At 67.1% G+C, this 113831-nt stretch carries 92 protein-coding genes and 1 riboswitch (1 of these 93 running past the window's edge); of the genes, 45 read left to right on the top strand and 47 right to left on the bottom strand.

Annotated elements, in window-relative coordinates:
• From AC1Q6P_RS17055 to AC1Q6P_RS17035, 5 genes are all read left to right on the top strand, one after another.
• On the top strand, positions 1-648 hold the 3' end of the coding sequence (locus AC1Q6P_RS17055; RefSeq protein ID WP_492664068.1) for a prolyl oligopeptidase family serine peptidase. The gene continues 1515 nt to the left of window position 1, outside the view; only the last 648 of its 2163 coding nucleotides appear in the window; its start codon lies off the left edge, out of view; it ends in the stop codon at positions 646-648.
• Positions 649-696: 48 nt separating this feature from the next.
• The gene (locus AC1Q6P_RS17050; protein ID WP_102768612.1) at positions 697-2088 is read left to right on the top strand and encodes a M16 family metallopeptidase; all 1392 of its coding nucleotides are present in this window, start codon (positions 697-699) and stop codon (positions 2086-2088) included.
• 26 nt (positions 2089-2114) lie between these two features.
• Positions 2115-3536 (top strand): M16 family metallopeptidase, encoded by a 1422-nt coding sequence (locus AC1Q6P_RS17045; RefSeq protein WP_492664067.1) that lies wholly within the window; start codon positions 2115-2117, stop codon positions 3534-3536.
• Positions 3537-3760: 224 nt separating this feature from the next.
• Complete coding sequence (locus tag AC1Q6P_RS17040) at positions 3761-6580, top strand: TonB-dependent receptor plug domain-containing protein (RefSeq protein ID WP_492664066.1); 2820 nt, start codon at positions 3761-3763, stop codon at positions 6578-6580.
• Positions 6580-8724 (top strand): prolyl oligopeptidase family serine peptidase, encoded by a 2145-nt coding sequence (locus AC1Q6P_RS17035; RefSeq protein ID WP_492664065.1) that lies wholly within the window; start codon positions 6580-6582, stop codon positions 8722-8724. The genes AC1Q6P_RS17040 and AC1Q6P_RS17035 overlap by 1 nt, the downstream gene beginning before the upstream one ends.
• A gap of 23 nt (positions 8725-8747) precedes the next feature.
• On the opposite strand, the gene AC1Q6P_RS17030 is transcribed toward AC1Q6P_RS17035, so the two are convergent.
• From AC1Q6P_RS17030 to AC1Q6P_RS17020, 3 genes are all read right to left on the bottom strand, one after another.
• Positions 8748-9527, bottom strand: a complete 780-nt coding sequence (locus tag AC1Q6P_RS17030) for an AraC family transcriptional regulator (RefSeq protein WP_271007925.1) — start codon at positions 9525-9527, stop codon at positions 8748-8750.
• 265 nt (positions 9528-9792) lie between these two features.
• Positions 9793-10332, bottom strand: a complete 540-nt coding sequence (locus tag AC1Q6P_RS17025; protein WP_492664064.1) for a DUF4124 domain-containing protein — start codon at positions 10330-10332, stop codon at positions 9793-9795.
• Positions 10329-10790 (bottom strand): Cd(II)/Pb(II)-responsive transcriptional regulator, encoded by a 462-nt coding sequence (locus tag AC1Q6P_RS17020; protein WP_102768617.1) that lies wholly within the window; start codon positions 10788-10790, stop codon positions 10329-10331. The genes AC1Q6P_RS17025 and AC1Q6P_RS17020 overlap by 4 nt, the downstream gene beginning before the upstream one ends.
• A 284-nt stretch (positions 10791-11074) precedes the next feature.
• On the opposite strand from AC1Q6P_RS17020, the gene AC1Q6P_RS17015 reads away from it, so the two are divergent.
• The 3 genes from AC1Q6P_RS17015 to AC1Q6P_RS17005 all read left to right on the top strand — a co-directional run bounded on the left by AC1Q6P_RS17015 (position 11075) and on the right by AC1Q6P_RS17005 (position 14340).
• Positions 11075-12610, top strand: a complete 1536-nt coding sequence (locus AC1Q6P_RS17015) for a peptide MFS transporter (RefSeq protein ID WP_223696693.1) — start codon at positions 11075-11077, stop codon at positions 12608-12610.
• Between the two features lie 218 nt (positions 12611-12828).
• Positions 12829-13524, top strand: a complete 696-nt coding sequence (locus tag AC1Q6P_RS17010; RefSeq protein WP_492664063.1) for a helix-turn-helix transcriptional regulator — start codon at positions 12829-12831, stop codon at positions 13522-13524.
• 174 nt (positions 13525-13698) lie between these two features.
• The gene (locus AC1Q6P_RS17005) at positions 13699-14340 is read left to right on the top strand and encodes a Crp/Fnr family transcriptional regulator (RefSeq protein ID WP_171827330.1); all 642 of its coding nucleotides are present in this window, start codon (positions 13699-13701) and stop codon (positions 14338-14340) included.
• Positions 14341-14358: 18 nt separating this feature from the next.
• On the opposite strand, the gene AC1Q6P_RS17000 is transcribed toward AC1Q6P_RS17005, so the two are convergent.
• Positions 14359-15345 (bottom strand): M48 family metallopeptidase, encoded by a 987-nt coding sequence (locus AC1Q6P_RS17000; protein WP_271007922.1) that lies wholly within the window; start codon positions 15343-15345, stop codon positions 14359-14361.
• A gap of 122 nt (positions 15346-15467) precedes the next feature.
• On the opposite strand from AC1Q6P_RS17000, the gene AC1Q6P_RS16995 reads away from it, so the two are divergent.
• Positions 15468-15992: a flavin reductase family protein gene (locus AC1Q6P_RS16995; protein WP_171827301.1), complete on the top strand. Its 525-nt coding sequence runs from the start codon at positions 15468-15470 to the stop codon at positions 15990-15992.
• Here AC1Q6P_RS16995 and AC1Q6P_RS16990 read toward each other — a convergent pair.
• The 4 genes from AC1Q6P_RS16990 to AC1Q6P_RS16975 all read right to left on the bottom strand — a co-directional run bounded on the left by AC1Q6P_RS16990 (position 15971) and on the right by AC1Q6P_RS16975 (position 18555).
• Positions 15971-17452, bottom strand: a complete 1482-nt coding sequence (locus AC1Q6P_RS16990) for an aminotransferase-like domain-containing protein (protein ID WP_492664062.1) — start codon at positions 17450-17452, stop codon at positions 15971-15973. The two genes, AC1Q6P_RS16995 and AC1Q6P_RS16990, sit on opposite strands and share 22 nt — an antisense overlap.
• 9 nt (positions 17453-17461) lie before the next feature.
• Positions 17462-18061 carry a LysE family translocator gene (locus AC1Q6P_RS16985; protein ID WP_492664061.1) on the bottom strand — a complete coding sequence of 200 codons (600 nt, stop codon included), beginning with the start codon at positions 18059-18061 and terminating at the stop codon, positions 17462-17464.
• A 140-nt stretch (positions 18062-18201) separates the two neighbouring features.
• Entirely contained in the window at positions 18202-18363 is a 162-nt protein-coding gene (locus AC1Q6P_RS16980; RefSeq protein WP_492664060.1) for a hypothetical protein, read from the bottom strand.
• An 18-nt stretch (positions 18364-18381) separates the two neighbouring features.
• Entirely contained in the window at positions 18382-18555 is a 174-nt protein-coding gene (locus AC1Q6P_RS16975; RefSeq protein ID WP_492664059.1) for a hypothetical protein, read from the bottom strand.
• A gap of 134 nt (positions 18556-18689) precedes the next feature.
• Between AC1Q6P_RS16975 and trxC the strand changes: the two genes are divergently transcribed.
• Positions 18690-19112, top strand: coding sequence for a thioredoxin TrxC (gene trxC / locus AC1Q6P_RS16970; protein ID WP_492664058.1), 423 nt, complete (start codon positions 18690-18692; stop codon positions 19110-19112).
• An 18-nt stretch (positions 19113-19130) separates the two neighbouring features.
• Here trxC and AC1Q6P_RS16965 read toward each other — a convergent pair whose 3' ends face one another.
• The 7 genes from AC1Q6P_RS16965 to AC1Q6P_RS16935 all read right to left on the bottom strand — a co-directional run bounded on the left by AC1Q6P_RS16965 (position 19131) and on the right by AC1Q6P_RS16935 (position 24946).
• Positions 19131-20603 carry a hypothetical protein gene (locus tag AC1Q6P_RS16965; RefSeq protein ID WP_492664057.1) on the bottom strand — a complete coding sequence of 491 codons (1473 nt, stop codon included), beginning with the start codon at positions 20601-20603 and terminating at the stop codon, positions 19131-19133.
• A gap of 2 nt (positions 20604-20605) precedes the next feature.
• Positions 20606-21553 (bottom strand): ABC transporter ATP-binding protein, encoded by a 948-nt coding sequence (locus tag AC1Q6P_RS16960; protein ID WP_492664056.1) that lies wholly within the window; start codon positions 21551-21553, stop codon positions 20606-20608.
• Positions 21550-21978, bottom strand: coding sequence for a GntR family transcriptional regulator (locus AC1Q6P_RS16955; protein WP_223696696.1), 429 nt, complete (start codon positions 21976-21978; stop codon positions 21550-21552). The genes AC1Q6P_RS16960 and AC1Q6P_RS16955 overlap by 4 nt, the downstream gene beginning before the upstream one ends.
• A gap of 165 nt (positions 21979-22143) precedes the next feature.
• Entirely contained in the window at positions 22144-22692 is a 549-nt protein-coding gene (locus AC1Q6P_RS16950; RefSeq protein ID WP_492664055.1) for a hypothetical protein, read from the bottom strand.
• Positions 22693-22707: 15 nt separating this feature from the next.
• Positions 22708-23313: an AHH domain-containing protein gene (locus AC1Q6P_RS16945; RefSeq protein WP_165794628.1), complete on the bottom strand. Its 606-nt coding sequence runs from the start codon at positions 23311-23313 to the stop codon at positions 22708-22710.
• A gap of 141 nt (positions 23314-23454) precedes the next feature.
• Positions 23455-23958: a GNAT family N-acetyltransferase gene (locus AC1Q6P_RS16940; RefSeq protein WP_492664054.1), complete on the bottom strand. Its 504-nt coding sequence runs from the start codon at positions 23956-23958 to the stop codon at positions 23455-23457.
• Positions 23959-24127: 169 nt separating this feature from the next.
• Positions 24128-24946, bottom strand: coding sequence for a DUF817 domain-containing protein (locus tag AC1Q6P_RS16935; RefSeq protein WP_492664053.1), 819 nt, complete (start codon positions 24944-24946; stop codon positions 24128-24130).
• Between the two features lie 131 nt (positions 24947-25077).
• Between AC1Q6P_RS16935 and AC1Q6P_RS16930 the strand changes: the two genes are divergently transcribed.
• From AC1Q6P_RS16930 to AC1Q6P_RS16920, 3 genes are all read left to right on the top strand, one after another.
• Positions 25078-27072, top strand: a complete 1995-nt coding sequence (locus AC1Q6P_RS16930; RefSeq protein ID WP_492664052.1) for a peptidase U32 family protein — start codon at positions 25078-25080, stop codon at positions 27070-27072.
• Positions 27073-27152: 80 nt separating this feature from the next.
• Positions 27153-28214: a hypothetical protein gene (locus tag AC1Q6P_RS16925; protein ID WP_492664051.1), complete on the top strand. Its 1062-nt coding sequence runs from the start codon at positions 27153-27155 to the stop codon at positions 28212-28214.
• Between the two features lie 110 nt (positions 28215-28324).
• The gene (locus AC1Q6P_RS16920; protein ID WP_492664050.1) at positions 28325-28756 is read left to right on the top strand and encodes a hypothetical protein; all 432 of its coding nucleotides are present in this window, start codon (positions 28325-28327) and stop codon (positions 28754-28756) included.
• Positions 28757-28798: 42 nt separating this feature from the next.
• Here the strand turns inward: AC1Q6P_RS16920 and AC1Q6P_RS16915 are convergent, their stop codons facing one another.
• The 4 genes from AC1Q6P_RS16915 to AC1Q6P_RS16900 all read right to left on the bottom strand — a co-directional run bounded on the left by AC1Q6P_RS16915 (position 28799) and on the right by AC1Q6P_RS16900 (position 31441).
• Complete coding sequence (locus AC1Q6P_RS16915) at positions 28799-29185, bottom strand: hypothetical protein (protein ID WP_492664049.1); 387 nt, start codon at positions 29183-29185, stop codon at positions 28799-28801.
• A 160-nt stretch (positions 29186-29345) separates the two neighbouring features.
• The gene (locus tag AC1Q6P_RS16910) at positions 29346-30437 is read right to left on the bottom strand and encodes a rhodanese-like domain-containing protein (protein WP_492664048.1); all 1092 of its coding nucleotides are present in this window, start codon (positions 30435-30437) and stop codon (positions 29346-29348) included.
• Between the two features lie 71 nt (positions 30438-30508).
• Entirely contained in the window at positions 30509-30946 is a 438-nt protein-coding gene (locus AC1Q6P_RS16905) for a DUF6691 family protein (protein WP_492664047.1), read from the bottom strand.
• Positions 30947-30982: 36 nt separating this feature from the next.
• Entirely contained in the window at positions 30983-31441 is a 459-nt protein-coding gene (locus AC1Q6P_RS16900; RefSeq protein ID WP_171828970.1) for a YeeE/YedE family protein, read from the bottom strand.
• Positions 31442-31589: 148 nt separating this feature from the next.
• Here AC1Q6P_RS16900 and AC1Q6P_RS16895 point away from each other — a divergent pair, with 148 nt between their 5' ends.
• The gene (locus tag AC1Q6P_RS16895; protein ID WP_492664046.1) at positions 31590-33404 is read left to right on the top strand and encodes a PglL family O-oligosaccharyltransferase; all 1815 of its coding nucleotides are present in this window, start codon (positions 31590-31592) and stop codon (positions 33402-33404) included.
• 104 nt (positions 33405-33508) lie between these two features.
• Here the strand turns inward: AC1Q6P_RS16895 and moaC are convergent, their stop codons facing one another.
• Positions 33509-33988: a cyclic pyranopterin monophosphate synthase MoaC gene (gene moaC / locus AC1Q6P_RS16890; RefSeq protein WP_171828972.1), complete on the bottom strand. Its 480-nt coding sequence runs from the start codon at positions 33986-33988 to the stop codon at positions 33509-33511.
• 169 nt (positions 33989-34157) lie between these two features.
• Between moaC and AC1Q6P_RS16885 the strand changes: the two genes are divergently transcribed.
• Complete coding sequence (locus AC1Q6P_RS16885) at positions 34158-35789, top strand: M48 family metalloprotease (protein WP_492664045.1); 1632 nt, start codon at positions 34158-34160, stop codon at positions 35787-35789.
• Between the two features lie 149 nt (positions 35790-35938).
• Here AC1Q6P_RS16885 and AC1Q6P_RS16880 read toward each other — a convergent pair whose 3' ends face one another.
• Positions 35939-36298, bottom strand: a complete 360-nt coding sequence (locus tag AC1Q6P_RS16880; RefSeq protein WP_102768639.1) for a phage holin family protein — start codon at positions 36296-36298, stop codon at positions 35939-35941.
• 417 nt (positions 36299-36715) lie between these two features.
• Here AC1Q6P_RS16880 and AC1Q6P_RS16875 point away from each other — a divergent pair, with 417 nt between their 5' ends.
• The 6 genes from AC1Q6P_RS16875 to AC1Q6P_RS16850 all read left to right on the top strand — a co-directional run bounded on the left by AC1Q6P_RS16875 (position 36716) and on the right by AC1Q6P_RS16850 (position 43831).
• Positions 36716-37681: a TerC family protein gene (locus AC1Q6P_RS16875; RefSeq protein ID WP_492664044.1), complete on the top strand. Its 966-nt coding sequence runs from the start codon at positions 36716-36718 to the stop codon at positions 37679-37681.
• Between the two features lie 292 nt (positions 37682-37973).
• Positions 37974-38816, top strand: a complete 843-nt coding sequence (locus tag AC1Q6P_RS16870) for an energy transducer TonB (RefSeq protein ID WP_492664043.1) — start codon at positions 37974-37976, stop codon at positions 38814-38816.
• A 203-nt stretch (positions 38817-39019) separates the two neighbouring features.
• Positions 39020-41278 carry a TonB-dependent receptor gene (locus AC1Q6P_RS16865; RefSeq protein ID WP_492664042.1) on the top strand — a complete coding sequence of 753 codons (2259 nt, stop codon included), beginning with the start codon at positions 39020-39022 and terminating at the stop codon, positions 41276-41278.
• 68 nt (positions 41279-41346) lie between these two features.
• Positions 41347-42030, top strand: coding sequence for a Fe2+-dependent dioxygenase (locus AC1Q6P_RS16860; RefSeq protein ID WP_492664041.1), 684 nt, complete (start codon positions 41347-41349; stop codon positions 42028-42030).
• Positions 42027-43190, top strand: coding sequence for an alpha-hydroxy acid oxidase (locus tag AC1Q6P_RS16855; RefSeq protein ID WP_492664040.1), 1164 nt, complete (start codon positions 42027-42029; stop codon positions 43188-43190). Before AC1Q6P_RS16860 ends, AC1Q6P_RS16855 begins: the two co-directional genes overlap by 4 nt.
• Positions 43191-43387: 197 nt before the next feature.
• Positions 43388-43831: an SWIB/MDM2 domain-containing protein gene (locus AC1Q6P_RS16850; protein ID WP_102768645.1), complete on the top strand. Its 444-nt coding sequence runs from the start codon at positions 43388-43390 to the stop codon at positions 43829-43831.
• A 132-nt stretch (positions 43832-43963) separates the two neighbouring features.
• Here AC1Q6P_RS16850 and AC1Q6P_RS16845 read toward each other — a convergent pair whose 3' ends face one another.
• Positions 43964-44368 (bottom strand): response regulator, encoded by a 405-nt coding sequence (locus AC1Q6P_RS16845; RefSeq protein WP_171828979.1) that lies wholly within the window; start codon positions 44366-44368, stop codon positions 43964-43966.
• 309 nt (positions 44369-44677) lie between these two features.
• Between AC1Q6P_RS16845 and AC1Q6P_RS16840 the strand changes: the two genes are divergently transcribed.
• Positions 44678-45478, top strand: coding sequence for an MHFG family PEP-CTERM protein (locus AC1Q6P_RS16840; RefSeq protein WP_492664039.1), 801 nt, complete (start codon positions 44678-44680; stop codon positions 45476-45478).
• 52 nt (positions 45479-45530) lie between these two features.
• On the opposite strand, the gene uvrA is transcribed toward AC1Q6P_RS16840, so the two are convergent.
• Positions 45531-48497 (bottom strand): excinuclease ABC subunit UvrA, encoded by a 2967-nt coding sequence (uvrA, locus tag AC1Q6P_RS16835; protein WP_492664038.1) that lies wholly within the window; start codon positions 48495-48497, stop codon positions 45531-45533.
• A 289-nt stretch (positions 48498-48786) separates the two neighbouring features.
• Between uvrA and AC1Q6P_RS16830 the strand changes: the two genes are divergently transcribed.
• From AC1Q6P_RS16830 to AC1Q6P_RS16820, 3 genes are all read left to right on the top strand, one after another.
• On the top strand, positions 48787-49056 hold the full coding sequence (locus AC1Q6P_RS16830; RefSeq protein ID WP_492664037.1) for a hypothetical protein: 270 nt from the start codon (positions 48787-48789) through the stop codon (positions 49054-49056).
• 212 nt (positions 49057-49268) lie between these two features.
• Positions 49269-50492 (top strand): hypothetical protein, encoded by a 1224-nt coding sequence (locus tag AC1Q6P_RS16825; RefSeq protein WP_133155235.1) that lies wholly within the window; start codon positions 49269-49271, stop codon positions 50490-50492.
• Between the two features lie 62 nt (positions 50493-50554).
• Positions 50555-53617: an ATP-binding protein gene (locus AC1Q6P_RS16820; RefSeq protein WP_492664036.1), complete on the top strand. Its 3063-nt coding sequence runs from the start codon at positions 50555-50557 to the stop codon at positions 53615-53617.
• 36 nt (positions 53618-53653) lie between these two features.
• Here the strand turns inward: AC1Q6P_RS16820 and AC1Q6P_RS16815 are convergent, their stop codons facing one another.
• Positions 53654-54361 (bottom strand): hypothetical protein, encoded by a 708-nt coding sequence (locus AC1Q6P_RS16815; protein ID WP_492664035.1) that lies wholly within the window; start codon positions 54359-54361, stop codon positions 53654-53656.
• Between the two features lie 158 nt (positions 54362-54519).
• The gene (locus AC1Q6P_RS16810; RefSeq protein ID WP_492664034.1) at positions 54520-58113 is read right to left on the bottom strand and encodes a Dyp-type peroxidase; all 3594 of its coding nucleotides are present in this window, start codon (positions 58111-58113) and stop codon (positions 54520-54522) included.
• A 304-nt stretch (positions 58114-58417) separates the two neighbouring features.
• On the opposite strand from AC1Q6P_RS16810, the gene AC1Q6P_RS16805 reads away from it, so the two are divergent.
• Positions 58418-58603: a hypothetical protein gene (locus AC1Q6P_RS16805; protein ID WP_492664033.1), complete on the top strand. Its 186-nt coding sequence runs from the start codon at positions 58418-58420 to the stop codon at positions 58601-58603.
• 2 nt (positions 58604-58605) lie between these two features.
• Here AC1Q6P_RS16805 and AC1Q6P_RS16800 read toward each other — a convergent pair whose 3' ends face one another.
• Positions 58606-59880, bottom strand: a complete 1275-nt coding sequence (locus tag AC1Q6P_RS16800; protein WP_492664032.1) for an MFS transporter — start codon at positions 59878-59880, stop codon at positions 58606-58608.
• Positions 59881-59950: 70 nt separating this feature from the next.
• On the opposite strand from AC1Q6P_RS16800, the gene AC1Q6P_RS16795 reads away from it, so the two are divergent.
• Positions 59951-61978, top strand: coding sequence for a hypothetical protein (locus AC1Q6P_RS16795; protein WP_492664031.1), 2028 nt, complete (start codon positions 59951-59953; stop codon positions 61976-61978).
• Positions 61979-61990: 12 nt separating this feature from the next.
• Here the strand turns inward: AC1Q6P_RS16795 and AC1Q6P_RS16790 are convergent, their stop codons facing one another.
• A complete protein-coding gene (locus tag AC1Q6P_RS16790; RefSeq protein ID WP_492664030.1) occupies positions 61991-62818 on the bottom strand; it encodes a MipA/OmpV family protein in 828 nt (275 codons plus the stop codon).
• A 310-nt stretch (positions 62819-63128) separates the two neighbouring features.
• On the opposite strand from AC1Q6P_RS16790, the gene AC1Q6P_RS16785 reads away from it, so the two are divergent.
• The 4 genes from AC1Q6P_RS16785 to AC1Q6P_RS16770 are packed head-to-tail and all read left to right on the top strand — an operon-like array spanning position 63129 to position 66335.
• Positions 63129-63875 carry a TetR/AcrR family transcriptional regulator gene (locus AC1Q6P_RS16785; RefSeq protein WP_492664029.1) on the top strand — a complete coding sequence of 249 codons (747 nt, stop codon included), beginning with the start codon at positions 63129-63131 and terminating at the stop codon, positions 63873-63875.
• Complete coding sequence (locus AC1Q6P_RS16780; RefSeq protein ID WP_492664028.1) at positions 63872-64309, top strand: hypothetical protein; 438 nt, start codon at positions 63872-63874, stop codon at positions 64307-64309. The genes AC1Q6P_RS16785 and AC1Q6P_RS16780 overlap by 4 nt, the downstream gene beginning before the upstream one ends.
• Positions 64309-65646 (top strand): ABC1 kinase family protein, encoded by a 1338-nt coding sequence (locus tag AC1Q6P_RS16775; RefSeq protein WP_492664027.1) that lies wholly within the window; start codon positions 64309-64311, stop codon positions 65644-65646. The genes AC1Q6P_RS16780 and AC1Q6P_RS16775 overlap by 1 nt, the downstream gene beginning before the upstream one ends.
• The gene (locus tag AC1Q6P_RS16770) at positions 65643-66335 is read left to right on the top strand and encodes a molybdopterin-dependent oxidoreductase (protein WP_492664026.1); all 693 of its coding nucleotides are present in this window, start codon (positions 65643-65645) and stop codon (positions 66333-66335) included. The genes AC1Q6P_RS16775 and AC1Q6P_RS16770 overlap by 4 nt, the downstream gene beginning before the upstream one ends.
• Positions 66336-66419: 84 nt before the next feature.
• Here AC1Q6P_RS16770 and AC1Q6P_RS16765 read toward each other — a convergent pair whose 3' ends face one another.
• The 4 genes from AC1Q6P_RS16765 to AC1Q6P_RS16750 form a co-directional block, all read right to left on the bottom strand.
• Positions 66420-67376 (bottom strand): DUF3667 domain-containing protein, encoded by a 957-nt coding sequence (locus tag AC1Q6P_RS16765; protein WP_492664025.1) that lies wholly within the window; start codon positions 67374-67376, stop codon positions 66420-66422.
• A 7-nt stretch (positions 67377-67383) separates the two neighbouring features.
• On the bottom strand, positions 67384-69090 hold the full coding sequence (locus AC1Q6P_RS16760) for an ABC transporter ATP-binding protein (protein ID WP_492664024.1): 1707 nt from the start codon (positions 69088-69090) through the stop codon (positions 67384-67386).
• 123 nt (positions 69091-69213) lie between these two features.
• Entirely contained in the window at positions 69214-70266 is a 1053-nt protein-coding gene (locus AC1Q6P_RS16755) for an ABC transporter permease (protein ID WP_102768662.1), read from the bottom strand.
• Positions 70267-70274: 8 nt separating this feature from the next.
• Entirely contained in the window at positions 70275-71213 is a 939-nt protein-coding gene (locus tag AC1Q6P_RS16750) for an ABC transporter permease (protein ID WP_102768663.1), read from the bottom strand.
• A 404-nt stretch (positions 71214-71617) separates the two neighbouring features.
• Between AC1Q6P_RS16750 and AC1Q6P_RS16745 the strand changes: the two genes are divergently transcribed.
• The 5 genes from AC1Q6P_RS16745 (at position 71618) to AC1Q6P_RS16725 (ending at position 81240) form a co-directional block, all read left to right on the top strand.
• A complete protein-coding gene (locus AC1Q6P_RS16745) occupies positions 71618-73507 on the top strand; it encodes an ABC transporter substrate-binding protein (protein WP_492664023.1) in 1890 nt (629 codons plus the stop codon).
• A gap of 330 nt (positions 73508-73837) precedes the next feature.
• Complete coding sequence (locus AC1Q6P_RS16740) at positions 73838-75673, top strand: ABC transporter substrate-binding protein (protein WP_492664022.1); 1836 nt, start codon at positions 73838-73840, stop codon at positions 75671-75673.
• A gap of 16 nt (positions 75674-75689) precedes the next feature.
• Positions 75690-77573, top strand: coding sequence for an ABC transporter substrate-binding protein (locus tag AC1Q6P_RS16735; RefSeq protein WP_492703261.1), 1884 nt, complete (start codon positions 75690-75692; stop codon positions 77571-77573).
• A gap of 4 nt (positions 77574-77577) precedes the next feature.
• A complete protein-coding gene (locus tag AC1Q6P_RS16730; RefSeq protein WP_492664020.1) occupies positions 77578-79419 on the top strand; it encodes an ABC transporter substrate-binding protein in 1842 nt (613 codons plus the stop codon).
• Positions 79420-79446: 27 nt separating this feature from the next.
• Entirely contained in the window at positions 79447-81240 is a 1794-nt protein-coding gene (locus tag AC1Q6P_RS16725) for an ABC transporter substrate-binding protein (RefSeq protein WP_492664019.1), read from the top strand.
• A 16-nt stretch (positions 81241-81256) separates the two neighbouring features.
• Here AC1Q6P_RS16725 and AC1Q6P_RS16720 read toward each other — a convergent pair whose 3' ends face one another.
• The 3 genes from AC1Q6P_RS16720 to AC1Q6P_RS16710 form a co-directional block, all read right to left on the bottom strand.
• Entirely contained in the window at positions 81257-82399 is a 1143-nt protein-coding gene (locus tag AC1Q6P_RS16720; RefSeq protein WP_492664018.1) for a hypothetical protein, read from the bottom strand.
• A gap of 143 nt (positions 82400-82542) precedes the next feature.
• Positions 82543-83010 (bottom strand): pilin, encoded by a 468-nt coding sequence (locus AC1Q6P_RS16715; protein ID WP_492664017.1) that lies wholly within the window; start codon positions 83008-83010, stop codon positions 82543-82545.
• 360 nt (positions 83011-83370) lie between these two features.
• On the bottom strand, positions 83371-84147 hold the full coding sequence (locus AC1Q6P_RS16710; RefSeq protein ID WP_492664016.1) for an MBL fold metallo-hydrolase: 777 nt from the start codon (positions 84145-84147) through the stop codon (positions 83371-83373).
• Between the two features lie 297 nt (positions 84148-84444).
• Here AC1Q6P_RS16710 and AC1Q6P_RS16705 point away from each other — a divergent pair, with 297 nt between their 5' ends.
• Positions 84445-88641 carry a DEAD/DEAH box helicase gene (locus AC1Q6P_RS16705; protein WP_492664015.1) on the top strand — a complete coding sequence of 1399 codons (4197 nt, stop codon included), beginning with the start codon at positions 84445-84447 and terminating at the stop codon, positions 88639-88641.
• A 13-nt stretch (positions 88642-88654) separates the two neighbouring features.
• Here AC1Q6P_RS16705 and AC1Q6P_RS16700 read toward each other — a convergent pair whose 3' ends face one another.
• Positions 88655-90655, bottom strand: a complete 2001-nt coding sequence (locus AC1Q6P_RS16700; RefSeq protein ID WP_102768671.1) for a cation:proton antiporter — start codon at positions 90653-90655, stop codon at positions 88655-88657.
• A 69-nt stretch (positions 90656-90724) separates the two neighbouring features.
• On the opposite strand from AC1Q6P_RS16700, the gene AC1Q6P_RS16695 reads away from it, so the two are divergent.
• On the top strand, positions 90725-91483 hold the full coding sequence (locus tag AC1Q6P_RS16695) for a hypothetical protein (protein ID WP_492664014.1): 759 nt from the start codon (positions 90725-90727) through the stop codon (positions 91481-91483).
• Positions 91484-91495: 12 nt separating this feature from the next.
• Here the strand turns inward: AC1Q6P_RS16695 and AC1Q6P_RS16690 are convergent, their stop codons facing one another.
• From AC1Q6P_RS16690 to AC1Q6P_RS16660, 7 genes are all read right to left on the bottom strand, one after another.
• Entirely contained in the window at positions 91496-92425 is a 930-nt protein-coding gene (locus AC1Q6P_RS16690) for a pseudouridine synthase (protein ID WP_492664013.1), read from the bottom strand.
• 12 nt (positions 92426-92437) lie between these two features.
• Positions 92438-93334: a TIGR02285 family protein gene (locus tag AC1Q6P_RS16685; protein ID WP_492664012.1), complete on the bottom strand. Its 897-nt coding sequence runs from the start codon at positions 93332-93334 to the stop codon at positions 92438-92440.
• 56 nt (positions 93335-93390) lie between these two features.
• Complete coding sequence (locus tag AC1Q6P_RS16680) at positions 93391-94692, bottom strand: UDP-N-acetylglucosamine 1-carboxyvinyltransferase (protein ID WP_492664011.1); 1302 nt, start codon at positions 94690-94692, stop codon at positions 93391-93393.
• 76 nt (positions 94693-94768) lie between these two features.
• Positions 94769-95611 (bottom strand): SPFH domain-containing protein, encoded by an 843-nt coding sequence (locus tag AC1Q6P_RS16675; RefSeq protein ID WP_102768676.1) that lies wholly within the window; start codon positions 95609-95611, stop codon positions 94769-94771.
• A 9-nt stretch (positions 95612-95620) separates the two neighbouring features.
• Positions 95621-95812, bottom strand: coding sequence for a hypothetical protein (locus AC1Q6P_RS16670; protein ID WP_102768677.1), 192 nt, complete (start codon positions 95810-95812; stop codon positions 95621-95623).
• Positions 95813-95833: 21 nt separating this feature from the next.
• Entirely contained in the window at positions 95834-96676 is an 843-nt protein-coding gene (gene trhO, locus AC1Q6P_RS16665) for an oxygen-dependent tRNA uridine(34) hydroxylase TrhO (protein ID WP_102768678.1), read from the bottom strand.
• Positions 96677-96688: 12 nt separating this feature from the next.
• On the bottom strand, positions 96689-98767 hold the full coding sequence (locus AC1Q6P_RS16660) for an aminotransferase class V-fold PLP-dependent enzyme (RefSeq protein ID WP_492664010.1): 2079 nt from the start codon (positions 98765-98767) through the stop codon (positions 96689-96691).
• Between the two features lie 319 nt (positions 98768-99086).
• Here AC1Q6P_RS16660 and AC1Q6P_RS16655 point away from each other — a divergent pair, with 319 nt between their 5' ends.
• Complete coding sequence (locus AC1Q6P_RS16655; RefSeq protein WP_492664009.1) at positions 99087-99770, top strand: DUF2087 domain-containing protein; 684 nt, start codon at positions 99087-99089, stop codon at positions 99768-99770.
• On the opposite strand, the gene map is transcribed toward AC1Q6P_RS16655, so the two are convergent.
• Together map and AC1Q6P_RS16645 are read right to left on the bottom strand one after the other, a co-directional pair.
• Positions 99752-100546, bottom strand: a complete 795-nt coding sequence (map, locus tag AC1Q6P_RS16650) for a type I methionyl aminopeptidase (protein ID WP_492664008.1) — start codon at positions 100544-100546, stop codon at positions 99752-99754. The genes AC1Q6P_RS16655 and map overlap by 19 nt on opposite strands.
• Positions 100543-100815 (bottom strand): ParD-like family protein, encoded by a 273-nt coding sequence (locus tag AC1Q6P_RS16645; RefSeq protein ID WP_102768681.1) that lies wholly within the window; start codon positions 100813-100815, stop codon positions 100543-100545. The genes map and AC1Q6P_RS16645 overlap by 4 nt, the downstream gene beginning before the upstream one ends.
• 111 nt (positions 100816-100926) lie before the next feature.
• On the opposite strand from AC1Q6P_RS16645, the gene asd reads away from it, so the two are divergent.
• Complete coding sequence (gene asd, locus AC1Q6P_RS16640; RefSeq protein ID WP_492664007.1) at positions 100927-101793, top strand: archaetidylserine decarboxylase; 867 nt, start codon at positions 100927-100929, stop codon at positions 101791-101793.
• 891 nt (positions 101794-102684) lie between these two features.
• Positions 102685-103920 carry a hypothetical protein gene (locus AC1Q6P_RS16635; RefSeq protein WP_492664006.1) on the top strand — a complete coding sequence of 412 codons (1236 nt, stop codon included), beginning with the start codon at positions 102685-102687 and terminating at the stop codon, positions 103918-103920.
• Here the strand turns inward: AC1Q6P_RS16635 and AC1Q6P_RS16630 are convergent.
• Positions 103901-104872 (bottom strand): LysR family transcriptional regulator, encoded by a 972-nt coding sequence (locus AC1Q6P_RS16630; protein ID WP_492664005.1) that lies wholly within the window; start codon positions 104870-104872, stop codon positions 103901-103903. The two genes, AC1Q6P_RS16635 and AC1Q6P_RS16630, sit on opposite strands and share 20 nt — an antisense overlap.
• Before the next feature lie 115 nt (positions 104873-104987).
• On the opposite strand from AC1Q6P_RS16630, the gene AC1Q6P_RS16625 reads away from it, so the two are divergent.
• Entirely contained in the window at positions 104988-106010 is a 1023-nt protein-coding gene (locus AC1Q6P_RS16625) for an aldo/keto reductase (protein WP_492664004.1), read from the top strand.
• Between the two features lie 23 nt (positions 106011-106033).
• On the opposite strand, the gene AC1Q6P_RS16620 is transcribed toward AC1Q6P_RS16625, so the two are convergent.
• Together AC1Q6P_RS16620 and AC1Q6P_RS16615 are read right to left on the bottom strand one after the other, a co-directional pair.
• The gene (locus AC1Q6P_RS16620) at positions 106034-106561 is read right to left on the bottom strand and encodes a 6,7-dimethyl-8-ribityllumazine synthase (RefSeq protein WP_492664003.1); all 528 of its coding nucleotides are present in this window, start codon (positions 106559-106561) and stop codon (positions 106034-106036) included.
• A gap of 139 nt (positions 106562-106700) precedes the next feature.
• A riboswitch (FMN riboswitch) is annotated at positions 106701-106878 on the bottom strand.
• A 78-nt stretch (positions 106879-106956) separates the two neighbouring features.
• Positions 106957-109224, bottom strand: coding sequence for a putative bifunctional diguanylate cyclase/phosphodiesterase (locus AC1Q6P_RS16615; RefSeq protein ID WP_492664002.1), 2268 nt, complete (start codon positions 109222-109224; stop codon positions 106957-106959).
• A gap of 156 nt (positions 109225-109380) precedes the next feature.
• Between AC1Q6P_RS16615 and AC1Q6P_RS16610 the strand changes: the two genes are divergently transcribed.
• From AC1Q6P_RS16610 to AC1Q6P_RS16600, 3 genes are all read left to right on the top strand, one after another.
• Positions 109381-110691, top strand: coding sequence for a tryptophan--tRNA ligase (locus AC1Q6P_RS16610; protein WP_492664001.1), 1311 nt, complete (start codon positions 109381-109383; stop codon positions 110689-110691).
• A 147-nt stretch (positions 110692-110838) separates the two neighbouring features.
• Positions 110839-112539, top strand: coding sequence for an AMP-binding protein (locus AC1Q6P_RS16605; RefSeq protein ID WP_171829021.1), 1701 nt, complete (start codon positions 110839-110841; stop codon positions 112537-112539).
• 3 nt (positions 112540-112542) lie between these two features.
• Entirely contained in the window at positions 112543-113643 is a 1101-nt protein-coding gene (locus tag AC1Q6P_RS16600; RefSeq protein ID WP_492664000.1) for a patatin-like phospholipase family protein, read from the top strand.
• Positions 113644-113831 lie beyond the last annotated feature (188 nt).

Genomic DNA, 113831 nt, shown 5'->3' with positions numbered 1-113831 from the left:
ATCACCTCGGCGGCCTGGATGAAGATGGGCGGCGTCTACGTGCTGGCCTCCATCCGCGGCGGCGGCGAGTACGGCGCGGCCTGGCATGAAGCCGGCACCAAGCTGAAGAAGCAGAATGTGTTCGACGACTTCATCGCCGCCGGCGAATGGCTGGTGGCGCAGAAGTACACGCAGCCGGCCAAGCTGGCGATCAACGGCGGCTCCAACGGCGGCCTGCTGGTCGGCGCGGTGGTCAACCAGCGGCCCGAGCTGTTCGGCGCGGCCGTTCCGGCGGTCGGCGTGATGGACATGCTGCGCTTCCACAAGTTCACCATCGGCTGGGCCTGGGTGCCGGACTACGGTTCGTCCGAGAACCCCGAGGAGTTCAAGGCCTTGCTGGCCTACTCGCCCCTGCACACGATCAAGTCGGGCGTGAAGTACCCGGCCATCATGGTGACCACCGGCGACCACGACGACCGCGTCGTGCCGGCGCACAGCTTCAAGTACACCGCCGCCCTGCAGGCCGCTGACACCGGCCCGGCGCCCAAGCTGATCCGCATCGAGACGCAGGCCGGCCATGGCGCCGGCAAGCCCACCTCCAAGATCATCGAGGAGCGTGCCGACATGCTGGCCTTCTTCGCCCACACCTTCAACATGCCTCTGCCCTGAGCCTTCAGCGCGGAATCTACCCTAACCCCTGATTTCAACGAGGTGCACATGCGCAAGCATTCCCTGATTGCCCTGTTCGCAGGGCTGGCCCTGTCGTTGGCGGCGCAAGCCGCCGACCGCTGGCAGGTGCCTGTCGCCAGCAAGAAGCTGGCCAATGGCCTGACCGTGCTGGTCTCGCCCGACCACAGCTCCCCCACGGTCGGCGTCAGCGTCGTCTATCACGTCGGCATGCGGCTGGAACCCAAGAACCGCACCGGCTTTGCTCACCTGTTCGAACACCTGATGTTCCAGGGCACACCGAACGCGCCCAAGGGCGTGTTCGACAAGGTGATCACCGGCGGCGGCGGCAACAACAACGGCTCTACCCGCCCCGACTTCACCAACTACATCGAAACCGCCCCGGTCTCGGCCCTGGAATCCATCCTCTGGCTGGAAGCCGACCGCATGAAGACCCTGGACTTCAACCCCGCCACGCTGAAGAACCAGCAGGACGTGGTCAAGGAAGAGATCCGCGTCAATGTGCAGAACCAGCCTTACGGCGGCTTCATGTGGATCGACATCGGCGGCCTGGCCTTCGACAAGTGGGAGAACAACCACGACGGCTACGGCAGCTTCAAGGACCTGGAAAACGCCAGCCTCGACGATGTGCGCGCCTTCCACCGCGATTACTACGGCCCCAACAATGCCGTGCTGTCGATCGCCGGCGACATCACCCCGGCCAAGGCCTTCGCCCTGGCGGAGAAGTATTTCGCCGCCATTCCCAAGCGCCCGACCCCGGCGCCCAGCAATTTCAGCGAAGGCCTGAACACCGCCGAGCGCCGCCTGGTGCAGAGCGACAAGTTGGCCCAGGTGCCGGCGATTGCTGCGGCCTGGAAGATGCCCGAACGCGGTAGCAAGGACCAGCCGGCCATGGCCGTGCTCGGCGAGCTGCTGGCCGGCGGCGATGCCTCGCGCTTCTACCAAAGCCTGGTCAAGGGCCGCGAGCTGGCGCTGAACCTGGAATCGCTGTACGGCCTGACCAGCATCTGGGAGTACGACGGCCCGACCATCTTCACCGTCTTCGCCCTCTACAAGCCCGACAGCAGCGCCGATGCCTTGCTGAGCGCCATGGACGAGGAGATCGCCAAGGTGGTCAAGGACGGCGTCGATGAGGCCACGCTCAAGCGCGTCAAGACCCGTCTGCTGGCCGATTGGTACAACGGCCTGGAAAGCTTCCTGAGCCGCGCCGACACCCTGGCCAAGCTGCAGACCCTGTGGGGCGATGCCCAGGTGGTTAACAAGATCCCCGGCTGGATCGAGGGCGTCAAGTCCGCCGACGTGCAACGCGCGGCCAAGACCTACCTGACCGTGGCCAACCGCTCGGTGATTGACCGCAAGCCGGCCGCCATGCTGGCCGCCCCGGCCGCTGCGGCCGATGCCGCCAGCAGCGCCAAGCCCTGAATGCGAGACCGGAGCCCTTCATCATCATGAAACAACTCAAGCTCACTCCCCTGATGCTCGCCGCCGTGCTGGCTGTCGCGCCCCTGGCTGCCAGCGCCGCCGAAGCCGTCAAGATGCCGGCCGACCTGCCCAAGTACGGCCAGGACAAGCCCATCCCCGTGCCCCACATCAGCAAGAAGACCCTGGCCAACGGCCTGGAGGTCTGGGTGCTGCCGCGCCAGGGCCTGCCCCGCGTGGACTTCGTGCTGGCCCTGCGCGGTGCCGGCTATGGCGCCGACGCTGCCGATGCCCCAGGCCGCGCCAAGCTGCTGGCCGGCCTGCTCAACGAAGGCACGGCCAAGCGCGACTCGCGCGCCATCGCCGAGGCCGCCCAGGGCATGGGCGGCGGTGTCGGTGCCGGCGCCTCGAACGACGGCATCACCCTCAATGCCTATGCGCTGAAATCACACGCCAGCGACATGCTGCGCCTGCTGGCCGAAGTGGCTCGCCAGCCCGCCTTCCCCGAGGGCGAAGTGGCCCTGGCCAAGGCCAATGCCCTGCAAGCCCTGAAAGTGGCGAGCGCCCAGCCCGGCTTCCGCGCAGAGAAGGCGCTGAGCCAGGCCATCTATGGCGAGCACCCCTACGGCCGCAGCCAGGAAACCGCCGAAAGCATCAACGCGGCCACGGCCGAAGCCCTGCGCGCCGAGCATGCGCGACGCTTCCGCCCCGATCGTGCCCTGCTGGTCATCACCGGCCAGATCAGCGCGGCCGAGGCACTGAAGCAGGCCCAAGCGGCCTTTGGTGACTGGCAGGCCCAGGGCCCGGCGCCGGCCGAGATCGCCGCAGCGCCCACCAGCGCCGCGCCGCAACGCCTGCTGCTGGAGCGCCCGGGCAGCGTGCAGAGCACGGTCCGCCTGGGCCGCCCCGGCATCGCCGCCACCAGCGCCGAACAAGTGCCGCTGCGCCTGACCAGCACCATCCTGGGCAGCGGTTTTTCCAGCCGCGTGAACCAGAACCTGCGCGAGGAAAAGGGCTACACCTACGGCGCCAGTGCCGGTGGCCGCTCCTTCCGCGTCGGCGGTGCCATCACCGGCGGTGCCGATGTGCGCAACGAAGTGACCGGCGCTGCGCTGCAGGAGTTCATCAAGGAGTACCGCCGCATCGGCAGCGATCTGGTGCCCGCGGACGAAATGGAAATGAGCAAGCGCTATGTGGCCGGCACCTACCTGCTGACCACCCAGCTGCAGGGCGCGGTGGCCCAGACCCTGGCCAACAACTGGCTGGTCGGTCGCCCGGCCGAGTACCTGGGCGAGTATGTGCCGCTGATCCAGAAGGTCACGGCCGAGCAGGTGCGCGAGATTGGCAAGAAGTACTTCTCGCCCGAAACGCAAAGCCTGATCGTGGTCGGCGACCCAAGCGCAGTGGCCGAACAGCTGAAGGCATTCGGCGAGTTCAAAGTCAGCCGCTGATCACCGCAGCACTGCTTCAGCGCGGGACAGATGGGCAGGGCCGCAAGGCACCTGCCCTTTTTTTCCTTGGCCCGAACTGGACACGGTCGGGCGCATGAATCGGGGCTTGCCCGGCCCAGGCGCTTTGTGCCGATTTCGGTCGGCCCGCTGCCGTTTGCCATCAAGACGAGGGAGGGTGGTTTTTCTATTCTGAGCGGATCCCCAAAAGAACCACGAGGAGACGCATGAACAAGAAATCCTGCCCCCAACTCAAGTCCATCGCCCTGGCCTCGGCCATGGCCTGCTGGGCCTTAAGCCACAGCCCCGCCGCCCATGCCCAAGGCAAGGATGCAGCGGCCGAGCCGCAGACGCTGAATCGCGTGACGGTCACCGGCTCCAACATCAAACGCACCGATCAAGAAAGCTCGCAGCCCCTGCTGGTCTTGCGCAAGGACGAGATCCAGGCCTCGGGCGCGCTGACGGTGGGCGATGTGCTGGCCAATCTAAGCAACAACGACCGCAGCGCCATCAGCGACCTGGGCGGCGCCAATTCCTGGGCCAGCGGGGCCTCGGGCGTGTCGCTGCGCAATCTGGGCACCGGCGGCACCTTGACGCTCTTGAACGGGCGCCGCCTGGCCAGCTACGGCTTTGCCGATGGCTTGCAGCTGAACTTCACCAATATCGACGCCATTCCCGCCAACATCATCGAGCGCGTCGAGGTGCTCAAGGACGGCGCCTCGGCCATCTACGGCTCGGACGCCATCGGCGGCGTCATCAACGTCATCACCGTCAAGGACTTCAGCGGTGTCGGCCTGCAGCTGAGCGCGCAGCGCAACTTGAAGAAGAGCTTTCTGGACGCCGACCAGCAAGCCTCGGTCACCGTGGGCCACGGCAATCTGGCGACGCAGGGCTACAACGCCTACGCGCATTTGGAGGTCTACAAACGCGGCAGCTACAAAGACAGCGCGGTGCGTGATCTTCTGCCCGATTGGTATCTGGAGCAGAACCCCGCGCGTGGCCAGCGTTCGGCCGGCGCCTTCCCCGGCAACTACACCGGCAGCTATCCAGCCGACTACAAAGACCCGGCCCTGGCCGGTACCCGCATCAACACCCCGGCCCCGGGCTGCGCTGCAGCAGACCTGATGGGCGGCGTCTGCCAGTACGACTACTGGAAAGACAGCGACGCCCGCCCGGCCACCCGCCGCGTCACCTTGCTGGCCGGCGCGCGCATGACGATCAACAAGGACCTGAGCGCCTTTGCCGAGTTCCAAGGCGCCGACATTCAGGCCAACTACCACACCAACATTCCGCGCAGCAATCCAGGCAGCGTCAGCACCTGGTACGACAGCATCAAGGGCGAGCTGCAAAGCTTCACCGACCCGCGTCTGCCGGCCGACCATCCGAACAACCCCTACGGCTTCCCCATCGGTTTGAACTACCGCTTTGTGGACCACCCGGACATGTTCAAGAACATCGGCGCCTCGCGCGACTTCCGCCTGTTGGCTGGTGTGGAAGGCTCGGCCTGGGGCTGGGATTTTGATGGCGCGCTGGGCATGATGCAGTCCAAGGCCACCCAGCGTCAGCACCTCTACAAAGACCGCTTCGGCTACGCAGAGGCCATCACCAGCGGCACCTACAAGTTCGGCCAGACCAACCCGCGCGAGCTGCTGGAGAAGATGTTCCCCGAGATGGGCTCTTCGGGCACCTACACCCAGCAGTTCGCCGATGCCAAGGGCTCGCGCGAGATCGGCCGCCTGCCCGGCGGACCCATCATGCTGGCGCTCGGGGCTGAGCTGCGCCATGAGAAATTCGAGCACCGCAGCATGGACAACATCTTGCAGGCACGCATCGTCAGCTTCTCGGGTGTGGACATCTCGGGCAAGCGCAATGTGGGCGCCTTGTTCGGCGAAGTGAACCTGCCCTTCACCAAGCAGATCGAGGCCACGCTGGCCCTGCGCGGCGACAAGGTCTTCAAGGGCTTTGGCGCGGTCACGCCCAAGATGCAGCTGGCCTGGCGGCCGATGCGCGAGCTGATGCTGCGCGGCACCGTCACCCAAGGCTTCCGTGCACCCAGCCTGCCCGAGACCGGCAATGGCGGCGCCTCTTGGTTCAACAACGGCTATCTAGACCCGAAACGCTGCGACACCGCCAAGCAAATGCAGGCGGTGCTCAAGACCGGCAATGCCAGCGACCAGCTCGATGCCACCGAGGCCTACAACTCGGGTTGCTCGGTCAGCTTCCCTTCGGCCATCACGCCCAATGGAAACTTGAAGCCGGAGTCCTCGAACAATGTCTCCTTCGGCATCGTGACCCAACCGACCGACAACATCAGCTTCACGCTGGACTACTACAAGATCCAGCGCAAGGACGAGATCGGCGTGCGCGATGTCAACGAGGTGCTGGCCAATGAAGACGCCAACGCCGGCTTGCTGCCGCGCGACCCGGTCTCGGCGCGTGACAAGGACCTGGCCAAGCGGGTCAAGGAGCTCTCAGGCAAGGACATCGGCTTCGCCGTTGGCTCGGTGCGCTCGCTGGGCCTGCAGTACCAGAACATGAACAAGACCCAAGTCTCGGGCCTGGATCTGGACCTGCGCAGCCGCTGGAAGTTGGGCGCTTGGGGCCAGCTGGATGCGGGCATTGAAGCCAACTACCAGCTCGATGTGCGCTACTGGGACCACAGTGCCCAGGACTACACCGAGAACCGTGTCGGCTACCGCGGCACGCCGCGCCTGCATGCGATCTACAAGATCAACTGGGGCCTGGCCGACTGGAAGCTGGGTGCCCGACTCCACCAGTACTCCGGCACCCGCTTGAGCGCCGCGGACTGGGACACGGACAACAGCATCGAAGGCTGCGCCGAGCGCGATGTGGCCGAGGCCGATTGCCGCATCAAGCCCTGGCTGAGCACCGATCTGTGGCTGCAGTACAGCGGCTTCAAGAACTTCACCCTGTCCGCCAATGTGCTGAACGCTTTGAATCAGAAGCCCTTGGTGGAACTGCGTCCCGGCTCTTCATTGCCGCTGGGCGGCCGGGTCTTGAAGGTCAATCTGGAGGCGCGTTTCTGATGAACGACACCAAACCCGCGCTGCGTGCGCTTGCTGCGGCCTTGCTGCTGCAGCTGTCGGGTCTGTGCTCTGCGCAGGCGAACGGGGAAGACCCCTACCTCTGGCTGGAAGAGGTGCAGGGCGAGCGGGCGCTCAGTTGGGTGCAGGGCCAGAACGAGGCGACTTTGGCGGCGCTGCAGGGCGGCCCGCAAGCCTCGAAGCATTCAGCGCTGAGCCAGAGCCTGGCCGAGGTCTTGGCCTCACCCAAGCGCCTCGCCCATGCGCAGCAGATGGGCGGCTACCTCTACAACTTCTGGCGCGATGCGGCCCACCCTCGCGGCTTGTGGCGGCGCACCACGCTGGCCTCGTATCGCAGCGAGGCGCCGCAGTGGGAAACCGTGCTGGATGTGGACCGTTTGAGCCAGGAGGAGGGTGCGCCCTGGGTCTGGGGAGGGGCCAACTGCCTGCTTCCCCAGACCCAGCGCTGCCTGCTCACCCTGAGCCGGGGCGGTGGCGACGCCCATGTGCTGCGCGAGTTTGACCTCGGCACGCGTCGCTTTGTTGCGCCGGCCTCGGGCGGCTTTGCACTGCCTGAAGCCAAAGGCTCGGCCACCTGGGTGGACCGCAACACCCTCAGTGTCGCCACCGATTTCGGTGCTGGCAGCATGACGGATTCGGGCTACCCGCGCCAGGTCAAGCTCTGGAAGCGGGGCCAGCCCTTGGCGCAGGCCCGACTCTTGTTCGAAGCGGCTCCGCAGGACGTCAGCGTTTGGACCTGGGCCGAGCAAATCGGCCAGGAACGGGTGCATGTGATCGAGCGTCGCACCAGCTTCTTTGCCGGCGAGCAGCATGTCCTGCAAAAAGACGGTCGCCTGCAGGCCTTGAGCAAGCCGGCCGACGCCAGCATGAGCCCTTTTGCCGACCAGTGGCTGATCGAGCTGCGCTCCGATTGGAAGTTAGGTGACAAGATCCATGCCGCCGGCTCCTTGCTGGCGATTGCGCGGGCCGACTGGGCGGCCGGCAAGCGGCAGTTCCACACCTTGTTCAACCCCACGCCGCGCAGCTCGCTGCAAAGCCATGTGGCCACCCGCAGCGCAGTGCTGGGCGTGCGCATGGAGGACGCGCGCCAGCAGCTGGTGCAGTGGCGCTACCAGAAGGGCCAGTGGCAAGAAGCGCTGCTGCCGGCGGGTGATCTGGGCAGCTTGAGTGTCAGCGCCTTGGCCGGCCAGCAGGCGGATCACTACCTGCTGACCCGCAGCGATTTCCTCACCCCGGCCCGGCTGGAGTTGGGCGAAGTGGGGCGCGCCGAGCGCCAGCTCTTGCAGGCCCTGCCCGAGTTCTTTGATGCCAGCACACACGAGGTGCAGCAGTTGCAGGCGCGCTCGAAGGACGGCACCGCCGTGCCCTACTTCATCGTCAAGCCGCGCGGAGACATGCCCATGGACGGCGCGCCCACCCTGCTCTACGGCTACGGCGGCTTCGAGATCTCGATGAAGCCCAGCTACAGCGGCATCCTGGGTCGTGCCTGGTTGTCGCACGGCGGGGTCTATGTGCTGGCCAATCTGCGCGGCGGCGGTGAGTTCGGCCCACGCTGGCATCAGTCGGCCCAGCGCGAACATCGCCAGCGCAGCTTCGATGACTTCATCGCGGTGGCCGAAGACCTGATCCAGCGCGGCATCACCCGCCCGGCGCGCCTGGGCATCATGGGTGGCAGCCTGGGCGGCTTGCTGACCTCGGTGGCCATGGTGCAGCGGCCCGAGCTGTTTGGCGCGGTGGTCAGCCAGGTGCCGCTGACCGATATGCGGCGCTATCACCGCATGCTGGCGGGCGCGTCCTGGATCGAGGAGTACGGCAACCCCGACATCCCCGAGCAATGGGCCACCATCTCGCGCTATTCACCCTATCAGAACGCCAGCGCCGCCAAGCCCTATCCCAAGGTGCTCTACACCAGCTCCACCCTGGACGACCGGGTGCACCCCGGCCATGCCCGCAAGATGGTGGCACGGCTGCAGGAGCTGGGCCAGCCGGTGCTCTACTGGGAGAACCGCGAAGGCGGACATGCGGGCGCATCGACGCCGGCGCAGCAAGCCCAGCTCTGGACTCTCAGCTATGGCTTCTTGCGTGAGCAGCTGATGGGCCCCAAGCCCGGCCCTGCATCACCGTAAAAACAAAGTTAGGGCTTCTGGCATCAGGCAGCGGCACGCCAAGGCGCGCCGCTGGGCTGTTGCCCTTGTTGGAGGCGCCGGTACTGCGAAGGCGTCAGGCTGGTGGTGGCCTTGAATTGGCGGGTGAAGGCGCTTTGGTCGCTGTAGCCGCATTGCATGGCGATGGCCGCCACACTCAGATCGGGCGCTTCGACCAAGAGGCGTCGTGCGGCATCGAGGCGCGCTTGCAGCAGCATCTCGCGCGGGCTGAGGTGAAAGATGCGCTGGAACAGATGCTCCACCCGGTCCAGCGTCAGCCCCGCAGCACGCGCCCAGTCTCCCAGATGCAGGGGCTGGTCGTAATGGCTGCGAATCTGCTGTGCCAGCTCGGCAATCTGGCCATAGACCGGATGGCTCTGGTCGGGCCGCCCCAGATCACGTGAGATGCCCACCACGCCCAGCACCGCGCCGGGTCGCTCGCCACAAGGCTCGTCGCGCAGCGGCAGCTTGTGGGTCAGGCACCAGCCGGCGCCGCCATCGGCATAGAGGTGCAGCTCCAGATGGCGCTGCATGGCCGCGCCGCTGCTGATGACGCTGCGGTCTTGCACCCAGAAGGCCTCGCCCATGGCGCCGGGAAAGATCTCTTTGGAGGTGCGGCCCAGCAAGGCTTGCTTGGAGCGTTGTGCACTGCGCCGCACCAAGGTCTGGTTGACGCGCAGATAGCGGCCATCGCGGTCCTTGACGAAGAACACCACGTCGGGCAGCGGGTCGAACAAGGCTTCGACCAGGCTCAGCTCGCACAGGCGAAGGGCATTGTTTTGCATGGCGACTTCACCATTGAACTCAAGGCATGGCTGACCATCACCAGGGTCAAGAATCGATGAAGCGGGTTCCGTTGCAGAGGCCGGGCCCGATGCAACACCACTTCAAAAGAACCTCAGGAGCCGGCTTCGATCGGCATTGAGACTGAGTATATGTTTAATATATCTATATCAAACTCGGGAAAACCATCGCTCTTGCAGTGGCGCAATACGCTCATTTCGGACGCGGCAGGTCAGGCCCTGCCTTTGACAAGGCGAGGGTGGGGCCTCAAGGACTGGAGCGCCTCGGGGCCGAGGCGCCGGCCATGGGTGGCTCCGGGCGCAGCCCGCCAACCCGCGCCGCAGCCTGATGCATGGCTTCGGCCCGTTGGCGTGCAGCGGCCTCAGCGCCAGGGCGAAACTGATCACTCTGAGCCTGGCGACTGAGTGACCAGTCGGCCGCCGAGTAGCGGGCGCTGCCCTGGCGACACTGGCGGGCGCGGCCGATCTCTTCCTTTAGAAAGCGCTGCTCGGCCGGCCCCAGGCTGCTGGTCGTGGCGCGGGTTTCCATGGCGGCGATCTCGATGTCATCCGGGCAGACATTGCCAACCAGGCGTGGCGCAGCGGTGCCCGATGCCGCCCGCTCGGCCGCCACCACATTGGGCTGCAGCACACGCGGCGACAAGGTGTCGCCCTGGGCCGGGCAGGGGCGGTCGGAGTAGCGGACCTGGCCGTCCTGCAGGCATTTCCAGATCTCGCCCGCCTGGGAAACGCCAGCCAGAACAGCCAGAAACAGGGCCAGGCCGCGCAAGGTCTTCTTCTTCGTCATGGCTTCATCAACGCCTCGTGACAGGCGCAGGCCTCGCCGTGCGCCGCGGCCACCAGCTCCTGCAGCACGCCGCAGGCCTGGCTGCCAGCGGCATGGGGATGCAGATGGTGGCGCCCGTCGCAGCGCGCCTTCAAGGCCACCAACTGCTGCTCCAGCGCCAGCATGGAAGCCAGGCGCGCGCGCACCCTTGCCAGCTGCGCCTCGACCAGGCCGTCGACCTGGGCCAGCTGCTCGGCGTCCTCGGTGTCCAGGCTGGCCAGCAGCTGGGCCACATCGGCCAGGGACATGTCCAGCGCCCGGCAGTGGCGGATGAAGGCCAGGCGCTCCAGATGCGCATGGGCGTAGTCGCGGTAGCCGTTGTCGCTGCGCGCCGGGCCGGGCAGCAGGCCGCTTTTTTCGTAGAAGCGGATGGTTTCGATGTCCACGCCGGTGGCCTTGCTGAGTTCGCCGATGCGCATGAGGTCGCAGGCCCGTGATTCGGGCGGTCTGAGCTGAAAGAGCAAGCATAGCGCTGATTGTCTGGAGCTACTCCAGGCTATGTCCTGCCGCCCCTGCCAAAAGACACCCCCCGGTTCGTTGCCCCCTGGTGGGAACCCGAACAAGCCAGGCAACAGGCCACAGCGACAATAGCGGCCCAAGCCGCCAGGAGAGACCCTCCAGGCGGTTTGCCTTTTGTGGGCCCCTGAGGGACATGGGTCGGCACGAGGCACGTCATCCATCAAGACCAAGAACGGAGAGTCGTTTGAACACCAAAATTCAAACTGCGGGGCCCAACACCATCCTCGGCCACCCCAACAGCCTGTTTGTCCTGTTCTTCACAGAAATGTGGGAACGCTTCTCCTACTACGGCATGCGCGCCCTGCTGGTGCTGTTCCTGGTCTCGGAAGCGTCCAAGGGCGGCTGGGGCTGGAGTCGTGCCGACGCCACCTCGCTGTACGCCTGGTACACCATGCTGGTGTACTTCACCCCCATCCTGGGCGGCTATCTGGCTGACCGTTACCTGGGCACCCGCCGCGCCGTGGTGCTGGGCGGCTTCATCATCGCTGCCGGTCACGTCTCGCTGTTCTTCGAGACCATCCCTTCCTTCTACTTGGGCCTGGGCCTGGTGATTGCGGGCACAGGCCTGTTCAAGCCGAACATCTCGGCCATCGTCGGCCAGCTCTACAACAAGGACAACGAAGGCAGCCGTGACGGTGGCTACACCCTGTTCTATATGGGCGTGAACGCCGGTGCCTTCTTCGGCATCTCGCTGTGCGGCTACATCGGCGAAAAAGTGTCCTGGAACCTGGGCTTCGGTCTGGCCGGCGTGTTCATGATCCTGGGCGCCCTGCAGTTCTATTTCAGCCAGGCCATCTTTGGCGACATCGGCACCGCGCCGAGCAAGGAAAAGACCGCCGCCGCCAAGGCAGCCGATGACACGCCCGCCCATGTGGTGGCCGATCGCCTGAAGGCCATCTTCGTGTTCGCCTTCTTCACCATCTTCTTCTGGTTCGCTTTCGAGCAGGCCGGCGGCTCCATGACCATCTTCGCGGCCGACTACACCGACCGCACCCTGGTCGGCACCAGCGGCCTGGTCTTCAAGGTCATCAACTCGCTGATGACGGTGATCCCGGCGGCCATCCTGACCTGGCTGCTGTTCCAGCTGCACCGTGCCACAGGCAAGAGCCAGTGGCTGGGCAATCTGCTGCTGGTCCTGGCCTTTGCCGTGATCTGGGGCCTGGTGATCTGGATGCTGGGCCGCGAGTTCGCCATGGACCAGAGCGAAGTGCCCGCCACCTGGTTCGGCGTGCTGAACTCCTTCTTCCTGGTGATTCTGGCCCCCGCGTTCTCCAAGATGTGGGAAAAGCACTGGAACCCGAGCGGCCCGGTCAAGTTCGGCGTCGGTCTGGTGCTGCTGGGTCTGGGCTTTGCGGCCCTGGCATTTGGCGCGGCAGGCATCCCCTCGGGCGCCAAGACGGCCCAGGTCAGCATGCTCTTCCTGTGCCTGGCCTATCTGCTGCACACCATGGGTGAGCTGTGCGTGTCGCCGGTGGGCCTGTCCTACATCTCCAAGCTGGCCCCCGCGCGCCTGCTGGGCCTGATGTTCGGCGTCTGGTTCCTGAACTCGGCCATCGCCAACTTCATCGGTGGCAAGACCGGTGCCTACATCGACTACATCTCCTCGACCTACTCGATGTCCACCTTCTTCCTGATCTTCACCGTGATCCCGGCTGCAGCCGGCCTGGTGCTGATGGCGCTGTCGCCCTGGATGAAGAAGAAGATGCACGGCGTGCACTGAGCGCCCCCCTCGACAACCGGGAGGTCCCGGCTCAAGGCCCCGCATTGCGGGGCCTTTTTCTTTGGTTTTTCAAGAACTTGTGACCCCAATGCGTGAATCTTTCACATCGGCACAGATCACCATTCACCCTCCGCAAGTCCGCACTCTGCCTAAGCTGGAAGCCCGGCGTGTGGCGGCCCCTCCGAGCCCTGTGCACGCAGCCAAGCCAGGAGATCGGCATGTGGTCGACAGACTCTTCTTCTTCAGCAGCAGCCATGGCCTCGCTCGCATCCGCGATCACGCCAGGCCGCCACCCCGGTACCGAACGGCGCCAGGCCGAATCGCTGAGCAGCCATTGGCTGAGTTTGGTGCTGGAAGAGCTGGACTATGGCGTGGTGCTGCTCAACGCCTCCGGCCGTGTGCTGCATTGCAACTTGGCCGCGCGCCGCAGCCTCGATGAGGAACACCCGCTGCTGCTCAGCGGCAACCAGCTGCGCTGCCGCGACGCCAAGGACAGCACGCCCTTCAACGACGCCCTGCTGGCGGCGGAAAACGAAGGCCGGCGCTGCCTGCTGCGCCTGGGCGAGGGCGAACTGAGCAGCAATGTGGTGGTGGTGCCGCTGAACCGCAACGTCACGCAGGCCGCCGTGCTGCTGGTGCTGGAGCGGCGCCAGCTCTGCGGCGAGCTGGCCACGCAGTGGTTCGCCCTGCGCTACGGCCTGACGCCCACCGAGACCGAAGTGCTGAAAGCCTTGAGCCAAGGCGCACGCCCCGGCTCGGTGGCCGAGCGCCAGGGTGTGGCCATCTCCACCGTGCGCACCCAGATCCAGAGCATCCGCGCCAAATCGGGCGCCGACAGCATTGGCGAGCTGCTGCGCCAGCTGGCGGTGCTGCCGCCCCTGGTGTCGGCCCTGCGCATGGACAAGATCAATTGAGCGCCGCGCCTTTGCGTTGAGGCGCAACCGCCTGCAAGGCACGATCTACAAAAATCTCAGTGGGGCAAGCCCCTAAAAGGGGCGTCGCTCGAACGCCACTGTTCTGCGCAGTGTCTCTCGTAACATCCGGCCTTGCTGGCGGCCTTGGCGGCCGTCGCCCACGAGCAAGCCCGCATGGACAGCATCGACACGCCCACCCTTGAATCGGTCACCGCCGACCTTCCGCCCAGCCTTCGCCTGCTGGCCGCCCGTGGCATGGCACGCAGCTACCGGCGCGGCACCGTGCTGATCGAGGAAGGCTCACAAGGCGACAGCCTCTACCTCATCCTCAGCGGCAGCCTGCGCGCCTACGGCTGCGATGCGCGCGGCCGCGAGGTCACCTACGGCATCTACGGCCCCGGCGAGTACGTGGGCGAAATGAGTTTGGACGGCGGCCCGCGCTCGGCCAGCGTCATCACCGAGCAGGCCTCGCGCTGCGTGCTGCTGACCCGCGCCAGCCTGCAAGCCCATATCGCCGAGCACCCCGAGTTCGCCTTCGAGCTGCTGACCAAGGTGATCCGGCGCGCCCGCGCCGCCACGCTGTCGACCAAGCAGCTGGCGCTCAACGATGTCTACGGCCGGCTCAAGGCCTTGCTGGAAACCACCACCGCCACCAGCGACGAGATCTTGCTGACCCACCAGGCCATGGCCCAACGCCTGGGCTGCTCGCGCGAGATGGTGTCCAAGCTGGTCAAGGATCTGGAACTGGGCGGTTATCTCGAACGCGTGGCCAACGGCCGCTACCGCCGCCTCAAGGCCCTGCCCGCGCGCTGGTAAGCCGCCGCGGGCGCTGCTTCAAGAAGCCGGTCGCATCTGCAGCGGCGGGGCTACCTCGAAGCGCTGCGTGGGCTTGTCGGCCCGGGCGTACAAGCCCTCGACCTTGGGCAGATTGGCCTGAATGTCACGGATGCGGGTCGGGCCGGCCGGGTGGGTGGACAGCCATTGCGGCGGCGCGCCCTTGGAGACCTTGCCCATCTTTTCCCACAGGCTGATGCCGGCGCTCGGGTCATAGCCAGCGCGCGCGGCCAGCTCCAGGCCGACCAGATCGGCCTCGCTCTCATCCTCGCGGCTGAAGGTCAGGGTCAGCAGCTGGCTGCCCATATTGAGCAAGGTGTCGCCGACATTGCCCAGGCCCAGCAGGCTGGACAGGACATTGGCACCCAGCCGCGTGGCGGCCGTCTTGGCCATGCGCTCGCGCGCATGCTCGCGCAAGGCATGGGCGACCTCGTGGCCCATGATGGCCGCCACCTCGTCGTCCGAGAGTTTGAGCTTTTCCAGGATGCCGTAATAGAAGGCGATCTTGCCGCCCGGCATGCAGAAGGCATTGAGCTGCGGGCTGACGATGGCATTGACCTCCCAGCGCCACTGCTTGGCGCGGGCGTTCCAGGGCTCGGACTGGGGAATGATGCGCTTGGCGATCTCGCGCAGGCGGATCAGCTGCGGATGGTTGTTGGGCAGCAGGGCGCGCTGGTTGGCCGCCTCGCGCATCATCTGCTGGTACTGCTGCGCACCGGCCTGCTCCACCTGCTCGGCCGGCACCAGCTTGGTCAGCTTGCTGGGGCCGCCCACCTCCACGCCTTCACGCGCCCAGGCCGTGCCGCTCAGGGCGGGCGACAGCGCGGCGGCGCCCAGCAGGCCGGTGAACAGACGGCGCGAGCCCTTCTCAGGCCGGCAGCGGCCAGCCGCGCAATCGGGGCAGCGGCCGAAGCCATAGGCCGGCGCGCTGGGCAGATGCGGATCAGCCGCGGGATCAAAAAAACCAGGATCGGTGAGGTGGGACATGGTGCTCAGGACAATGCGGCCAAAGTTGGCAAAAACAAGCAGGGCAGGCGCCATTCTGAGGCCGTCCGGCGACAAATGCCCCCGTGCAAGAAGGCACAAGCAGGGATGGCCGACAATGCCGCATGCCCGCGACCCCCACTTCTCCTTTCGTCGTCCCGCCCGGTCCGGGCTTTGACAGCCAGCAATTTCGCTCCGCCCTGGGCATGTTCGCCACCGGTGTGACCATCGTCACCGCCCGCGCACCCGACGGCAGCCTGGTCGGCCTGACCGCCAACTCCTTCAATTCCGTATCGCTGAGCCCGCCTCTGGTGCTCTGGAGCCTGGCGCAAAAGGCTGGCTCCATGCCGGTGTTCAGCCGCGGCTCGCATTACGCGATCAACATCCTGGCCGCCGACCAGAAAGAGCTGTCGCAGCGCTTCGCCACCCGCGACATCGACCGCTTCGCCGGCGTGGCCTGGCGCGAGGGCGCCGGCGGCGCCCCAGTGCTGGACGGCGTGGCCGCCGTGTTCGAATGCGCCAACCGCAGCCAGTACGAAGAGGGCGACCACGTCATCTTCGTCGGCGAGGTGGAAAGCTGCAGCTGGCGCGAGGGCGCCCAGCCGCTGATCTTCCACGGCGGCCGCTACTACACCGAGCTGCCGCTCTGACGCGGCTGTACTGAGCTGCCCGGCAGGCGCTGCAACAGCGCCGTGCTGTCGGCCACGGCCTGCAAACGCTCCCGCAGATAGTCGGCCAACCGCGGCTGCTGGCTGAACACCACATTGAAGCGCAGATGGCGCGGCGCCTGGCCGGTGCTGGAGAAGGTGGGGCCGCCGACCAGCAGGATCTTGTTGCGGTAGGCGTCCTGCAGCAGCAGGTTCATGTCCACGCCCTCGGGCACCTGGCCCCAAAGGAAGAGGCCGCCCTCGCCGGGGTGGTCCATGGCGATGCCGGCCTCGCCCAGCTGGCGCGCGCTCAGCGTGCGCGCTTGCAGCAGGCGGGCCTGCAAACGCTCCAGATGCTTGCGCAAGCGGCCGGCCAGCAGGATCTCCAGCAGCACCCACTCGTTGAGCGCGGCGCCGGTCAGCACGGCGTAGATTTTCTCGCGCAGCAGGGCTTTCAGCAGGGCCGGGTCGGCCGCCACATAACCGGTTCGCAAAGCGGGGCTCAAGGCCTTGCAGAAGCTCGAGTAGTAGATGACGCCATCCAGGCCCGAGAGGGCCGCCAGGCGGGTGGCATGGCCCGGGTGGAAATGGCCTTGCACATCGTCCTCGGCGATCAAGAGCCCATGCTGGCGCGCGATCACCAGCACCTGGTGCAGATTGGCGGCGCTGCTGCTCCAGCCCGTCGGGTTGTGCAGCACAGTCTGGATGAAGAGCAGGCGCGGCCGGTGCAGGCGGCAGGCCGCCTCCAGCTCGGCCAGGTCCAGCCCATCGGGCCGGCGTGCGATCGGCACCACCCGCAAGCCCTCCTGGCGCAGGCGTTCGAACATCAGGAAGTAGCCCGGGTCTTCGACCAGCACGGTGTCGCCCGGGCGCAAAAAGGCGCGGCAGATCAGGTCGATGGCATGGGTACCACCGTAGGTGGTGAGGACGCGACCGGCATCCACGGCCAAGCCCTGGCCGCGCATCAAAAGGGCGATCTGTTCGCGCAGCTCGGGCAGGCCCTGGGGCGGGCAGCGCGAGGCCAGGCCGGCCGTGCTGCGGGCCAGGGCGCGCTGCACCACGCTGGCCGGCATGGCATCGGCCAGCCAACTCGGCGGCAGGGCGCCGCTGCTGGCCAGCAGCACGCCACTACGCTGGTCATTGGCCTGCTGGGCCAGCCAGACGCCTTCCTGCTCCTCGCCGGCCTCGAGCGCCGCCGCATCGGGCAACAGGGCCGGGCCGCCGCGCGGCTCGCAGACGTAGTAACCGGCCGTGCCGCGCGCATCGATCAGGCCCGAGGCCACCAAGCGGTCGTAGGCCGCGACCACGGTGTTGGGGCTGACGGCCAGCTGAGCCGCCAGCTGGCGGATGGACATCAGGCGCGCACCCGGCGGCAGCTGGCGCGAGGCGATGCGCTCGCGCAGGCGCAGTTCGATCTGGTCACCCAGGGCGATGGGAGAGTTGCGATCGAGCGGGTTCAGCATCGCCCGAGCTTAGCGCAGCAGGCTCAGCGCCAACACAACCAAAGAGCCGGCCATGAGCAGGTTGAAGACGCGGCGCTTGGCCGGGTCTTGCAGCAGCCGCCGGATCGCCAGGCCGAACAAGGCCCACATCGTCGAGCTGGGCAAGCCCACCAGCACACCCACCGCCGCCACCAGGCTGGCCCCGGCCCAAGGCCCCAGGCCGCTGGGCATGAAGACCGTGGCCAGGGTGATGGCCTTGACCCAGCTCTTCGGATTGACCGCCTGGAACAGCGCCGCCTGGGCAAAGCTCAGAGGCCGCGCATCCTGCTGCGCCGTGCCGATGCGCAGGCCGCTGAGCTGCCAGGCGAGGTAGATCAGGTAGAGCGTGCCCAGCACCCGCAGCACCTGGTGCAGCACCGGATAGGCCAGGAACAGGCTGCCCAGGCCCAAGCAGGTCAGCCAGGTCTGCACCCCCACGCCGAGGTTGCTGCCCAGCATCTGCGGCAGCGTGCGGCGGTAGCCGGCATTGGCCGCGGCGGTGGCCAGCATCAGGTTGTTGGGCCCGGGCGTGCTGGACATGAGGAAGCAATAGCTGGCCAGGGGCAGCAGCTCGGTGGGGGACGACAACATGGCGGCGGGGCTGGGGTGGCGGAGATTGGCAGGCAGACTAAGGCCGCCACGCCCCGGGGCCAAGACACAGCGCCCACCCCGCCCGCATGCGCTGTATCACTGCGCCGAGGGGTACAGCCGCCGAATGTGCCGGGCGGCGCTCAGCGCCGTCCCACCACGTCCGGCGCTTCCCCCGGGGCCGCAGCCTGGGCCGCCAGCTGCTGATCCAGCGCATCGATCACCCGCTGGTAGCGACGCGCCGCGCGCCAGTTGGCGGCCAGGACCAGGAGCAACACCAGCAGCGCACCGGCGTGGGTCAGCATGAACACCGTCTCCATGCGCTACGCCTCGTCACGCTCGTAACCCACCATGAAGCGGGCCAGCTCGGCGCCGTGCAGGGCCAGGGCCTGGCGGTAGCACTCGGCCTGCAGCTCGGCGCTTGGGGGGGCGGTGGCCGGAGTGGCGGCGGAAGTGGCGAAGGAGGCTCGGAGGCGTTGTTGTTGCTCTTCATGCAAGGGTCCAGGCTCGGGCGTTGAACACGAGGCGCGCCAGCGCCTTCGATTCGGGCAGTCCCCGGTCGGCAGGATTTCTTACACCGTCTTGTGCGGGGCTTGAAATGAGCCCGCACAGCCTCACGTCCCTGAGCATCATGCTGATCACCTGCCCCCACTGCCTGAGCAAGAACCGCGTGCCCGACGAGCGCGCGGCCCAAGACCCGGTCTGCGGCCGCTGCGGCCAAGCCCTGCTCAGCGGCGAGGTGCTGGCGCTGAGCGAGGCCAATTTCGACCGCGTCGTCGGCGGCAGCGAGCTGCCGGTGCTGGTTGATTTCTGGGCGCCCTGGTGTGGGCCCTGCCGGCAGATGGCGCCGCAGTTCGCCACCGCCGCGCGCCAGCTCAAGGGTCAGGCCCTGTTCGTCAAGGTCAACAGCGATGAGGCACCCCAGCTCTCGCAGCGCTTTGGCATCCGCAGCATCCCCACCCTGATCCAGCTGCAGGGCGGGCAGGAGCTGCAGCGCGTCAGCGGCGCACTCTCGGCCGCGCAGATCCTGGGCTGGATGCAGCAGCGCGGCTGAACGCTATCGCTGGAGCCTTCAGGCCCAGCGGCCCACCGGCATGGCCGGCGCGGCGCCCAGCACCAGGCGCTGCCAGCGGTAGCGCGCCAGAGCCAGCACCAAAAGCAGCACCAGGCCGATCTGACCCAGGATGGGCAGGCCCAGCCATTGCAAGCCTTGCAAAGCCAGCACCATCAGCGCGGTGGCGGCAAACGGCAGCAGGGCGCGGTGGCTGTTCGGCCGAGCCTCACGCGACCAGTCGCGCAAGACCACGGTGCAGCCAAACACCAGGTAGGCCAGGCACAGGTGCACGCCCAGCCAGTTCTGCGTCAGAGGCCCCGGCAGGCTCTGCAGGGCCGTGCACAACAGCAAGGAGATGCCCACACCCCAGAGCAGCTGGCTCAGCAGGCGCCGGGCCAGCATGCGGTTCAGCAGCTGGCCGCGCGGCGCGCCGGGCAGCAGCATCAGCAGCGCCTGCTCGCGCCGGCTGCGGTGCAGATTGGCCGGCACCGTCAACAGCACACCCAGGCACATGCTGGCCATGCCAAATGACAGGCCCAAGGAGCCGCGCTGCGTCAGTTCGCGCCAGAACTCTGGCCGCCCCCAGCCGACGGCCACGAAGACCGCTGCCAGCAGGACCAGCACCACCGAAACGGAGCTGAGCTGGCAGGTCCAGTGCGCCTGGCCCAGGCTGACCAGATCGATGCGCGCCATCACGCTGGCCGGCGTGGGCTGGGCCTGGCGCAGCAGGCGGCGCGTCCACAGCGGCTGCATCCAGCGGAAGAGCTGGCCCATGCGATCCACCGGCACATTGACCGGGGCATGGCTGGCCACACCCATGGACTGCGACTCGAACAAGCGGCGCCAGGTCTGGCGCGCCTGGAACTGGCGCGTATGCCGGCTGCCGCCCGCCTGGATCAGGCCCGCCACGCCCCAGGGCAGGAGCAAGAGCGACAGCGCAGTCATGCTCCAGGGCTGGCTTTGATGCCAGGCCAGCACCGCACTCCAAACAATCAGGACAGGCATGGATATCCCCCACCACGGTATGGAGAACAGAATCAAAGAGAGCCAGAACCAGAGCTGCACCCAGCGCGCCGTCAAGGCCAGCAAAAACAGCGCCAGGGCCACCCCAGGCAGCCAGGCCTGGCCACCAGGAAACTGGCTGGCCAACAGCGCCGCGCACAGCAGCGTGCACAAGCCATAACCCGCCACCGCCACGGTGCGCAGGCGCTGGACATGGCCCGGCACCAGGCGGGCGGCATGCGGGTGGTTTTGCGCCAGCAGGCCGTTGAAGCAGATCAGCCAGGGCACGGCCACCATGCAGGACAGGGTGACGGCGGCCACCCGCCACGCCAGCTCCGGCCGGGCCAGCCAGAAGCCCAGGCCCAGGGCCAGGCCAAAGCCCAGCAGGCTCAAGCCCCAGCCGATGAAAAAGGCCAGCGGTGAGGCATTGCGCTGCATCTGCCACGGCGCCAGCAGCAGCTGACGGTATTGCGACCAGAGCGCGCCCATGATCAGGTCAGCTCCACAAACAGGTCTTCGAGATTGAGGGCCTGCACGCTCAGGCCGGGCCCGTCTTGTGGCGCCTGGCCCGGGGCAAAGCGCAGCAGGCAACGCTCGCGGCCATCGGCCTGGGTCTGGCGGCGCAGCAGCTCGGCACTGCCGCCGGCCAGCGCGGCCTGGATCGCCGTGCTGGAGCCCACCACCAGGCGCACCTCTTCCAGCAAGCTGTCCAGCGGCGCCTGCACCGCGATGCGGCCCTGCTGCAAAAAGGCCAGGTTGAAGGCCACGCGCTCCAGGTCCGACAGGATGTGGGTGGAGAAGACCACGGTCGTGCCGCGGTCCAGCACCTGATCGACCAGCTCGCGCAGGAAGTCGCGCCGGCCCACCGGGTCCAGGCTGGCCACGGGCTCATCCAGCACCAGCAGATCGGGCTCATGGGCGAGGGCGCGGATGATGGACAGGCGCTGCTGCTGGCCACCCGAGAGGCGCGAGATCATCTGCTCGCGCGGAATGTCCCAGCGCGAGAGCAGGCCCTCGACCTTGGTCTCGTTCCAGCGCGGGTAAAAGCTCTTGAAGTAGGCCAGCAGCTGGCGCGCGGTGAAGCCCTCGAACAGATCGCTGTGCTGCGGCACATAGCCGATGCGCGCACGGGCGGCATCATCGAGCTCGGTGGCGGCCTGGCCGAACAGCTGCACCTGGCCGGCCTGGGTTTCGCGCAGGCCCAGCAGCGCCTCCAGCAAGCTGGTCTTGCCGGCGCCGTTGCGGCCCAGCAGGCCCACCACCTGGCCGGGCTGCAGCTGCCAGCTCAGCTGCTGCAACACCACCTTCGAGCCGTAGCTCAGCGAGATGTCACGCACATCGGCCGTCAGGCCGGCGGAGCCATCCAGCGAACCGCTCGCCGCCCAAACAGGCGCCGAGGCCGACGAGGAAGAAGAAGTAGACACAAGAACTGCGCTCATGAGGACGCTCCCTCTTGGAGAAGAATGGTTTCAAACAACTTCAGGGCGGCCGTGGCGGGCAGCTCCAGCTGGCGGGCCTGGGCCGCGGCCTCGCTCAGCACCGGGCGCAAGAGCTCGATGCGCTCGGCTCGCGGCTGCGCCTTTTGGTGTTGGGCCGCCACCCGCATGGCCAGGCCGCGGCGGCGCTCCAGCAAGCCCTCGGCCTCCAGCAGGCTGTAGGCTTTGGACACCGTCATCGGATGCACGGCCAGCTGCGAGGCCACCTCGCGCACCGAGGGCATCTCCTGCCCGGCCACCAGCTGACCGCTGGCCACACAACGGCGCAGCTGCTCGACCATCTGGCGGTAAATGGGCTCGGTCGATCCGGTGTTGATGCGGAAGGCGAACGGGCTGTGGTCGGGATCGTGGGGATCAGGGGGTGACAAGAAACCTCCGGCGTGTCGAAAACACGCCGCAGCAGGCTTCTCTGTCAACGTGTACTAGTATCGTAGTACACCTAGACAAACTTGTGCAAGTGCCATCGATGCGGGCAGCTCGCGAGCCGGGGCGCCGCGCCGGGCCCGCGACGAACCCAGAAGCCCAAGGGAGACTTACAGGGGCCGCGGTGCCCCGCACTCGAGGCCGCTCAGGCCGGCCTCGCGCACCAAGGCCTCCAGCGCCTGCTTGCCGGCCTCGTTGACGTAGATGCGAACCGGCGCGGTCAACGGGTCCTTGAACACCAGGGCGGTGCCAGGCAGGCGGCTCTCGTCGAAGGCCTCAAGCCGGAGGCCGCCATCGTCAAAGCGCTGCGAACGCTGCAGATCGACGCAGTCCAGGCGCTGCGTCACATTGAAGAACCAGCGGGGCTCGCCCTCGCAATCGAGCTCGAGCATCTGCCCGTAGGAGGCCAGAAACGGCCCCAAAGCCTCACGCGCGCGGGCATTGAGCACCAAGGCCCCGGGCACCAGCAGGCCCACATCGGCGCGCGGCTTCTGCTGTTTCTTGCGTGGCTCGACGACATAGCCGACCCGGGGCCGGTCCTGCCAATCCTTGGCTGTGCCGTCGGTGTCGAAGAGCTGTTCTTCGATGTTGTCGTAATCGCGCGAGACCAGCACGGCGAACTCATTCACGGCGGCACAACGCAGTTCCCAAATCGCCATCTCAGCGCCCCCAACTCACCAAGGAAAGACACCGGCCAGCAAATCGGCCTTGATGCCGCGCAGGCGCGACCGGCCGGTCTGGGCCTCGGTCTTGGGCACCAGGCGCAGCCGCGCATACACCGACGCATGATAGAGCGCGGTGTGGATCGGGCCGTGCTGCGGCGCGGCCGGATGGCCGGCCAAGCTCTGGCCCGCGCGACGCGGCAGGAACACGCCGTTGTCGGCATCGTTGATGGCGATGAACCAATCGAACAGCTTTTTGCGCGAGGGCTCGGCCTGCTCATCGCGCAGGGCGACGATGTGGTGGGCGCAGGCCTGCGCCGGCCGCGGGCTGCCGGACTGCGTCACCAGATTGCTCGCCAGGCGGCGGCGGTGGTTGTAGTCGGTGCGCCGCGCATGGGCCAGCAACTGCTGGGCGGAGATGGGCAGCTCGGTGACGCCATTCTGGTAGCGCACCCGCTGCTTGTTCTCCGCCAGCACGATCGCATTGCGAATCTCGTAGCTGTTGGCCTGGCGGTCATTGGCCGCTATCTGATTGATGCGGGTGGTCAGATCCATCATGCCTTCGGCAGGATCGGTGAGCGTCGCCGGTGGCGCCAGCTTGGGGTGGTTCGAAGCCAAGATTGCCTCCTCCATGGCTGCAGGGCAAAGGCCGCAGCCAAGCGCCGCAGCGCCTCCACAAAGAGGCGGGCAAAGTGTGCCATGCAAGCCGGGCGCGGCAGGCCGGTCTAACGCCCGGTTACATCTGCACCGGGCGGAATCTCAAATGGAAAGCGCAACGCCCATGCGGCGCTCGAGATAGTCCACATTCGGACCGTAACTGCGTAGCTTGGCCGCGAGATCCGGCCCCAGCGGTGAGGGCAGAAAACCCCAACGCCCCCAGAAGGCTGCCGAGTTCTGCACCGCGATCAAGCAGGCGCGGTCCAGGCCGCTGGCTTCCAGGCGCTCCAGGAATCGTTGCACCAAGGCTTGCGCCAGGCCGGTGCCGCGCGCCCTGGGGTCGACCGACAGGTCATGCAGATACAGGCAGTCCGGCTGCTCGGGCAGCACGCACTCCAGGGCATCCAGCGGCGGCGGCGATTCGGCCCGCCACGGCAGAGCGAACAGATAGGCCAGCAAGCCTGCGGTCGAGGTGCCTTCCGCCACCCAGCAATGCTCGGGCGCGGCCTGCAGCTTGGCCGCCAGAGAGGCTTCGGACTCGGGCACCAGCTCGGTGAAACAAGCGGCCTGGATGCGCAGCACTTCGTTCAGGTCGGCAGGCTGCATGAGGCGGATCAGATACGGGGATGACGAAGACATCAATCAAGAAAGACAAACAGGCACACATCGATCAGGCCGCGACACGCGGCGCCAGGGCATACCCAAGCCACCGTGCGCCGGCGAAGCCCGCGATTGTCGGCGCTGGCGGCGCGCGGCGGTGGAGCGCCGCCTCCAATCAGTCGGGCACCTGCACCCGCTGACGGATGTGCTTGAGCTGCACCACCAAGGTGAAGCTGATCAAGACCAGCAGGCTCCAGGAGCTCCACTTGCTCATATGCACCCGCGCCCAAGCCCCGAGCTGGTGCGGATAGGACCACAGCCCAAAGAAGGTGCCCAGGTTCTCGGCCAGCCAGATGAAAAACGCCACCAGCACCAGGCCCAGCCACAGCGGCATGCGCAACTCTCGCTCCTGCGGCCGGAACAGGATCTGGCTGCGCGCATACAAACCCATGGCACCGGCGGCCAGGTACCAACGCACATCCACCCAGAAATGCTGGGTGAAGAAGTTCAGGTAAATCGCCAAGGCCATCAAACCCGCGATCCAGTAAGGCGGGTGATGCAGCACCCGCAGCTGCAACAGACGCCAGGCCTGGATGATGTAGCTGCCCACCGCTGCATACATGAAGCCCGCGAACAAGGGCACGCCCAAGAGTTTGGTGTAGGCGAAGTCGGGATACGACCAGGACTTCACCGCCGCCGAGGTCTTGAAGACCTCGAGCGCAAAGCCGAGCACATGGAACAGGCCGATGGCCTTGAGCTCATCGCGTGACTCGCGCCCGCTGATCACCATGCCGGCCTGGATCAGCAAGGCAATCAGCAAGAGCAGGTCATAGCGAGGCAGACCCCACAAGCCCGCGCGCGGGACGCAAAAAACCGCCGCGAAAAACAGGCCAGCAAACAAACAGGCCTGCGCCTCCTTGCTCACAAAGCCCCAGAGCTCCCAGACCCACAGGCGCAGCCGGCCCGAACCAGGGCCGCGCTCGCGCGCGCTCACCTCATCAGGGCACCCAGGCTCGGAGCGGGGCGGGGGGTTCGGGTGCTGGGTCATGAGGCCTTTCTCGTCGCGGCAGCCAGGGTTTGAGCCCGCAGCTTAGCCGCGGCCGACTCTCTAAAATCGCGTCCATCATGCAATGCCACCCACTCGAACTCCTGGCTCCGGCCCGTGATGCCGACATCGGCATCGAAGCGATCAACCATGGCGCCGACGCCGTCTACATCGGCGGCCCCGGCTTCGGCGCGCGCGACAAGGCGCCCAACAGCGTGGCCGACATCGAGCGCCTGTGCACTCACGCCCACCGCTTCGGCGCGCGCATCTTCGTGACCATGAACACCATCTTGCGCGACGACGAGCTGGAGGGCGCGCGCCGCCAGGCCTGGCAGTTGTATGAGGCCGGCGTGGATGCGCTGATCGTGCAAGACATGGGCCTGCTGCAGCTGGACCTGCCGCCGCTGCAGCTGCACGCCAGCACCCAGACCGACATCCGCACGCCCGAGAAGGCGCGCTTTCTGCAAGACGTGGGTTTCTCGCAAATGGTGCTGGCGCGCGAACTGGACCTGGGCCAGATCCGCGCCATCCGCGCCCAGGTTCAAGAGGCCACACTGGAGTTTTTCATCCACGGCGCGCTCTGCGTGGCCTACAGCGGCCAGTGCTTCATCAGCCATGCCCACAGCGGCCGCAGCGCCAACCGCGGCAACTGCTCGCAAGAGTGCCGCCTGCCCTACACCGTGACCGATGCGCAAGGCCGCGTGATCGCGCACGACAAGCATGTGCTCAGCCTCAAGGACAACGACCAGAGCGCCAACTTGGAGCTGCTGGCCGATGCCGGCATCCGCAGCTTCAAGATCGAAGGCCGCTACAAGGACATGGCCACGGTCAAGAACGTCACCGCCCACTACCGCCTGCTGCTAGACGGGCTGATGGAACGCCGCAGCGACTACCGCCGCAGCAGCAGCGGCCGCTGCCGCTTCACCTTCACGCCGCAGCCCGAGCAGGGCTTCAACCGCGGCGGCACCGATTACTTCGTCAACGGCCGCAAGATCGACATCGGCGCCTTCGACAGCCCCAAGCATGCCGGCCTGCCGGTGGGCCATGTGGTGGCCGTGGCCGAGCAGCATTTCGATGTGGACACCGGCGACGCCACCCTTTCGCTCAACAACGGCGACGCCCTCACCTGGTGGGACCGCCAGGGCGAGCTGCAAGGCGTGCCCATCAACACGGTAGAGCCGCTGGGCGGCACCCGCTGGCGCGTGACGCCCAATCTGCACGGCAACCAGGAGGCCCAAAGCGTTGCGGAGCTCAAGGACCTGCGCCGCGACCTGGCCCTGAGCCGCAACCGCGACATGGCCTGGGAGCGCCTGCTCGCCAAACCCTCGGCCGAACGCCGCATCGCCGTGGACCTGAGCCTGGCCCAGACCTGGGTGGACGGCCAGCCCGGCTTCGAGCTCAGCCTCAAGGACGAAGACGGTCACCGCGGCGTGGCCCGCGTCCAGCATGCCCACGAACCCGCGCGCGATGCCAAGCAGGCCGATGCCACGCTCAAGGACCAGCTGAGCAAGCTGGGCACCACCATCTTCGAAGCCCGGCGCGTGCGCCTGGCCTGGCGCGAGAGCACGTGTTTCCTACCCGCCTCCCTGGTCAACCAGCTGCGCCGCGAGGCAGCCAGCGCGCTGGAAGAAGCCCGCGCCCAAGCCTTCGAGCGCCTGCCGCGCGCCACGCCGGTGGAGCCGCCCGTGCCCTACCCCGAGGACACGCTCAGCTACCTGGCCAACGTCTACAACGGCCAGGCCGCCGCCTTCTACGCCAAGCATGGCGTCAAGGTCGTTGGCGCGGCCTACGAGAGCCACGAGGAGCTGGGCGAAGTCAGCCTCATGATCACCAAGCACTGCGTGCGCTGGAGCCTGAGCCTCTGCCCCAAGCAGGCCAAGGGCGTGACCGGCGTGCAAGGCACGGTGCGCGCCGAGCCCCTGGTGCTGCAGCATGGCGACGACCGCCTCACCCTGCGCTTCGACTGCAAGCCCTGCGAGATGCACGTGGTCGGCGCCATGCGCAAGAACGTGCTCAAACAGCTGAAGGCCGAGCCCATGACCTTCTATCGGACGAGGCCGGCGGCGAGGGTGTGAAGAAAGAAGGAAAGAGCGGCGATGGGCAGGTCCCGATGCAGGCATGATCCGCGCCCGAGGCACTCAGCGCTTTCGCACCCATGCTCCAACTTCTGAAATCCCTGATCGGCACCACGAAAGACAAAGCTGCAGTGCGAGCTGTCTCCAATGCGGAGACAGATGCGCAGGCGCCGCCGCCAGCTGTGATCCACGCACCGGGCGCTGAACCTTTCGATCTGTCGGCAGCGCTGATCGATGCTGGCGGGTTCCCGCTCACGGATTGGGACGCGGTGAATCGCTGGATTGCCAACGTGCCCACCGAGGCCGCCAAAGCGCAGGCATGGGCCGCTTGCGAACAGGCCTGGCTGCAGAACCTCTGCCGCGCACTGGGGCCGGCCTACCGCTTGCGCTCACAAGGCTCGGCCCTGCTGATCTCCACCCTGCCCGAGCATGTGGCGGCAGCGACGCTGAGCTTCGTGACCAAGACCGTGCAGCGCATCGTCCATCTGCTGCAGGGGCTGGCTGCAGCGCCAGAGTGGGGCCATGACATCCTGATCGTCTTCGATCATGACGACAGCTATTACCGTTATGTCGCGCACTACTATCCCGAGGCCGGAGAGTTTGCGGCCAGCAGCGGCATGTACATCGACGGAGGCTGCGGCCACTTTGTGACGATAAAATCTGACCTTCGCGCCGTGGAGCCTGTCATCGCGCATGAGCTGACCCATGCCTGCCTGAGCCACTTGCCCATCCCCGCGTGGCTGAACGAAGGCCTGGCCGTCAACACCGAACTGCGGCTTTGCCCTCCGCCCCAAGCCCCGAGCAACCCTTGGGACCTGCATGCCCGCCACCTGAAGTTCTGGGGAGCTGCGGAGATTCAGGAGTTCTGGTCCGGCAAATCCTTCCTCCGGAACGACGAGGGCAACGAGCTGTCCTACGACCTGGCCAAGGTGCTGGTGTCGCAGTTCGCCGCCGATTGGCAAACGTTCCGCCAGTTCGCGCTGGCCGCTGACGTGGCGGATGGTGGCGCGACGGCGGCTCAGCTTCACTTGGGCATCGATCTGGGGGCGGCGGTCTGCGCGATTCTGGAGCGGGAGCCGGATGCATCGTGGTCGCCGAGGCCGAAGGCGTGGGGGGAGGAGCCGGAGCGAGGGGCGTTCTAAGGAATTCGCTTTTGCGCTTGAGACCAAGGCCTTCAGTTTGAAGGTCCTTAAGATCCGAGACCTCACCCTGGCATTTCGACCAGAACCTACAAACAAACCGGAATGCGTGAATGTCAAAAATTCGTTTGTGCTTGTTGCTGCTCTCTATCTGCTTCACTGGTCAGGCGATGGCCACATGCCCTTTGCTCGATGTCGTGAAGTACGAGGGGGAGACCTACCCCCTTGCAAAATATACAAGTCCACCTTGGAATCGCAAGATCGGCGACTGGGTCAGGGCGCTCCCTGGGTGTTCGGCACCAGGCCAGGGCCGTGCCGGCTACCAGATCGAAGGGAATCGAGTTTTTCTCGTGGAGTTCTGGGGTTGTGGCTCCAAACTCAGCGTTGCTGATGCCTACGAAATCCCTGAATCGAAGGTTCTTGCAACCTGGGCTGACGGGAAGATCGATGTCGCACGAGGGCGTTGCCACGGGGGTTGGGATCCCGCAAAAGAGTCCTTTATTGTCAAGGAGGGCGTGCTTGTTGAGTTTGTGAAGCTTCCTTGATCAGCTCAATCATTGAACTCGGCTGCCATGACGATGTTTGAGTCAGAGGAAGAACTCTTGTTGGCACTGGACCCCCACGACGATCTGGTTCGCCAGTGCGTGGCAGGAAATTTGTCGTTCAAGGAGTTCTGCGTGCGATGCAAGGATTTCTACGCTTTCTAAGCACTCGACGGACATGAGTCCGACTTGGAAGAGCGCGCACTCTTTGAGAAGCATGGCCAACGAATTCAGCCGCACGAGTTCATCGCATACCAAATACTCGGTCGCGTATGCAACGACTCCGACGCTGAGCTCGAAATCTACAAACAGGCTGGCCGTTTTGGCTCCCGAGAGGCCGTCGAGATGCTCGCACGAGTCAAGTTTCCAACCAGCGCATAGGCCCAGAGCCAGCCCGTTTTTAGGCTGTGCTTCCGCTTGGCAGGCATTCAATTGATCTCGTCATCAAACCCGGCCCCGCCTGATGTTGGTAGCCACCCGTGGATACAAGCGCCGCGAGGCCCGAAAGGTGAAGAACTTTTCACCTAATGAACTTTGCTGTGCTTTTCCGTCTACAGCATGTGGCAACAGCGCGCACTGATCATCTCCGCTGTCAATCCACCCCACCCTCCACCGGCAGCCGCTCCGCCCGCCAGCGCAGCATCCCCCCGGCCAGATTGGCCACACGCTTGCAGCCCGATTTCTGCAGCAGCACCGTGGCCTGGGCCGAGCGGGTGCCGGAGCGGCAGACGGCGACGACGGGGCGCGTGGGGTCGATTTCGGCGGCCATGCGGGCGCTGAGCTCGGACAGGGGAAGCAGGCGGGCGCCGGGGATGTGGCCCAGGGCGTCGGTGAATTCGGGGGCTTCGCGCACATCGATCAGCTGCAGAGCGCCGCTGCGGGCCTCGGCCAGGCGCTCGGCCAGGCTGGCGGCCTGGATCTCCCAGATGCCGCTGAAACTGAAGGTCAGCGGCGCCCAGCTGCTGTCCTGGCCTTCGGCGCCATGCGCGCCGGGTTGGCCGCAGCGCAAGTTCGCCGGCACGGCGATGTCCATCTGCTTGGGGTGGGGCAGGCCCAGGTGGTTCATGTACCCGGCGAAATCGCCCTCGTTGGCGTCGCCACCCAGGCGCGGGTTGTAGCGCAGCTCTTCGGCCACGCTGGTGACGGTGAGACCGCGGTAGTCATGGCCGGGGTAGAGCAGGCAGGTCTGGGGCAGGCTCAAGATCTGCTCGCGCACCGAGCGGAACAGCTGGCTCGGGCTGCCTTGCTGGAAATCCGTGCGGCCGCAGCCGCGGATCAAAAGGCTGTCGCCGGTGAAGGCCATGCTCAAGTCGTCCAGCACATAGCTCAGGCAACCATTGGTGTGGCCGGGCGTGGCGCGCACTTCCAGGTAGCGGCGGCCAAAGGCAACGCGGTCGCCATGGCGCAGCGGCCGGTCCACCGGGCTGGCGCCGGCATGCTCGGACAGCAGGATCTGGCTGCCGCAGCTCTGCTTCATCAACCAGGCGCCCGTGACATGGTCGGCGTGGACGTGCGTGTCCAGCGTGGCCAGCAGGCGGAGGCCCAGCTCGCGCAGCAGGGCGCTGTCGCGGCGGTGGTGCTCGAACACCGGGTCGATCAAGACCGCCTCGCCGGCCTCGGCATCGCCGAGCAGATAGGTGTAGGTGGAAGAGACGGGGTCAAAAAGTTGACGGAAGACAAGCATGGGAACACCCCCGGGTGTGGGTTGGTGGAAAGCGCGATTCAAGAGAATGCAGCGAGGAATCGGGCGACCGCTCAGGCCGCTCTCGCAAGAAAGCGATCATGAAACCACATGCCGGTAAGCATGGAGGCGACAAAGATCAAGGCGGATTCACTGCCTGAGCCCAACGCCCCCAGGGCCACCAAGGCCGGCCCCGGGCAAAAGCCCGCGATGCCCCAGCCCACGCCGAAGAGTAGGCCGCCCAGCAGCAGCCGGCCATCGATGCGGCCGGGCGGCGGCAGCTCCATGGCTTCGCCCGTCCAGGCGCGCTCGCGCCGGGCCGCGCAGGCAAAAGCGATGAGGCCCACGGCCACCGCCCCGCCCATGACCAGGGCCAGGCTGGGGTCCCAGGCGCCGAAGAGATCGAGAAAGCCTTTGACCTTGGCCGGGTCGCTCATGCCGCCGACGATCAGGCCCAGGCCAAAGAGCAGGCCGCTGGCCAAAGCCAGGAAGTGGCGAATCAATGCAGACATGCGCGTCGCTCCGAGAACAGCCGATCCATCGATAAATCAAGCCAGGCCATGGCGCATCAGCCACACCGTGGCGAAGCCGGCGGCCATGAAGACCAGGACGTTGGCCAGGGAGCGCAGCGAGAGCCGGCTCAGCCCGCAAACCCCATGCCCGCTGGTGCAGCCATTGGCCAGGCGCACGCCCACCCCCACCAGCAGGCCGGCCGCCACCAGGCCCAGCGGGCCCACATCGACCGTCAGGCCCGGCCAAGGCGCGAACACGCGCCAGGCCCAGGGCGCCAACACCAGGCCAGCCAGAAACATCAGCCGCGAGCGCTCCGGCGCGCCGCTGAGGCCCGCCCAGCCGCGCTGCCGCAGCGCCCGCCAGGGGCTGGCGACGATGCCGGCAATGCCGGCGATGCGCCCATTGCCGAGCAGGAACAAGGCCGCGGCCAGGCCGATCAGCAGGCCGCCGATCAGGGCATGGAGCGGGGTGAACTGAGACCAGGCGATCTGCATGAGGGCAAGCAAAGAGTAGCTAGAAACCAAGGCGAGGCGAATTGCGCTCCAGCGGGGGGGCGGGCAGCGCCAGCGTCTTTGGATCTTAGTAGCTCCTTGGGGGCGGCCCGGCTTGCGGCGGCGCGCACTCATGTGATGATTCGGCCCCATGTCGACCGCCTCTGCCCACGCCTCCGCCACCCACGCTGTGCCGAGCACAACGCCCACCGCCTTGATCGGCCCCTACAGCGTGCTGGCCTTGCTGCTGGCCAATGCGCTGCCGCCTCTGCTGGCCTACAGCCTCACGCCCTCGGCCACCTTGTTCAACCAGCTGGCCGCCCTGGGCGGCTGGGGCCTGGTGCTGCTGGCCCTGCGGGCCGAGCTGGGCGCAGGCGCTTTGAGCCGGCAGCAGGGGCCGGCCGTCTGGGCGCTGCTGCTGCTGGTGGCGGCGCCCTGGGTGAGCTGGGCCTGGGCCGGCCTGCCACTCTCGCTGACCCTGGCCAACAGCGGCATGCTGGCCGCGGCGCTGAGCCTGGTCTGGGTGGCGCAAGGCCTGCGAGATGGGCAGCGCGCTGATTGGTTCGAGGCGCTGTGCTGGGGCCTGCTGGCCGCCGGTCTGCTGAGCCTGGGGGTCAGCCTGGTGCAGGTGTTTGCGCCCCAGCTGGCCGATGGCCATGTGATCGCGCGCTCGGGCATCCCCGGCCGCGCGGTGGGCAATATGCGCCAGCCCAACCACCTGGCCAGCCTGCTGATGTGGGCCTGCGTGGCGGCCGTCTATCTGGGCAACCAGGATCGCTTCAGCTTTCTGTTCCGCAACACGGCGGCGCGCCGAGCCGTGCTGCCGGTGCTGCTGTTCGGCTTTGTGTTTGCCGTGGTGCTGTCGGCCTCGCGCACCGGCATGATCGGCGTGCTGATCCTGGCCCTGTGGGGAGCGCTGGACCGCAAGCTCAGCCGCGCCAGCAAGCTCAGCCTGCTGGCCACGCCGCTGATGCTGGGCCTGAGCTGGTGGCTGATGTCGGTCTGGGCCAGCCACGGCGCCCATGCCTTCGGCGCCGAGTCACGGCTGGCAGAGGGCGCGGGCTCGCCCTCGCGCATCGCCATCCTGCTCAATGCCTGGGAGCTGCTCAAGCTCAACCCTCTGACGGGCGTGGGCTGGGGCGAGTTCAACCTGGCCTGGAGCATGAGCGAGTTCCCCAAGCGCCCGGTGGCCTTCTTCGACCACACGCACAACATCGCCATGCAGCTGGCCGTGGACCTGGGCCTGCCGGCGGCAACCCTGATCCTGGGCCTGCTGGGCTGGGCGCTGTGGCGCGCCCTGGCCCTGAGCTGGCAGCGCCTGGGCGCCGAGGGTGTGGCGCGCCGCTGCGCCTTCATGGGCGTGCTGATGATCGGCCTGCACAGCCTGCTCGAGTACCCGCTCTGGTACGCCTACTTCCTGCTGCCCACGGCCTTCATGCTGGGCCTGGCCGTGGGCCGCGATGAGCCAGGGGCGGAGGACCGTGCCGATGCGAGGGACACCGCCCCGCGCCTGCGCGGCGTCGGCCTGATCGGCGCCCTGCTGCTGGCGGGCAGCCTGTTCGCGGTCTGGGACTATCTGCGCGTGGTGGCCATCTATGTGCCGCCGGCCGATGCCAAACCACTGACCCAGCGCATCGAGGACGGCCGCGCTTCGGTTTTCTTCGCCACGCAGGCCGATTACGCCGCCGCCACCAGCGCCCCGCCCAGCGCCGCCGCCCTGGCCGCCGCCAAACAGACAGCGCACAACCTGATCGATGTGCGCCTGATGATGGCCTGGGCCAAGTCCCTGCACGCCGTGGGCGACGAAGAGCGTGCCCGCCATGTGGTGCAGCGCCTGCGCGAGTTCCGCAACAGCGCCGCCGACGACTGGCTGGGCGAATGCGATCAGCCCGGCCTCGACCCGGCTGAAGCGCCCTTCCAGTGCAGCCCTCCGAGCCGCGTCATCGATTGGCGGGAGATGCGCTGAGACGCAGCGTGCCGCGCTGCTTTTTGCGTTCACATGACGGCTGAGCCGCCTGAATCAGTGGCGTGCGTTCAAGGCTTTGATCAAGCTTGGGCCTGGCATCGGGCTCAGGCCGCCACCCAGTCGCCACTCTTGCCGCCCTGCTTCTCCAGCACGCGGATCTGGCCCATGACCATGCCGCGATCGGCGGCCTTGCACATGTCGTAGATGGTGAGCAGGCCGATTTGCACGGCGGTCAGGGCTTCCATCTCCACACCGGTGCGGCCCAGGGTCTCGACCTGAGCGCTGCAATGCACGGCGTTCTCGGCCGCGTCGATCTCGAACTCGACGGCCACGCGGGTCAGGGGCAGGGGGTGGCACAGGGGGATCAGGTCGGCCGTGCGCTTGGCGGCCTGGATGGCGGCGATGCGTGCGATGCCCAGCACGTCGCCTTTCTTGGCGCTGCCGCTGGTGATCAAGGCCAGGGTGGCGGGCTGCATGACGATGCGGCCGCGGGCGCGGGCAATGCGGTGCGTCACATCCTTGGCCGCCACATCCACCATATGGGCCTGGCCTTGGGCGTCGAAATGGGTCAGTGGAGAGTTCATGGCAGGGGCGGTCGCAGTCGAGAAGAAACCAAAAAACAGGGCATGAAGGATGGCCCCAGTGGGCGCAGCTCGCAGCACCGGAAACAATCGGGCAATGCGGGGCATCGATAAAGCGGCATCATAGTGAGCCGCGCGCTGCACGGTGGTGGCCCCGGAGATTGCTGTCCCGATGATGATCCTGAAGAACAAACTGTCGCTTGCTTCCCTGTCTCGCCCGGGCGCTGCCCCGCATTGGCGCCGCAGCCTGCTGGCACTGGCGGCCTGCTGCATGCTGGCCAGCAGCCCGGCCGGCCAGGCCCAAGTGGCGCTGCCGGCGCTGGGCGATTCGGTGTCGCAGGATCTCGATGTGGGGGCGGAGCGCAATCTGGGCGACCAGGTCATGGGCCAGATCCGCCCCGACCCCGATTACCTCGACGACCCGCTGCTGCAGGAGTACTTGCTCGGCATCTGGAACCCGCTGGTGACCACGGCCAAACTGCTGGGCCATATCAGCGACGAGACGGTGGACCGCTTCGCCTGGGAGATCTTTCTGGTGCGCGACCGCTCGGTCAATGCCTTCGCCCTGCCCGGTGGTTTTGTCGGTGTGCACCTGGGTTTGATTGCCATGACCCACTCGCGCGACGAACTGGCCTCGGTGCTGGCGCATGAGCTTTCACATGTGACCCAGCGCCACATCGCCCGCCGCATCGCCGGCGATTCGCGCAACAGCATGCTGGCCATGGCGGCCATGCTGGCCGGCCTGATCGCGGCCTCGCGCAGCGGCAGCATTGACGCGGCCAATGCCGCCATCGTCGGTCCGCAGGCCCTGGCCGCACAGGCCTCGCTCAATTTCTCGCGCGATATGGAGCGCGAGGCCGATCGGGTGGGCTTCAACGTGCTCAGCGAAGCGGGCTTTGCGCCCTCGGGCATGTTCAGCATGTTCGAGAAGATGGAGCAGGCCCACCACCTGATGGATTCGGGCAGCTACCCCTATCTGCGCACCCACCCCTTGACCAGCGAACGCATTGGCGACGCCCGCACCCGCCTGGGCACGGGCGAGTTCCAGCGCCCGATCAACCAGGCCGAGCATGCGCTGATGGCCGCACGCTCACGCGTGCTGATGGACCCGCGCGCCGAGATCTGGACCCAGCTGCAGAACCTCGATGCCGGTGCCCGCGAGCCGCGCGGCCCCACCGTCGGGCGCGGCTTTGAACAGCTGAGCGCACGCTATGCCAGCTGCCTGGCCTCGATCAAGATGCGCGATTTCCCGCGCGCCGCGCGCGCACTCGCCAGCGCCGAACAACAGCTGCAAGAGTTGGGCAACGACCCCAAGGCCGCGCGCCTGCTGCGCTTCCTGCGCGCCGAGCTGGCGCAGGCCCAAGGTCAATCGGCCGATGGCTTCGCCGTGCTGGCCAGCGCCAAGGAGAAAAGCCGGCCGCAGCTGATGGAGCGCTCGCAACTGGCCCTGGTGGACAAGAGCGGGCCGGCCTCGGCCCGCGAGGTGGCCGATGAGCTGCAGACCTGGGTCAGCCTCAACCCCAAGGATGTGCTGGCCTGGACCCAGCTGGGCTTGCTGTGGGAGAAGTTGGCCCAGCCCCTGCGCGCCGTGCGTGCCCAGGGCGAAGCGCGCTATGCCATGGGCGATCTGCGCGGCGCCATCGACCGCATGCGCTCGGGCCTGCGCCAGTCGCGCGAGCGCGATGCCGATCCGGTCGAGGCCTCGGTCATCGATGCGCGCCTGCGCACCATGCTCTACGAGCGCCGCCAGCGCCTGTCGGACATGTACCCGCGCGGCATTCCGCCGGGGGCCGAGCTGCCCTGAGCGCCGAAGAGATTGAGAATTTTTGTAGCGAGCGGCTGTCAGGCTAGGCGGACGGAGCGCAGGAACCGGAACGTACCCTCTGTACGTGAGGATTCCGAGCACCGGACCAACGACGCATGGCAGTCGCGCAGCAAAAAATTCACAAGCTCTCAATCTTGCGGCGGGAAGATGCGCTCCATCAGCACATCCACGCCCATACCGCAAAGGCTGTAGATCAGCGAACCCACCAGGGCGGCGAAAAAGCCATCCACCGCAAAGCCTTCGAGCAGGCGCGCGGCGGCCCAGAACATCAAGGCGTTGATGACGAAGAGGAAAAGGCCCAGGCTGATCACGGTGACCGGCAGGGTCAGCAGCACCAGGATGGGCCGCAAGAGCGTGTTGAACAGGCCCAGCACAAAAGCCGCGATCAAGGCCGAGGTGAAGCTGGTGACGGTGACGCCGGGGTAGAGGTGTGCCACCAGCAGCAAGGCGGCGGCAAGCAAAAGCCAGCGGATCAGGGTTTTGAACATGGTCGAAGGTGGTGGGTGGGCGCGTCGCAGGTGGCCCGCCGCGAGACGGCAGGCTCGGGGCGAGATTAAACCCAATGGCGCGCAGGAATCATGACTTTGTGCACCGGAGAATCCGAGTGATGTGTCAGGTCTTGCCAAACTCGGGCAGAATCGCGGCCATCCGAAAGGGGAGTAGCTACACGGCGCCATGCCGTGGCGACGGTCCGTCAATACGGTGTGTCTTTCAGCGGAAGTTGAAAACACACACCCGGGCCCCGCAGCTGGAAGGTGTGACCGCCCGGGTCCGACAACACCTCCCGTCCCGCAAGACCTTTCGGTGCAACACGCGCTGTTCCTGCCCTGGTTTGACCCTATTCTTGGGTCGGTCTGGAGCGGTATGCGGCTGAGTTCAACACTTCTTGCGGGAGTCTCTTCTTCATGAGCACGATTGCGCCCCTGTGGCTGTGGATCTTTTTCGGCGGGTCCGTCCTGGTCGCCCTTTTCGTCGACTTTGTGGTGCTGCGCAAGCAGGGCGCCCATGAGGTCTCGGTCAAGGAAGCCATCAACTGGTCCCTGGTCTGGGTGGCCTTGAGCATGGCTTTCAACGGCTTGTTCTGGTGGGCCGTCAAGGACACCTCCGGTGATGTCGCGCTGGCCAACACCAAGGCCCTGGAGTTCCTGACCGGTTACCTGATCGAGAAATCACTGGCGGTCGACAACATCTTTGTATTCCTGATGATCTTCACCTACTTCTCGGTGCCGCCGGCTTACCAGAAGCGGGTGCTGATGTACGGCATCATCGGCGCCATCGTGTTGCGCACAGTCATGATTCTGGTCGGTGGCTGGCTGATCGCCGAGTTCCACTGGGTGCTCTATGTCTTCGGTGCCTTCCTGCTGATCACCGGCATCAAGATGTGGTGGGCCGCCGGCCAGGAGCCGGACCTGGAAGCCAACCCCGCCCTCAAGCTGCTGCGTCGCACCATGCCGGTCAGCGCCAACTTTGACGGCGAACGCTTCTTCACCGTGCAGAACGGCAAACGACTGGCCACGCCCCTGCTGCTGGTGATCGCCCTGGTCGGCATGACGGACGTGATCTTTGCGGTGGACTCGATCCCGGCCATCTTCGCCATCACCAGCGACCCCTTCATCGTCCTGACCTCCAACATCTTCGCCATCCTCGGTCTGCGTGCGATGTACTTCCTGCTGGCAGCGATGGCGACCAAGTTCCACCTGCTGAGCTACGGCTTGGCCGTGGTGCTGGCCTTCATCGGCACCAAGATGATGCTGATCGATGTCTACAAAATCCCGGTCTTGGTCTCCCTGGGTGTGGTGGTGGCCATCCTGGCCGTGACCATGGTCTTGAGCCTGCGGACCGCACCGCGGATCGAAACAAAGACCGAGTAAACCCAGAAGCGCCACCGGCGCAAAGGCGCCGCTGCCACGCAGGCGGCGCCTCCCCCCGAAACCCCGGCCGCTGCCCGCGCCCGGGGTTTTTTCATGGCCGAACGCCCGACCCGAGGCGCGTTCGCCCTGGCCACAGCGCGTGCCCATTTCCCAACACTCGCGGGCCGCCGTATGGCTCATAGCCCTCGAATCAAATAAGAATTGTTCTCATTAGTGTTAAGATTCTTGCCAGATCGACGGACACCCCGTCACCAGTTCGCTCTTCACTGTTTTCGTTCAGCCTCACCGCCCCGTGACCTCCGCACTCCTCAGCCCCATCTCCCTCGGCGCCTCCGCGTCGGCCGGTCAGGCCGGCTTTGTGGCGGGCCACAAGGCGGCGGCCTCGGCCATCAGCCCAGCGGCCGAGACTCTGAACGAGAACTCGAGGCGGGCGTTCGCGCCCGGGTCCGTTGGCTTGCCGGTGGACCCGCAAGCCGCGCGCCGCAAGCGCGGCTTTTTGCTGGCGGTGCTGGGCCTGCATGTGCTGGTCGGCGCCGGGCTGATGGTGCGCCGAGCCTTGCCTGTGCAAGAGAAGCCCGCGCCGATCCAGGTCAGCCTGATCACCCCCAAGCCCTCGGCGCCAACGCCGCTGCCGACGCCGCCAGCCCCCCAGCTGCCCAAGCTGGCGCCCATGCCGGCCCCGGTGATCCCGCCGCTGGTGACGCCGCCCATCACCGCCCCGGCCCCCATGGCCGCCCAGGTCATCAGCAGCGAGCCGCCGGCCGCCCGCGCTCCGGCCCAAGCGCCTGCCGCCGCACCCAACCCCGCGCCGGCACAGGCCGTGGTGACACCACCGGCGCCGCCTGCCGTGCACCAGATTCCGCCCAATGCCGTGCGCTATCTGGCCGAACCGCGCCTGAACATGCCGCTGCTATCGCGCCGTGCGGGCGAGCAAGGCATCGTGCACCTGCGCATCCTGGTCGATGCCCAGGGCCGCTTGAAGGAAGCCACGGTCAAGAAGAGTTCCGGCTTCGAGCGACTTGATCGGGCCGCGCTGGAAGACATCCGCAGCGCCCGCTTCTCGCCCTATCTGCTGCAGGGCCAGCCGGTCGAGTGGGAAACCACCGCCCTGCTGTCCTATGAGCTGGAGCGTTAGCCGCCTGCACCTGCCCTGAGCTCCAAGCCGCAGGCTGCGGGCCATGGCTCACCCATCGTTTCCTCATCCTCCAGCCAGCCAGCTCGCAGCCGCGAGCCAGCCCGCCACGCAACACAGATTCGCAGCGCTCCCGAGGCCCACCTGGCCCCGGGTCGGGCTGCGCCATGTTCCACATCCATCCTTAGTTCGTCAGGAGTTCATTCATGTCCCGCACCAAGTCGCGCCCCGCGCACCGTCAAGCCCTGCTGCCCCTGGGCGCCCTGGCCGCCGGCTTCGGCCTGGCCAGCGCCAGCCTGGCCCAGACCCCCGCGCCCGCAGCCGAAGCGGCCAAGACCGAGAACGCCCTGCCCATCGTGCGCACCAAGGCCAGCGCCGAGCCGACCGGCAAGGACGCCTACCAAGCCACTGACAGCCGCATCGGCAAAGGCAAACAGGAGCTGCGTGACATTCCGCAATCCGTCACCGTGGTGACCGAGAAGCTGATGAACGACCGCAATCTGGACAATCTGAAGGACGTGCTGAAGAACACCGCGGGCATCACCTTCATGGCAGCCGAAGGTGGCGAAGAAGACATCAAGCTGCGCGGCTTCTCGCTGCAGGCCAGCGGCGATGTGTTCATCGACGGCATGCGCGATCCGGCGTTCTACGAGCGCGACGTGTTCTTCCAAGACCGCGTGGAGCTGCTGCGCGGCTCGGCTTCGCTCCTGTTCGGCCGTGGTTCCACCGGCGGTGCGGTCAATCAAGTCAGCAAGGAAGCACGCCTGATCGACGCCAACGAAATCAGCGCCAGCATCGGCAGCGACAGCATGGTGCGCACGGTGGGTGATTTCAATGTGCGCCTCGGCGACTCCTCGGCCGCGCGTGTCGGCGTGATGTTCAACGCCGCCGACAACGACGGCGCCGGCGCCAAGATCGACAAGCAAGGCATTGCCGGCAACTACCGCATGGGCATCGGCGAACGCGACGAGTTCTCCTTCAGCGCCTACTACCTGAACAACGAGAACGGCATGAACTACGGCATGCCCTGGATCCGCCCGACGGCCACGTCGCCGACCGCCGACATCACCTTGCTGCCCATCGACCCCAGCAACCACTACGGCATGGCCAGCGACAAGAACAAGGGCAGCGCCGGCTGGGCCGTGCTCAAGCACATCCATCGCTTCGACCAGAACACCGAGCTGGTGACCACCGTGCGCAAGGCCGACTACACCCGCGACCAACGCTCGGGTACGGTGCGCTTTGCTGGCGCCAGCCTGCAACCCGGCGGCAAGGCCGTCACGCTGGAAACCTTTGGCCCCAACACCGTCTTGAGCCGCGGCACTCACCTCAAGACCCAGGACATGCAAACCCTGAGCGTGCAGAGCGATCTGGACAGCAAGTTCAAATGGCTGGGCCTGGAGCACAAGGTGCAAGCAGGTGCCGACGCTTCGGAAGAGAAGAAGCAAGTCTTTGCCGCGCGCAGCGCTGCGCAGGGCGGCGTCAATCTGAGCAAGCCCACCACCACCATCGGCCGCCCCAACGACGGCGCCTGGATCGATGAATCCCAGCGCGTCATGCGCAAGGCCAGCGAGTACACCTCGCGTGCCTACGGTGTGTACGCCCAGGACCTGCTGGCGCTGACCCCGCAATGGAAGCTCCTGGCCGGCCTGCGCTACGACAAGGTGCGTGGCGACTACGACACCTTCGCCATCCCCGGCCAGGCGGCCGGCCCGGAGACGGTGAGCAGCTACCGCATGAACATCAGCCAGTGGAGCAAGCGTGCGGCCGTGCTGTTCCAGCCCACCGAGACCATGTCCTTCCACTTTGGCGGAGCCACCTCCTTCAACACCTCGGGTGACACCTACTCGCTGAGCGCACAGAACGCGAGCATCCCGCCGGAGAAGGCCGTCAACATCGAACTGGGTGCCAAGATCGAAACCAACGACGGCAAGCTCAGCCATCGCTTCGCCCTGTTCCGCAGCACCAAGACCCATGAGCGCAACACCGACCCGCTGACCAATCTGGTCACGCTGTCGGGCAAGCGCCATGCCTCAGGTTTTGAGTACGACGTGATGGGCCGCATCAACAACGATTGGGAGATCTTCGCGTCCTACACCTACATCCCGAACGCCAACATCGACATCGGTGCACCCGGCGCCGAAGGCCAGGGCACCCGTCCTTCGATGACGCCGCGCCACTCGGGCACCGTGTTCACGACCTACAAGATCACGCCTCAGATCCGTGTCGGCGGTGGTGTGACCGCGCGCAGCGGCTACCAGCCCAACCGCAACCCGGGCTTCTATGTGCCGAAGTTCGCCACTTTGGGTCTGCTGGCTGAGTACGAGTTGCTCAAGGACAAACTGACGCTGCGCGCCAACGTCAACAATGTCACCGACAAGCTCTACGCCGAAACGGTTTACACCGGACACTATGTGCCGGGCAAGGGCCGCACGTTTGCCCTGACCGGCAGCTACAAGTTCTGACCCATGGTCAGTGTCTGATCTGACAGGCCCGGGTTCGCTCGGGCCTTTTCTTTTTCACCCCGATCACCATGCTGTTGAAAATCGCCGCGCTCCTCAGCCCTGCTGACTTGAAGCAGGCCCGCGATCTGCTGGACCAGGCCGACTGGCAAGACGGCCGCCTCACCGCCGGCGCGCAGGCCGCACAGGTCAAGAACAACCTGCAGCTGCCGGTCGGCAGCGAATCGGCGCGTACGCTGCAAGCCCTGCTGCTGAAGGCCTTGGAGGGCCACGCGACCTTCTTCTCCGCGGCCCTGCCCAAGCGCCTGCTGCCGCCCATGTTCAACCGCTATGCCGGCGAGGCCAACACCTACGGCAACCACATCGACCAGGCGATCCGCTATGTGCCCGGCACGGGCCAGCGGGTGCGCACCGACATCTCCTGCACGGTGTTCCTCAGCGAACCCGAGGAGTACGAAGGCGGCGAGCTGGTGATTGCCGACACCTACGGCGAACAGCGCGTCAAGCTGGCCGCGGGTGATGCCGTGCTCTACCCCGGCACCAGCGTGCACCGGGTCGAGCCGGTCACGCGCGGCGCCCGCATGGCCAGCTTCTTTTGGATCGAGAGCATGGTGCGCAGCGACGAGCAGCGCCGCCTGCTGTTCGAGATGGACCAGGCCTTGATGCAGCTGCGCGGCGAGCATGGCGATGGTGACGCCGCCGTCCAGCTGACTGGCACGTACCACAACCTCTTGCGCATGTGGGCCGACACATGAGGAGCGACGCCAAGCCGAACCTCTCGCCGCTGCAGGACATCCCGGCCGGCATCGCCAACCTCGCCGATTTCGAAGCCCATGGCCAGGCCGCCGTCGCGCCCGAGCACTGGGCCTATCTGAACGGCGGCGCCGGCGACGAGATCACGCTGCGCGGCAACCGCAGCGCCTGGGACGCCCTCCAGCTGCAGCCGCGCGTGCTGCGCGATCTGGCCGGCGGCCACACGCGCAGCGAGCTGCTGGGCCGCACGCTGGCCCACCCCATCCTGCTGGCCCCCATCGCCTACCAGCGCCTGGCCCATGCCGATGGCGAGCTGGCCAGCGCCTACGCCGCGGCCGCGCAGCAAGCGGGCATGGTGCTGAGCGCCCAGTCCAGCATGCCGATGGAGGCCATCGCCCAAGCCTTTCACGACGAACCGAGCAGCGGCCCGCTGTGGTTCCAGCTCTACTGGCGCGACGACCGCGACTTCATGCTGCAGCTGCTGCGCCGGGTCGAAGCGGCGGGCTTCCAGGCCTTGGTGCTGACCGTCGATGCGCCCGTGCATGGTGCACGCGACCGCGAGCGGCGTGCCGGCTTCGCGCTACCGGCCGACATCCGAGCGGTCAATCTCGGCGGTATCAAGAAGCCCTTGAACCTGCAGCCGGGCCAGAGCGAGCTGTTCGACGGCCTGATGCCACGCGCCGCCACCTGGGCCGAGATCGACTGGCTGCGCGCGCACAGCCATCTGCCCCTGCTGCTCAAGGGTGCCAACCACCCCGAGGATGCACGCGAGGCCGTGGCGCGCGGCGTGGCCGGCCTGATCGTCTCCAACCACGGCGGCCGCACGCTGGACACCTTGCCGCCCACCGCCGCGCTGCTGCCACGCGTGCGTGCGGCCGTTGGCCCTGAGCTGCCGCTGCTGGTCGACGGCGGCATCCGCCGCGGCAGCGATGTGCTGAAAGCACTGGCTCTGGGGGCGGATGCCGTGCTGCTGGGCCGGCCTTACATCCATGCCCTGGCCACCGCGGGCGCGCTCGGCGTGGCCCGCGCGCTGCGTTTGCTGCGCGATGAATTCGAGATCGCGATGGCCTTGTGCGGCTGCAAGACCCTCGATGACATCGGCCCTGCGCAGCTCTGGCGCGCCGAGGCAGACGCCGGGTTTACGCGCAGTGGCGGGCCCTGAATGACGCAAGCCCGCGACACCGAGGGTAAACAAGCGTCTTTTCCGCGTGAGATCAGCACTTCTCCCCCTGGCAAAGCCTTCTCAATGCCATAGGTGCGCAGTACCATCATCCTTGCTCGGTGCTAGAGAGAAATGAAGGCTTATGCGGCCTTCACCCGGACCCGGCACATCAACAACTTTTGATGGAGAGAATTGAAATGGCAACTGCGAAGAAGGCCGCACCCGCAAAGAAGGCGGCTCCGGCAACCAAGGCCGCTCCGGCAAAGAAAGCAGCCGCGGCGCCCGCCGCCAAAAAGGCTGCTGCGCCGGCGAAGAAGGCAGCTCCTGCAAAGAAAGCTGCTCCGGCCAAGAAGGCGCCTGCTGCCAAGAAGGCAGCCGCGCCCGCCAAGAAGCGCACTCCGAATGCAGCCTTCATGAAAGCCCTGACCCCCAGCGCCGCCCTGGCCGCCATCGTCGGCGCAGCTCCGCTGCCGCGCACCGATGTGACCAAGAAGGTCTGGGAATACATCAAGGCCAACAAGCTGCAGGACGAAGTGCAGAAGCGCATCATCGTCGCCGATGCCAAGCTGAAGGAAATCTTCGGCAAGGCCAAGGCCGATATGTTCGAGATGACCAAGCTGATCAACAGCCACCTGAAGTGATGCGCCTGCGGTGGCGGCCGGCTCAAGCGGCCACCACCTCGATGCTGCAGACATGAACAAGCCCGGCATGCCGGGCTTTTTTTCGGCTGGCCGATCGAGGGGGCGCTGGCGTCTGTGCGCCGAACGCTTGCTTCAGCGAGACAGGCGCGCGGCCGTGGCCTGCAAGGCCTCGCTCAGGCGCAGCACATCGATGGGCTTGACCCAGTAATCGCTGAAGCCAGCGGCACGCGCGGCCTCGACCTGGCTGGCATGGTCATCGGCCGACAGGGCCACGCAGGGCAGGGGCGCCAGGCGCTGATCAGCCCGCAAGGCCTCGATCAGGCTCAGGCCGCTCATATCGGGCAGGTTCATGTCGATCAATAGCAGATCGGGCAAGGCCTCGGGCGCACGCTCGGCCAGCAGGGCCAGGGCTTGCTCGCCGTCCTCGGCACAGTGCAGATGCCAACCAGGCAGGCGCCTGAACACCTCTTCCATCAGGACGATGTTGATGCGATCGTCCTCGACGTAAAGCACCTGGAGGCTGGCGGCTGGAGACATGGCAGGAAAGCTGGGAATGCAAGAAACAGCGTTGCGCCACGAACGATAGCAGCGAAACCGGCCCTGACCCGCCAGCGCCCTGCAGCCCGGTGAAAAAACCGGGGCCAGGGCAGCTCAACGTGGAGCGCAGCCCACAAGTGGCATGGATTCGTGAAATCCGCGGCAGCGGCACCCACCAGTCAAGGGGGTTCCCCTCCCGCTCGGGCAACCTAGGGTTACTACACTCTTGACAGTGAATCGCAGTCGCGACCTCCGCGGCATTTTTTCACGCTTGACCCCGGCCCAGCCCCGCTCAACGGACCCTTCTCCATGCCCTTGCTTGCCACGCTCGCTCTTGCTGCATCCGGCGCCACGCTGCCCCACTGCTCGTGGGATCGGCCCGGCGTGAACCCCTTCATGGGTGATGTGGTCGCGGCCGTGGACCGCTACCAGGACATCCCCGCCCCGGTGCGCGCCAAGCTCAAGGCGCGCATGGCCCAGCGCGATTACGACGAGATCGTCAGCATCCAGCGCGACGAAATCAAGGGCAGCAAGGCCATCTACGGCAGCACCATCAGCGAGATGCACTTCGGCGCCAACAACGTCTGCAAGACGGTCAGCCGCGCCAAGTGGACACAGAAGTACGAAGAACGTGGCCTGGTCTATTGCGAAGAGGGCCAGTGCATTCTGGTGCCCACGGTCTGCCGCAATGTCAGCCGCATCCAGCGCATGACACCGCGTGCCTCGGCGCCGGCGGCGGCCACCAATGTCGCCTCGGCCGCGCAGGAGATCGATGACCCGCAAAGCCAGCTGGAGATGGACCCGCCAGCCGCCGGTGCCCTCGGCGGCGGCGCACCGGACAGCGGCCGCAACAGCTTTGCCCAGCTGGCCAGTGGCGCCAACACCGGCTTCGATGGCGGCAGTGGCGCCACGCCCGGTGCCCTGGTGCCCAGCAATCCGCCGACCTTCAGTGGCAACAATCCCGGCCCGTCGGTGGGAGGCTTCAACGTGCCCTCGCTGCCGCCCAGCATCGTGGTGACCACCCCAGCCGTGCCGGAGCCCGAAAGCTGGGCCCTGTTTGCCGGCGGCCTGCTGGCCCTGGCCTTCCTGGCCAAGCGCCGCCCGCGCTGATCCTGGGTTCATCCGTCGGCGCCGCCGTCAGCCGGCAGCGCCAACACCGCGCTCAGGCGCGCTTCTTGGGTAGCAAGGCTTTCAGATAGCGCCCGGTGTGGCTGCCCTCGTGCGCAGCCAGTTCCTCGGGCGTGCCCGCCAGCAGCAGCTGCCCACCGCCGGAGCCGCCCTCGGGGCCCATGTCCACCAGCCAGTCGGCCGTCTTGATGACGTCGAGGTTGTGCTCGATCACGACGATGGTGTTGCCCGCGTCGCGCAGCTGGTGCAGCACCTTGAGCAGCAGCGCAATGTCGGCAAAGTGCAGGCCGGTGGTCGGCTCGTCGAGGATGTAAAGCGTGCGGCCGGTGTCGCGCTTGGACAGCTCCAGCGCCAGCTTGACCCGCTGCGCCTCGCCGCCCGAGAGCGTGGTGGCGCTCTGGCCCAGCTTGACATAGCCCAGGCCGACATCGAGCAGGGTCTGCAGCTTACGCGCCAGGGAGGGCACGGCGCTGAAGAAGGGGTGGGCGTCCTCCACCGTCATGGCCAGCACTTCGGTGATGTTCTTGCCCTTGTAGAGCACATCCAGGGTTTCGCGGTTGTAGCGCTTGCCCTGGCAGGTGTCGCAAGGCACGTAGACGTCCGGCAGGAAGTGCATCTCGACCTTGAGCACGCCGTCGCCCTGGCAGGCCTCGCAGCGGCCGCCGGCCACATTGAAGCTGAAGCGGCCCGGGCCGTAACCGCGTTCCTTGGCGGTGTTCATCTCGGCGAAGAGCTCGCGGATGGGCGTGAACAAGCCGGTGTAGGTGGCCGGGTTGGAGCGCGGCGTGCGGCCGATCGGCGACTGGTCCACATTGATGACCTTGTCGAAGGCGTCGAGGCCCCCGATCTCGTCATGCGGCGCCGGGTCGGCATGGCTTTGGTAGAGCTTCTTGGCCACGGCCGTGTACAGCGTGTCGTTGACCAAGGTGCTCTTGCCAGAGCCGGAGACACCGGTCACGCAGGTCAAGAGGCCCACCGGGATCTCCACCGTCACACCCTTGAGGTTGTTGCCGCGGGCGTTGACGATCTTGAGGCTTTTGTGAACCGCATCGGCCGGCACACGGTGGCGCTCACGCGGCACCTCGATACAGGCGGCGCCTGAGAGATAGCGCCCCGTCAGCGAGGCCGGATCGGCCGCCACCTGGCTGGGCGTGCCCTGGGACATGATGCGGCCGCCATGCACACCGGCGCCGGGGCCCAGGTCCAGCACATAGTCGGCGGCGCGGATGGCGTCTTCGTCGTGCTCGACCACGATCACCGTGTTGCCCAGGTCGCGCAGGCGGCGCAGGGTGGCGATCAGGCGGTCGTTGTCGCGCTGGTGCAGGCCGATGCTGGGCTCGTCCAGCACATACATCACGCCGGTCAGGCCCGAGCCGATCTGGCTGGCCAGGCGGATGCGCTGGGCCTCGCCGCCCGAAAGCGTGTCGGCGCTGCGATCCAGGCTCAGGTAGTTGAGGCCCACATCGTTGAGGAAGCGCAGGCGTGAGCTGATCTCGCGGATCACCTTGTCGCCGATCTCGGCCTTGGCGCCCTTGAGCTTGAGACCTTCGAAGTAGTCCAGGCAGTCGCGCAGGGTGGAGTGCTCCACCTCGTAAATGGGCCGGCCCTTGGCACCGGGCGCAGCGTCATGCGGCTGCAGCACCACATGGCGTGCCTCGCGGCGCAGGCGCGAGCCCTCGCAATGCGGGCAGCATTTGGGCGCCATGTAACGGGCCAGGTCCTCGCGCACCGCGCTGGAATCGGTCTCCTTGAAGCGGCGCTGCAAATTGGGCAGGATGCCTTCAAAGGGATGCGAGCGCTTGACCGAACGCTTCTTGCTGCCACCGGCGGCCGAGGCACTTTCGGCCTGGTAGACAAACTGGATCTCGTCCGTGCCCGAACCATGCAGCAGCACCTGACGCGCCGTCTCGGGCAGTTCCTCGAAGGGCAGGTCGATATCAAACTTGTAGTGCGCCGCCACCGCCTCCAGCATGGAGAAGGTGTAGGCATTACGCCGGTCCCAGCCCTTGACGGCGCCGCTGGCCAGGCTCAGCGTCGGGAAGGCGACCACGCGCTCGGGGTCGAACACCGTCATCTGGCCCAGGCCCTCGCAAGACGGGCAGGCACCCACCGGCGAGTTGAAAGAGAACAGGCGCGGCTCCAGCTCGGGCAGGGAGTAGCTGCAGATTGGGCAGGCGAACTTGCTGGAGAAGATCTGCTCGGCGCCGCTGTCCATGTTCACAACCAGGGCGCGGCCCTCGGCCAGGCGCAGGGCGGCTTCGAAGCTTTCGGCCAGGCGCTGGCGCAGCTGGTCGGCGTTGTCGGCGCGGATCTTGATGCGATCGATCACCACATCGATGTCGTGCTTCTCGGCCTTCTTCAGCGTCGGGAAATCCGGCGCGTCGACCGTCACGCCGTCGACACGGAAGCGGATATAGCCCTGGGCCTGCATGGCCTCGAAGAGGTCGAGGAACTCGCCCTTGCGGTCGCGCACCACCGGTGCCAGCAGCATCAGCTTGCTGTCTTCCGGCATGGCCAGCACCGCGTCCACCATCTGGCCGATGCTTTGCGCTTCCAGCGGCAGGTCATGGTCGGGGCAGAAGGGAGTGCCGGCGCGGGCGTAGAGCAGGCGCAGGTAATCGTGGATCTCGGTCACCGTGCCCACGGTCGAGCGCGGGTTGTGGCTGGTGGCCTTCTGTTCGATGGAAATCGCCGGCGACAGGCCTTCGATGACATCGACATCGGGCTTGTCCATCAGCTGCAGGAACTGCCGGGCATAGGCCGACAGGCTTTCCACATAGCGGCGCTGGCCTTCGGCGTACAGGGTGTCAAAAGCCAGGCTGGACTTGCCCGAGCCGCTCAGGCCGGTGATGACCACCAGCTTGTTGCGCGGCAGGTCGACATCGATGTTCTTGAGGTTGTGGGTGCGGGCGCCGCGCACGCGGATCAGCGGCCCGTCCAGCACGCCACCGACCTCGGCAGCGGGGCGTAAGGTCTCGGCAGGGTCGTGTGCGTGGGTCATGGTGGGCGGCAATCAAATCGCAGTACGGGAAAACCCACCATCATAGGTCGGGCGGCCGCCCAGCGCCCCACCGCGGCCTGGGCGGGCCGTTCCAGGCTGGAAATCGCGCCAGAACGGCAGTTGTTCACGCCTAGGGTTAACCCCTTGTCGGCGCCGGCGGCGATTCAATCGCCTGCCGCCGCAGTTCGTCGCACAGGCATGGCTGCGCGACCTAGGGTTTTCGATACTGAGTCCATCGAAGCAGCACTGGGCCGCTTCGCCAACCGCAAGAAAGAAAGCAGGACTCATCATGAAGACCACCACCCTGATCCGCATCGCCAGCGCCGCCCTGGCCACCAGCCTGATGTTCGCCGCCTCGGCGGCCTCTGCCGCCGACAGCAGCGCCACCAAGACCGAGCTGCCGCGCGTCGTCGTAACCGGTAAGTCCGCCGGCCCCGCCCCGGTTGTGCAGCAGCTGCCGCGCGTCGTAGTCTCGGGCCTGAGCGTCAACACCCAGATGCAGCAGCTGATGCTGGCTGCCGCCAAGAGCGATGCCAAGGCTGCACGTCGCAACGGCTGAGACGGGACCACGTGATGCAGAAGCGATGCCCCGCCAGAGGCAGCTGCCCCACCGACCGCTCTGAACCCTGCCGAGCCGAGCCATAGACGCATGGCCGGTGCTGCCGTCCCCCCTGAATGGACGTAGGCACCCCCGTGTTTCTCTGCCTCGGCTCGGCCATTTTGCGAGCCACATCTCCGACAATGCCGCCAACAATCGTTGGAGGTGCTGGAGTGACGGAAGAATCCCGCAAGCGCAGATCATGGCTTGACGGCTTCATGGCCTATGCCTTGCCCACCGGGCTGGCCGAGGCCCAGGTGCGCCACAACATCGTGGTGCTGGACCAGCTGCTCTACGCCTTGTGGAACCTGGGCGAGAATCTGGTGTTCGCCTGGACCCCGCTGCCGCAGGGCCTGAACCTGCTGGTTGCCCCCCACCCCTTGCTGACCGAGTTCACCCAGGCACCGGGCCTGGCGCCCGAGGAAGTGCGCCGCCGCGCCCAGCTGCTCGATGAGCTGCTGGCCCACCAAAGCCATCTCAGTGCCGATCAGTTCGAGCGCACCGCGGCCGAGCTGGGCCTGCGCCCGCACACCATCCAGCTGCCCTTCGCGCCCGACGCCGGCCTGGGCCTGGACCTGGTGGCCGCCATCATTGCGCGCTACGGCATCCGCCTGGTGGAAGACCGGGCGGTGATCCTGTTCGACGCGGTGGGCTTCTCCCTGCTCAGCCCGCTGCAGCAGGTGGTGCAGCTGAACAGCCTGTCCTGCTCCGTCAATGCCGCTTATGCCAAGCTGCTGGATCGCGAGATCAACATCAATTTCGCCCGCACCACCACCGGCGATGGCTTCTACATCTGGAACCGCATGCGCGGCATCGAGGCCAATGTCGAGCTCTACCAGCTGCTGCAGTTCATCCTGGCCGACAACGCCCTGGCCCGCGAACGCGCCAGCCAGCCCAACTCGGTGCCGCTGCTGCGCGCAGCCTTCCATGTCGGCTCGCACTACGAGTTCTACCAATCCGAGGGCCTGAACCCGACCTCCTTCAGCTATTTGGTCGGCCAGGTCACGATAGAGCTGGCGCGCATGATCGAACGCGCCCTGCCGGGCCAGATCCTGCTGGGCAAGTTCAACACCTTGATGCGCGACGAACACAGCGGTGAGGTGCAGCGCATGGCCAGCATCGATTTTGTCGAGCGCACCCGCCGCCCGCTCAAGGCCTTGAACGGCCTGAGCCTGGCCGGCGCGGAGATCGACGAGATCGCCTGCTACCTGACCGGCCGCCCGAACGGTCAGGGCGAGTTCGGCATCAGCGAGTTCGAGATCCTCGACAAGCACGGCCGCGCCCACCGCGTCTACAACGCCAAGATCAACATCCACCGGCGTGCCGGGGAGCCGATCTACCTGGGTCTGCGTGAAGAAGACCTGCCCGCTTTCCCTGCACCTGTTACGGTTTGTTAACTGCGAACCATCCCCAAGCGGTAGGATGGCCGGACAACGCGAAGTCGCAAAGCGCCCAGGCCATGCCCGACCCTCACGATCGCGCCCCAGTGCCACAAGCCGTCGGGCAGCGACGCCATCTCACCATCCTGTTTTCAGACCTGTCGGAATCCACCCGGCTGTCCGATGCCATGGAGGCGGAGCATTACGCCGCCATGCTGGCCGAGGTGCGCGGCCTCTACCAAAACCTGATCGCCAAGCACGGTGGCACGGTGGTGCGCATTCAAGGTGACGGCGTGCTGGCCATCTTCGGCCACCCGCAAGCCCGCGAGGACGACGGCCGCCGCGCCACCGAGGCGGCGCTGGAGCTGCACCAAGCCGTGCGGCGCATGAAACCACAGACCGCCGCGGCCGCCTGGCCGGCCGGCCAGGGCCTGAGCCTGCACACCGGCATCCATGCCGGCATGGTGCTGATCGAAGAGGGCGACGCCATGCGCGGCCGCTTCGAGCTGCTCGGCAACACACCCAATGTCGCGGCTCGCCTGGCCGCCGAAGCCTGTGCCGACGAGATCCTGGTCAGCGCCGAGACCCTGGGCCCGCTACACCCCTTCTTCCAGACCAGCGAACGCCGGATGGTCCCGCTCAAAGGCCGGCAAACGCCGCTGGCGGTCTACAGCATCCTGGGCCAGGTCAGCATCGGCCGGCGCTTTGAGGCCAGCAAGCGCCGCGGCCTGGCGCCTTTTGTCGGCCGCGCCGCCGAGCTGGCCCTGATGGAGCAGCGCCTCGATCAGGCCTGCGCCGGCCAGCCGCAGTGGCTGAGCCTGCGCGCCAGCGCCGGCGTGGGCAAGACCCGGCTGACCGAAGAGTTCCTGCGCCGCGCCGCCGATCGCGACTGCCGCGTGCTGCGCGGCTATTGCGAAAGCTACCTCAGTGCCGAACCCCTGCAGCCCTATCTGCAGATGCTGCGCACCCTGCAGCGCCAGGGCTCGGCCGAGGCCGATGCAGTGCTGCGCGGCCCGGCCAAGGCGCGCCAGGAGGCCGTGCTGCAGCTGCTGCTGCAACTGGCCGGCCAGGGGCCGCTGCTGCTGCTGATCGACGATCTGCAATGGGCCGATGACGCCAGCCTGGCCTTGCTGCACCGCCTGCGCGCCGAGGCCGAGCGCCGGGCCTTGCCCTTGATGCTGCTGAGCGCCACCCGGCCTGCGGTGGTGACCGAGACCCCGGCCCTGCTGCTGCCCATCCACCACGGCCACGAGGCCGACGAGGCCCTGCACCACCACGAGCTGCTGCCGCTCAGCGAAGAGGAGGCGCGACAGGCCATCGTCCAGCTGCTGCCGGGCACCGATCCCTTCATCAGCGCCGAGGTGCAGCGCCATGCCGGCGGCAACCCGCTGTTCATCGAAGAGCTCTGCCACGCCCTGGCCCACCAGCGCGGCAGTGGTGGGCTGCCTGCCGCCGAGGAGGCGCCGCCCGCCCTGAACCCGGCCAGCGGCGGCCATGCCTGGCTGGCCGCGCTGATCGAGTCGCGGGTGGCGCGCCTGCCGCCTGCCCAGGCCCAGCTGCTGCGCGTGGCCGCGGTGATCGGTGCGGTCATCCCGACCTGGCTGTTCGAGCGCATCAGCGGCTGCTGCGAGAAGGACCCGGTGGTGCTGGAGCTGGCCGAGCTGGACTTCATCTTCCCGGCCGGGCAGCCGGGCCTGCTGCGGTTCAAGCACGGCATCACCCGCGATGTCATCTACGAAAGCACCGGCCTGCACGAACGCCAGGCCCTGCACCGCCACATCACCGCCGAGCTGCGCGCCCAGCTGGCCCTGGGTGGCCAGGAGCCCGCACACGAGCTGCTGGCCTACCACGGCGGCGCCGCCGGTCAATGGCAGGAAGCCGCCCACCATGCCGAGCAGGCCGGTGACCAGGCCCTGGCCAGCTCGGCCCTGGACCGCGCCAAGAAGCAGTACCGCGCGGCCCTGGCCGCCCTCGAGCATCTGCCGCCCAGCGAAGAGGTGCACCGGCGCTGGATCGCCATCGCCCACCGCTTCGGCATGGCCTGCGTGTTCGACGCCTCGCGCGCCGATTTGCGCGTGCTGCAGCATGCCACCGGCCTGGCCGCCCTCAGCGGCGACGCCACGGCCATGGCGCGCGCCCAGTACTGGCTCGGCTATGTGCGCTACGCCCTGGGAGAGGCCCGGGCCGGTCTGCAGCTGTGCCTGCGCAGCCAGGAACAAGCCCTGATCGCCCAGGACCAGACCCTGCTCGCCCAGATGCCCGGCACCCTGGGCCAGATCCGCGCCGCCACCGCCGAGTACACGCCCGCCCTGCAGCTGCTCGACCAGGCCATCGCCCAGCTGCGCCCGCAAGCCGGCGCCTCATCCTCCAGTACACGCCGCCCACCGATTGGCCTGGCGTATTCCCTGGCCTGCCGGGCCTATGTGCTGGGCGACCAAGGCCATTTCGGCGCGGCCGATGCCGCGTTTGAAGAAGCGCTGAGCCTGGTCCAAGGCAGCAACCATGCCGTCGAAGCGTCCATCCAGGGCTGGCGCGCGGCCGTGCTGCTCTGGCAGGGGCGCTGGGCCGAGGCGCAGGTCTGCGCGGCCGAGACCCACCGCGTTGGCGCCCAGGTGCGCAGCCTCTTCACCTTTGCCATGGGCCATGCGGCCGGGGCCTACGGCGCCTGGATGGGCGGCGGCTGCCCGCTGGCGCGCAAGGCCCTGGAAGAAGCCGTGGCCTGGCTGGCCCCGCGCGGCGGTGGCCTGTTCAGCTCACTCAACCACGGCTGGCTGGCCGAAATCCTGGTGCAGCAAGGCGAAGCAGATCGGGCCCGCAAGCACATGGCCCTGGCCCTGAAGCGCGCCCGGCAAAGCGACTGGATCGGTGTGGCCATGGCCTACCGCGCCGCCGCCCGGCTGGCGCAAAGCCAGGGGCAGCCCGAGCGGGTGATGCGTTACCTGGCCGCCGCCCACGCCGTGGCGCAGCGCCGCGGCTCCATGCACGAACGCGCCGTCACCGAACTCTGCGCCGCCGAGCTGGCATTGCAGCGCGGCGAATCAGGGGCCGCCCGCGGCCTGCTCGATGAAGCCGAATCGGCGTTTTTCACCATGGGCATGGATTGGCATTTGGCGAGGGCGCGGGGATTGCGGCAGCAGTTCTGAAATCAGCGCGTTCTGCAGCAAACAAATGGCATCTGATCAAGGGCGACTCTGCAGGCCAATCTTGGCCGCAGCCTGAGTCAGTTCGGCCATACGCCCCTCCTGTGGCCAGCCATGGATGACCTCCACCACCACACCATCGCGCAAGAAGACAAAGACCGGTGTGGCCCAGGTCTCGACAAAGCCAAGATTGGCAACCCGATCCACAAACTCGTAGCGCGCGCCGGGGTGGTCTTGCTGCCAACGTTCCAGCTTTTTCAAATCCAGGCTGTCGTTGGGCAGGGCAAGCCAGGTGATGGCATCCAGCCAACCCTGGGCTTTGGCCAGTGCATAAACCGCCGGCCTCGCCACTTCAGAGTAGCCGCAGTGGGCATCTGTCGTGACGATCAGTTGCGGGCCATGCGTCCTGAACAAGGGCTTCTGACGGGCCACGCCTTCACGATCCACCTGCCACGAAAAAGGCCTGGGCACGGTGGCCGCGCCCAGGCGGACCAAGCGTGTGGGCATGGTGTCTTCGGCTTGGGATTGCGCCCGCAACTTGCTGGACTGGGCCTGGTCCAGATTCCATGACAGCTTGTAGGCCAGGCGCAGGTAGCGATAGAGCCGCGGATCCATGTGTCCACCGGCCTCCAGCTCAGCCACCAGGGCCTCCAGCGCGGCGATGTGCTCTGCCGACGGGTCTTTGAAGATCCGGTTGACGATGGCAAAGAACTGCGTGCGCTTGGCTTCAAGTGACGCCTCCGCCACGGAGGGCGCAGTCGGCGCCGGTTGCTCTGCCTGAGCACAGGCCCCCATGCCTCCCAACAGCAAGGCCGCTAGCCACAGCCTGCGCTTGTCTCGATTCATCATTCAGCGTTGCCTCTCTGTCGCAATGAGCCTGTGGCGCCTTCGAGTGCTTGCAAGGATCAGCCCAACTGCACCGCCAACACCGTCGGCGACGGCGTCGCCCGCAGCACGCCGGCTTCCAGCAGGCCGGCGGCCACACCCAGCATCACGCCCACGGCCATGGCGTAGCCGGGGCAGGCGTGCAGGGGCGCGGGGTCGACGGCGTCATAACGGTCGCCGCCGAACATGATGGTGTGATCGCCCGGGTTCTGGGCGGCGCAGGAGACGATGCCGACGATGATCTTGTCGCCCTCCTGCACCTCGACACCGCGCAGACGGTGCGTCACGCGGGCGCGGCGCCAGACGGCGGCCGGCACCGGCTGGCGCATCATGGTGGCGAGCAGGGTGGGCCGCAGGGTGGCCACGGCGCGCGCGTACACCTGATCGGCGGCCGCGGGCGCGCCGCCCAGCCAGTCCTGCTGCAAGTCCCAGAGCTTTTTGGTAACCACCCAGGCAGCCAGGCTGGAGACCTGGTTGCCATGCACAGTGGGCGGGAAGCCGAGCATGATGCCGGCCAGGGTGCGCGGGACGATGTCGGGATCGAGCTTGGCGGCTTCGCTCAGCGAGTCCTTGATGGCCTGGCTGATGGCCGGCAGGGCGGGGTTGGTCTCCAGCCATTCGCGCACAGCGCGCTGCAGGCCCTGGCCCTTGGCGCTGGCCACCTGCTCGACCACCGGGCCGGGCTGCGGGCCGAAGACATAGCGGGACACGGCGAAGAAGTCGCGCGGGCAGCGCGGCGCACTGTTGGCCGCACCGGGCACATAGCCGGTGCCCAGCATCTGCTGATCGTTGGGCAGGCCGAACCAGAGGGTGCAGAGCTTGTCCAGCACCACTTCGGAGAGCTTCTCGATGTCCAGCAAGGCCTCGCGCAGGCCCAGCTTCTGGTTGCCCTCTTTCAGGGCCGCCAGGTAAGCGCGCGCCACGCGGTAGCTGGCGGCAAAGGCCTCGGGCTCGCTGATGCTCTCAATCGCCGTGTTGATGGCCGGTGCCTGCTCGCGGTGGCCGCTGTCCTCGTCCATGCCGAGGTAGCCCAGGCCGATGGAGCGCTGCATGCGCTCGCCATAGCCGCGCACCGAGTAGCGCTGCTGGCTGTCGCGGAAGACCTCGAGCACGGCCGCGGCCTCGCCGACCAGCACGCCGTAGGCGGTGCGCAGCACGCCACCGGGCTGGGCGCGCACATAGGCCCAGGCGGCGTCGCGGCTGCTGGAATCTTCCAACCATTGCTGCCAGGCGGCGGCGTTGTCCAGGGCCGGCGCACGCTGCGGCGCGGGCGCGGCGGCCGGCAGGGGCTGCTCGACCAGGGCCGGCAGATGGCGCAGGGCGGGCAGGGAGGGCACGAAGAAATAGGCGCCCCATTGCAGCTCGACAAAAGGCTGGTCGCCCAGGTCCAGGTGGACGCTGCGCGGGCCGGCTTCGGTCTGCTCCTCAAAACGGTAGATGCGCGGCTTGCCCTGGGTGGCCACGGCCAGGAAGGGGTCGGACTGCTCGGCCAGGCCGCCGCTGGCATTGCCGCCGGCGATCCAGCGCTGCAGGGTCTCGAACTGCTCGGCCAGATGGGCGTTGTAGGCCATGAAGATCAGGCCGCGGTCCTGGTCCTTCTCATCGTCCTCGCGGGCCGGCTGCGCCAGGCTGCCGGTAGTGGCCGGGCCGTAGGACATGCCCCGGCGCAGCACGCGCGGCACCGCGCCCTCGCGCGGGTTGACGCGGCGGATGTGGGCGTGGAAGGGGCAGGCGCTGCCCGCTGAATCCTGCTGGTAGGTGAAGGCATTGCTGGGGCCGCTGCCGGGCGCGGCCAGCGGCTCGCCATCCAGGCTGCGGCCCATCATCTTGGCCAGCACGCGCTGCGGGTCCAGGCCGTGGATCTGGGCCTGCTCCTGCACGCGGCGCTGCAGGCGGCCGACATGCTGGCGCAGCTTGCGCACGACCAGGAAGCTGCCCAGGTCGAGCAGGGCATCGGCCTTCTCAGGCACGGCATGGCGGTCGCGCGAGGTTGGGAAGCCCAGCACCACCTCGCCGCGCGGCACCGCGTCGGACCAGGGCTTGCCCGGTGCCGTGGGCGGGTTGGCCAGCGGGCCGCCGGCGCGCTGCGGGTCCACCTGGGGTTGGCTGATGCCGTCGATGAAGCCGAAGTTCTCGCGCGTGGCGCCGCTGCTCGGGTCGATATTGCGGCGCATGTCCTGCACGGCCAGCACCTGCAGGCCGCTGTCGCGCTCCAGGCTGGCGATTTCGGCATTCACCGTGGCTGCATTCACACCGGCACCAAAGCGCAGCTGCACCACCAGGTGCACGGCATTGAGGTCCACACGCGCCGCCGGGCTGGCGCGCTCGGCCGCGCCGCGCGGCCAGTTGCGCTCGGGCAGCTTCCAGTAACGCGGGTGGTTGTGGCGCAGATCGCCGAGCACGCCGGCGCGCGCCTCCATGCCTTCCTGGAAAGCCTGAGGGAAGCGCGCCAAGCGCGAGGCCGGCACGCCCAGGGCGCGCAGCCCGGCCAGGCTCAGGGCCACATTGCGGTAGAAACCGCCGGCCGGGGCTTCACCGAGCAGGGTCTGTGCCTCGCTGCTGGGCTTGAACTGCTGGCTGAGCCAGGCCACCGCTTGGCTGCGATTGGCCACGCGCAGCAGCACCAGGGCGCCACCGACCAGATCGGGGTAGGCGCTGAGCATGCCGCCCTGGATGTCGGCATCACGGTAGGCCAGGGCGCGCGGCTTGACCTCGGGCTGGGGCGGCACGGTCTCGAACCAGGCAAGCATCTTGTAATGCGTGGCACGCAGGGCATAGCCGGCGGCCAGCAGAGGGTTGGCCTGCGCCTGCTCGGGCGTGGGCGGCAGCAGGGGGAAGCGCTTGAGGGTGTCCAGACCGCGCAGTTCGAACAGCACATCGCGGGTGGCGCGCAGCAGGCAATAGCCATCCGGCGCGCTGGGCAGGAAATAGCGCTCCAGCGAGTACAGCGCCGCCAGCGCCGGCAGGCCGCGCACCGCCATGTCGAAGGCCGCACGCGGCTCGCTGGGCAGGGGCTTGCTCTCGCCTGGCAGCGGCCGGCGCAGCCGGGTCACGGCCAGATCGCCACCCTCGGGATGCAGGCGGCTTTGGCGCTCCAGCTCGGCCAGGTAGTCGTGGTCGCCGCAGCTGCGGCCCGATTCCAGGTAGAGGAAATCGGCCGAGAACTCGTTGACGCGCACCCACTCGATATAGCGCTCGAACGAAGTCTCGCGCGAGAGGCGGTAGCCCTCGCAGTGGCAGAGCATCAGATCCAGCATGCTGCCCAGGTCATCCCAGATGACGCGCATATACGGCTCCCAGCCGCCGTCGAAACAGACATTGAGCAGGAATTTGTGCGGCGTGCCCTCGGCATCGATGCCCGGGCGCGGCTCGACGATGGCCCAGCGGAAGGAATGGACGATGCGAAAGCGGCTGACCACATCGGTGAACAGCTCGGGCGTCTCGCTCGACTCGCGCGCCGACTGGCGCAAGGCGTTCAGCGTCTTGAGCACGCGGCGCAGGCGCTCAAGGTGGGTGATGGTCTCGAAGGCGTTGACGAAACCGGGCTTGATCGGCGTGAGCAGGCACAGATCGGTGATGCCCTGCAATTGGGTGTCTTGGCGGCTGGCTGGCATATTGGAAAGCTCCCTCGGTGAATATGTCGCGAGGCACAGCGTCCCCGCAGCACACGACGGCGTGATGACAGCCACGGCCGAGGTGCGCCGCCGACCATAGTGGCTGGCCGCCGTTCTGTCCTCGGGATTTCTAGGGATTCGCGGCCGGCTGGGGTGGGTTCAAGCCCGCTTTTCGTCGCCCTGGATGGCGATTCGCGCGCTCCGGCCTGCAGCTCGTCGCCCGAGCCTGGAATGGCCCGGCGAGATTGCCGACACTTCAACCATCGCAACAGAGGAGCCCACCCTCACCAAGGAGATTCGCATCATGGACACCCGCAACACCAGCCTTCTGACCACCTTGTTGACCGCCCTGGGCGCCGTCGCCGCCTCCGCGGTGCTGGCCCTGAGCCAGGCCGAACCGGCCGCGCAGCAAGAGCAAGGTCAGCCGTCGCTGCGTGTCAGCAACAGCGTCGAGCTCAGCCAGAGCCTGCTGCCCGTGACCAAGAGCTGATCTCAGCGAAACAGCTGCGGGTGCTGACGCGCGTACCAGCCCTCGGCCTGCTCATGCGGCAGGTTGAGGAAATCGCGGTAGCCCGGCACCCAGCGATAGGCCAGACCGACCAGGAACAGGCCCAGGCCGAACAGCAGGTAGATCCGGTCCACGCCCAGGCGCAGCAAGCCCAGGCCGGCAAGACCTGGCCCCAGCACCCCAGCGATGTGCATGACCATGAGATTCACCGCCATCAGCCGTGATCGATACGCCTGTGGAATGGCCAACATGCGGTGGGTGTGACCCACCAACTGCACGGTAGCAATGCAGGCCCCAAGCACGGCAAAGCAGAGCACGATCACCAGCCCCTGGTGGCTCACTCCAATGACGGCCATGCACAAGCCCTCGACCAAGATGGCCGTCAGGCTGGCCCTGAAACGACCCATGCGCTCAGCCAGCCAAACCGCCCCACCAAGCGAGCCCAACAACATGCCGGCCGACAGGCCCGCCTCGCAGGCGCCCAGCCAGGCCCCGGACAAGCCCAGGGACTGCACCTTCAAGGGCACCAGCATGCCGATGGCCGGGCCGAAGAACACCATCACCAGAAACGACACCGTGGTCCAGCCGCGCTCCAGCGGCATCTTCCATTTGGCCGCCAGCCCGGCGCGCAGCTCGCGCAGCCAATGGCGGGCGTGCACTTGGGGGCGCAGGGCCGGTGTCTGCACGCGCCAGGCCAGGGCCGCAGCCAGCGCCAGCAGCACGGCGTGCAACCACAGCGCTGCCGGCGTGCCGGCCAGGGCCAGCACCGCGCCACCAAGGGCCGGGCCCAGCAAGCGGCCGATGGCCTGCGCGCTCTTCTGCAGGCCCAGGCCTTCGGTCAGCTGGCTGGGCGGCAGCAGCTCCGCGACGATGCTGAAGGAGGCCGGCATGATGGCCGCCATCGCCACCACCGACAGCAATTCCAGCGCCATGACCCAGTGCAGCCGATAGAACCCGGCTTGGGCCAGAGAGGCGAGCAGCAGGGCTTCGAGCGCCATCAAGGCCAGGCCTGCCGAGATCAGGAGCTTTTTGTCCAGCCGGTCGCCCAGCGGTGACAGCAAAGGCAGGGCCAGGCAAGAGCCCAACGCCAGGCCGCCTGCAAACAGGGCCAGGTGCGCGGCACCGCCCTCATGCGCCACCCACCAGGGTGTGGCCACGCGCCCGACCATCAGCGACAACAACATCAGGGAATCACTGATCAGCAAGAGGCGGAAGGGCCCGCTGAAGGCAGCCAGGCGTCGGGCGGTCGCTTGTAACATCGCGCCAGTTTGACACGCGGGGCCGGCGCGGCCGTGACCCCAAGGCCGCCAACACGGACCACGCCACGCCATGCCCCAACGCCCGATCCCCACGGACTCGAACCGCCGCACTTTCCTCGCCGCCACAGGTGGCATGGCCCTGGTTCTGGCCGCCCTCCTCGCGGGCTGCGGTGGCGGAGGGGGCGGCGGTGACAGCGCGCCTACGCCCGTGCAGCCGGTGCCGCCGGTGGCCGAGGTGCCGCCGCTGAGCAGCCAGTGCCAGAGCAACTCGGTCGCCCGCCTGGCCCAGCCCGCCACGCTGCAAACCGGGCGCAACCAGGAGCTGAGCCTCCTGGCCTGCCCCGGCCACCGCCTGAGCCAGCTGCGCTGGGAGCAAAAGGAAGGCGCGACCCTGGCCACCCTGTCCGCGCGCTCGCAGGCGCTGACGCTCGAGCCCAGCGCTGCCGGCAGCCACCGTTTCGATCTCAGCTACCAGGATGAGCTGGGCCGCAGCCACAGCGCCAGCTTGCCGCTGACCGTGGCGGCCGACGCCAACCCGGCGGCCTTGCGCGCGGTGCTGCGCGGCGAACCCAGCGTCTATGCCGGCGGCAAGTTCTCGATTCGCGCCTGGCTGCCCGGCTTGAGTGACACAGAGCTGGCCACGGCCAGCTGGCGCTGGGAACAGCTGGAAGGGCCGACACTGAACCTCAGCGGCGCCAGCGGCGCGCGCTTGGTGGCCTCGGCGCCAGCCGCCAGCAGCGACACGCTGCTGCGCCTGCGCGCCAGTGCCGATCTCGGCGACGGCCGCAGCGCCAGCGGCGAGTTCAGCCTGCTGGTGCAGGCCCTGCCACCGCTGCCGGCCAACCCCCTGTTCGGCAGCGACGAGACCCCCAGCCGCGTCTACCCCTACAAAGCCAGCAGCCCCCGGGCCGCTGCCTTGAGCGAGTGCATCTACCACCCGGGCCTCAGCTCCAGCAACCCCAACAACCTCTGCACCCTGAGCAAGCTGCCCCTGCTGGGCAGTGCCAGCAGCAACGGCACGCCGACCGTGGACGAGATCATGGACCGCGTGCTGGTCTCCAACGACTGGATGGGTGCCAACTTCGAGCGCTTTCTGCGCGAGCAGGATGTGCACGGCGATTTCCGCCGCATGCTGGCCTCGGTGACGGCCGTGGTGATCGGCGGCCGGGTCCGCCCGGCGTTCTACTGGAGTGCCACCGGCGCCATCTACCTGGACGCCGCCAACCTCTGGCTGACACCCGAGCAGCGCGACACGGTCAGCGAGACACCGGACCCGCGCAGCGACAACGGTGCCTTGCTCAACTACGCCAGCCCCTGGCGTTATGTGAAGGACAACCGCCACGCCATCACCAGCCTGGCCGTGGCCAAGCGCGCCTCACGCAGCCTGGAGGATGTGCAGAACGCGCTCGGCTCCCTGCTGTACCACGAGCTCAGCCATGCCGGCGATTTCCTGCCGCCGCGCGTGCATGCCAGCCTGCTGGGCAGCAGCAGCCGGGTCTACGAAGCCATCCCGGCCCTGACCGCCTCGGAGCAGCTGAATCAGCGCTACCCCTTCTTCTCGCTGGAAATGCGCGGCCTGGCACGCGTGCTGTCCTACGGCGACGCACCCACCGCCACCCAGATCGGCTACCAGCCGCTCGACGTGGTGCGCTTCTTCAGCCAGGACCGGGTCAACGACGACTACAGCTACTCCGTCGCCAGCGGCGCCGCCTTCTCGCGCGAAGACACGGCCATGCTGATCGAAGAGGCGCTGATGCAGCGCCGCCTGGGTGTCTGGCGCGATTACGCCATCACCAACAAGCTCGAGCCCGGCGCCAACAGCGCCGACCTGACCGTCGTCTGGGGCCAGCGGGGCCGCATTGGCGAAGCGGCCATCCGGCCGCGGCTGCAGCTGGTGCTGGCCGAGATCATGCCCTGGCTGCCGGCCGATTTCGCCGATGGCCTGGGCGCACCGCTGGCCCTGCGCACCGGCAGCAGCTGGGGTGCCAACCTCGACCAGGCCGCCCTGCAGGCCGGCAAGATCAAGCCGCTGAGCGCCCAGCAGCGTTACAACGAGCAGGAGCAGACCACACGCGCCCTGCTGCGCGGCCATCGCTGACGCCCCATCTCATCAGAAGGTGTAGCCCAGGCCGACCAGCACGGTCGGTGCGCCTTTGCGCTCGACCAGCGGGCTCTTGGCCGCATCGCCGAGCACGCGGTGGTAGCTGGCATTGGCCATCAGGCTCATGGAATCGCTGAGCTTGTAGCGGGCCGACAGGCCGAGGTCGGCGCCGTAGAGGCCGGCCTTGGGGTGGAACTCCTTGAACGAGGTGGCCGCCGCCTGAGCGGCGCTCACGCCGTAGTAGGACTGCAGATAGCGCTTGTCGGCAAAACCGAGCGACACCTCGGCGCCCAGCTCCAGCGGGCCGCTGGCCAGCAAGGGCAGGCTGCTGCCAATGCTGGCCAGGGTGCCGCCGTGGCCCTTCTTGCCCAGCGCCGTCTTGAGCTCGAAGTTCAAAGGCAGGCCCAGGCCGCTCCAGCTGCCAGCCACGCCCAGCTCGCCACTGGCCTTGATCTTGCCCATGCCGCGCAGGCGGTCACTGCCGCTCTGGCCCAGAAAGCCCTTGACCTTGTGATCCTCACGGCCGGCGTCGACACCCAGGGTCAGCGCAAATTGAAAGTCTGGCTTCTCCACCGCCCAGTAGCGCAGGCCACCGAGGGTGGAGGCTTCGAAGGCGCCCTTGCGATAGCGCAGATCGGGCAGCAGCACGGCATGGCTGCGGCTTTCCTTGGCGCCGACGTACGTGGGGCTGTAGACGGCGCCGATGCCGATCAGGCCATGCAAGCCCTCGCTGGGCGACGACGACTCGGCGGCCTGCGCGCCGAGGCCGGACAAGGCCAGCACGGCGAGGGCCAGCGTGGCCTTGAGGTTGAGATGATGGTTCTTGACTGGGTTCATGGTGGGCGGAAGCTTCGCTCGGGTTGATCGGTGCCGGACCGCTGCCCCATTGGGGCTGGCCGACCGGCAGGGCGCACTGTGCGTACTTGTCGCCGTCACCGCCACCGAACTCGGCGAAGCGCAGGCCCACGCACCGCGACGGCGCAGACCTCGGGCTGAGCAGCCAAATCACCCATGACCACCGGCACAGGTCCGCGTCAGGCATGCCTGGTCGCGGACGCAAGCCCCCGTTCTCAGCCGATTAAAGTTTTGCACTACACAATAAACTCCTGTATCTTCCATCTCAAAAGATAGTCAGTATTTATTAAACATGCGAACCAGCAAAACCCAGCAAGACAAAACCCGGCGCCTGCTGCTGCGCGTGGCCGTGGACCTGATGAGTCGCCAGGGCTTTGATGGCACGACCATGAAAGAGATCGCCCGTGCCGCCGAGCTCGGTGACGCCACCATCTACAAGTACTTCCCCAGCAAAGAAAAGCTGGTGCTGGCGTACTTCGAACAGCAGGCAGGCGACGCGATTGCCCTGATGCAGAAGACCCGGGGACAGCAGGACTTCAGCCTGCAGGAGCGCCTGCAGCTGCTGCTGGACAGCCTGTTGGAGCTGTTGCTGGCCGACCGCGAGTTCGTCGCCATCGCTCACCGCCTGATCCAGGGCGCGCCGCTGTTGCTGCTCAGCCAGGACTTGCCCGGCAAGGCCAAGCTGCGCCAGGCCTTTGTGGAGATGCTGAAGCAGGCGGAGGTCTCCGCTGAGATCGCGCCCTGCGGCTTCAAGAACAGCCTGGCTGGCTTGATGGCCGATGCCGTCTACGGCCTGGTGGCCTACTGGCTGCGCGACGACTCCGAGGAGTTCGGCAACACCCACCAGCTGGTCGACCTGAGCCTGGGCGTGCTGGTCCTGGCTTTGCAAAGCGGCCTGATCAACAAGCTGCTCGATCTGGGCGGCTTTGTGCTGCGCAGCCAGTTGGCCAGGCTGTTGCAACACGGGCCGGGGGGCGGATTGCTGGAACTGCTGGCCCTGACCAAGCGCGGCCTGAGTGCCGGGGTGGCAGCGCGATGAGCGGGCTCAGCAACAGCTGGCTGCTGCTGGGTGGCCTGTTGAGCGCGATCGCCGCAGCTTTGCATGTGCTGATCGTGTTGGGCGGCCCGTCCTGGTATCGCTTTTTCGGCGCCGGCGAAGACCTGGCTCGCATGAGCGCAGCGGGGAGTTGGTGGCCGGCAATCCTGACCTGCGGCATTGCCATGGTGCTGGGTTTGTGGGCGCTCTACGCCCTGGCGGCCAGTGGGCTGCTGGGCCTCCAGCTGCCGTGGCCAAAGCTGGCACTGAGCTTGATCACCGCCATCTACTGCCTGCGCGGGATCGCCATCATTCCCTTGCGCATCTTTGCCCCCGAGCACAGCACGCCCTTCCTGGTTTGGAGCTCGCTCATCTGTCTGGCGTATGGCGTGGTGCACCTGATCGGCTTGCGCCAGGTCTGGGATCAGCTGCCGTGATGGCCAAAGCCCCTCGTACCAGCCGGCTGGCCCGAAGCGCCATCGCCGGCACCGCCGTGGCGCGCGCAGGGGTGGCCCACCTGAGCCACAAACTGAAGCCTCGAGTCCCAGCGACCGGCGCCGCGGACCCTCGTGCCCAGTTGGCACAGCAGACGCATGAGGCGGAGCTCGGCCGCATCCTGTTCGGGGCGCTGAATCAGCTCAAGGGCACGGCACTGAAAGCCGCTCAGTTGCTCAGCATGGAACTGGACTTGCTGCCCGAGGCGCTGCGCCAGGAGTTGAGCCGCGCGCAGTACCAGGTCTCGCCCTTGAACCGGGCGCTGGTGATCAAGCTCTTGCGCCAGGAGTTCGGTGCCGGGCCGGAGTCCTTGTTCGCCAGCTTCGAGGCGCAGGCTTTTGCTGCGGCCAGCCTGGGCCAGGTGCATGGCGCCACGCTGCAGGACGGGCGGGCGCTGGCGGTCAAACTGCAATACCCAGGCATGGCGGCCTCGGTCCACAGCGATCTGGCACTGCTGCACCTGCTGCTGCGCAGCGTGGGCGGGATGGGCTCAGTCACGGCGCCTCGGCCCGAGGTCTTGGACACGGTGCTGGGCAGCATCGAGCAGACCCTGATTGAGGAGCTCGACTACCGGCGCGAGGCCCAGCAGCTGGAGTGGTTCCGCGATCGCTTGCAAGACCTGCCGGACCTGGTGCTGCCGCGAACCATCAACGCCTTGTGCAGCGCCCGCGTGCTGAGCATGGAACGCCTGCCTGGCTTGCATTTGAAGGAATGGCTGGCCACCGGGCCCAGCCAGGCGGAGCGCAATCGCCACGGCCAGACCTTGTTCGACCTGTTCATGCACAGCAGCTTCCGCCTGCACAGGCTGCAGGCCGACGCTCATGCCGGCAACTATCTCTTCATGCCCGACGGACGCCTGGGTTTGCTGGACTTCGGTTGCACCCGGGAGCTGCGACCGCAGTTCAGTGTGTCGCTGGCCGCCGCCTGGTGTGCCCTGCTGAGCCAACCGTGTGACAAGCCGGCCCTGCAGATGGCCTACGAGACGCTGGGCTTGATCACACCGGGCCTGGATGCCGCCGATTTCGGCACTCGGCTGCTGCCGGCCTTGGCGCCCGTCCTGAACTGGCAGGTCAGGCCCTTCCGTGACGCCGAGTTCGATTTCGGCCAGCACCCGCCACCACCGCGACCCAGCGCCGAGCACCAGCGCATCGCCATGAGCTATCTGCGGCAGATGGCCCCCGAGCTGCCTTTCTTCGACCGCGCCTACCTTGGCCTGCTGCAACTGCTGCGCCAGCTGGGCGCGCGGGTGCGCACCGGCAACCCATGGATCCACGGATGACCCAGACCTTGCCACCGGGCCAGCATCGGCGGCTCGACTTCCCCCGCTTCGGCCTGCTGCGTTTCGCGCAGCGCATGCCTACCCAGGCACCGCCGCTGCGGCTGCGGGTCTGCGGCCTCGTCAGGAAAGAACTGTGGCTCGACGCGGCCGCCTGGGCCGGCCTGCAGCGCGTGACGCTGCAATGCGACTTCCACTGCGTCACCGGCTGGTCCAGCGCAGGGCTGAGCTGGAGCGGGGTGCGCATGCGCGATGTGTACCAAGCCCTGATCCAAGCGCAGGCTGAGCCGGACGATCAGGTCGCCTACGTCCTCATGAGGGGCAGCGATGGCGCTCGTGCCTGCCTGCCGCTGGCCGATCTGCTGGCCGAAGATGTACTGCTCGCCGACCAGCTGAACGGGCAGGCCCTGGGCCTGGACCATGGGGCACCGCTGCGCCTGGTGGCGCCGGCCCACTACGGCTACAAAAGCGTCAAACATCTGGAGCGCCTGGAGTTCTGCCGCGACCTGAGCCGCTACCGAAGCAGCGCCTGGCGCTTCATGGACCATCCACGCGCCCGGGTGGCCCATGAAGAACGCGGACGCTGGCTGCCCGGCTGGCTTCTGCGCTGCCTGTACCGGCCCCTGGTCACGTTCACAGTGCGGCGCTTTGCCAAGGCCGGCACGGCGGATCGCCTGGCGAAGCACGGTTGAACCCAGCTTCACAGACCGAGGCGATGCGCTCATGACATCAAACACGGACAGCGACTGGTCCGTGCTGCGTCGAGCGTCGCAGGCTCACGCCGCCGTGAGCATGGAGCCGTACAACATCAAGACGAGCGCGCCGATCAGGCAGGTGGTGTAGCCCAGGCCCACGAAAGCACTGCGCAAGGCGCGCGACCAGAATGCGCCACCGTAAACCCGGCGCTCGGCCTGCACACCGTGCCACGCCAGCGGCAGCAGCACCAGGAGCGAACCACCGCCACTGGGCATCAGCAAGGCCAGGGGCACCAGCAAGAAAACAATGCAGTGCACATGGGTGGCATAGACCAGATGGGCGATATAGCGCTGCGGCCGTCCTGGCATGGGCACCCGATAGTGGCGATGCGCCAGCTGCAAGAGGGCGGCATACAGCGGCAGCATGGCCACCAGGGCGTAGGAGCCATAACGCAGCAGGCCATCGCTCAACGCGCGGGCACGCTGGGCCTGGGGCAGGGTGCGGAAATGCGCCAGCCGCTGCAGCGCCCGCGCCTGGACCGGATGGTCCGCGTGACGCAGCAGCCAGGCCTGGAGGTGATCGACCAGGCTGAGGGTCCAATCGTGCGTCCCGGGGCTGCCGGCGGCCTGGGGCTGGGTCTGCGGCGCCGAGCGGGCCGCAGGGCTCTGGAGCAAGACCGGCTCCGAGCCGAACTTCAGGGCCGCGAACATCAGCACCGAAAGCGCGAAAAACAATCGGCCCGGGCGCACATAGTGTTTGCGCCGGCCGTTCAAGTACTCGACCGTCAGCTGGCCCGGGCGAAACACCAGCAGGAACAAGCTGCGCCAGAGCCGGCCATCGACGGCCAGCAGACGGCCGGTGGCTTCGCCGACAAACTCCCGCAGCGTGGGCAGCTCGACCCGGGTCTCCTGGCCGCATTGGGCGCAAAAAAGCCCGCTGACCTCGGCGCCGCAGTTGCGGCAGCGGGTGAGCGGGCGGGCATCGCTGGCGGCCGCCCCCGGGCCGGCCTCGGCCGAAGGGGCGGTGCCGGGCTGCATCGCCTCCTCAGGCGGCGGCAGCGGCCGAGACCGGGGCCTCGCCCTGGTAGCCGCGCGGCACCGCGCCGAGCAGGCGGCGGGTGTACTCCTGTTGCGGCGCATCGAGCAGGGCCTGGGTCTCGTTCTGCTCGACCACATCGCCGTTCTGCATCACCAGCACCTCGTCGGAGATGAACTTCACCACCGCCAGATCATGGCTGATGAAGACATAGCTGAGGCCGAACTCGTCCTGCAGGTCCTTGAGCAGATTGAGCACCTGGGCCTGCACCGACACGTCCAACGCCGACACGGCTTCGTCCAGCACCAAGACCTCGGGGTTGAGGGTCAGGCAGCGGGCGATGGCGATGCGCTGACGCTGGCCGCCCGAGAACTCGTGAGGGTATTTGTTCAGCACCGAGTCGTCCAGGCCCACCTTCTTAAGCAGGGCGCTGGCGCGGGCCAGGCGCTCCTCATGGTCCTTGCCGATCTTGTGGATCTCCATCGGTTCGACCAGGGTCTGGCCAATGGTGAAGCGCGGGTTCAGCGAGGCATACGGGTTTTGGAACACCACCTGGATGCGGCGGCGCATCTTCTGCCAGTCGTTGCCGCTCATCTTGAGCAGATCCTTGCCCTCGAACAGCACCTCGCCGCCGGTGGGCTCGTGCAAGCGCAGCAGGGTCAGGCCCATGGTGGTCTTGCCGGAGCCGGACTCGCCCACCACGCCCAGGGTGTAGCCCTTGCGCAGCTTGAAGCTGACCTGCTTGACGGCCTTGAACTCCTTCTTGCTGAACAGACCGGCCTTGAAATAAAAGCTCTTCTGCAGGCCGCGCGCTTCCAGGATGACCGGGGCGTTCGGGTCCTTGGCCTTGCCCACGGCCTGGGCGCGGACCTCGCCTTTTTGCGCGGCGATGTGGTCGTCGATGACCATCAGGCGCGCCGGGTTCTCGCTCAGCGAGGGGCGGCAGGCCAGCAAGGCCTTGGTGTAGCTGTCTTGCGGAGCGTTGAAGATCTCGGCCACCGAGGCCTTCTCGCGGATCTCGCCGTGGCGCATCACCACCACCTGGTCGGAGATCTCGCCCACCACGCCCAGATCGTGCGAGATGAACAAGAGGCTCATCTTGTGCGTCTCTTTGAGCTTGGCCATCAGCTCCATAACCTGGCGCTGGATGGTCACGTCGAGCGCCGTGGTCGGCTCGTCGGCGATCAAGAGCTTGGGGCTGCAGGCCAGGGCCACGGCAATCATCACGCGCTGCTGCTGGCCGCCGGACATCTCGTGCGGATAGGCCTTGAGGCGGCGCTTGGGCTCGGGGATGCCCACTTCGTTGAGCAGCTCTTCGGCGCGCGCCAGAGCCTGCTTCTTGCTCATGCCCATGTGCTTGATCAGGGGCTCCATGATCTGGTCGGCCACGGTGAAGACCGGGTTCAGCGAGGTCATGGGGTCCTGGAACACGCAGGCGATGTCGCGGCCGCGGATGGCTTGCAGCTCGGGCAGCGAGGTCTGCAGCAGGTCACGGCCCTGGAACAGGATCTTGCCCTGGCGCTCGGCATTGCTGGGCAGCAAGTTGAGGATGGACATGGCCGTCACCGACTTGCCCGAGCCCGACTCACCCACCAGGGCGACGGTCGAGTTCTCGGGAATGTCGAAGCTGATGCCCTTGACGGCCAGCGCGCGTTGCATCTGGCCGTTCACCTTGCCCATGCGGAAGGCGACCTTGAGGTCTTGAATTGAAAGCATGTGTGCCCCTCGTTCAGCGAGTACGCTGACCGGTCCCCCGAGGGGACGCCAGCCAGCAGGCTGGCATGACGGGCCGGCTTGGGGCGGCCCGGCGCTCGGCCCGGATAGTCAACAACGGTCCCATCACTCGAGACCTCTCAATTTCGGATCCAGCGCATCGCGCAAGGCGTCGGTGAACAGCGCGAAGGCCGTCACGAACACCGCCATCAGGGCGGTCACCGCCGCCAGCTGCCACCAGTAGCCGAGGATCAGCTCGCTCTGCGATTCGCTCAGCATGGTGCCCCAGGAGACCTGGTCCACGCCCACACCCAGGCCCAGATAGGACAGGATGACCTCGCTCTTGATGAAGCTCACCACATGCAGGCTCAGCTGCACCAGGGCCACATGCGAGACATTGGGCAGGATGTGCTTGAACATGCGCGAGTAGCGCGAGGCGCCGATGGCCTCGGCCGAGCGCACGTACTCGCGCACCGAGTGCTTCATGAACTCGGCACGGATCAGGCGGTAGATGCCGGGCCAGCCGGCCAGGCCCAGAATCATCACCACCGACATCACGCCCTTGCCGAAGATCACGGCGAAGGCAAAGATCAGCAGGATGCTGGGGATGGCGGTGAAGACGTTGTAGAGCCACTCGAGAAAGTCGCCGATCTTGCCGCCGAAGAAGCCCGAGATCGCGCCCAGCACCGTGCCGATGATGGTGGCCACCACGGCCGCCAGCACGCCCACCAGGATGGACACTTCCGCGCCCTTGATCACCTTGGCCAGCACATCGCGGCCCAGGCGGTCGCCGCCCAGGGGCAGGGTCTCGGCCTTGACCACCTCTTCGGTCTTGAACTGGCTGGCGCGCTCTTCCCATTCCTTGTACTTGGGCGCCAGGGGGTCGATGTCGCTGAGGTCGACATTGGGGCCCTTGGGCTGGGCGATCACGCCTGTGGCCTCGGCCGGGGCCGGGCCCATGAAGGTCGGCGGCGCATTGGGCACGCCCACTTCCTTCTGCCAGTTCTTGGCCAGCAGGCCGCTGGCCGAGGCGATCACCATCAAGAGGAAGACCGCGACGATGGCCATGGAGACCATGCCCACCTTGTCAGCCTTCAGGCGGCGCCAGGAAGCGGCCCACACGCCTTCAGATTTCTGCGCCTTGTTGTTGCCGGATGCGGCGGGGGTCGGAGAAGACATCACTGCACTCATTTCAGCACCACGCGCGGGTCGACCAGCTTGTACAGTACGTCGGTGATCAGGTTCACCACCATGGTCAGGAAGGCGATGTAGATGGCAAAGGCCTGGATGACCGGGTAGTCGCTGCGGTTCACAGCCAGCAGGATCTCGCGGCCCAGCCCCGGGATGGAGAAGAACACCTCGAGCAGGAAGCTGCCGACGAACACGCCCGGCAGGGCCACCGAGATATTGGTCATGATGGGGATCATGGCGTTGCGCAGCACATGCTTGAGCAGGATGGTGCGCTCGGTCATGCCTTTGGCGCGCGCGGTGCGCACATAGTCATGGCCGATCTCGTCGAGGAAGAAGGTGCGATAGAGGCGGGTGTAGGGCGCAATCGCCACCGCCACGGCCACCATGATGGGCAGGGGCGCGTAGGTGGTGAGGTTGGTCCAGACGCTGTCGGTCCAGCCCTGCACCGGGAACCAGCCCAGGCGGAAGGCGAACACATACTGGCCCACGATCACGTAGACCAGCAGCGAGATCGACACCGCCACCGTGCTCAGGATCATGACCGTGCGGTCGGTCAGGCTGCCGCGCACGGCGGCCACGGCCAGGGCGAAGGGAATGGCCAGCGAGACTTCCAGGATCAGGATGGGCAGCATCACCGTCAGCGTGGCCGGCAGGCGGCTGCTGAACAGATTCGCGACCGATTCATTGGTCGCCCAGCTCTTGCCCCAGTCGAAGGTGACGATCTGCTTGATGAAGATCCAGAGCTGCTCCCAGACCGGCTTGTTCAGGCCCAGCTGTTCGCGGATCGCGTCGATCTGCTCGGGGCTGGCGTTGAGGCCACCCATGATTTCAGCGGGATCGCCGCCAAAGTACTTGAAGAGAAAGAACACCAGCAGCACGACGCCGAGCAGAGTCGGAATCATTTGCCACAAGCGCCTGAGCAGGTATGCCGCCATTGCTGTCGGGCTCCAGTTAACGCGTCGTCGGTTGGACAAAAGAAACCCCGCACGCGGGTGGCGGACGGGGTTTGCGGGAAAAGTTGCGCGAGTCTAAGCGAAGCCAGGGCCGGTTTTCACGGCATTTGCCCTGAGCGCCCCATGGATTGGGGCTTTTGCGGGTCAGCCGTCTCAGGGCGCGCGCGCACAGCGCCCGCGGGAGCTGGGCGAAAATTGCAGCAACTGATGCACGATCTGCATGACCCCGCTGTGACGCCGGATCGCCCACAGGCCCTAGACTCCGCAACTTTGCGCGCGCCCTCGTCTGTCACCCTGCCCGATCCCGGCATGCGACGCGCCCGACGATGCCCCCTGGGCGCTCTGGGTGATCCCCTGGCGCCCCGAGACCTTTACTGAGCATGACCATGAGCCACCTGCCACGCCCGACCTTCTCGCCCCTGGCCCGCCCCGCCGCCGTCCGTCGCGCCCTGATCGGCCTGAGCCTGGCCATGGCCGGTGCCACCGGCCTGCCCGTCTGGGCCGCCCCAGATGCCGGCGCCGCCGAGGGCAATGCCGCAGCCGCCCCCAAGGTGCTGCGCTATGCCTTCCGGGTTGCCGAGACCGGCTTCGATCCGGCGCAGATCAGCGACACTTATTCCAAGACCGTGGCCGCCGGCATCTTCGATGCGCCCCTGAAGTTCGAGTACCTGGCCAAACCGGCCAAGCTGGTGCCCAACACCGTGGTGGCCATGCCCGAGATCTCGGCCGACTTCAAGACCCTGACTTTTGAAGTGAAGCCCGGCATCTACTTCAACGATGACCCGGCCTTCAAGGGAGCCAAGCGCGAGCTGACCGCGGCCGACTACATCTACTCCATCAAGCGCCACTACGACCCGCAGTGGAAGAGCCCCAACCTCTACCTGCTGGAGAACGTCAAGATCCTCGGCCTCTCGGAGCTGCGCAAGGAGCTGATGGCGGCCAAGAAGCCTTTTGACTACGAGCGCCCGGTCGAAGGCCTGCAGCAGCTCAGCCGCTACAAATTCCAGATCAAGCTGGGCGTGGGCGACCCGCGCTTCATCAACCAGTTCGCTGACAGCGGCTTCCTCGGCGCCGTGGCGCGCGAGGTGGTCGAGGCCTATGCAGACAAGATCATGGAGCACCCGGTGGGCACAGGCGCCTGGCGCCTGGCCGAGTGGCGCCGCAGCTCGCGCATCGTGCTCGAGAAGAACCCCAACTACCGCGAAGAGTTCTACCAGGAGCAGCCGCCGGCCGACAAGCCCGAGCTGGCCGCGCAAGTGCGTGCCTTGCAGGGCCGACGCCTGCCCATGATCGACCGGGTGGAGATCGCCATCATCGAAGAGACGCAGCCGCGCTGGTTGTCCTTCCTCGGCAACGAGGCCGAGATCCTGCCCGAGCTGCCCTTCGAGTTCGCCGGCATCGCCATCCCCAACAACAAGCTCGCACCCAGCCTGGCCAAGCGGGGCGTGCAGATGACACGCTTCGTCTACCCCGAGATCGCGTTCTCCTACTTCAATATGGAAGACGCGACCGTGGGCGGCTACACGCCCGAGAAGATCGCGCTGCGCCGCGCCATCTCCCTGGGCATGGATGTCAACAAGCAGATCCGCATCGCCCGCCGCGGCCAGGGCATTCCGGCCCAGGGCCCGTCCATCCCCGGCGTGTTCGGCCATGACCCGAACTTCAAGTCGGAGATGAGCGAGTACAACCTGGCCAAGGCCAAGGCCTTGCTCGACCTCTACGGCTACATCGACAAGGACGGCGACGGCTGGCGCGACATGCCCGACGGCTCGCCCCTGCGCATCGAATACGCCACCCAGCCCAACACCGACAGCCGCCAGCTGGTCGAGCTCTGGAACAAGGGCATGGACGCGCTGCACATCAAGATGACGTTCAAGACCGCCAAATGGCCGGAGAACCTCAAATCCGCCAATGCAGGCAAGCTGCAGATGTGGGGCGTCAGCTGGGTCGCCTCGACCCCGGACAACGACACCTTCCTGGCGCTCGGCGACGGCCGCGCCAAGGGCAAGGCCAACAAGGCCCGCTTCGATCTGCCAGCCTTCAACGAGCTCTACCAGAAGCAGAAGGCCCTGCCGGACGGCCCCGAGCGCCAGGCCGTGATGCGCGAGGCCCAGCGCCTGCTGATCGCCTACATGCCCTACAAGATGGACATCCACCGCATCTTCACCGACCTGGCCCAACCCTGGGTGATCGGCTACGAACGCAATGTCTTCGTCCGCACCTTCTGGAACTATGTGGACATCGATCTGGATCGTTTCCAGCGCGAGAACAAGTAAGCCAGGGAATGCGCCCGGGACCGAGGCCCGGCCCGCCGCCTTGGGGTTCGACTGCATGGTCGCCCCCAGCTATTGGCACTAGACTCCCGCCCAGACCAGGACGATGAAGCAACTTGCTGTTTCGCTTCATCGTTCACCCCACCGAACGCGCCGCAGCCACAAGCTTGCCGGCGCGTTTGTTTGCCGAAGACGCGTTCGCATCGCGCCGCGCTGGGTGACATATGCGGGATTCTGGGCACACCGGTTGAGACCGGCCAGCCCCGAGACCCGCGCGTCGCCGCAGGCGGTCGATTCCAAGAGACGACACCGGCGAGGACTGAGGAGACGCGAATGTTGTGGAAACGCCTGCCCGCGAGTACGCGGCGGCTTGTGCAGGCCCTGACCGCCGGCCTGCTCGGATGCAGTGCCGCACTGGCCGCGCCCGAGACGGGACCGGCCCATGTGCTGCGCATGGCCTTCCCGATCGCCGAGACCAGCCTGGACCCGGCCCAGATCAACGACGAGTACTCCAGCGAGATCGTCTCCAACATCTTCGAGTCGCCCCTGGTCTACGACTACCTGGCCCGGCCGGTTCAACTCAAGCCGCTGACGGCCGCCGCCCTGCCCGAGGTCAGCGCCGATTTCAAGCAGTTCACCCTGCGCATCAAGCCCGGCATCCATTTCGCGGCCGACCCGGCTTTCAAAGGCCTGAAACCGGGTGAAAAGCGCGAACTGGTGGCGGCCGACTATGCCTATGCCCTGAAGCGCCATTTCGACCCACGCCTGCGCAGCCCGCATTTCGCCAACCTGGAAAGCGAGCAAATCCTGGGTCTGGCGGCCCTGCGCGAGCGCAGCGTCAAGAGCGGCAAGCCCTTCGACTACGACGCCCCGGTCGAGGGCCTGCAAACACCAGACCGCTACACCCTGGTCATCAAGCTGGGCCGGCCCAGCCCGCGCTTCGCCCACCGCCTGGCCCAGCCCATGAGCCTGGCCCTGGCGCGCGAGGTGGTGGAAGCCTACGGCGACAACATCGGCGAGCACCCGGTGGGCACCGGGCCCTTTGTGCTCAAGGACTGGCGGCGCGCCTCGCGCCTGGTGCTGGAGCGCAACCCGGGCTTCCGCGAGGCCTATTTCGACGAGAACCCGGCGCCCGATGACGCCGCCGCCCAGGCCGTGGCGCGTGAGCTCAAGGGCCGGCGCCTGCCCCTGGTGGACCGGGTCGAGCTGTCCATCGTCACCGAGAACCAGCCGCGCTGGCTGGCCTACCTGGGGGGCGATTTCGACTTCCTGGTCGTGCCGAATGAGTACGCAGCCTTGGCCGCTCCGGGAGGCCAACTGGCCCCGCACCTGGCCAAGCGGGGCATGCGCCTGCACCGCAATCTGCTCTCCGACGTGATCTTCAGTTACTTCAATATGGAGGATCCGGTCGTGGGCGGCTACACGCCGGAGAAAGTGGCGCTGCGCCGCGCCATCGGCCTGGGCTACGACAACGAAGAGGAAATCCGCTCGGTGCGGCGCGGCCAGGCGATTCCGGCGCAGAGCATCGTCACGCCCAACACCTTCGGCTACCAGGCGCAGTTCAAGACCGAGATGAGCGAGTACAAGCTGGCCAAGGCCCGGGCCCTGCTCGATCTCTACGGCTACACCGACAAGGACGGCGACGGCTGGCGCGACCTGCCCGACGGCAGCCCGCTGCGCCTGGAGTACCACACCCAGCCCGACAGCAACTCGCGCGCATTCAACGAGCTCTGGCGCAAGCACATGGCCGCGCTGCAGATTCAGATCGAGTTCAAGGTCGCCAACTGGCCAGACCATATGAAAGCCGCCCGGGCCGGCCGCCTCATGATCTGGATGTTGAGCTGGACGGCCGATATGCCGGACGCCGACTCCCTGCTGGCCACCGCCTACGGCCCAGCCAAGGGCGAAGACAACCTCAGCCGCTTCAGCCTGCCCGAGTACGACCGCCTGGTGCAGCGCAGCCAGAGCATGGCCGACGGCCCGGAGCGCCAGGCGGTCATCCAGGAAGCCGAGCGCCTGCTGACCGCCTACATGCCGATGAAGGCCCATGTACACCGCATCCGCCTTCGCCTGGCCCAGCCCTGGCTGAAGGGCTATCTGCCCCATCCTTTCCTGCAAGGCTTCTGGCGCTTCCTGGACAGCCAGCCGCCGGCCGGCAAGAAGTCCTGAAACGGTGGTGGGCACCGTGAATCGCCTCTCGACGCGGCGGCAGGCCCTGGCCGCTGTAGCTGGGCGTTGGGCCGCGCGGCTGCTCGGCGCCAGCTTGCTTCTGGCTGCGGCCGGGCAGTTGCGGGCTGCAACAGACGCGCCGAGCGAGGAGCCGCCTCGTGTGTTGCGCTACGCCTTCCGCATCGCCGAGACCGGCTTCGATCCGGCCAAGGTGCAGGACATCTATTCGCGCACCATCACCCAGCACATCTTCGAGTCGCTCTTCACCTACGACCATCTGGCTCGCCCGGTACGGCTCAAGCCGCTGACGGCGGCGGCGCTGCCCGAAGTCAGTGCGGACTTCAAGACCTGGACCATTCGCCTGCAGCCCGGCATCTACTTCGCCGACGACCCGGCCTTCAAAGGCCAGCGCCGTGAGCTGGTGGCGGCCGACTATGTCTACAGCTTCAAGCGCTTTGCCGACCCGCAGACCAACAGCCCCGCCTGGGACACGCTGGAAGAAAACCATGTGCTGGGTCTGAACGAGTACCGCGCCGAGCTGGAGCGCAGCAAGAAACCTTTCGATTACGAACGCCCGATCGAGGGCCTGCGCGCCCTGGACCGCTACACCTTGCAGATCCGCCTGGCGCGTTCGCGCCCGCGCTTCGACCAGACCCTGGCCGATGGCAGCCTGTTCGGCGCGGTGGCGCGCGAGGTGATCGAGGCCTACCCGGATCGCAGCATGGAGCACCCGGTCGGCACCGGGCCCTTCCGCCTGGCGGCCTGGCGGCGCAGCTCCCTGATCGTGCTGGAGCGCAACCCCGCTTACCGGGAGCGTTACTACGACGCCCAGCCGCGCATCGATGACAGCGAGGGTCAGGCCTTGCTCAATCGCTTCAAGGGCCGGCGCATCCCCATGATCGACCGGGTGGAGATTTCCATCATCGAGGAGAACCAGCCGCGCTGGCTGTCCTTCCTGAACGGCCAGTTCGATCTGATCGACCGCGTGCCCGAGGACTTCATCAACCAGGCCATGCCGGGCGGCCGCCTGGCGCCAGGCTTGGCCAAACGCGGCATCCAGGGCTACCAGGTGCTGACGGCCGATGTGCTGTTCACCGTTTTCAACCACGAAGACCCGGTGATCGGCGGCAACCAACCCGAACGCATCGCCCTGCGCCGCGCCATGGCCCTGGGTACCGATTCCGAGCGCGAAATCCGCGTGGTGCGGCGCGGCCAGGCGATTGCCGCGCAATCGCTGCTGATGCCCCACACCACCGGCTACGACCCGCGTTTCAAGAGCGAGGGCGGCGACCACGACCCGGCGCGCGCCCGCGCGCTGCTGGACCTGTACGGCTACCGCGACCGCGACGGCGACGGCTTCCGCGAGCAGCCCGATGGCAGCCCGCTGCAGCTGGTCAGCCTGAGCACGCCGGAGAGCTTCCAGCGCCAGATCGACGAGATCTGGCAGAAGGCCATGGCGCAGATCGGCATCCGCGTCGAGTTCAAGACCGGCAAATGGCCGGAGAACCTCAAGGCCATGCGGGCCGGTCGCTTCCAGATCTGGTCGCTGGCCATGTCGGCCGCTTCGCCGGACGGTCAGGATTCATTGGGCCTGTACTACAGCCCCCGCATCGGCGGCAGCAACTACGCTCGCTTCCGCCTGCCCGAGATGGACCGTCTGTACGAGAAGGCCAACAGCCTGCCCGACGGCCCCGAGCGCAGCGCGGTGTTCGCAGAGGCGAAACGCGTGGCGACAGCCTATGCCCCCTACCGCGCGCGCGGCCACCGCCTGCTGACCGACCTGGCTCAGCCGCAGCTGATCGGCTATCGCCGCCCACCGTTCTGGCTGAACTGGTGGGAGTATGTGGACATCGATCCTTCGGCCGCAGAACGTCGCCCCCTTTCGACCCCGAGCCCTTGACGCCATGACCCCGATTCAGAAGTTCCTGCGTGCCGCTGGCAGCCTGCTGTGCCTCGGTTTCTTGCACATCAGCGCCATGAGTGCGGCTGCGACAGCCGCTCCCGAGGACCCGGCGGGGCGCAAGGTCTTTCGCTACGCCTTCCTGGTGGCCGAAACCGGTTTTGACCCGGCGCAGATCAGCGACACCTATTCGATGACGGTGACGCCACACATTTTTGAGGCGCTCTACAGCTACGACTACCTGGCCCGCCCGGTCAAGGTGAAGCCGCTGACGGCGGCCGCCATGCCCGAGGTGTCGGCCGACTTCAAGACCTGGACGATCAAGATCCAGCCCGGCATCTACTTCACCGAACACCCCGCCTTCAAGGGCCAGAAGCGGGAGCTGGTGGCCGCCGACTACGTCTACAGCTTCAAGCGCTTTGCCGACCCGGCGCTGAAGAGCCCGATGTGGAACACCGTGGACGAGTGGGGCGTCAGCGGCCTGGCCGCCCTGCGCCTGAGCGCTCTCAATGGCAAGCGGGCCTTCGATGCCAAGCTGCCGATCGAGGGCCTGCGGGCGTTGGACCGCTACACCTTGCAGATCAAGCTGGACCAGCCGCGCCCGCGCCTGCTGGAGCAGCTGGCGCGAAGCGACCTGTTCGGTGCAGTGGCCTGGGAAGTGGCCGAGATGTATGGCCGCGACACCATGGAGCACCCGGTGGGCACCGGCCCTTTTGTGCTGAAGGAATGGCGGCGCAGCTCCCGCATGGTGTTCGAGAAGAATCCCGGCTACCGCGAACGCTTTTACGACGCCGAACCGAATGCCGATGACGCCGAGGGCCAGGCCCTGGCCGCGCGCTTCAAGGGCCGGCGCATTCCCATGATCGACCGGGTGGAGATCGCCATCATCGAGGAGAGCCAGCCGCGCTGGTTGTCCTTCTTGAACCGCGAGCATGATTTCCTGGAGCGGCTGCCACCGGATTTTGTCAACGTGGCCATTCCCCATGGCAAGCTGGCCCCCAACCTGGCCAAGCAGGGCATGCAGCTGAGCCGCGTGCTGGCGGCCGACAGCGCCTTCACCTTCTTCAATATGGAAGACCCCACGGTGGGCGGCTACAGCGCCGAGAAGGTGGCGCTGCGGCGCGCACTCTCGCTGGCCATCGATGTGGAGGGCGAGATCCGCCGCGTGCGCCGGGGCCAGGCCATCATCGCCCAATCCCTGATGCTGCCGCACACCAGCGGCTACTCGGCCAGCTACAAGAGCAGCATGGGCGACTACAGCCCGGCGCGGGCCAACGCCCTGCTGGATCTGTACGGCTATGTCGACCGCGATGGCGATGGCTGGCGCGACATGCCCGACGGCAGCCCGCTGGTGATCGAGGTGGCCAACCAGCCCGATGCCTTGTCGCGCCAGTATGACGAGCTCTGGCAGCGCAACCTCAATGCCGTGCGCATCAAGGCCCGCTTCATGCATGGCAAATGGCCCGAGCAGCTGAAGATGGCGCGGGCCGGCAAGCTCATGCTCTGGTACCTGGGCACCGTGGCAGCCGCCCCCGATGGCCTGCCCGCGCTGCAGCGGCTTTACGGGCCCCAGTCCGGCAACCAGAACCTGGCGCGCTTCAAACATGCGGAATTCGATGCCATCTACGATCGCCTGCAGCTGATGCCCGACGGTCCGGAACGTGAAGCCTTGTTCCTGCAGGCCAAGCGCATCCAGGCGGCCCTGATGCCCATGAAGACCCATGTCCACCGTCTGGTGTCCGACATCTCGCAGCCCTGGCTGATCGGCTATCGCCGCCCCCTGTTCCGCTACGACTTCTGGCAGTACCTGGACATTGACACGGCGCGCCAGCCGGCCGCACGCTGAGGCAGCCGGAACCAGGGAGCGAGGACCATGCAAAGACGTGAGCTGATGGCCGCTGCCGGCCTGCTGGCGGCCAGCCCCTGGACCCAGGCCCTGCCCGACAGCGCGGCGAAACCCAAGCGCAAGGTTTTGCGCACTGCCTTCAACTCCGCCGAAGTGGGCTTTGACCCGCCCCAAGTTTCCGACCGCACCTCGGTCGCGGTGAACGCCCATATCTTTGAATCTCCACTGACCTACGACCTGCTGGCCCGGCCGGTGCAGCTGCGGCCGCAGACGGCGGCCGGCCTGCCCGAGGTGTCCGCCGATTTCAAGCGTTTTGTTTTCACCATCCGGCCCGGCATCTTCTTCGCCGACGACCCGGTGTTCCAGGGTCGGCGGCGTGAGCTGGTGGCGCAGGACTACGTCTACACCGTCAAACGCTTCTACGACCCGCGGCTCAAGACCGAACATCTCTACCAGTTCGAGAACGCCAAGATCCTGGGTTTGAGCGAGCTGCGCCAACACGCCATCGAGCGCAAGACCGCCTTCGACTACGACCGCGAAGTGACTGGCCTGCGGGCGCTGGACCGCTACCGCTTCGAGGTGCGCCTGGCCGAGCCGGACCCGCGCTTTGTGTACCTGTTTGCCAATGCCGGCTACACCGGCGCCGTGGCGCGCGAGGTGGTGGAGGCCTATGCCGAGGACCTTCTGGCGCATCCGGTAGGCACCGGCCCCTTCCGACTCAAGCACTGGCGGCGCAGCTCGCAGATCGTGCTGGAACGCAACCCCGGCTTCCGTGAGGAAATTTTCGAGCCCGGCGAGGTACCGCCCGATGCCCAGAGCCAGGCCATCGCCCAGGCGCTGAAAGGGCGGCGCCTGCCGCTCCTGGACGAGGTGCAGATCAGCATCATCGTGGAGACCCAGCCGCGCTGGCTGGCCTTCAACGGCGGCGAGCTCGACCTGCTGGAAATGCCCACCGAGGTGGCCCCTTTGGCCATGCCGGGCGGGCAGCTGGCACCCAATCTGCGCAAGCGCGGCGTGCAGGCCTTCACCAGCTATGGCGCCGACATCGGTTTCAGCTTCTTCAATATGGAAGACCCGGTGGTCGGGGGCCTGTCGCCGGAACGCGTGGCCCTGCGCCGCGCCATCGTGCTGGGCTATGACAACGAGGCCGAGATCCGCATCGTCTACAAGGGCCAGGCCGCGCCAGCGCAAACGATGCTGCCGCAAATGGCCTATGGCCACGACCCGGCCCTGCGCAGCGAGGCCGGGCGCCACGATATGGCGCGAGCGCGCGCCCTGCTGGATCTGTACGGCTACGACCAGCGCGATGCCGAAGGCTACCGCCTGCAACCGGACGGCAGCCGCCTGACCCTGCGCCGCGCCGGCACCGCGGGCAGTTCACGCCAGCGCATGATCGACGAGCTCTGGAAGAAGCAGATGGACGCGCTGGGCCTGCGCATCGAGTTCGAATCCGCCACTTTCGGTGAACTGATCAAGAAAGCGCTGGCCAAGCAGTTGATGATCTGGGGCTACATCTGGAGCGTGGGCGACCCTGACGGCGACTTCATCCTCGGCATGGGCTACGGCCCCAACGCCGGCCAAAGCAACGACGCCCAGTTCCGCCTGCCCGCCTACGACGCGCTCTACGCCCGCCAACGCCTGCTGGCCAACAGCCCGGAACGCTGGGCACTGCTCCAGCAACTCAACCGCCTTCTGCTCAGCTACATGCCCTATCAGCCCCACAACCATCCCTTGCGGGTGGATTTATGCCAGGCTGGGGTGAGGGGGTTTATCCGGCATCCATTCACGAGGGATGGGTGGAGGTTTGTGGATCTGAGCTGAGATGCCGCCGATGAAGTCAATGCCCGATTCCATGCCCGGGTGCATCGAACAAGAACTGCTTCACCTTCGGGTTGCCTTGCCGCCAAAGCACATTGTCGATCAGGTAGTGATGGACATTGATGAACAACCAGGCGCAAGCCGTTGCCAAGGCCGCAGCCTCGCCCCACAAGGGAAGCTCTCCCGTTCGCATGAAGTCCAATGCTCCAGGGATCATCCAAAAGCCCACGGCGCCAAGCACACAGGCCACCACAACGAATGTTTTCAGCGACGATGGTGTGCTGCTAGAAAACTGAGCTTCATTCAGCTTGTAACGGGAAACGACCGTCAGGTATTGCAAAGAGTGGAAAAAGGGCACCACCAGCAAGAAGGCGGGCTCCAGGCCAACAAACACTGTCCACACATAGATTGAAATCACGTAGGCCAGGACACCCGCCCAAGGACATTGTTGCCAGCTCAATCCCCGCGCATGCCACTCCTGAGTCGATCGAAACAGCGCCAGGCCGCACCAAACGGTTGTCACCGCAGCAACCATGCAAACGACCAAGGTGAGAGTCGGTGGGACATGGATGGCGATACCCGCCACACCAAACAAGCCCTTGGCCAAAGGGCTGTTGTTCGCAAGGGTCCAGGCCGCCGCCCAACAGGCATAGGCATTGATCAACAGAGCTTGCCTCACCGCCGGTTTGAAGTAGTTGCGTTTCAAAGCGGCATCCATCATCGCCATGCCGAAGCCTTGCTTGACGTAGTGCCAGCCGACCAGTGCGCCCATCAAGCTGACCATGACACCGAGCAGAGTGCCCTGGCCCAGAAGCCATTGCCAGGCGCCGACGGCCAAAGCCACGATCAAAGCGAAGGGGGCCCAAAAACCGGCAAATGCCCAGCGCCACTGCAGATCACTCGCTAAACCTTCACGACGCACATCTCGCCACGTGCCGTAGAACATCTGGTACGAGGCTGCAAAGTGTGGATGGTTGACGACATTGGCTAGGACAAGCATGGCGGAAGCGAGAACAGCCAGACTCTCTCCTCTTGGTGCAATCATCAAAAGAGCCGCAAGAACCAAAACCGAGCCCCCACCCAAGAGGAGCAAGTCAAGCCAGACACCCCATAAGCTGGAAGAGCCATATCGCATCAATTCACGGGGGGCATTTGCATCCATGATCGTCTTGCTGGTCTAGCGCGAACGTCGTTCACTGGCAAGTTCTCAAGTACTCGCAAGCGTTTTTCTCGAATCGTTCTGATCAAAAAACAGAAAAGGGGGCATTTGCCCCCTTTTCACCCACGCAAGTCAGTCGAACTCACTTACGGAGCCGGAGCCGGAGCCGGAGCCGCCACCGACTGCTTCTCGATAGTCGTCTTCGCAACACCGGTCGCAGTGGTTGTAATTGCCCAGGTAACGGCCGTAGTGCCCACGTTCGGAGCCCACTTGATCTTCTTGCCGTCCATTTCGGTGCCCAAACCGCTTGAGGCCAATGTCACTTCGATCTCACCGCCACTTACGGTGACCGAGGCCACTTCCTTCGTCGGACTGAACGAAGCGTTCGCCGGAATGCCGTTCGAGTTTGCCGAGCAGTTGGTTGCAGCACCCAACTCCTGGATGCAAAGTGCCACAGCCGTCTTCAACGCATCAACCGAAGTCAGTGCATTGCCGGCCTTGGCTTTGACCGTGTAGTCCTTGTACTGCGGAATCGCCACCGCCGCCAAAATGCCGATGATCGCCACGACGATCATCAGTTCGATCAGTGTGAAACCTTGTTGAACGCGCTTCATGATGGGTACTCCTACGGGGTTGAACGGGACAGGAAACGAATGAATGAAACAAAGAAGAGGGAACGCACCCCCTGAATGCAGGGGTCGTGCCAGCATGCTCAGAGCGACTTGGCGTGAAATTTGGCACGAACAGAGGGCCGGCGAGCGGTGCGACTGACAATTTTGGTCAGTTGAGCCCTGATGGCCGGTGACGCAAAAGGTGAGCTGACAATTTTTGTCAGGCCTGTGCTGACTGCCCGCAGTCGGTCAGAAGACGAGGTGCCAAAGCAAACGGCAACCCGGAGGTTGCCGTTTTTGGCTGAGGCTTGGCCAAGGAGTGGCGCCGAGATCACGTTCGGCGAACGCGGACTGGCACTCCACTCAATCCAGATCCATCACCATCCCAGCCACCAATGCCTCGATTCGGTGCCGGCTGGCCAGGGCGGCGATTTCTTCCATCACGGCCAGGCCTTCGCCGGGTTTGATGTGGGTGATCTGCACGGCCACGCTGCCGGCGAGTTGGGCCAGTTCCACGCCCAGTCGGGCGGGGCTGAGGTGGCGGCTGAGGTCGGCCAGGCTTTGCTCGTCGTTGCTGAAGGCGGTTTCGATCACCAGATGGCTGACCTGCAACTGGGCCAGGCGGGCCCAGAGCGCCGGATTGGGGCCGGTGTCGCCGGTGAAGACCCAATGGCCGCGCGGGCCGGCAATGGCAAAACCGCAGGCCGGCACGGTGTGAGCGGCACTCAGCACTTCGACGCGGCGGCCACCCAGCTCCAGCACCTCGCCCACTTCAAAAGCATGCAGGCTCAGCACCGGCCGCTCGGCGCTGGGCAGGCGGGTGAAATCGGGCCAGATCACGCCGTTGAAGATGTGTTGGCGCAGCGCCTGCAGGGTTTGCGGCAGGCCATGCACCTGGATCGGCGGCCGGCCCGCCTCGGCGCGCAGGCGCAGCACCGAATCGGCCAGCAGCGGGATGGACAGCACATGGTCCAGATGGGAATGGGTGACCAGGATGTGGTCGATGCGCGCCAGCTCGTCGAGCGCCAGGTCGCCCACGCCCGTGCCGGCGTCGATGAGCACATCGTCGTCGAGCAAGAAGGCGGTGGTCTTGAAGCCGGCTGCAATGGCACCCGAGCAGCCGAGGACGCGAATTTTCATGGGGGGCATCAGTGGGCGGGAAAGCCGTCTTGGCGCCGATCCCGGAGGAGAAAAAACCGGTGCCGTTGACAGGGCCCTCCAATGTACTGAGCCCCGGCATCGAAACAAGGGAGCATTACCGGCTTGCGACTGAGAAAGTGCTCCGGCCATTGCCGGGCAGCGCGGCGCCGTGATTTGCTGCACGGGACCGATAGGCCGGTCTGCGGCATCGAGGCGTGCCTGGGGCCGCTTGGCATACTGTGCTGCTGCACGCTCGCGCCCCTCGTGCTGTTCGCATGTCTCCCTCCGGCCCACCCCATGACCTCCCACGCTGCCCTGCCCCTTGACGCCACTGCCACGCCGGGCCTGGCCGAGATCGAGCAGGCCGTGCTCGATGCGCTGCTGCTCAGCGGTGGCACGCGCGGTGCGGCCGGGCTGGCGCAATGGCTGGCCGCGGGCGGGGCCGATCTGCATGCCGTCGAAATCGGCGAAGCCTTGAAGCTGCTCAAGGCCCGAGGCCTGATCGAACAGCGCCCCGGCCACGGCTACCGTGCCGATCTGCAGCAGCATGCCGCGCGCCTGCAAGAGCTGCTGCGGCACCCGCCCGCCGCCCAGCCGCCCTACTGGCAGCGCCTGGCCTGGATGCTCAGCGGTGCCTACGGCGAGGTGGCCCGCCCCATCAGCTGGCTGACCCTGCGCACCGACGAAGAAGCGGCCCTGCTGCTGCGCCTCTACCTGCATGCCGGCCTCAGCCAGGCGGCGTTCCGCCAGGGCTTGCAAGGCAGCCTGGAACTGCTGGACCAGCCCCTGCTGATCTGCAAAGTCCTCAGCGAACCCTGGCTGCCCGAGGCCATGGCGCGCATGGACAGCGCGCTGCGCAGCGAGTTGCTGGCCCTCTGCCTGGACCTGCTGCCCGCCGCCGACCCGCGCGCCCGGCAGATGCAGGCCTGGCTGCTCGACACCCAGCGCCAGGCGGGAAGTTCGCGCGCCCGAGAGCTGACGCCCGAGCTGCGCAGCCAGCTGGCCAAGGCCCGCGCCCAAGCGCTCGATTTCAGCGGCATGCGCAGCCTGCTGGAGGGCGTGCACGGCCCCAGCCGGCCGGGCTTCGACGCGGCCGAAGCCGCAGCACAGGGCCGCTGGGCCGAGGCCGCCGCGCTGTTTGAACAGACCATGAGAGACGTGCGCAAGGCCAGCGGCGCACGCCGCGAGGCCCTGTCGCCCGAGCTGTCGAGGGTCTATGTGATGTGCTTGCTGGCCCAGGCCGATGCCGGGGCCTGGACCCTGGCGCACAAGTTCTGCATCGCCGAATCGGGCTCGCGCAAGCCCTCAGCCCACGAGGGCTGGGGCCGCTGGGCCCATGTCATCGGCAGCCGCCTCGGGGCCGACAGCCTGGACCCCAGCTGCCTGGCCTACCTGCCCGCGCTGGAGGCGCGCGAGCACAGCCTGGGCCAGGCGGCCGACCGCCTGCTGCTGGCCGCCTGGGCGCAGACCGAAGCCCCGGGCTGGGCGCCGGCAGCGGCCCAGGCCCTGGTGCAGCGCCTGGCCGGCAGCGGCCAGCTCTGGCTGGCGGCCTGGGTGGCCGCCGCGGCCGAGCGCCTGGAGCTGGGGCCTATCGCACTGGACCTGCAAAGCCAGGCGCCGCCGCAGAGTTTTCTCGGCGCCCCGCGCGAGCCCTGGCGAGACGCCCTGGCCGCCATCGCCACCCTGGGTGACGAGAAGAAGGGCGGCAAGACCAGCGCCGACGGCCCCGAGCTGGCCTGGGCCCTGAGCCTGGACACCCACGGCCGCGTGCAGGATGTCGAGCCCTTCGAGCGCAGCATCGGCGCGCGCGCTGCGCTCAAACTGAAAGAGATCAGCCTGGGCAAGCTCAAAAAGAACGGCGCCGCCCATGCGCGTGACAACGCCGTGCTGCGCCACATCGAACGCAGCCTCTACGGCGGCGCCAACAGCTGGCAGCTCGATGTGTCGCAAGCCGCGGTCGCCCTGATCGGCCACCCCGCCCTGATGTTTGCCGACGCGCCGGGTCAATGGGTGGAGCTTGTCGAAGCGCAGCCCGAGCTGGAGGTGCGCCGGCGCCGGGATGCGGCCAGCGGCGCCGAGCACTTTGAGTTCCACATCCACCCGCCCCTGATCGCCAGCGAGCCGCCGCGCCTGTTCGGCTGGCTGGGCAACAGCCACGACACCGAGCTGGCCAAGCGCGACGCCTTGCGCGTGTTGCGCGACGGGCCGCAGCATGCGCGCCTGATCCGCATCAGCAATGCCCAGCGCCGCGTCGCCGAACTGGTCGCCCAGGGCTGGACCGTGCCGGTCAGCGCCACCGCCGAGCTGGGCGCCGCGCTGCAGGTGCTGAGCGCCCATTTCCAGCTGCACAGCGATGCCGCCGCCGGCCAGCTGGTGCCGGGCGACAGCCGCTTGCGGGCCCGGCTTCAGCCCCTGGGCGAGGGCTTGCAGCTGCAGCTGGTGGCCCAGCCCTTCGGCCACTTCGGGCCGGCGGTCACGCCGGGCCAGGGCCGGGCGCGCCTGATGTGCATGCACGAAGGCCTGAGCCTGGCCACCGAGCGCGACCTGCAGGCCGAGGCCGAGGCGCGCGCGGCCGTGCTGGAGGCTCTGCCCTTCCTCGACCCCGAGCAGGCGCCCGAGTCCCCCTGGCAGCTGCTCGATGCCGAGGACGCGCTGCGCGCCGTCGAGCGCCTGCCCAGCCTGCCCGGCATCGCCGCGCTCGACTGGCCCAAGGGCAAGCCACTGCGCGTCACGCCCCTGGCCAACCCGGCGATGAGCGTGTCGGTGAGCAGCGGCCGCGATTGGCTGGGCTTGAGCGGCAGCGCCCAACTCGATGAATCGCGCGTGCTGGGCCTGCAAGAGCTGATGAAGCTGGCGCGCGAATCGCGCAGCCGCTTTGTGCGCCTGGCCGAGGGCGAGTATCTGGCCCTGAGCGAACAGCTGCGCCAACAGCTGCGCGAGCTCGATGCCGTGCTGCAGAGCAAGAAAGACCAGCTGCAGCTGCCGTCCGCCGCTGCCTCCTGGCTGGAGGACACGCTGGACGGCATGGCCGTGGCCGGTGACGCGCCCTGGCGCGCACGCATGGACGCCTTGTCCCAGGCCGCGCAGCAAACCCCGGCCCTGCCCAAGGCCTTGCGCGCCGAGCTGCGCGGCTATCAGCTGGAGGGCTTCCAGTGGATGAGCCGCCTGGCCGCGGCCGGCCTGGGCGCCTGCCTGGCCGATGACATGGGCCTGGGCAAGACGGTGCAGACCCTGGCCCTGCTGCTGGAACGCGCCGCCCTCGGCCCGGCCCTGGTGCTGGCTCCCACCTCGGTCTGCGGCAACTGGCTGGCCGAGGCCGCCCAGTTCGCGCCCAGCCTGCGCTGCAGCATCTACGGCGAAGATGCCGACCGCGCCGGTCTGATCAGCAACGCCGCAGCCGGTGACGTTCTGATCGTCAGTTATGCCCTGGCCCAGATTGATGGCGAGCTGCTGGCCGCCAAGCCCTGGGCCACCCTGGTGATGGACGAGGCGCAGGCGCTCAAGAATGCGGCCACCAAGCGGGCGCAGTCGGTGGCGGAGTTCCAGGCCGGCTTCCGCCTGGCGCTCTCGGGCACACCGGTCGAGAACCGCCTGACCGATCTCTGGTCCATCATGAACCTGATCAACCCCGGCCTGCTCGGCAGCACGCGCCAGTTCAACGAACGCTTCGCCACGCCGATCGAGAAGCAGAAAGACGGCGCCGCCCGCCAGCGCCTGCGCCGCCTGGTCTCGCCCTTCCTGCTGCGCCGGACCAAGCAGCAGGTGCTGCAAGACCTGCCGCCCCGCACCGAGATTGTCCATCTGGTGCAGCCCAGCGCTGAGGAGAAAGCCTTTCTGGAAGCCCTGCGCCGCAACGCGCAAGAGGCCGTGTCCGCCGCCGCCAAGGCCGGCCAGCCCGCGCCCATGCAGGTGCTGGCCGAGCTGATGCGTTTGCGCCGCGCCGCCTGCGACCCGCGCCTGGTGGCGCCGGAGCTGGGCCTGATCGGCGCCAAACTCGGTGAGTTTGAACGCATCGTGCGCGAGCTGGTCGAGGGCTCGCACAAGGCCCTGGTGTTCAGCCAGTTCACCGACTACCTGGCCCTGCTGTCCGAGCGACTGCGGGCCATAGGCGTGCCCTTCCAGTACCTCGATGGCAGCACGCCGGCGGCCGAGCGCAGCCAGCGCGTGGCCGCCTTCCAGCGCGGCGAGGGCGAGGTGTTCCTGATCAGCCTCAAGGCCGGCGGCTTCGGCCTCAACCTGACCATGGCCGACTATGTGCTGATCGTCGACCCCTGGTGGAACCCGGCCGCCGAGGACCAGGCCACCGGCCGCGCCCACCGCATGGGCCAGCAGCGGCCGGTCACGGTCTACCGCCTGGTGACGGCCGGCTCGGTGGAGGAACGAATCATCGACCTGCACCGCGACAAACGCGGCCTGGCCGATGGCATTCTGGAAGGTCAGGACGAAGCCACCGTGCTGGATGCGCAGGCCCTGGCGGCCCTGCTGCGCGGCTGAGTCGGCCGCCGCTTCAATCGCTGCGCAGCAGCTTTTCCTCGGCCAGGGCCAGGGCCTCGGGCACGCCCGAGAGCACCAGGGTGTCGCCACCCTGCAGCAGCAGCTGCTCATCGGCCGGCACCACCGCGCCGTTGACCCGCCGCACCGACACCACCGACACCCCGGTCGCGTGCAGGGCCAGCAGGCCCAGCGCCGTGTGCATATAGGGGCTGGCGGTGGGCAGGGTGACGGAGCGCAGGCGGGCATGCTGGCGTTCTTCACCGGTGTCGTCATCGGCGCCGTGGAAATAGCCGCGCAAGAGCCCATAACGCGCATCGCGCGCGTCACGGGTCAGGCGGATCACCCGGCGCATGGGCACACCCACCAGCGCCAGCGCATGGCTGGCCAGCATCAGCGAGCCCTCGATGGCCTCGGGCACCACCTCGGTGGCGCCGGCGGCACGCAGGCGCTCGAGGTCGCTGTCGTCGATGGTGCGCACCACCACCGGCACCTGGGGTGCATGCGAATGCACCAGATGCAGGATCTTCAGGGCCGAGGGCGTGTCCGGGTAGCTGACCACCACGGCGCTGGCGCGGGCCAGGCCGGCAGCCATCAGGCTTTGCAGGCGGGCGGCATCACCGAAGACCACACTCTGCCCAGCCGCGGCCGCCTGGCGCACCCGGTCGGGGTCCAGATCCAGGGCCATATAGGGGATGTTTTCGCCATCGAGCAGGCGGGCCAGGTTCTGGCCGCTGCGGCCGTAGCCGCAGATGATCACATGGGCCTGCGCCTTGATGGACTTCTTGGCAATCGTGGTCAGCTGCAGGGACTGCATCATCCAGTCGCTGCTGGACAGCTTCATGACGATGCGGTTGCTGTACATGATCAAGAACGGCGTGGCCAGCATGGACAGCACCATGCTCGCCAGCACCGCGCTGACCCACTGCGGCGCGATCAGCTGGTGCTGGGCGCCCAGGGTCAGCAATACAAAGCCGAACTCACCCGCCTGGGCCAGGTACAGGCCGGTGCGCAAGGCCACGCCGGTGGGCGCCTTGAACAACCAGGCCAGGCCGGCAATCAGGGCGAACTTGGCCAGCACTGGCAGCAGGCTCAGCACGATGACCAGCAGCCATTGCTCGGTCAGGGTGCTCCAGTCCAGCTTCATGCCGATGGTGATGAAGAACAGGCCCAGCAGCACATCGTGGAAGGGTCGGATGTCGGTCTCCACCTGGTGCTTGTATTCGGTCTCGGCGATCAGCATGCCGGCGACAAATGCGCCCAGCGCCAGCGACAGGCCGGCGTGCTCGGTCAGCCAGGCCAGGCCCAGGGTGACCAGCAGCAGATTGAGCATGAAGAGCTCGTCGCTCTTGCGCCGCGCCACCAGGGTCAGCCACCAGCGCATCAGCTTCTGGCCGCCCACCAGCAGCAAGGCCAGCAGGGCGACCGCCTTGAGCAAGGCCCAGCCCAGGGACTGGGCCATGGCCGAGCCATCGCTGTTGAGCGCCGGAATCAGCACCAGCAAGGGCACCACGGCCAGATCCTGGAACAGCAGCACGCCCACCACGCGGCGGCCATGTTCGCTCTCCAGCTCCAGGCGTTCGGCCATCAGCTTGACGACGATGGCCGTGCTGCTCATGGCCATGGCCGCGCCCAGCACCAGGGCGCCTTGCCAGCTCAGATCCCAGGGCAGGCCCAGCAGCTGCAAGCCGGCGCGCAGCAGGTAGTGGCCGGCGATGGTGGCGACGATGGTGATCAGCACCTGCAAGAGCCCGAGGCCGAAGACCAGGTGGCGCATGCTGCGCAGCTTGGGCAGGTTGAACTCCAGCCCGATCACAAACATCAGAAAGACCACGCCGAACTCGGCCAGGTAGCGGATGCCCACCGTGTCGCCCGCCAGGGCCAGGGCATTGGGGCCGATCAGCACGCCCACGGCCAGATAGCCCAGCATGGGCGGCAGCTTCAGCAAGCGGCAAGCGACCACGCCCAGCACGGCAGCAATCAGGTAGATGAGGGCCAGGTCAAGCGCAGTGATCATGGGCCCGATATTAGCGGGCGTGCGCCACCCCCCATCTGTGGAAACAAGCCGCTATGCTCCCGCCTCACCATGGCCCGCGTCTTTGATTGCCCACAGCCGACCCGGCAGTGCCTGAAGCGCCAGGCCCTGCTGCTCGTCGGCCTCGCCTCGGCAGTCTTGGGCGCTCAGGCCGATCCGGGCTATTACCTGGTGCGCCCCTACGCCGCCGCCGGCAAGAGCTCGCTGGACCTGCGCTACTGGAGCGTCCAGGCCCCGGGCGAGGCGGCGCTGCTCTGGCCCGAGCTGGGCCTGCGCCACGGCTTCAGCGAGCGCTGGACCAGCGAGATCCTGCTCAGCTGGATCGGCCCCGGCTGGCGCTCGCAAAAGCTCAGCTCGCTGAACTGGATGAACCAGTGGCTGCTCAGCAGCCCCGACAGCGAGCATGAGCTGGCCCTGCACACCCAGCTGATCCACAACCGCGGCCGCCACGCCGGCACGGCGCTGGAGATCGGCCCGAGCTGGCAGGGCGATTGGGGCCTGAGCCGCCTCAACCTCAACCTGCTGCTGGAGCACGACTGGGCCCGCCGCGAGGGCACCCAGCTCAAGCTGCAGTGGCAGGTATCGCGGCCGCTGCAGCCGGGCCTGCGCCTGGGCCTGCAAGGCTTTGGCGAGCTGGGGCGCTGGAACCACTGGCTGCCCGCCGCCCGGCAGTCGCAGCGCGCCGGGCCCATGCTGCACTGGGTGCCCGAGGGCCGGCAGGGCCTGAGCTTCAATGCCGCCTACCTCTGGGGCCGCACCTACGGCCGGCGCGGCGATATGTTCAGCGCCCAGCTGCTGCTGGATTTCTAAGCCACCCGGCCCTCAGAAGGCCAGCAGCTGCCGCTGGCTCTCGAACTCGCGCTGCGCGCCGCTGATGGGGTCGCGAAAGGCCAGGCTGCGCGCCAGCAGCTGCAGGGGCTGGCTGTAGTCCGGCGCCTCGATGGGCTCGGGCGGCAGCAAGCTTGGGTAGATGCGGTCGCCCAGCAAGGGCAGGCCCAGGGCGTTCATATGGGCGCGCAGCTGGTGCTTCTGGCCGGTGCTGGGGCTCAGGCGGTAGCGGGCCAGGGGCAGGCTGGGGTGGCGCTGCAGCAGCTCGACCTGCGTCTCGGCATTGGGCTCGCCCGCCACCTCTTCCATCTGCATGAAGGCCTCGCTGCGCTCCTGCAGGCGGCTGCGGCGGGTCAGCGGCAGGCTCAGGCCTAGCGGCTCGGGCAGGCCGGCCACGGCCTCGTAGACCTTGTGCACGGCGCGCTCGCGGAACAGGGCCTGGTAGGCGCCACGCGTGGCCGGCTGCAGGCTGAAGACCACCAGGCCGGCGGTCTCGCGGTCGATGCGGTGGATGGGGCTGAGGTCGGCCAGGCCGGTGGCGCGGCGCAGCCGGGTCAACAGGGTCTGCTGCACAAAGCGGCCGCTGGGCAGCACCGGCAGGAAATGCGGCTTGTCGGCCACCAGCAGCAGCTCGTCCTGGAACAGGATCTGCGCCTCGAAGGGCACCTCCGGCTCACGCTCCAGCTGGCGCCAGTAGTAGATGCGCGTGGCCGGCCGGTAGGGTGCATCAACGGGCAAGACCTGACCCCGCTCGTCCAGCACCAGGCCCAGGGCAAAGCGATCGCACCACGCCGCACGGCTCAGGCGCGGCAGGCGCTCCACCAGGTAATCGAGCAGGCTGGGCCAGCGCCCGGCCGGGCAGGCCAGCGCGCTGGCCCCGACGCCATCGCGCAAAGGCAGGGCCAGCTTGGGCGGGCGGCTCATGGCGGGCTCGCCTCAGTCGATCTGCGGCCCGCCACGGGCGCGTTCGTCGAGGTAGCGCTTGAGGCGCTGGCGGTCGCCCTCGTCGAGGCTGCTGCCGCGCCAGGACTGGATCCAGGCCTCGCGCTGCGGGTCGGCCGCCATCTTGCGCACCGCCTGGTCGATGGCCTCGATCTGCTTGCGCCCTTCGGGCGTGCGGCTGCAGGCGTAGGTGGCAAGCTGGGTGCTGATGCCCTCCTGCACCGGCAGCTTGATCAGCTCGGTGCTCGGCAAGCCCTGGCTTTTCAGGTACTCATCGACCGCGCTGGGGTAGTCGAGGGTGTAGTCCATGCGCTGGGCCAGCAGCATGGCCAGCAGATGCATATGCCGACCGGCCACCACGGACTTGGGCGCCTTGCTGCCCGCAGCCTGCAGGGCGGCATCGATCTTGGGACCAAAAGCGCGGTCGCGTGGCAAGAGGCCGACCAGATCGCTCTGCAAAAGCTCGGACAAAAGCACCTGCCGGCCGGCGCGTTCGAAACGCTCGAAGCGCGGCGCCAGCTCGCGCCTTGCAATCACCGCCAACTGGCGCGACACCAGGGGCGGGTGCACATGGGTGAAGTACAGCCAGCCCAGGCGCTCGGGCGTGCTGACATGCAGGGGCGAGCACAGGGTCTGGCCCTGACGCACCAGGGCCTCGAAGCGCGGGAAGCCGGCGTCGAGAAACTCATGCCGGTACTGCGGCAGCTGCTGGATCAGCAGGCGCAGAAAGCCGTCGAGCTCGCCATTGCCCAGATCGGAGGGCCGCTGCGGCGGCTTGCCGCCGGGGTAGGTGAAATGGGGCGGCACATCGCGCACCATCCAGCGGATCACGCCGGGCTCGGGGCCCGGGTCGGTGGGCGCCGTCTGCGCACTCGCCCAGATCGGGCTCAAGCACAGCCATGCGCTCAAGCACCAGCGCCAGCGCCGGCCGCCCTGGACCCCGCGTTTCACTCGCCGTCGACCCACTCGATGCGGGCGCCCAGCGAGCAGATGTTCTCGACGAACTGCGGGTGGGCGCGGCGGATCGGCGTGGCGTTGCGGATCACCGATTTGCCTGGGATGCTGGCCGCCACCATCAGCAGGGCAATGGCCACACGGATGATGTAGGGGCTCTCCACCTCGGCCGGGTGCAGCGGCTTGCCGCCGAAGGTGACCATGCGGTGCGGGTCGGACAGGAAGGCGTGGCCGCCGAACTTGCTCAGCTCCGAGGTCCAGCCCATGGCGCCGTCGTAGATCTTGTTCCAGAACATCACACTGCCTTCGGCCTTGATGCCCAGGGCCACGAAGATGGGCAGCAGGTCCACCGGCAGATAGGGCCAGGGCGCGGCCTCGACCTTTTGCAGGATGTTGCGGGTGAAGGGCTCCTTGACCTTGAGCGGGCCTTGCGTCTCGGCGCGCGACCAGCCGTTCTCGTGCACGATCTGCACGCCGAACTTGGCAAAGGTGCGGTCGATCAGGGGGAACTGCTCGGGTGTGGAGTTCTTCACCTCGACCCGGCCGCCGGTGATGGCGCCCAGGGCCAGGAAGGTGACGATCTCGTGGAAATCCTCGGCGAAAGTGAACTCGCCGCCGCCCAGGCGCTCGACGCCGTGGATGGTCAGGCGCGAGGTGCCCAGGCCCTCGATTTGCGCGCCCAGCATCTTCAGAAAGGCACAGAACTCCTGCACATGGGGCTCGGAGGCGGCGTTCATCAGCGTCGAGCGGCCCTGGGCCAGGGCGGCGCAAAGCACGAAGTTCTCGGTGGTGGTGACCGAAGCGTAGTCGGTCCAGTGGTCGTTGGCCTGCAGGCGGGCCGGCACCGCCAGGACCAGGCCATCGGGCTGACGCTCGACGCTGGCACCGAAACGCTGGAAGACCTCGACATGGGGGTCGATCTCGCGCACGCCCAGGGTGCAGCCGGTCACATCGTCCTCGATGCGGGCCGAGCAGAAGCGCGCCAGCAGGCCCGGCACCAGCATGATGGAGCTGCGCATTTCCTCGGGCAGGCGGTCGCGCGCGGCGTCGAAACAGGTGTCGCGGTGGTGCAGGTCCAGCACCCGGGTCTTGGCATCCATCTCGACCGAGCTGCCGAGGCTGCGGAAGACCTCGAGGATCTTCTTCACGTCCGTGATGTCGGGCACCCCGTGCAGGCGCACCGGCTCGCGCGTCAGCAGGGTCGCGCAGAGGATGGGCAGGACGGCGTTCTTGTTGGCCGAGGGAACGATGCGGCCGGCAAGAGGCGTGCCGCCGTGGACGATGAGATTGGACATGGACGGAGAAAGGATCGCAGGGGCACCGAAGCGGTGAGCCCGATTATCGTTGCCCTGGCAAAAACCCCGGCGGGGCTCAGCGCACCGGCACCAGGGGCTGGGCGCCCGGGCTCATCAGCACGGTGTTGCCGGCCTTGCCCGCCACGGCAATGGCCGTGTCGCGGTGGATCTCAGCCAGCTTGATCTCTTTCAAGGCCGGGGTCAGCGATTCGCTGACGATGCGATTGGCACGCGCCTCGCCCTCAGCCTGCACGATCAGGCGCTCGGCCTCGGCCTTGGCCAGTTCGATCTCCTTGCGCTTCTTCTCGATCGCCTGGTCGGTCTCGGCGCGCTGGCGGATGGCCGCCTCGATGGCGGGGTCGGTCAGCAGGTTGCGGACATTGACCGCAGTGATGACAAAAGCCCCCTTGTCATTGGCATCGAGCTCTTTTTGCAACTCGGAGCGCACCATCTCGGCCAGCTCGGTGCGCTTGGTGTGCATGGTGGTGGCATCCAGCTGGGCGATGGCTTTGTAGACGGCCTCGCGCGCCTCGCGCGACACGCGGCTGAAGGCGATCACCAGATCCTTGGTGCCGCCCTTGACGATGTCGCCATGCTTGACCACATCACCCTGGTACTTCACATACAAGCCGGGCACGGCGCTGGGCGTGGTCTTGAAGTAGATGTCCAGGTCCACATCCTTCATGGTCAGGTTGTCCCGGCTCTTGGGCGTCATGTCGTAGAGCGAGAAGCTGACTTCCTTGGTGGTGAACTCATCCACTGACTTGAACAGGGTGAAGTAGACGCCGGGCGGCAAGGACTCGGCGCCCACCTTGCCCAGCGTACGCTCGACACCGACATTGCCGGTGTCGATCTGGCTGCAAGCACTCATCAAGGCGCACAGACCGATCAGGCCAAAAGTCCGGACAAAACGCTTCATGGAGAGCTTTCAGAGCAAGTGGATGGGAGGATAGAAATAGGCCAGCAGCAGCAGGGCCAGCAAGCCCAGGAACAGCACGCCCAGGCGCCAGGCATGGCGCGAAGCCAGGCTCAAAAGAGACTGGCGGCGAGCGGGCGCCAGCAGCTGCCAGCCGATGTACAGCAGCAGCCCGAGCCCCAGCAGAAGTACAAATTGCCGCATCTCACCGTCCTTTGTGTCGGGTCAGGCGCCCGGGTCGAGCCGGCGCGCACGCGCCAGGCGCCAGGCTTGCTTGGGGTCATCGCCATAGACCTGCTCGGCCGTGGTGGCGGTTTCCTGCAGGCGCGTGTCGATGGCCATGCGCTTGTCGAAGACAAAGCACTCGCCCTGCCAATCGGCCGCGGCATCGGGCATCTGCTCGAAATAGCTGACGATGCCGCCGTCCAGCTGGTAGACCTCCAGGCCCTGGCTTTGCATCCAGGCACTGGTCTTCTCGCAGCGGATGCCGCCGGTGCAGTACATGGCGATGCGCTTGCCCTCGGCCTTCCAGGCTTCGGCGTGAGCGGCCACATAGGCCGGGAAATCGCGGAAATGCGCGACCTCGGGGTCGACCGCATTCTTGAAACGGCCCAGCCGGTATTCAAAGCTGTTGCGGTTGTCCAGCACCAGCACATCGGGCTCGTTGAGCAACTCGCGCCAGCGCTGCGGAGAGACATGGGTGTCGGGCAGCTCCGGGTCGGGCAGGCCGCTGACGCCGGGCACGCCGAAGGCGACGATCTCGGGCTTGCAATGCACCTTGATCAAGGTGAAAGGCCGCGTGGTGCAGGCGCTGTGCTTGAAGGCCATGCCCGCGAAGGCGCCGCCAAACAAGGCATCCTGCTGCAGCGCTTGCTCAAACGCCGCCAGGGCGGCAGCCGGCGCAGCAATCGCGCCGCTGATGCCCTCGGCGGCGACCAGGATGTTGCCGCCGATGCCGGTCTCGGGCCCGCTCAGTTCGCGCAGCCGCGCGGCCACCGCTTCCGGCTCGGCCAGAGCCACGAAGCGGTAGAAGGAGGAATGGACATGCGGCTCGTTCATCACGCTCATCAAGCGCCGTCCTCAGACCAGCAGAGCCGGGTCGGCCGCCGCGGCGCGTACGGGCGCGTCGGGCAAGAGTGCCAGGCCGCCGCTGAGCGTCCAGGCCTGGCTGTGGCCGAGGCGGGCCAGGGCCTGCGCCGCCTGGCGGCTGCGGTTGCCACTGCGGCAGAAGAACAGCAAGGGGCGCTGCTCGGCCAGCCAGCCGGGAATGGCATTGAGAAAGCGGGACAAGGGCATGGCCTGCAAAGCCACTCCGGCCAGCTCGGGCGTCTGGCTCAGAAACTGCTCGTAGGGCTCGCGCACATCGATCAGCAGCGCATCCGGATGGGCGTCGACAAACTGCTGCAGCTGCGTGCCCGAGAGCTGCAGCAGCGGCGCCGCCACGGCCTCGCCGCGCTCCAGGGCCACATTGCTGGCCAGCAGCTGGGCTTCGTCGCTGGGAGGTGCGATCAGGGTCTGAGCACCGATCTGCTCGCCCAAGGCCTGGGCGTGCTGCGGCGCCACAAAGGCCAGACAGCAGGCTTGGCCCGGACCCCCTTCGCTGAGCAGCAAGGCCTGACCCCCGCCTTCCAGCAACTGCCGGCGCAAGCGCTTGGCGCCCAACTCCAGCTCCGTCTGCGTCAAGGGCCAGCCCAGCGCATCGACCTCCGCCGATGCGGCGAGCAGATCGGGCAGCTCGGCCGCCAGCAGGGCCCGTGCCTCGCCGTGGGCCGCGGCGCCATCGCTGCTGAGCACGGCGGTGACCGGGTAGTTCTGGCAGCGCAGCACCTGGGCCAAGCGGCTGACCTGCTCGGGCTGCGGGTCGATCAGCACACAGCGCTGCGAGGCCGCATCGGCCAGCACATAGCAGCAAGCACCTTCCAGCATGAAGCGGCTGACGCCCTGGCCGACCGTCGGCAGGTTGTCGCTCGGGCTCATGCAGTTGCGGCGCAGCGACTCACCGCAGGCCTCGATGCGGGCACAGGCTTCGGTGATGAAGGCCTCATCCACGGCTGGGCCGATGGACAGGCGCACGGCGCCTGCAGCTTGCCAGTCGGGCAGGCCCATGGCCTGCAGCACAAAGCTCGGCGCAGCCTTGGCCGCACTGCAGGCCGAACCGCCGCTGACGCGCACATCGGCCGCGTCGAACAGGTCCTGCAGCAGGCGCGAGCTCAGGCCCGGCACCGAGAAATTGAGGGTGGTGGGCAGGCTCTGCGCCAGCGGCGCGTTGTAGACCAGGCCGGGGAAGGCCTGCTCCAGCGCGGCCGCCAGGCGGGCGCGGAAACCGCTCATCTCGGCATGGCTGCGGAAGGTCTTGCCCTCTTTGTCTTCCAAAGCTTCCAGCACCGCACCCAGGGCGGCGATGCCGGACATGTTCTCGGTGCCCGAACGCAGCGCCCCCTCCTGGCCGCCGCCAGCCATCAGCGGCGTGAAGGGCGCACCGGCACGCACGTAGAGCAGGCCGATGCCCTTGGGCGCATAGAGCTTGTGGCCGGAGAAAGGCGCGTAATCGATGCGGGTCTGGCTCAGGCGCAGCACCAGCTTGCCCAGGGCCTGCACGCCATCCACCATCCAGAACGCGCTGCTGCCGCTGGCATTGAGGGCGGCTTCGATGCCGGTCAGATCGCTGATGACGCCGGTTTCATTGTTGGCGGCCATGGTGCAGACCAGGCCGGCCTCGGGCGCCTCACGCTGCAGAAACTCCAGATCATGACGGCCCTGCGTGTCCACCGGGATGGCACGGATCGCCAGGTTCAGGCCCAGCACGGCGTTCCAGTGCTTGAGCGCCTCGGGCACAGCCTTGTGCTCGGTGGCTCCGTAGAGCAGCTGGCTGCCGATGGCCTGACCGGCTTCGCGGCGCGCGCGCAGGGCGTGCAGGGCGGACAGCACGGCCGTCTGGATGCCTTCGGTCGCGCCGCTGACAAAGAGCAGCTGGCCGGCGCCGGTGTCCAGCAGGCGCTGGGCGCGGGCACGCACGCCGTCAATCAGCGCGCGCGCCTTGAGGCCGGTGCTGTGGATGCTGCTGGGGTTGCCGTAGTCCTCCACCATGGCCTGAATGGCCGCCGCCTTGGCCTGCGGCAGCACGGGCGTGGTGGCATTGGCGTCGAGATAGATTTCCATGGCGAAGAACTGGCTGAGCAGGCACAACAGGCGCGTGGCGCGAAGCCGCCATGGTACCCGCCTGACCGTTGGGCCTCTATACTGCGGCCCCGGGTCGGCAGCACACCCAGGCCTTGCCGCGCGGCATCCCCGCGAGCTAAACCTGCCATTGGCACCAGTCCACAGACCGAGTGTGGCGCGCCGCGGCTCCGCGGCCCATCACATCCCGCACGTGAATCCCAAGTTCATGCGCGCGCCCGTCTGGAAGTCGGCAAGCACCAGCGTCATTCGACCCCTGGGTCGAAACATGGCGTGCGCGCTTTGTGGAGAACTTCACGTCATGACACGACAGGCCATTCCCTTCCATGCCGACGATCTTTCGGCCCTGGCCAAATCGCTGCGCCAACAGCTCAAGCAGCATCAGGCCCTAGCGGCAGAACTGCCCTCGCACCTGAGCCTGCTGAACATGCTGGCGCGCGCCGCCGGCCACCGCAATCTGCAGGCCTTGCGCGCCCAGGCCGACCAGCCTGTGCTGGCCGCGCCGCCGATCAAGCCATCGCCGCTGCTGCAGCCCACACCGATCGCCACGGTCGCGCCGGCTCGGGGGCCGCGCCATCCGGGTTTGAGCGCGCTGGCCGACCGCGCCCTGCGCCAGTTTGACGAGCGCGGGCGCCTGACGCGCTGGCCCAGCAAGCACCAGGTGCAGCGCCTGGCACTGTGGGGCTTGTGGTTGCATTTCGACAGCCGCCGCATCTACAGCGAGGGCGAGGTCAATCGGCTGCTGCAATCCCTGCACGACTTCGGTGACCACTGCACGCTGCGGCGCGAGCTGGTCACCATGGGCTTGCTGACACGCGAAGACGGCGGGCGCCGCTACCAGCGCCTCAACCCGCAACCCAGCGAAGAGCTGCGGCCGCTGTTGGCCGAGCTGCGCCAGCGCCACCAGCGCTTTGCCGGCCGCCGCACGCCGCCGCCCGATGCCGGGACCGGCGGTGCATACCAGCCTCAGTCGATCGCGGGGTAGTCCCCCGTGCCCTCGGGCCAGGCGGTCAGCAGCTCGAAACCGGTCTCGGTGACCAGCACCATATGCTCCCACTGGGCCGAGAGCGAGCGGTCCTGTGTGATCACGGTCCAGCCATCGGCCAGCTGCTTCACGCCGCGCTTGCCGGCGTTGATCATGGGCTCGATGGTGAAGATCATGCCGGCCTGCAGACGCAGACCCTCGCCGGGCTTGCCGAAGTGGTTGACGTGCGGCTCGTCGTGGTAGATGTCGCCAATGCCATGGCCGCCGTACTCGCGCACCACGCTGTAGCCGGCCTGGTGGGCCACGCTCTGGATGGCATAGCCCACATCGCCCAGGGTCGCGCCGGGCCGCACCTTGCGGATGCCGGCGCGCATGGCTTCGTAGGTCACCTGGACCAGGCGGCGTGCCGCCGGCTTGGGGTGGCCCACGAAATACATGCGACTGGTGTCACCGAACCAGCCGTCCTTGATCAGGGCCACGTCGAGGTTGACGATGTCGCCCTCTTTGAGAATCTTGGTCGGCGAAGGGATGCCGTGGCAGACCACCTCGTTGACCGAGCTGCACAGGGTCTTGGGGTAGCCGTGGTAGCCGATATTGGCGGGCGTCACGCCCAGCTCATCGACGATGTACTCGCGGCAGAAGCGGTCCAGTTCGTCGGTGCTGACGCCGGGCTGAACATGGGGCGTGATCATCTCCAGCACCTGGGCGGCCAGGCGGCCGGACTCGCGCGCCTTGGCGATCTCTTCCGCCGTGCGGATCTTGACGCCCGCCCTCATTGCACGCCTCCGAGCGCCGGCTTGAGCTTGGCTTCGCGCGCCCCACTCAGCTCACCACCTGCAGCTAGGGCGAGCAAGTCCACCCCGCCGGACTGCTCGGCACGGATCAGCAGGCGGCAGATCTCGCGGTGATCCAGGTCGGGGTAGAGCTCAGACAGCAGACCGATGCGCATCCAATGCTCGGCCTGGGCGTTGATGGAGCGCGACAAGGCCTGGCTGGCGAGGCGCAGGCTTTCGTGCATCGGATCTGAAATTTTGACGATTCCCATGGCGGCAGTATATGCGAAACATATACGTTTCACATATAGGCGATGAGCATCCAGGGGCCGCTGGATACAATCGCCCGCCCCTCTTTTCACCGGATCACCCCCGGATTCACGATGGCCCTGCCCGACCGATTTGCCGTGCTGCTGCAATACCTGCTGCCCAAACAGGCCCTGACCCGTCTGGCTGGCTGGGGCGCAGGCGCGCGCCTGGGCGGCCTGACCACGGCCGTCATCCGCCGCTTTGTAGCCCGCTACCAGGTCAATATGGCCGAGGCAGCCAACCCCGACATCGCCGCCTACCCGAGCTTCAACGAATTCTTCACCCGGGCGCTCAAGCCCGGCGCCCGCCCCTTGGCCGACGCCCCCCTGATCTGCCCGGTGGACGGCGCGATCAGCCAGTTCGGCCGCATCCGCGGCGAGCAGATCTTCCAGGCCAAGGGCCACGATTTCAGCTGCACCGCCCTGGTCGGCGGCGACGCCAGCCTGGCCGCCCAGTTCCGCGACGGCCACTTCGCCAACATCTACCTCAGCCCCAAGGACTACCACCGCATCCACATGCCCTGCGACGGTCGCCTGACGCGCATGATCCACGTGCCCGGTGATCTGTTCTCGGTCAACCCGGTCACCGCCCGCGGCGTGCCGGGCCTGTTCGCCCGCAACGAGCGCGTGGTCTGCGTCTTCGAAGGCGAACAAGGTCCCTGGGTGATGGTGCTGGTCGGCGCCACCATCGTCGGGAGCATGGCCACGAGCTGGCACGGCGTGGTCAACCCGCCGCGTCCCGGCACCGTGCGCGAATGGAGTTACGCCCCCGGCCAGGTCAGCCTCAAGAAAGGCGATGAACTGGGCCGCTTCCTGCTCGGCTCCACCGTGGTGATGCTCTTCCCCGCCAGCCAGAGCCTGGAGTTCAACCCAGCCTGGCAGGGCGAGAGCCTGGGGCAGCGCGGCAGCGCAGTGCGGCTGGGTGAGGTGATGGCGCGCTGAGGCTGTGCCAGTTCCTCCTTGACCCGGGTGAGCCCCAACCTGCGCCCGCTACTTTGGCGACCAAGGACTTCGCGCCTGCTCGCACGCGCCCGCGTCACGCACCATCCGGATCAAGACGCCCAGTGGGCTGGCAGATCGTATACCGCAGATGACACGCCCGCATGTGTTCATTGCTGGCGCTGATGATCAAAGCAAAATAAACCGGGTGGTCCGAGCAAGCTCGGCGATGGTCAGCTGCTGGACGGTGGCCAGGACTTGAACGACCCTAGACCTGGTCTGGGTCCAGGACCCGAAGGGTCACTGCAAGCGTCAACGCCGTTTCCGGCGCGCCAGTTTGGGCGATCAGACCTGTAGCTGACGCACCATCGGCCTGAACTGCAAGGGACAAGGCTCAAAGCCAGGGACTTGCGGCAGACAACCTGAGTCTTCGAACACAAGGCCACTGAGGCGAGCCTTCCCGCGGGCTTGCGATCACAAGACCTACGGCCACCTTGCCAATCCTCGCTGGGTGTCCAGCCATGCTGCAAACTGCGCATCGCCTGAAGCCCACCTGGCCAGCAATTCAAGCCCTTGGCCTCGTGTCAACTGGACCCAAGTCGCAGTTCGGGAAAGCCAAAGCAACCACCGCGATCGGCACGACAGGCGCACTGCGCTTCGCAATCAAGTCAAGCAGCTTCAAAAAACGGTCGCTAACGCTCCACCATGCCCCCAACCCGTACGAGCCGTCGAGTATTTCGAGACGACTCAGGCTGTTTAGATCGACTTAATGGGTGAATTTCCCAAAAGCCGCCGCTCCCGGGTTAGCCCTGAAACAGCTTGATTTTGTACCGTTGAAAATCATCGTTATCAGCCACAACCAAGCGATCCAATCGACGGTGTCATTGCCAAGCAATGTTTGCGACGCGCATCGTTGATTCACGCTCCAAGACCATGACACATCTCTCCCAGATTCGATTCTCTGGCCTGCTATCGCGCGTTGCGAAAGCGCGGCCATTTCTCGGCCTGATCACTCTCGGTGTCGGATTGCTGTGTGGTAGCCAAGCCAGTGCGCAGAGCTACACAAGCTTGCGGCTGAGCGAGCAGAACAACGAGTTCTACTATGCATTGAACAATTTCGGTCAGGTCGCAGGAAGTCGCGTTGACAACTTCAACAACACCTACGCCCTCATCACCGGTCCCAACGGACAAGGCCCCAACACCCTCATCATGATGCAGGGCAGCGTTTTGGGCAGTGCCATCAACGCTCACGGTCAATTGGTGGGAACGGTTGATATGAGCGGCACTGGCCTCGACTTGCAAGCCTTTGTCACCGGGCCCCAAGGGGGAAGCCCCCAATTTCTTGGCGGCTTGGGCGGAGACATCACCTCGCCACTCGGAATCAACCGAGCGGGACTCGTCGTGGGCCGGGCGCGCGACAGCGACAACAAGTTTCAGGCGGTCCAGTGGCTACCTAACAGCTCAACGGCAGAACGCCTGGCCACCTTGGGCGGCAGCACCAGTACGGCTCAGGCCGTCAACGATCAATGGCTGATCGTCGGCACGTCGGGCCGAAGTGATGGCAGCAACCATGCAGTGATCTGGGGTTTGAACGGGGCCGCCATCACGGATCTCGGCACCCTTGGCGGACGCAACAGCTCTGCCTTGGCCATCAACACCTGGGCACAAGTCGTCGGCGGTTCTCGAGTGGCCGATGGTAGCCTTCACGCCTACATCACCGGCCCGGGGGCGGCGGGCATGACAGACCTGGGGACGCTGGGTTGGGCCCACAGCCGTGCGTCCTTCATCAACGATTCTGGCGTGGTGGCAGGTACGCTCATGACAGGAACCGATGCAGCTTCGTACTTTGAAAGCCATGTCTTCATCACCGGCGCCAACGGCCAGGGCATGGTGGACCTGAACAGCCTGGTCAGCGTGGGCGAAGGCCTGTACCTGAATGATGTCTGGGGCTTGAACGACGCCGGCCAACTGCTGGTCAGCGACCAGAATGGCCTGAGCTACCTGCTCACCCCCGTACCCGAAGCCGCCAGTTCGGCCATGCTGCTGGCCGGCCTACTGATGCTGGCCCTGCTGGCGCGCCAGCGCCGTGGCGACACCAAGGCACCGGCACTCAAGTCGACGCAGGCTTGAGCGGCGCGAGCCTCGCAAGCGGCAGCGCCTGGATCAGCTCGATCAAGGCACGCAAGGCCGGGCTGGTCTGGAGCCGGCCCGGGTAGTAGAGCGCGAAGCCGGTGCCCGGCGGGCACCAGTCGGCCAGCAATTCGATCAGCTGGCCGCTGTGCAGCAAGGGCGCAGCCGCCAGCTCGTAGACATAGGCCACACCGGCCCCGTCCACCGCCGCTTGCAGGGCCACGGCCTGGTCGTCCACGGTCAGCGGGCCCGGCACGTCGAGATCGGTCGTCAGGCCCGCTCGCACGCAAGCGGGGCCAGCGCAGCGGCAGCCGCCCGCATGTTCGAGAAAGCTCCAGCGGAACAGCGCGCCACTGGCGAAGCGCTGGCGCACGCAGGGCAGGGCGAGCAGGTCCTGCGGCTGCTGCGGTGCCGGGTGGCGTTGCAAGAACTCGGGTGAGGCCACCGCGATGAATCGCTGCGCGCCCCCGAGAGGCACCGCCACCATATCGGCCGGCAAACGCTCGGCAAATCGCACGCCGGCATCAAAGCCCTGCTCGACGATGTCGACCAGGCCATCCTGGGTACACAGCTCCACCTGCACCTGCGGGTGGGCGGCCACATAACGCGCCAACAAAGGGGTCATCAAGAGCCGCGCCGCGCTGCGCGGCACGCTGAGGCGCAGGCTGCCGGACACCCGACCGCTCAGCTGTACCACGCTGTCCAGTGCCCGCTCCAGGCTGCTCATGGCGGGCAAGGCGCCGGCCAGCAGGCGCTCGCCGGCCGCAGTCAGCGCCACGCTGCGGGTGCTGCGGTTGAGCAAGGCCACGCCCAGCTGGGCCTCCAGGCGACGCATGGCCTGGCTCACGGCCGAGGGCGACAGGCCCAGCTGCTGGGCCGCGCGGCGGTAGCTGCGCGCCTCGGCCACGGCGGCAAAGACACGCAGGGTTTGGAGTTCGGTTTCGCTGGACACCGCGCGATTGTGAAGCAGGGCTGCACAGCCCGTGCGGCCGGCCGCGGCTTGTGAAGGCCGGGGCCGGCCGCCACCATGCAGACCTCGATCCACCGCCCACCGGGAGCTCCACCGCATGAACAGCCATTCCACCACCCCCTTGCAGCGCCGCCTGGCCGGCCGCGACATTCCCGCCATCGGCCTCGGCCTGATGGGCATGAGCGAGTTTTACGGCGCCGTCGACGACGCCGAGTCGCTGGCCACCCTGCATGCCGCGCGCGAGCTCGGGGTGCGCCACCTCGACACCGCCGACACCTACGGCTCCGGCCACAACGAGCGCCTGCTCGGCCGCTTCCTGGCCGAGCTGAGCCCGGCGCAGCGGGCGGAGATACTGGTAGCCAGCAAGTTCGGCATCAAGCGCCCACCGGGCACCTACGAGCGCCACATCGACAACTCCGCCGCCTACGCCCGCGCCGCCTGCGAGGCCTCGCTGCAGCGCCTGGGGCTGGAACGCATCGAGCTGTTCTATGTGCACCGCCGCGACCCGGCCGTGCCGATCGAGGAGCTGATGCTGACCCTGGCCGACCTCAAGGCCGAAGGCAAGATCGGCGCCGTGGGCCTGTCCGAGGTCAGCGAAGACACGCTGCGCCGCGCCCATGCGGTGCTGCCGGTGGCGGCACTGCAGAACGAGTATTCGCTCTGGGAACGCAGCGCCGAGCAGGCCATGCTGGCCGTGACCGCCGAGCTGGGCGTGGCCTTCGTCGCCTACAGCCCGCTGGGCCGCGCCTTGCTGAGCGCCGAGTTGCCGGCCACGCAAGACCTGGCCCCCGATGATTTCCGCCGTGCCCTGCCGCGCTTCAACGGCGAAGCCGGCGAACACAACCGCCAGCTGGCCGAGCGCCTGGCCGCCCTGGCGGCCGACTGGGGCCACAGCGCCGCCCAGCTGGCCCTGGCCTGGGTGCTGCACCAGCAGCCCCACACCCTGGTCATCCCCGGCACGCGGCGGCAGAAGCACCTGCTCAGCAACTGGGCCGCCGGCCGGATCCATCTGGACCCGGCCCAGGTCGACACGCTGAACCGCCTCTTCGCGCCGGGCAGCGTGGCCGGTTCGCGCTACACCGAACTGGGCTGGGTGGGCATCGAGTCGGCGCGCGGCTGAGGCGCATGGCCGGAAGCTGGCCGTCAGCGAGGCGAGGGCAGGCGCTGCAATGACGCCAGCGTCTGCGCACAGGCTCGGGCGGCTTCCTGCCCCTTCTTGATGAAGTGCGTCGCGAAGTACTGCTGATGCTCCTCGTGCTCGTGGAAGTGATGCGGCGTCAGCACCACGGAGAACACCGGCACACCGCTGTCCAGCTGCACCCGCATCAGGCCATCGATGACCGCGCCGGCCACGAAGTCATGGCGGTAGATGCCGCCATCGACCACCAAGGCGCCAGCCACCACCGCCTGGTAATGCCCGGAGCGGGCAAGCCGCTGGGCATGCAGGGGGATCTCAAAAGCCCCGGGCACCTCGAACTCGTCGACCGCGTTTTCAGGCAGCCCCAGGCGCTGCAACTCGGCTTTGAAGGAGTGGCAGGCCTGTTGGACGATGCCGCGGTGCCAGCAAGCGCCGACCCAGGCGATGCGGGGCGCGGCGCCATCGGCTGCTGCAGGCGAAGAAGAAGAGGAAGGGAAAAAAGAAGAAATGGAAGTCTGATCAGTCTGATTCATGTCATTGCTTTCGCGACGGTGAACACAAATCAGGGCAAGCACGCAAACGCACGGCGGCGCCTGCGCGCCGGCCCGCTGCAGCCGCTTCTGAAACAGAAGCAGACGCGCACGAGCCGGCCCACCTGCGTCGGCCGTAAATTCACGTTCTCTTTCATCCGGACTGTGACCGTCGGCTCTGGCATCGCACCAGATCTGCTGACCCCGTCGGTCCACGCTTCGGACCGTCGGGCGCTCGCGGGCTCCCAGCCACCTTGGTTTCAAACATCGGGTGACTGGATACCGCCGGTGGGGAATTTCGCCCCGCCCTGAGAACGCTGCCGAAACCCGCTCCTGGCGGAGCCGGCTTCAGCGGGCGGGATTGTAGGCAGGTCTGCGAAACGCTCGGCGCCTGGCCCTCAAGCCAAGCTGCGCCCCAGCAGCTCGCCCGCCGCCACGGCCCCGAGCGGCCGGCTGAGGTGATAGCCCTGCAGCTGCGTGCAGCCAAGCTCGCGGGCGGCCTGGGCCTGCTGCTCGTTTTCCACGCCCTCGGCCACCACCTCCAGGCGCAGCGAGCGGCCGAGCGCGCAGGTGGCTTTGACGATGGCGCTGGCCTGGGGCTCGGGCAGGGGGTCGATCATGCTGCGGTCCAGCTTCATGGTGCTGATGGGCAGCTGGCGCAGCATCGTCAGCGAGCTCTGGCCGGTGCCGAAGTCGTCCATGCTGCACAGCACGCCGGCCTTGCGCAGGCGCTGCAGCTGGGGCAGCACGCGGCCCAGGTGGCCGATGGCGGCGGTTTCGGTGATCTCGATCTCCAGGCTCTGGTGCGGCAGGCCCAGCTCGTCCAGGCGGGCCAGCAGGCGGTCGGCAAAGCCGATGTCGTCGAACTGCAAGGGCGAGACATTGACGGCCACCGGCACCAGCAGGCCCCAGCGGTCCAGCCAGTCGCGCAGCTGCTGTGTGGCGGTGTCGATGATGAGCTGACCCAGGGCGCTGATCTGACCGGTGCGCTCGGCGGCGGGCACGAAATCGGCCGGGCTGACCCGGCCCAGGCCCGGGCGTTCCCAGCGCACCAGGGCTTCGAAGCCGCAGAGCTTGCGGCTGTCGGCGCGGAACTTGGGTTGGTACTCGAGCAGGAACTCGCGCTCGACGATGGCCCGGCCCAGCGATTGTTCGGCCTCCAGCCGCGCCCGCGAACGCACATTCATGCGCGGCTCGAAGAACTCGCAGGCACTGCCGGCGCGCTGCTTGGCCCGGTGCATGGCCGAATCGGCGGCGCGCAGCAGGCTGTCCACATCCTCGCCGTCCTGCGGGAATCGGGCCACGCCCATGGACAGATGCACGAACAAGGCTTCGCCGTCCACCTCAAAGGGCTGTTCCAACAGCTGCAGGATCTGATCCAGCACCGGCTGCACCTCGCGGCGCTCGGCCACCTCCTCCAGCAGCACCAGGAACTGGTCCTCGCCCAGGCGCATCAGCATGGCCTGCACCGGCAGCTGGCGGCAGAGACGGCGCGCCACCGCGTGCAGCAAGGCGTCGCCGACGGCATGGCCCAGGCTCTCGTTGATCAGCTGGAAGCGGTCGACATCGGCCGAGATCAGCGCGAAGGGCGCCCCGCCGGTGCGCGTCAGCTCGCGCAGGCGGGCAACGGCAAAGTTGCGGTTGGGCAGATCGGTCAGCTCGTCGTGCAGGGCCTGGCGGCGCAGGGCATCGACGGCGCGCTGGCGCGAGCTGTCATCGACCATCACCAGCAGCTCGGCCGGCGCGCCATCCCACTCCAGATGGCTGGACAGACCGCGCACATGGATGAGCTGGCCCTCGCGGGTGAGCCGGGTGGCCTCCCATTCGATGCGGGCCTGCGGATCGGCCAGCACCCGGGCATGGCGCTCGCGGGCGCTGGCCTGCTGCTCCATGGGCACCAGCTCGGACAGCACCTCCACCGGCCGCTGCAGCAGCACCGCTGCCTCGCCCGGCTGATAGCCGAACATGCTCATGGCCGCCGGGTTGGCATAGACGGCGCGGTGGTCCTGCAGCACCACCAGGCCCTGCAGGGAATGCTGGGTCAGCTGGGTGAAGCGCTCATTCTGGCGCCGCGTCTCGGCATGGGCGCGGGCCACCGACAGCAGGATCAGGCCCAGCGACAAGGTGGTCTGCACAAACAGGCCCAGGGTGTGGGTGATGTTCGAGCGGCCCAGCGGGTGCAGCATGGGGCTGCTGCCATGAACCAGGCCCACGGCCACGAAGCAGAGCGCGACAAAGCGCTCGCCGGCATTGCCGCCCTGGCCCATCCACCAGGCGCAGGCCCAGGAGCCAGCCACCAGATAGACCGTCGCCAGCAGCACGGCATAGCGATGGTCCACACGCGCCAGCGAGGCCACGCTGACCATCATCAGCACAAAAGCCGGCAGCCAGAACTTGCGCGGCCAGCTGAGGCTGCGGTAGACCCGGGCCCCCGCCACCAGCAACATCAGCGAGCCCATGATGCTGCAGGAGGCGGCCAGGGCCTGGAGATCGTCCTGCCAGGTCAGCGATTGCTCGGGCGCCAGGGCGATGCCCAGGGTCAGGCCGGTGGACAGCAGAATCCAGCTGTAGCCCCAGAGCCGCACATGCACAAAACGCGGGTCCTGCCGCCACAGCAGCAGCAACGCGATGCCCAGCATCGCGTTCAACCCGGATCCGATCAGCATCAGCGAAGTCATGAGAGACAGGCATTCGACCCCCGGGGCAAGACAGGGGCGGCTGTGGCGACACGAGCCCCGATGCTAGCTTGCAGTGACAATAAGCGCTCAAGACCTTGCGAGGGCCTTTTGCCCTGGCTGCTCACCGACATCTCCGCACACACCATGACCCAGCGCGTCCTGACCGGCATCACCACCACCGGCACCCTGCACCTCGGCAACTACGTCGGCGCCATCCGCCCGGCCATCGCCGCCAGCCGCGAGGCTGGGGTGGAGAGCTTTTTCTTCATGGCGGATTACCACGCCCTGATCAAATGCGACGAGCCCGAGCGCATCAATCGCTCGCGCCTGGAGATCGCCGCCGTCTGGCTGGCCGCCGGCCTGGACACCTCGCGCGTCACCTTCTACCGCCAGAGCGACATCCCCGAGATCCCCGAGCTGACCTGGCTGCTGACCTGCATCACCTCCAAGGGCCAGATGAACCGCGCCCATGCCTACAAGGCCGCGGTGGATGCCAATGTGGCGGCCGGCGAAGACCCGGACGCCGGCATCACCATGGGCCTGTACAGCTACCCCATCCTGATGGCGGCCGACATCCTGATCTTCAACGCCCACCGCGTGCCGGTCGGCAAGGACCAGGTGCAGCACATCGAGATGGCGCGCGATGTGGCACAGCGCTTCAACCACCAATTCGGCAAGGGCGGGGAGTTCTTCGTCCTACCGGAGGCCAATGTCGAGGAAGACGTGGCCCTCTTGCCCGGCCTGGACGGCCGCAAGATGAGCAAGAGCTATGACAACAGCATCCCGCTGTTCGAAGGCGGCAGCAAAGGCCTGAAGGACGCGATCGCCCGCATCGTCACCGACAGCCGCCTGCCCGGCGAACCCAAGGAACCCGAAGGCCAGGCCCTGGTGACGATTTACGACGCCTTCGCCACACCGCAGCAGCGCGCCGATTTCCGCGCCGCCCTGCGCGCTGGCCTGGCCTGGGGCGAGGCCAAGCAGCAGCTGTTCGAGCTGATCGAGGCCGAAATCGCACCCATGCGCGCGCGCTACGACGCCCTGATGGCCCACCCCGAGCGCATCGAGGAGATCCTGCAGCAAGGCGCCGAGAAGGCCCGCGCCATCGCCGGCCCGCTGCTGTCCCGCGCCCGCGAGGCCGTGGGCCTGCGCCGCTTCAATGCCGTGGCCGCGCCGGTGGTGGACACGGCCAAGGCCGCCAAGGCCGCCCTGCCGGTGTTCAAGCAATACCGCGAGGCCGACGGCCAGTTCTACTTCAAGCTGGTCAGCGCCGAGGGTCAGGTCTTGCTGCAAAGCGCCGCCTTCGCCGGCGGCCGCGATGCTGGCCAGTGGGTGGCACGGCTCAAGCGTGAGGGCGCCGCGGCCCTGGCCGAAGCCCCGGTGCAGCGTGGCGAGGGTGTGGATGAGGCGGCACTGAGCGCCGCCCTGCTGGCCCTGCAGGCGGCCGACGCGGCCTGACCCTGCTGGCGAATAGAGAGCTGTCCCTGAAACGCGCATTTCGCGCGAAAACCCGCTAGGCTGCTAAGGCGGTACTGCGTAGCCTGGGCATTCAAACATGCCGACGGCTGTGCGTTCCGCCGTCCGAAAAACAGGAGACACCCGCCCATGCCCGCCATCCCCACCGACCACCTGGCCCTGCAGCGTTTCTACCTGCTGGAGCGAACCCAAGCCGAACGCGTCACGCTGACCCAGCCCATGGGCCAGGGCCAGACGCAAGAGTTCACCTGGGCCCAAGTAGGCGACCAGGTGCGGCGCATGGCCGCCCACCTCCAAGCCCTGGGCCAGGACCAAGGCTGGGAGCCCGGCGCCAAGGTCGCCATCCTGTCCAAGAACTGTGCCTGGTGGCTGTTCAGCGATCTGGCCATCTGGATGGCCGGCTATGTCTCGGTGCCGCTCTACCCGACCCTGGCGCCCGACACCATCCGCCAGATTCTTGAGCACAGCGAGGCCCGCGCCTGCTTCATCGGCAAGCTCGATGGCTGGGAAGGCATGAAGCCCGGCGTGCCGGCCACCATGCCCTGCATCAGCTACCCGCTGTCGCCCGATGATGCCAAGAAGTCCTACGAGGGCTGGGATGCCATCTGCGCCCGCACGGCGCCGCTGCAAGGCGAGCCGGTGCGCGCGGCTGAAGACCTGGCCACCCTGATCTACACCTCGGGCACCACCGGCGCACCCAAGGGCGTGATGCACAGCTTTGGCAATTTCGCCTGGGCCATGAGCACCGCCCTCAAGCGCATCCCCATGGGCCCGGAGGATCGCCTGCTGTCCTACCTGCCCCTGGCCCATGTGGTCGAGCGGGTGCTGATCGAACATGGCTGGCTGCGTACCGGCTTTGCGGTCTATTTCGCCGAAAGCCTGGACACCTTCACGCTCGATTTGCAACGTGCCCGTCCGACCATCTTCTTCTCGGTGCCGCGTCTGTGGGTGAAGTTCCAGCAAGGCATCCAGGCCAAGATGCCGCAGAAGAAGCTGGACCTGCTGCTCAGCCTGCCCCTGATTGGCGGTCTGGTGCGACGCAAGATCCTCAAAGCCCTGGGCCTGGACCAGGCGCGCGTCTGCGCCGGCGGTGCCGCGCCCATGCCCGTGCCCTTGCTCGAGTGGTATCGCAAACTCGGCCTGGCCATCTGCGAAGGCTATGGCATGACGGAGAACTTGGCCATTTCCCACATCACCGTACCCGGGCAAAACCAGATCGGCACCGTGGGCCCGGCGTTTGAAGGTGTGGAAGCCCGCCTCGACCCGGACAGCGGCGAGCTGCTGGTGCGCACCCCGGCCACCATGAGCGGCTACTACAAGGAAGCCGAGTTGACCCGCCAGGCCTTCACCGAAGACGGCTGGCTGCGCACCGGCGACAAAGGCCAGTTCGACGGCCGCGGCTGCCTGCGCATCACGGGCCGGGTCAAGGATTTGTTCAAGACCAGCAAGGGCAAATACGTGGCCCCCGCGCCGATCGAAGACCGCCTGGGTGCCCACCCGGCCGTGGAAGCCTGCGTGGTGACCGGCGCGAACATGGGCCAGCCCGTCGGCGTGGTGATGCTGTCGCAAAACGCGATCGAACACAGCGCCAACGAAACCGACCGGGCCGCCCTGGTGCAGTCGCTGAGCGAGCATCTGGCCTCCGTCAACAGCCAGCTCGATCCGCACGAGCAGCTGGACTGCCTGGTCGCCGTCAAGACGCCCTGGACGGTGGACAACGGCTTCATCACCCCCACCTTCAAGGTCAAGCGCAACCGCGTCGACGAGGTCTACGGTCCGCAACTGGAGAGCTGGGTGAACAAAAAGAAGAAGGTCGTCTTCGGCGACTGAGGCATGAGCCGAACGCCCAGCACACCGCCGCCGCCTCCGATCAATCTCGCCCTGCAGGGCGGCGGTTCGCATGGCGCCTTCACCTGGGGTGTGCTGGATGCGCTGCTGGAAGACGGCCGGCTGAGCTTCGAAGGCATCAGCGGCACCAGCGCCGGTGCCATGAATGCCGTGGCCCTGGCGCACGGCTTTGCGCAAGCGCGCTTGCGCGGTCACGGCGATGGCCGCGATGCCGCCCGCGAATCGCTGGCCGCCTTCTGGGACGGCGTGATCGCCATGGGCGCCCTGGGCGAAGCCCAGCGCGCGCCCTTCGGCTTTCTCTTCGGCCCTGTGGACGAAGACAGCTCACCCGCCGCCCCCTGGCTCAACGCCATGAGCGCGCTGTGGACCAGCACCGTCTCGCCCTACCAGGCCAACCCCTTTGACATCAACCCGCTGCGCAGCTTTGTGGCCAGCCGCATCGACTTCGAAGCCCTGGCCCGGCCTGGGCTGGCCCCCAAGGTCTTTGTCGTCGCCACTCGCGTCAGCAACGGCAAGGCCGAGGTGTTCTCGGGCACCCGGCTCAGCGTCGATGCGGTGATGGCCTCGGCCTGCCTGCCCACCTTGTTCAAAGCCGTCGAGATTGACGGTCAGCATTACTGGGACGGCGGCTACTCGGGCAACCCGGCCATCCACCCGCTGATCTACCAATGCAGCGGCCGTGACATCGTGCTGGTGCAGATCAACCCGATCGAACGCGAAGCCCTGCCCACCAGCAGCGCCCAGATCCTCGACCGGCTCAACGAGATCAGCTTCAACGCCGCCCTGATCGCCGAGATGCGCGCCATCGACTTCGTCAAGCGCCTGCTGGCCGAGGGCAAGGTGGACCCGACGCACTACAAAGATGTGCTGATGCACCGCATCGACGGCGGTGAAACGCTCGAAGCCTTCAGTGCCTCCAGCAAAAGCTCCACCCGCGCCAGCCTCATCCACCAGCTGCGTGACCTGGGCCGCAGCCACGCGCAAGACTGGCTGCGCCAGCATTTCAAAGACCTGGGCCAACGCAGCAGCGTCGACATCAAGCGCGACTACCTGGACGATCTGCGCCTGCCGATCCGGGGCGGCTGAGCGGCGGGCTTCGGCACATTGCCGACCTCTCTTGGGTTTGTCGTTCTCGCTGCGGTGGCTCGCCCCGCCGCCGGGCTCATGGTTCGCGGGTCGGCTCGGGCGAGCCGACTCCCCTCGCTGCTCGCTTCGCGGCTCAGCGGCGCCAAACTCCCTCCGTTCGCTGCGCTCACTGTGGTCAAACAGTGGCG

The organism is Roseateles sp. GW835-FHT13E02 (assembly GCF_058794035.1).
The sequence above is the reverse complement of the archived record's forward strand: the minus strand, read 5'-3'. Positions and strand labels throughout refer to the sequence as shown.

Excerpts from the sequence above, each read along its gene's own strand:
- AC1Q6P_RS16765 (WP_492664025.1), bottom strand. The coding sequence starts at position 67,376 with ATGCAGCCCGGCACCGCCCCTTCGGCCGAGGCCGGCCCGGGGGCGGCC.
- AC1Q6P_RS16655 (WP_492664009.1), top strand. The coding sequence starts at position 99,087 with ATGACACGACAGGCCATTCCCTTCCATGCCGACGATCTTTCGGCCCTG.
- AC1Q6P_RS16800 (WP_492664032.1), bottom strand. The coding sequence starts at position 59,880 with ATGTTACAAGCGACCGCCCGACGCCTGGCTGCCTTCAGCGGGCCCTTC.
- AC1Q6P_RS16625 (WP_492664004.1), top strand. The coding sequence starts at position 104,988 with ATGAACAGCCATTCCACCACCCCCTTGCAGCGCCGCCTGGCCGGCCGC.
- AC1Q6P_RS16990 (WP_492664062.1), bottom strand. The coding sequence starts at position 17,452 with ATGCTGAACCCGCTCGATCGCAACTCTCCCATCGCCCTGGGTGACCAG.
- AC1Q6P_RS16855 (WP_492664040.1), top strand. The coding sequence starts at position 42,027 with ATGAGGAGCGACGCCAAGCCGAACCTCTCGCCGCTGCAGGACATCCCG.
- AC1Q6P_RS16760 (WP_492664024.1), bottom strand. The coding sequence starts at position 69,090 with ATGCTTTCAATTCAAGACCTCAAGGTCGCCTTCCGCATGGGCAAGGTG.
- AC1Q6P_RS17035 (WP_492664065.1), top strand. The coding sequence starts at position 6,580 with ATGAACGACACCAAACCCGCGCTGCGTGCGCTTGCTGCGGCCTTGCTG.
- AC1Q6P_RS17045 (WP_492664067.1), top strand. The coding sequence starts at position 2,115 with ATGAAACAACTCAAGCTCACTCCCCTGATGCTCGCCGCCGTGCTGGCT.
- AC1Q6P_RS16880 (WP_102768639.1), bottom strand. The coding sequence starts at position 36,298 with ATGTTCAAAACCCTGATCCGCTGGCTTTTGCTTGCCGCCGCCTTGCTG.
- moaC (WP_171828972.1), bottom strand. The coding sequence starts at position 33,988 with ATGAACTCTCCACTGACCCATTTCGACGCCCAAGGCCAGGCCCATATG.
- AC1Q6P_RS17025 (WP_492664064.1), bottom strand. The coding sequence starts at position 10,332 with ATGACGAAGAAGAAGACCTTGCGCGGCCTGGCCCTGTTTCTGGCTGTT.
- AC1Q6P_RS16950 (WP_492664055.1), bottom strand. The coding sequence starts at position 22,692 with ATGGCGATTTGGGAACTGCGTTGTGCCGCCGTGAATGAGTTCGCCGTG.
- trxC (WP_492664058.1), top strand. The coding sequence starts at position 18,690 with ATGCTGATCACCTGCCCCCACTGCCTGAGCAAGAACCGCGTGCCCGAC.
- AC1Q6P_RS16805 (WP_492664033.1), top strand. The coding sequence starts at position 58,418 with ATGGACACCCGCAACACCAGCCTTCTGACCACCTTGTTGACCGCCCTG.
- AC1Q6P_RS17005 (WP_171827330.1), top strand. The coding sequence starts at position 13,699 with ATGGACAGCATCGACACGCCCACCCTTGAATCGGTCACCGCCGACCTT.
- AC1Q6P_RS16660 (WP_492664010.1), bottom strand. The coding sequence starts at position 98,767 with ATGGAAATCTATCTCGACGCCAATGCCACCACGCCCGTGCTGCCGCAG.
- AC1Q6P_RS16635 (WP_492664006.1), top strand. The coding sequence starts at position 102,685 with ATGTTTGCGACGCGCATCGTTGATTCACGCTCCAAGACCATGACACAT.
- AC1Q6P_RS16900 (WP_171828970.1), bottom strand. The coding sequence starts at position 31,441 with ATGCAGATCGCCTGGTCTCAGTTCACCCCGCTCCATGCCCTGATCGGC.
- AC1Q6P_RS16700 (WP_102768671.1), bottom strand. The coding sequence starts at position 90,655 with ATGATCACTGCGCTTGACCTGGCCCTCATCTACCTGATTGCTGCCGTG.
- AC1Q6P_RS16875 (WP_492664044.1), top strand. The coding sequence starts at position 36,716 with ATGAGCACGATTGCGCCCCTGTGGCTGTGGATCTTTTTCGGCGGGTCC.
- AC1Q6P_RS16920 (WP_492664050.1), top strand. The coding sequence starts at position 28,325 with ATGTCAAAAATTCGTTTGTGCTTGTTGCTGCTCTCTATCTGCTTCACT.
- AC1Q6P_RS16795 (WP_492664031.1), top strand. The coding sequence starts at position 59,951 with ATGCCCCAACGCCCGATCCCCACGGACTCGAACCGCCGCACTTTCCTC.
- trhO (WP_102768678.1), bottom strand. The coding sequence starts at position 96,676 with ATGAGCGTGATGAACGAGCCGCATGTCCATTCCTCCTTCTACCGCTTC.
- asd (WP_492664007.1), top strand. The coding sequence starts at position 100,927 with ATGGCCCTGCCCGACCGATTTGCCGTGCTGCTGCAATACCTGCTGCCC.
- AC1Q6P_RS16785 (WP_492664029.1), top strand. The coding sequence starts at position 63,129 with ATGCGAACCAGCAAAACCCAGCAAGACAAAACCCGGCGCCTGCTGCTG.
- AC1Q6P_RS16885 (WP_492664045.1), top strand. The coding sequence starts at position 34,158 with ATGATGATCCTGAAGAACAAACTGTCGCTTGCTTCCCTGTCTCGCCCG.
- AC1Q6P_RS16690 (WP_492664013.1), bottom strand. The coding sequence starts at position 92,425 with ATGAGCCGCCCGCCCAAGCTGGCCCTGCCTTTGCGCGATGGCGTCGGG.
- AC1Q6P_RS16725 (WP_492664019.1), top strand. The coding sequence starts at position 79,447 with ATGCAAAGACGTGAGCTGATGGCCGCTGCCGGCCTGCTGGCGGCCAGC.
- AC1Q6P_RS16705 (WP_492664015.1), top strand. The coding sequence starts at position 84,445 with ATGACCTCCCACGCTGCCCTGCCCCTTGACGCCACTGCCACGCCGGGC.
- AC1Q6P_RS17000 (WP_271007922.1), bottom strand. The coding sequence starts at position 15,345 with ATGTCCCACCTCACCGATCCTGGTTTTTTTGATCCCGCGGCTGATCCG.
- AC1Q6P_RS16845 (WP_171828979.1), bottom strand. The coding sequence starts at position 44,368 with ATGTCTCCAGCCGCCAGCCTCCAGGTGCTTTACGTCGAGGACGATCGC.
- AC1Q6P_RS16780 (WP_492664028.1), top strand. The coding sequence starts at position 63,872 with ATGAGCGGGCTCAGCAACAGCTGGCTGCTGCTGGGTGGCCTGTTGAGC.
- AC1Q6P_RS17040 (WP_492664066.1), top strand. The coding sequence starts at position 3,761 with ATGAACAAGAAATCCTGCCCCCAACTCAAGTCCATCGCCCTGGCCTCG.
- AC1Q6P_RS16850 (WP_102768645.1), top strand. The coding sequence starts at position 43,388 with ATGGCAACTGCGAAGAAGGCCGCACCCGCAAAGAAGGCGGCTCCGGCA.
- AC1Q6P_RS16695 (WP_492664014.1), top strand. The coding sequence starts at position 90,725 with ATGGCCCGCGTCTTTGATTGCCCACAGCCGACCCGGCAGTGCCTGAAG.
- AC1Q6P_RS16645 (WP_102768681.1), bottom strand. The coding sequence starts at position 100,815 with ATGGGAATCGTCAAAATTTCAGATCCGATGCACGAAAGCCTGCGCCTC.
- AC1Q6P_RS16905 (WP_492664047.1), bottom strand. The coding sequence starts at position 30,946 with ATGTCTGCATTGATTCGCCACTTCCTGGCTTTGGCCAGCGGCCTGCTC.
- map (WP_492664008.1), bottom strand. The coding sequence starts at position 100,546 with ATGAGGGCGGGCGTCAAGATCCGCACGGCGGAAGAGATCGCCAAGGCG.
- AC1Q6P_RS16755 (WP_102768662.1), bottom strand. The coding sequence starts at position 70,266 with ATGTCTTCTCCGACCCCCGCCGCATCCGGCAACAACAAGGCGCAGAAA.
- AC1Q6P_RS16680 (WP_492664011.1), bottom strand. The coding sequence starts at position 94,692 with ATGTCCAATCTCATCGTCCACGGCGGCACGCCTCTTGCCGGCCGCATC.
- AC1Q6P_RS16620 (WP_492664003.1), bottom strand. The coding sequence starts at position 106,561 with ATGAATCAGACTGATCAGACTTCCATTTCTTCTTTTTTCCCTTCCTCT.
- AC1Q6P_RS16840 (WP_492664039.1), top strand. The coding sequence starts at position 44,678 with ATGCCCTTGCTTGCCACGCTCGCTCTTGCTGCATCCGGCGCCACGCTG.
- AC1Q6P_RS16980 (WP_492664060.1), bottom strand. The coding sequence starts at position 18,363 with ATGCTGACCCACGCCGGTGCGCTGCTGGTGTTGCTCCTGGTCCTGGCC.
- AC1Q6P_RS16615 (WP_492664002.1), bottom strand. The coding sequence starts at position 109,224 with ATGCTGATCGGATCCGGGTTGAACGCGATGCTGGGCATCGCGTTGCTG.
- AC1Q6P_RS16820 (WP_492664036.1), top strand. The coding sequence starts at position 50,555 with ATGCCCGACCCTCACGATCGCGCCCCAGTGCCACAAGCCGTCGGGCAG.
- AC1Q6P_RS16750 (WP_102768663.1), bottom strand. The coding sequence starts at position 71,213 with ATGGCGGCATACCTGCTCAGGCGCTTGTGGCAAATGATTCCGACTCTG.
- AC1Q6P_RS17050 (WP_102768612.1), top strand. The coding sequence starts at position 697 with ATGCGCAAGCATTCCCTGATTGCCCTGTTCGCAGGGCTGGCCCTGTCG.
- uvrA (WP_492664038.1), bottom strand. The coding sequence starts at position 48,497 with ATGACCCACGCACACGACCCTGCCGAGACCTTACGCCCCGCTGCCGAG.
- AC1Q6P_RS17030 (WP_271007925.1), bottom strand. The coding sequence starts at position 9,527 with ATGCAAAACAATGCCCTTCGCCTGTGCGAGCTGAGCCTGGTCGAAGCC.
- AC1Q6P_RS16860 (WP_492664041.1), top strand. The coding sequence starts at position 41,347 with ATGCTGTTGAAAATCGCCGCGCTCCTCAGCCCTGCTGACTTGAAGCAG.
- AC1Q6P_RS16940 (WP_492664054.1), bottom strand. The coding sequence starts at position 23,958 with ATGCAGCCTGCCGACCTGAACGAAGTGCTGCGCATCCAGGCCGCTTGT.
- AC1Q6P_RS16965 (WP_492664057.1), bottom strand. The coding sequence starts at position 20,603 with ATGGGCGCGCTCTGGTCGCAATACCGTCAGCTGCTGCTGGCGCCGTGG.
- AC1Q6P_RS16710 (WP_492664016.1), bottom strand. The coding sequence starts at position 84,147 with ATGAAAATTCGCGTCCTCGGCTGCTCGGGTGCCATTGCAGCCGGCTTC.
- AC1Q6P_RS16830 (WP_492664037.1), top strand. The coding sequence starts at position 48,787 with ATGAAGACCACCACCCTGATCCGCATCGCCAGCGCCGCCCTGGCCACC.
- AC1Q6P_RS16910 (WP_492664048.1), bottom strand. The coding sequence starts at position 30,437 with ATGCTTGTCTTCCGTCAACTTTTTGACCCCGTCTCTTCCACCTACACC.
- AC1Q6P_RS16770 (WP_492664026.1), top strand. The coding sequence starts at position 65,643 with ATGACCCAGACCTTGCCACCGGGCCAGCATCGGCGGCTCGACTTCCCC.
- AC1Q6P_RS16930 (WP_492664052.1), top strand. The coding sequence starts at position 25,078 with ATGCAATGCCACCCACTCGAACTCCTGGCTCCGGCCCGTGATGCCGAC.
- AC1Q6P_RS16730 (WP_492664020.1), top strand. The coding sequence starts at position 77,578 with ATGACCCCGATTCAGAAGTTCCTGCGTGCCGCTGGCAGCCTGCTGTGC.
- AC1Q6P_RS16610 (WP_492664001.1), top strand. The coding sequence starts at position 109,381 with ATGACCCAGCGCGTCCTGACCGGCATCACCACCACCGGCACCCTGCAC.
- AC1Q6P_RS16960 (WP_492664056.1), bottom strand. The coding sequence starts at position 21,553 with ATGAGCGCAGTTCTTGTGTCTACTTCTTCTTCCTCGTCGGCCTCGGCG.
- AC1Q6P_RS16740 (WP_492664022.1), top strand. The coding sequence starts at position 73,838 with ATGTTGTGGAAACGCCTGCCCGCGAGTACGCGGCGGCTTGTGCAGGCC.
- AC1Q6P_RS16790 (WP_492664030.1), bottom strand. The coding sequence starts at position 62,818 with ATGAACCCAGTCAAGAACCATCATCTCAACCTCAAGGCCACGCTGGCC.
- AC1Q6P_RS16895 (WP_492664046.1), top strand. The coding sequence starts at position 31,590 with ATGTCGACCGCCTCTGCCCACGCCTCCGCCACCCACGCTGTGCCGAGC.
- AC1Q6P_RS16715 (WP_492664017.1), bottom strand. The coding sequence starts at position 83,010 with ATGAAGCGCGTTCAACAAGGTTTCACACTGATCGAACTGATGATCGTC.
- AC1Q6P_RS16600 (WP_492664000.1), top strand. The coding sequence starts at position 112,543 with ATGAGCCGAACGCCCAGCACACCGCCGCCGCCTCCGATCAATCTCGCC.
- AC1Q6P_RS16995 (WP_171827301.1), top strand. The coding sequence starts at position 15,468 with ATGCCCGCGACCCCCACTTCTCCTTTCGTCGTCCCGCCCGGTCCGGGC.
- AC1Q6P_RS16985 (WP_492664061.1), bottom strand. The coding sequence starts at position 18,061 with ATGTTGTCGTCCCCCACCGAGCTGCTGCCCCTGGCCAGCTATTGCTTC.
- AC1Q6P_RS16745 (WP_492664023.1), top strand. The coding sequence starts at position 71,618 with ATGAGCCACCTGCCACGCCCGACCTTCTCGCCCCTGGCCCGCCCCGCC.
- AC1Q6P_RS16605 (WP_171829021.1), top strand. The coding sequence starts at position 110,839 with ATGCCCGCCATCCCCACCGACCACCTGGCCCTGCAGCGTTTCTACCTG.
- AC1Q6P_RS17020 (WP_102768617.1), bottom strand. The coding sequence starts at position 10,790 with ATGCGCATCGGCGAACTCAGCAAGGCCACCGGCGTGGACATCGAAACC.
- AC1Q6P_RS16810 (WP_492664034.1), bottom strand. The coding sequence starts at position 58,113 with ATGCCAGCCAGCCGCCAAGACACCCAATTGCAGGGCATCACCGATCTG.
- AC1Q6P_RS16925 (WP_492664051.1), top strand. The coding sequence starts at position 27,153 with ATGCTCCAACTTCTGAAATCCCTGATCGGCACCACGAAAGACAAAGCT.
- AC1Q6P_RS17010 (WP_492664063.1), top strand. The coding sequence starts at position 12,829 with ATGTGGTCGACAGACTCTTCTTCTTCAGCAGCAGCCATGGCCTCGCTC.
- AC1Q6P_RS16675 (WP_102768676.1), bottom strand. The coding sequence starts at position 95,611 with ATGAAGCGTTTTGTCCGGACTTTTGGCCTGATCGGTCTGTGCGCCTTG.
- AC1Q6P_RS16865 (WP_492664042.1), top strand. The coding sequence starts at position 39,020 with ATGTCCCGCACCAAGTCGCGCCCCGCGCACCGTCAAGCCCTGCTGCCC.
- AC1Q6P_RS16720 (WP_492664018.1), bottom strand. The coding sequence starts at position 82,399 with ATGGATGCAAATGCCCCCCGTGAATTGATGCGATATGGCTCTTCCAGC.
- AC1Q6P_RS16670 (WP_102768677.1), bottom strand. The coding sequence starts at position 95,812 with ATGCGGCAATTTGTACTTCTGCTGGGGCTCGGGCTGCTGCTGTACATC.
- AC1Q6P_RS16775 (WP_492664027.1), top strand. The coding sequence starts at position 64,309 with ATGGCCAAAGCCCCTCGTACCAGCCGGCTGGCCCGAAGCGCCATCGCC.